Here is a 115,343-nt window from a genome sequence, read left to right as displayed (position 1 = left end):
GCCGTACGGCTGGGGCGTGCGACGCCGTATGACTCGGGCATGCGACGCCGTACGGCTTGGGCGTGCGACGCCGTACGGCTCGGGCGGCGACGCCGTGCGGCGGGCGGGTGCGGGCCGGAATCGGCGTTGTGCCACCATGGACCTCCGCTTTTTGGAGAAACGGGGGCAAAGGTGGACGGCAGCGCTCTGCTCGGCATCACGGCGGTCTCGCTCGGGATGGCGCTCACGCCGGGCCCGAACATGATCTACCTGATCTCGCGTTCGATCGCCCAGGGGCCCCGGGCCGGGCTGGTCTCCCTCGGCGGCACGGCGGTGGGCTTCGTCGTCTACCTCGCGGCGACCTGCCTGGGCCTGACCGCGATCTTCGCGCTGGTCCCCGCGGCGTACACCGCCATCAAGCTGGCCGGCGCCGCCTACCTCCTGTGGATGGCGTGGCGGACGCTCCGCCCCGGCGGCGTGTCGATCTTCGACCCGAAGCCGCTCCCGCCGGTCTCCTCGCCGCGCCTGTTCACGATGGGCCTGGTCACGAACCTTCTCAACCCCAAGGTCGCGATCCTCTACGTGTCCCTCCTCCCCCAGTTCATCGACCCGGCAGGTGACGTCCTCGGGCAGAGCCTCGCCCTCGGCGCGGCCCAGATCTCCTGCAGCATGGTCGTCAACACCGCCGCCATCCTCGCCGCGGGCTCCCTCAGCGCGTTCCTCGCCCGCCGTCCCCTCTGGCTCCGCGCCCAGCGTTACGTGATGGGCACGGTCCTGGGCGCCCTGGCCGTCCACCTGGCCACCGACCGCTCCCGGGCCGCCCTCCCCACCCCCTCCTGACCCGCCGCGCAGAGCGCCGCCGCGCCCCCGCATCCCCCGCGCCCCCGCATCCCCCCGCGCCGATCTCGCGATCGCGCGCCACCGCCGACACCGCCCGAGGTCTCGGGAAGTACCGGAGCGGGGGCGGGATCGCGAGATCGAGGCGACGCCTCCGGCACGTCAGCCCACAGGCGCCTTCGCCCGCCCGCCTGCCCCGCGAACGCGCGCCAGGCGTACCGCGGGCTCGGGCCGTACCGCGGGCTCGGGCCGTACGGCGGGCGGCGCGGGGGGCTCGGGGGCGCGCCGGCGTGGGATGGGCGGGGTGGCGAGGGCGGTCAGCTCGGCCAGGGCGTCCGCCAGGTGGGCGGCCAGGGTGGACACGTCGGAGACGTTCTCCGGGCAGGCCGTGACGCCCAGGCAGAGGCGGCCGTCGTAGGAGAAGGCGGTGATGTTGACGCCGCCGGTCGCGTCGCTGACCACGGAGACGGGGTAGAAGGCGCGCACGCGGGCGCCCGCGACGTAGAGGGGGAACGCGGGCCCCGGAACGTTGGAGATGACCAGATTGACCGGAGCGCCGACGCGGCGGCTCAGGGCGAGCGCGGCGCGGGAGGCGGGGGCGGCCAGCGGGGGCGGGACGGCGGCGACCAGGTCCTCCAGCCACGTCGCGGGGGCGTCGGCGAAGCGGCGCTTGGCCCGCGCGAGCGTGTCGCGGCACCGCTCGTACCGCGCCAGCGGGTCGGCCACCTGGGTGGGGAGCGCGGCGAAGAGGGCCGAGACCTGGTTCGCCCGGCCGTCGTCCGCGGCGTCGCGGCGGCGCACCGACACGGGCACGGCGGCGACGAGCGGCCCGTCCGGCAGCGCGTCCAGGTCCGCCAGCCAGCGGCGCAGCGCCGTCGCGCACAGCGCCATCACCACGTCGTTGACGCTGCCCCCGAGCCGGTCCTTCACCGCCTTCACCTCGGCCAGCGGGAGCGAGGTCCAGGCGAACCGCCGCCGCGCGCTCACCGGCCCGTTGAACGGCGTCCGCGGCGCGGGCGGCAGCTCCGGGGCCGGGGCCGAACCGGGCGCCGGCCGTACGGCGCGGGCCAGGAGACCGGCGCCGGGCAGCCGGGACACGATCGGGATGCCGTCGAGGTGCGGCAGCGCCGACGCGGCGGCGCGGAGCGCGCGCACCGGCTGGGCCACGGCGCCGGCCAGCCCGTTGACGGCGATCGTCAGCGGGCCCGGCGGCCGCTCGGGGGCCCGGGGCGGCTCCGGCTCGACCTCGCGCGGCTCGGGGCCGAGGTCGAGCAGGGCGGCCAGGACGCCCGCGCCGCCGACCCCGTCCACGGCGGCGTGGTGGACCTTGGCGTAGAGCGCGACCCGGCCGCCGCGCAGCCCGTGGATCAGGTGCAGCTCCCACAGCGGGCGGTCCCGGTCCAGGGGGCGTTCGTGCAGCGCGGCCACCAGGTCGGCCAGCTCCCGGTCGCCGCCGGGGGGCGTGAGGGCCAGCTCGTGGACGTGCCGTTCGGGGCGGAAGGCGGGGTCCTCGATCCAGTACGGGCGGTCCAGGTCGAACGGCACCCGCACCAGCCTGCGGCGCATGAGCGGCGCGAGGTGGGCGCGCCGCCGTACGAGGGCCACCAGGTCGGCGCCGGCCAGGCCGCGCGGAGGGGGGTCGAGGACGGCCAGCCCGGCGACGTGCGCGTGGACGCTCCCGGTCTCCACATTGAGGAACAGCGCGTCCAGTGGAGCGATCCGGCGCATCTTGACCCCTTTCGTTGACCGTTTTTGACGTGAAGGCTCCATTGTGCGGGAAAAGCGTGGCGGGGGTGTTGCCGTCATGTAAACGAATCGCTCCGGCAAATCCGTCTTCACGGCATATGTCGTGGCACCTCGCAGGAACGGCGAGCGGGGGGCCGAGCCGCCGAATCCGCGAAAGCCCTGGTGAACCCCGGAAATCGCGGGTAGGCACTCGCACGTCGGCGATCATTCGGGGGGTGTCGGGGGTTGGAGACGGCCGTGCTCGTCGGGGTCATCGCCCTCGCGCTCGCGTTCAACTTCACCAACGGGTTCCACGACGCCGCCGACGCGATCGCCACCGCCGTCGGCACGCGCGCCCTCACCCCGCGCGCGGCGCTGCTGATCGGCGCGGTGATGAACCTGGTCGGCTCGTTCCTCGGCGAGGGCGTGGCGCGGACGATCGGCTCGGGGATCATCCGCGCCCCCGACGGGCTGGATGGGCTCAAGGTCGCCCTCGCCTCGCTGCTCGGCGCGATCGTGTGGAACCTGGTGACCTGGTGGTTCGGGCTGCCGTCGTCGTCCTCGCACGCCCTCATCGGCGGCATGGTCGGCGCGGCGCTGGCGGCCGGGAGCCACGTGTTCTGGTCCGGGGTCGTGGTCAAGGTCGTGATCCCGATGGTCCTGTCGCCCCTCGCGGGCGGGCTGCTCGGGGCGGGCGTGATGATCGCCATCCTGTGGATCTTCCGGCGGTCCAATGTGCGGCGCATGAACCACGGCTTCCGCCGCGCGCAGCGCTACTCGGCCGCCGCCGTCGCGATGGGGCACGGCCTGCAGGACGCGCAGAAGACGATGGGCATCATCGTGCTGGCCCTGGTCACGACCGGGCACCAGGACGACTTCGACATCCCGGTCTGGGTCGTGTTCACGAGCGCGGCGGCGTTGTCGCTGGGGACGTACTCCGGCGGGTGGCGCATCATGCGCACGCTCGGGCGCGGGATCGTGCCGCTCAACCCGCCCATGGGGTTCGCGGCGGAGGTCACCACGGCCGGGGTGCTGTACGTCACGTCGTTCCTGTGGCACGCGCCCGTCTCCACCACGCACACGATCACCGCGGCGATCGCCGGCGTGGGCGCGATCGAGCGCCCGGCCGCGCTGCGCTGGATCGCCGCCTGGCACATCGTCATGGCGTGGGTGCTGACGCTCCCGATGTCCGCGGCCGCGGGCGCCCTGGCGTACGAGCTCATCCGGCTGCTGCCCTGATCACGCGCCGATCGCACCGTGATCCCGAGTGTCGGGATCTCCGTTTTCGGGCATCTGATGCCGGAGCACCCGGCTCAGGGAGGACGTGATGAAGGCAGTCGTGTGGCAGGGCCCACGCAAAGTCGTCGTGTCCGAGGTCCCCGACCCGCGCGTCGAATTCCCCACCGACGCCGTCATCCGGGTCACCGGCACCGGCATCTGCGGCTCCGACCTGCACCTGTACGACCACGGCGCGACCATGGCGATGAAACCCGGCGACGTGCTCGGCCACGAGGCGATGGGCGTGGTCGAGGAGGTCGGCAAGGAGGTCCGGCACATCCGCCCCGGGGACACGGTCGTCGTCCCGTTCAACATCTCGTGCGGCCACTGCTACATGTGCGACATGCAGCTCTACTCGCAGTGCGAGACCACCCAGAACCTCGGCGGGCGCAAGGGCGGCTCCCTGTTCGGCTACACCCACCTGTACGGCGGCGTCGCGGGCGGCCAGGCGGAGTACCTCCGCGTCCCCCAGGCCCACTTCGGCCCGATCAAGGTGGATCCGGCGATCCCCGCGAACGCCTCGCTGCTGCTCTCCGACGTCCTGCCGACGGCGTGGCAGGCCGTCGAGTACGCCGCCGTCCCCAAGGGCGGCAGCGTCGTGGTGTACGGCCTCGGGCCCGTCGGCCAGATGTGCTGCCGCATCGCCCTGCACCTGGGCGCGGGCCGCGTGATCGGGATCGACCGCGTGCCCGACCGGCTCGCCACCGCCGCGGTCCACGGCGCGGAGACGATCGACTACTCCAAGGCCGGCGACGTCGTCCAGGCCGTCCGTGAGATCACCGCCGGCCGCGGCGCCGACTCGGCCATCGACGCGGTGGGCATGGACGCCGACGGCTCCTTCGCCGACCGCCTCTTCCAGACCCTCAAGATCCAGCCGGACCGCATGGCCGCACTCCACCAGGCCCTCGGCTCGGTGCGGCGCGGCGGCACCGTCTCCGTCGTCGGCGTCTACGCCGCCTGGATGCCCAACTTCCCGGTGGGCGACCTCTTCGACAAGCAGATCACCCTCCGCTGGGGCCAGGCCAACGTCCGTGCCTGGACCGACCGCCTCATCGACGTCCTGCGAGACAACGACCCGCTCAGGGCCGCCGACCTGGTGACCACCGAGATGCCCCTCTCCGAGGCCCCCGAAGCCTACGAGCACTTCCGCGACAAAGCCCCCGGCTACCAGAAGATCGTCCTCCACCCCTAGGGGCTGGAGGCGGCTTCTATCTCACGCGCCAGGGCCAGGAGCTCGCCCGCGCCGAAGTCCGCTCGCCCGCGCTCCTCGGGATCCGCCCTCAGAAGCACGATGGACGCGGCCAGGGAGCCCCGCAGGTCCGGTGGGAGGTGGCCGCCGGTGGACAGGACCGCTTCGGCGCACGCCCTCAGGACGTTCACGGCTTCGGCGGGGGCGGCGATGAAGGTGGGACGGCGGCGCCGGCGCTGCCAGAGGCGGCGGTGCCAGAAGAGGACGCCGTGCGGCGCGGCCTCCTGGCGCAAGCCGTACCAGTGGGCGGAGGCGCCGGGGGCGGGGCTCGCGGGGGACCTGCGGCCGCGGCGCTTGGCCCCGGCGCGTTCCCCCGCGTACGCCCGCAGGTCGGCCAGCCACAGGTCGCGGCTCTCCTCCAGTACGGCTATGGCGCGCAACAGGGCCGCCTCGTCGGTCTCTAACGGGCCGCACCGGGACCTGAGGAAGCTCAGCGTCCCGTGGAAGCCGATCGGGCGATAGAGCCCCACACACTGGCGGAGCGCGCGGACACGCCGGCGGTGCGGGCGGGCCGGATCGCGGACCTGGCGGGCATACCCACGGAAACCCATCGGCCGATCACCATGGCCCGGGCGGGAGGGGGCGGAACACGAGGAGAGCGTATGCCGTGTCAGCGGTTTCGCCCGAGGGGTGTTGTGGGGCTGGGGGTTTGGGTGGATGGTGGGGGTCAGGGGGCTTTGGGCGATATGGCGGGGGGTGGGTGGAGAGGAGATGGTCATGGGGTGGTTCGGGCGACGGTCGGCCAGGGGTTGGGCGCGCGGGGCCGCGGTGGGGGTGGCCGCGGCTTTGGGGGTCGTGGGCGGGGTGCCCTCGGCGCAGGCGGCGGCCACGATCACGCGGTACAGCGGGAACCACTGCGCGACGGCGCGGTTCGACTACACCTACTCGCCGGACGGGAGCGGGAGCTACCACATCGCGTTCCGGGGACGGCTGACCTGGGACACGAGCCGGGCCACCTGCGGGCCGTTCCGCGATCCGTACGCCGGGATGCTGCAGTGGTCGGGGTACTACAACCTGGAGTACTTCGGCTGGGAGGCCGCGCCCAGCGGGTCCATGTACTCCAGCAACCCCCACACCATCAACTGGTCCGGGGACGGGTTCCGCGACGTGCGCTTCCGGGTCTGCAACTGGAACGTCCGGACCGGCTACGTCGGCACCTGCGGCTCGTGGTGACCCCGCCGGCCACCGCCCGCCGCGCCTGACGGCCCCGGCGCGACCTCCGGCGGACGGAGGGCGGGCCCGGGCGCGCCGCGGGATCGTCCTCGCCTGCTCTGGACGACGGAGGGGACCCGGGAGGGTGCCGCCTGACGGCGGAGGCCCCGGGACGGCTTGGAGGGCGGACGCGCGGGCGGCCCGACCTGACGGTGATGTGCGTGACGCGACGCCCTGCGGCGGGAGGCGGTGCGGATCCCCGGATCGCGGCACGGGCGGGCGACGAGCGCGGCGGGTCATGCGGACCGCGAGGGGCGTGCGGACCGCGAGGGCGTGCGGCGGGGTGGGTCAGTCGGCGCGGCGGAGGCGCTTGAGCTCGGAGCGGCGGCGCTTGGAGTCCAGGCGGCGTTCGACGGCGCGGCGGCTGGGCTTGGTGGGGCGGCGCTTCTTCGGGGGCGGGGCGATGGCGTCGCGGACGAGGGCGGCGAGGCGTGTCTCGGCGGCCTCGCGGTTGCGGAGCTGGGAGCGGAACTCCGACGCGGCGATCGTGAGCACGCCGTCCACGAGCCGCTTGGACAGGCGCTCCAGGGCGCGCTCGCGCTGCGCGGGCGAGAGCGCGGCCGAGGAGGCCAGGTCCCAGCTCAGCTCCGCGCGGCTGTCGGCGGTGTTGACCGACTGGCCGCCCGGCCCGGACGAGCGCGAGAAACGCCAGTTCAGCTCGGACGCCGGGATGGCGACCGAGGACGTGACGCGGATCTCCCTCACAGGTAGAACCCCGTCGCCTGGGAGCCGGATCCGGACCCGGACCCCGACGCGCGGGACGCCGCGCGGCCGGAGCGCAGCGCGATCAGCTCCGCCAGCGTCGCGCCCTCCGGGGGCACGTCGGCGGCGACGTCGCCCAGCCAGGCGACGGCCTCGGCGCGCGGCAGCGGGCCCACCTCGATCTGGGCGAGGCATCGGCCCGGCCGTACGACCGCCGGGTGCAGGCGGGTCAGGTCCTCGTTCGTGGTGATCGCGACGAGCACGTCGCGGCCCTGGCCGAGGAGGCCGTCGGTGAGGTTGAGCAGGCGCGACAGGGCCTGACCCGTGGACGCCTTGGCGTCCCCGCGGATCAGCTCGTCGCAGTCCTCCAGGATGAGCAGGCGCCTGCGGCGCCGGTCCTCGTCCTCGTCCTCGTCCTCGTCTCCGATGGCCACCTCCATGAGGTACCCCGGATCGCCGAACAGACGCTCGGGATCGAGCACGCAGTCGGCCTGGCACCACGCCCGCCACTCGCGGGCGAGCGTGCGCAGGGCGGTGGTCTTGCCGGTGCCGGGCGGGCCGTGCAGGAGCAGCAGCCGCCCGTCCGCCGTGGCCGGGTCCAGGCTCATGAGCTCGTCGAAGGCGGCGGCGACCGGCCGGGCGTAGTTGGCGCGGATCTCGGCCCAGGTCGAGCCGGTGATCGCGCGTTCGGACCGCCGCGCGCAGCGCCCGTCGTGGTGCCAGAACCCCATCTCGACCCGCTCCTCGGCGGGCTCGATCGGGTCCGCGGCGTCCTTCGTGGCCTGCTCGATCACGAGCCGGCCGAGTTCCTCGGTGGCGGCGGTGACCTCCAGGTGGGCGTCGCCGCCCTTCCAGCGCACGGACTGCAGGGTCCAGCCGTCGCCGCAGGCCAGCCGCATCTCCCGCTCGGGCGAGCGGACCACGCGCAGCACCCGCCCGTTGGACGGCATCAGCGGGGCGTCGCGGCGGGCCCGGTCCACCTTCGCCTTGTACGCCCAGGGCTGGCGCCCCGACGCGAACTCGGTGAGCAGGAGCAGGTCCACCACGTCGAACAGGGAGTCGGAGGAGTCGAGCTTGAATCCACGAGGAAGGGGGGCCGCGGGCTCCTCCTCCCCCGGCGCCTCGGCGGCAACGAACATGCCTTCGATCATGGGCCCTGACACCCCCCGGGGTCCACGTGTTTTCCGGCCCGACCACCTCCGCCCGGGCCGGCGCGCGCACCGGGGCGCGCGACCACCCAGGCCGTACGGCATCGGGCGCCCGCGCCCGTACGGCCCGGCACCCGCACGGCCCGGCGCCCGCGCCGTACGGCCCGCTGTCCACGCCGTACGATCCGGCGTCCGCGCCGTACGGCGGGCGGCGGGGGTCACTCGCCGAGGAGCAGCGACTTCAGGGCCGTGACCAGCTCCAGCAGCGTGTTCACCGGGGCGACGCGCTCGGCGAGGGAGTCAAGCGCGGCCCGGACGCGGCCCTTGTCGGCGTCCGGCCGCCGCGTCTCGGCGAGCAGTTCCCCGGCCTCCCGCCGGGCGGCCTCGGGGTCGGGCAGGCGGTCGGCGTACGCCTCGATCAGTTCGATGAGGCGCGCCACCTCGGCGGCGCCCCGGCCGCCGCCGACGTTGTGGACCGCGTGCGCGCCGGGGCCGATCGCGGTGGCGCCGAAGAAGTTGCCGCCGCTCACGTGGACGCCGGCGTCGTCGGGGTGCTCGCGCATCGCCGTGCCTCTCCTAGGAGGGGGTGCGGATGGTGGTGGCGGTGGCCTGGGCGGCCGCGCCGACGGCGGTGGGCCCGTGGAACGTGCCGCCGGTGATCAGGGTGCCGGCCTGGATGATGCCCGCCGCCTGCTGGCGGTAGGCCGCGGTGTCCACGTTGTGCCGTTCGAGGTAGTCGAGCACGGCCTCGGTCAGCCGCTCCTCGATGAGCCGGGTGTACTTGAACGAGTCCAGCCGCTGCATGTAGGTCCACGGCTCCCGCTCGGCCCCGAGCTCCCGCACGCTCACCCGCGCGCCGTAGTCGAACAGGACGTACTTCGCGGGGTTCTTGTACCGGACGTTCCGCAGCGCGAGGAGCACGCCGTGGCGGATCAGCCGGTACGGCGCGCCGAGGATGTCGCGGAAGATCGACAGGCGCAGGCTGCGGAGGGCCTCCACGCCCATCCAGAACGGCGTGAGCGAGGGCAGCAGGTCCACGACATGGTACTCGTCGCGCACCGGCGGGAGCACGGTCACCACGAACTGGGTGTAGAGCATGCGGCCCTCGACGGCCAGGTGGATGAACGCCGAGACCAGGATCTCCTGGTCGGCGCCGGGGGCGAGCGGCGCGCCGGTCTCGTCGTAGATCGGCGGCATCTCCGCGCCGACGGTGACGCGCTGGTAGTAGCGGACGCCGCCCTGGGGCTGGCGGATCAGCGCGCGGATCGCGGCCGGGGAGGCGTTGGTGACCGGGAGCAGTCCCTCCCGGTTGACGAGCGGGTGGATCGGGCCCTCGCCGCCCGACTCGCGCCCGCGCATCCGGGTCGTCGGCCAGTCCACCTGGTTGAACCGCCCGGCGGCCACGACGTGGTCGGACGGGTGCAGCCGCTCGATCCGCTCGGCCGGGTGCGCCACCTCGTCGCGCATCTGGCTCAGCCGCGTGCGCACGAAGTCGTGCAGGTCCAGCGGGTCCAGCCGGATCTCGGGCCGGGGCTCGCGGGCGTCCCGTGCGCCGGAGGACCCGTCGCGGGCGCGGTCCAGCTCGACCGCGATCGACCAGGCGCGCTGGACGTTCCCCGCGCCGATGAAGGGATTCTCGTTGGAGTAGAGGGTGACGTTGCCCCACTGGGCCGTCTCGACGTACTCCAGCCGGTCGGCGTCCGGCCCGGTCGCCTCGGGCACCGTCGCGTTCCCGCCCGGGGCCAGCGACCCGGCCAGCACGCGGTACACCACGACCCGGTACCCCACGACGACGCCCGCCGCGGCGAGCAGCATCAGCAGCGAGAAGATCCAGGCCGAGGCGAACCCCGGTGAGTCGAAGTCGCCCGGCGAGCCGAAGGGGTCGGACGCCGTCGCGATCAGCGTCGCCACGAGCGGCACCACGAGGTACAGCGCCAGGAGCACCATGCCGCCGATCGCCAGCGCCGTCAGCATCGGCCGCAGCGCGGGCCGCGCGCGCTGGACGGCCGTGGCCAGGATCGCCAGCGGCGCCATGAGCACCATCGTCGTGACCGCGAGGACCGGCTCGACGACGACCGCGATCACCAGCGCCAGGAAGATCAGCAGGTCGCGCACCACCAGCCGGCCGCGCGCGTTGAGGCAGTGCCGGGCGACGACGCCGACGTCCACCCCGCCGTGCGAGGGCACGACCGCGCGGTGCCGGTCGTCCACCAACTCCTGGATGGCCCGGTCCCGGAACGCGGTGTCCAGATAGGCCCCCGCGCACAGATAGCGCGTCGCGTTGCTCAGCCTCGGAGCCGAATTCGCCATTCGCCCTCCTCGCGAGGTCGAGAGCCCTCAAGCGCTCCCGCCGCCGCCCTCCCGGCCGGGCAGGCGGCCCCCGGTCGGAAACGCGCGGGCCTACCCGATGTATACGCCTCCCCCGGTCGGCGCGCACCCGCGTTTCCGCCACTCCCCCGGAATTACCCGCCCGTTTCATACGGCCCCGTACGGCTTTCGCCGGAGATTTCACCGGCGGTTTCCGCCGCATGGCCGTACGGCTTTCGCGGCGGTTTCCGGGAATGCGGCGCGGGGATTTCCGGGCGTACGGCTCGCGGGGCGGGTTTTCCCGGAGGAACCGGGTCCGGGGGGTGCGGGAGGGTCAGGAATCCTGGCGGCGCTTGCGCTCCTCGGCGTCCAGCCGCTCGGCCTCCTCGGGGGTGGGGGCGGTGCCGCCGAGGTGGGCGGGGAGCCACCAGGAGTCGGCCGGTCCCGAGGGGCTCTCGGGGTACTCCCGCTGCGCGCGGTCGAGGAGTCGCTCCATGCGGGAGCGCAGCTCGACCGTGGTGGCCTCGACCTCGGCGCGGGACGGGGGCGCGATGGGCTCGCCGACGTAGATGTCGATCGGGACGTGGCGCTGGGTGAGGTTCTTGGAGCGGCCCTTGGTCCAGAAGCGCTGGGTGCCCCACAGGGCGATGGGGATGATCGGGACGTTCGCGGAGGAGGCCATGCGGACCGCGCCGCTCTTGATCTCCTTGATGGTGAAGGACCGGCTGATGGTGGCCTCGGCGAAGACGCCGACGACCTCACCGGACTTCAGGGCGGCCAGGGCCTGCCGGTAGGAGGCGGCGCCGGCCTCGCGGTCGACCGGGATGTGGTGCATGCCACGCATCAGCGGGCCCGAGATCTTGTGGTCGAAGACCTCTTTCTTCGCCATGAAGCGGACGAAGCGCCGCGAGGGGTGCGCGGCGAGACCGGCGAAGATGAAGTCCAGGTAGCTGATGTGGTTGCTGACGAGCACCGCGCCTCCCGTGCGCGGCACCCGCTCGGCCCCCTCCACGCGCAGCCGCATGTCCAGGGCGCGGAACATGGTCTTCGCGAGGGCGATCACCGGCGGATATACGAAGTCGGCCATGACTCGAACCGTAACCTACGCAAGGGTAGGTCCAGACCACGGAACGGCGGCGGGCGGGAGCCGTACGGCGGCGCCGGACGCGCGGGTCAGGGGCCGCAGGGCAGAGCGGACGGGGCGGGCGGGGCGGGCAGGGCGCGGGCGGCGCCTCACGGGGGGAAGGCGCCGCCCACGGCTGCCGCCGGACCCGGGGGCCCGGCTGACCCTTGGATGACCCCACAGCGTCTGGTGCACCTACGACTCTGGGGGGTGGGGCTCCACCACGGCTGAGGCTGGGCTGAGAGTTCGCTGAACGGACTTCCCGACGCGGTCCCCGGCAGTAAATGCGGACAAATTATGATTCGTGGATGCTCGCCGCCACCCTGGGATTCGCCGCCGTCGCCCTCGTGCTGACGGTCACACCGGGCCTCGACACGATGCTCGTGCTGCGCAGCACGCTCGGCGGAGGCCGCCGCGCGGGCTGGGCGGCCGGTCTCGGCATCGGCCTGGGCTGCTACGTCTGGGGCGTGGCCACGGCCGTCGGCCTCACGGCCCTGCTCGCCGCCTCCGAGGTCGCCTACGACGTCGTCCGCTGGGCGGGCGCCGCCTACCTCCTCTACCTCGGCGCACGCGCCCTCTGGGCCGCGCGCGGGGCCGCCCCGGCCGCCACGGCGGACGCCCCCGCCGGGACCCGCGCCGCCCTGCGCACCGGCCTGGTCACGAACCTGCTCAACCCCAAGGTCGGCATCCCGTACATGACCCTGCTCCCGCAGTTCGTCCCCGCCGACGCCCCCATGCTCCCCGCGACCCTGCTCCTGGTCTCGGTCCACGTCGCCCTCGGCCTCGCCTGGACCGCCCTGCTCGTGTTCACCGCCGGGGCGATGCGCGCCCGCCTGACCCGCCCCGCCGTGAAGCGCCGCCTCGAACAGACCGCCGGGGCCGTCTTCATCCTCATCGGCCTCCGCGTCGCCGCCGAGGCCCGCTGACCCGCGCCACCCGCGCGCCGCCCACACGCCGGCCCGCGCCGGCCCGCCCTTCCGCCGCGCCGCCGGGCCCGCCCGCCGTACGGCCGGGGCGTGAACCGCCGTACGGCCGGGGCGCGCGAACCGCCGTACGGCGCGGGTGTGACGTTGGGCCTTGGCCCCGCCGGGCGGCGGTGGGAGTCTGGCGGCCGGGGCCGGCGCGCCGGAGCCCCGCGCGGCGCGGGACCGCGGCGGCCCGGGGAGGGCGGAGCCGTGCCGAACCGCCGCGACTTCCTGCGCGCCCTGTCCCTGGCCGGGGCCGGGAGCGCCGCCCACCTGGCGATGCCCGGCGCCCGAAGGCGCGGCGACGTCACGGTGCTGCGCGGGGCCACGCTCATCGACGGGACGGGCCGCCCGCCGGTGCGCGACGCCGCCGTGGTGATCGCGGGCGAGTGGATCGTGTGGGCGGGGACGGTCCGGGACCTGCGGGCGCCCCGGGGAGCGCGGGTGGTGGACCTGCGGGGGAAGTTCCTCCTGCCGGGCCTGTGGGACATGCACTCGCACGGGACCTACCAGGAGCGGATCGGGCTCCCGCTGCTCATCGCCAACGGCGTCACCGGAGTCCGGGACATGTGGGGCACGCCCCCGCTCTTCGAGCTGCGCGGGCGGATCGAGAAGGGCGAGGTCCTCGGCCCGCGCCAGGTCATCGCGAGCAACGTCGTGGACGGCCCGGTCTCGCTGCTCGGACCGCCCGTCACCAAGGTGGCCACCGAGGCCGAGGCGCGCGAGGCGGTGCACGCGGCCAGGGAACTGGGTGCCGACTTCATGAAGGTCTACTCCTACCTGGAGCCGCACACCTACCGCGCGATCCTCGGCGAGGCGCGGCGGCTCGGGCTGCCGGTCGGCGGCCACCTCCCCTACCTGGTGCCCGCGGCGGAGGCGAGCCGGGCCGGACACCGCGCCTTCGAGCACCTGTTCGGCCAGCTGCTGGCGGTGTCCAGCCGGGAGGAGGAGTTCCGCCGCCGGATGGCGGAGACGCCGATCGACCCCGCCCGCCCCCGCGTCTGGTTCGACATGGTGCGGGAGTTCGAGCGGCTCGCGGCCGAGAGTCAGGACGAGGCCAGGGCGCGCGAGTTCCACAGGATGCTCCGGCGGAACCGGACCTGGCAGTCGCCGACGCTGACGGTGCTCCGCGTCATCAGCAGCCCCCTGGACACGTACGCGAACGACCCCCGGCTGAAGTACGTCACCGCGGCGGACCGGGAGCTGTGGGTGCGGGCGCTGAAGCTGTTCGCGCCGGTCACGCCCGAGCAGATCGCGGCGCAGCGGAGGTACTTCCGGAACCAGCTCGCGATCGTGGGCCGGATGCACCGCGCGGGGGTGGGCGTCCTCGGCGGCACGGACTGCATGAACCCCTACGTCTTCCCGGGCTTCAGCGCCCACGACGAGCTGGAGCTGCTCGTCTCGGCCGGGCTCTCGCCGATGGCCGCGATCCAGACCATGACCCGCGACGCCGCCCGCTACCTGGGGCGCTCGGCCACGACGGGGACGGTCGCCCCCGGCAGGGCCGCCGACCTCTTCGCGGTCGAGGCGAACCCGCTGGCCGACATCCGCAACACCGCCAGGGTGCACTCGGTGGTGGTCCGGGGCCGCTACATCTCCCCCGGGCACCGGCAGCGCCTCCTCGACGACGCCGAGGCCGCCGCCGGGGACCCGGCCACCCCCGCGCTCGCCCGCCCCGTCTGCGCCTGCCACGGCCTCTGAGCGCCGGGAACGCCGCCGCCCGCCGTACGGCGGAGCGCGCGGCGGGCGGGGGAAGGGAAGGTCAGCGGCGGGCCTTGGCCGGGCTGCCCTTCTTCTCGCGGATCTTCATGGTGAGCACGATCGGGGAGCCGGCGAAGCCGAACTCCTCGCGCAGGCGGCGCTCGATGAAGCGGCGGTAGGACTCCTCCAGGAACCCGCTCGTGAACAGCACGAACTTGGGCGGCTCGGTGGACGCCTGGGTCGCGAAGAGGATCTTGGGCTGCTTGCCGCCGCGGACCGGCGGCGGGGTGGCCGCGATCAGCTCGGTGAAGAACGCGTTGAGCTTGGCGGTCGGGACGCGCGTGGACCAGGACTCCAGCGCGGTCTCGATCGCGGGCACCAGCTTCTCGACGTTGCGGCCGGTGCGCGCCGAGATGTTGACGCGCAGCGCCCACGGGGCCCGCACCAGGGCGCGCTCGATCTCGCGCTCCAGGTAGAAGCGGCGCTCCTCGTCGAGCAGGTCCCACTTGTTGAACGCGACGACCATCGCCCGGCCGGACTCGATCACCATCGAGACGATGCGCAGGTCCTGCTCGGTGATGGACTCCGCGGCGTCGATCAGCACGACCGCCACCTCGGAGCGCTCCAGCGCGGCCTGCGTGCGCATGCCAGCGTAGAAGTCCGCGCCCTGCAGCTCGCGGGCGCGGCGGCGGATGCCGGCGGTGTCCACGAAGCGCCAGGTCTTGCCGCCCAGCTCGATCAGCTCGTCCACCGGGTCGCGGGTCGTGCCCGCCATCGGGTCCACGAGCACCCGCTCGCTGCGGGCGAGCTTGTTGAGCAGGGAGGACTTGCCCACGTTGGGCTTGCCCACCAGCGCCACGCGGCGCGGCCCGCCCTCGCGGCGGGTGTCCTCGGACGGGGCCTCGGGCAGCGCCTCGAGCACCGCGTCCAGCAGGTCGCCGCTGGCCCGGCCGTGCAGCGCCGAGACCGGCAGCGGCTCGCCCAGCCCGAGCGACCACAGCGACGCGGCCTCCAGCTCGGCGCGCTGGTCGTCCACCTTGTTGGCGGCCAGCACGATCGGCTTGCCCGCGCGGCGCAGCACGGCGCCCACGGCCTCGTCGACGTCGGTCGCGCCCACGGTGGCGTCCACCACGAACAGGATCACGTCGGCCAGCTCGGCCGCGACCTGCGCCTGCTCGGCGATGCGCGCGGCCATCCCGGACGCGCCCGGGTCCCAGCCGCCGGTGTCCACGAGGGTGAACCGGCGCCCGCGCCAGTTGGCCTCGTAGGTCACGCGGTCGCGCGTCACGCCCGGCACGTCCTCGACGACGGCCTCGCGCCGCCCGATGATGCGGTTGACCAGCGTGGACTTGCCCACGTTGGGCCGTCCCACCACGGCCACGACGGGCAGTTGCACGTCGTCGCCGCCGTCGTCGTCCCCGGCCGGGATGTCCCAGCCGTCGTATTCCTCAGTCACGCCCTGTTCTCCTTAGACGGCCGTTCGCTCGTTGATCAGCCGCAGTACCTCGGCGATGACCTCGTCCAGCGTGTATTCGGTGGTGTCGATCTCGACCGCGCCGTCGGCGCGGGTCAGCGGGGAGATGGCCCGGGAGGAGTCGAGCCGGTCGCGCCGGGCCAGGTCGGCCTGGGTGGCGGCGACGTCGGTGCCGGCCTGCTCGGCCGTACGGCGCTCGGCGCGGGCCTGCTCGCTCGCGGTCAGGTAGATCTTGACGGGGGCGTCGGGCGCCACGACCGTGCCGATGTCGCGGCCCTCGACGACGATCCCGCCGTCGCCGATGATCTCGCGCTGCATCTCGACCAGCCGGGTGCGCACGGCGGGCACGGCGCTGACCGCGCTCACGGCCTTGGTCACCTCGGCGGACCTGATCGGGCCCGCCACGTCGGTGTCACCGACGGAGACGCCAGGCTTGTCCGGGTCGGTCCCCATGGTGAGCACGGGCTCGTGCGCGCGCGCCGCGACCAGCGAGGCGTCCTCGACGTCCACGCCCCGGTCGAGCATCCACCACGTGACCGCGCGGTACATGGCCCCGGTGTCGAGGTACCGCAGCCCGAGGGCGCGCGCGACCCCGCGGGACACGCTCGACTTGCCCGACCCGGACGGCCCGTCCATCGCGACGACCAGACCCATGACTCTCCTTGAACACCGGCGACGACCCAGCCTCTGAGGTTACCGGCCGATCATGCCGACTCGATCCGCTTCCCCACCCCCAGTTCGCAACGCCCGCATACCCCGGGGATGTTCCCCCGATAGGGATGTGTCCGCATTTCAGGGCACTCCCCGGAGGTCTCGTTCGTAGACTCCCGATGTGAGAGCGAAGGTGGAGACCGACATCGTCGCGGCGCGCGGCGTCCGCGTGGAGCTGGGCGGGCGCCCGGTCCTCGACGCGGTGGACCTCACGGCGGGGCCCGGCCGGATCGTGGCCGTCACCGGCGAGAACGGCGCGGGCAAGTCCACGCTGCTGCGCTGCCTGGCCGGGCTGGAGACCCCGTCGGCGGGACGGGTCGAGGTGCTGGGCGGCCCTCCGGCGGACACGCCGGCCTTCTGGCGCGACGTGGCCCAGGCGGCCGACGAGCCCGCGTGGTACCCCGGGCTCAGCGTCCGCGAGCACCTGGAGCTGGCGCTGTCGGTGCACGGCCGCGGCCGGCTCACCGCCGAGGGGGCGCTGACGGCGTTCGGGCTGGAGGAGCGCGCCGACCTGCACCCGCTGAGCCTGTCCACCGGGCAGCGGCAGCGGCTCACGCTGGCCATGGCGCTGATCCGGCCGAGCCGCCTGCTGCTGCTCGACGAGCCGGAGCGCGGCCTGGACGCGGCCTTCCGGGAGCGCCTGGCGGGCCTCCTGCGGGAGTACGCCGGAGAGGGCGGCGCGGTGGTCATGGCCACCCACGACCTCGCCCTCGCGCGGGACTGCGGCGCCCGCCTGGCCCCGCTGGGGGAGGCGCGATGAGGCGCTGGCAGGAACGCTACGCGACGCTGCTCGGCGCCGCGCTGGTCATCGGGGTCGTCGTCCAGCCCGCCGTGTCCGCGCTGACCTCCCTCGCCCGCCACGCCGACCCCGCCCGCCTCGGGGCGGGCCTGGCGCTGGCGGCCGTCGCCTACGCCGGTTACCTGGCGCTGGTCCGGGCGGCCGGGCCCATGGTGGTGTCCGCCGCCGACGCCTCCTGGCGGCTGCTGTCGCCGCTGCCCCGCCGTACCGTCCTCGGCCGGGCCGCGCTGGTGGCGCTCGCGGTGTCGGTCCTGGCCGGGCTGGCGCTGGGCGTGGCCGTGACCGCCGCGCTCGGCGCCCCCGACCGGATCGCGGTACGGCTGACCGCCGGGCTGGTCCTGGGGGTCGCGGGCGGGGTGGGCGGCATGGCGCTGGGCGTCCTGGGCCAGTCCTCGCCCGCCTGGGACGGGTGGCTCCAGGGCCTGATCGGGGCGACGCTGCTGGCGGCCGTCGTGCTCGCCGTGCTGGGCACCGGGCCGGGGCGGCACCTGCTCACGGCCGTCGCGTCCGCCCCGGCGGGTCTGGCCGCCGCGGCCGCGGGCGCCGCCGCCGCGGTGACCGCCGTCCTGGTACGGCGGGCCTGGCGGGCGCTGGACGGCATGCCGGCGCGCGCGGTCCTCGCCGCCTCCGCGCGGACCGGGAGGGCGGCGCAGGCGGCGGTGATGCTGGACCCCGGGGCGCTGACGTGGACGGCGGAGGACGGGCGCTGGCGGGGCCGGGCGCTGCGCTCGCGCCCGTGGCCGGTGCGCGGGGCGGCGGCGCTGGCCTGGCAGGAGGCCCGGCGCGCGGGGCGGTGGCCGGGGCGCTTCGCGGTGCTCGCCGGGGCCGCCGCGCTCCCCGCGCTGACCGTCGCCGCCGGGCATCCGGGGGCCGGGGCGGCGCTGGCCGCGGCCGGCGCGTTCGCCGCGGCGGCGTCGGTCACGACCGGGGCCCGCCGGGACTTCGACAACCCGGCGCTGCCGCGGCTGCTGGCCGTGGGGCCGCGCGCCGCGCTGGCGGCCCGCGCGCTGCCGCCCGCGCTGCTGGGGGCGGTGTGGTCGGCCGCCGCCCTCGCCGGGATGAGCGCGGCCGGGGCGCTGCCCGGTGGGCCGTGGTGGCCGCTGGGGCTGTGCTGCGGGCCCGCGCTGGCGGCCGGGGCGCTGCGGATGGCCCGGCGGCGGCCCGTGGACCACTCCCTGGCGGTGATCGACTCGCCCGGCGGCGGGATCCCGCTCGGGCCGGTGCTGTGGGCGGTCACAGGGGCGGACCTCGCCGTGCTCGGCTGCGCGCCCGCGCTGACCGCGCTCCTCGCGCCGCCGGCCGACCCGCTCCCCTACGTGGCGGCCCAGGCGGTGACCGGGCTCGCGGTCCTCGGGGCGTACCTGCTGAAGGCGGGCCGGCGGCCCCGCTGAGGCCGTGCCCGGCTAGGGGTGGTTCTCCCCGGCGGGCGGGTCCAGCGAACCGGTGCCGATGCCGCCGCCGGTGTCCAGCTCGGGCGAGACCACGGCGTCGCGCGGGCCGGTCTCCTCCGGCACGCCCGCCGTGCCCGGGGCGTCGGACACGCCCCTCTCGGACACGTTCGTCACCCGCCGGCCCCGCGTGCCGCCGGTCCCGGCCTCCGGGACCGCGCCCCGCGCGCGCCCGCCACCGGGGCCCCCGCCCGCCGGCTCCGCGCCCACCGGGTTCCCCGCGTCGTTCCCCGGGTTCTCCGGGTTCTCCGGGTTCTCCGCGTGCCACGCCGCGCCCGCGTCACCCCGCTCCAGCGCGTCGCTCACCCGCTCGTCGGCCGCCCGCTCGCGCCGGGCCGCCTCGTCCCCGTTCCTGTCCGCCCCGTTCATGAGGCCCCCCTGCCCAGGGGCACGGGTTCTACCCGTCCCGCGCGGCCTCGGCCGGGGAGAGCCGTGGCGCGAGCCGTACGGGAGCCCGGGGCGGCCTGGCCCGGCCTCCCCCAGGGCCGCGTGAGCGCGCTGAGCGCCTCAGGGCCGGGCGGCCACGGTCCCGGGGCGGGGCGGGGGCCGCGGCGGCCGTACGGCGCGCGTGAGGGGCGGTCAGGGGAGCTGCCAGCCGTGGGACCGGAGGGACTCGGCGAGGACGGCGGCCGCGTCGGGGCGGACCGACAGCTCGGCGACGCCCAGGGGCAGGCCCTGGGTGTGCTCCAAGCGGATGTCCTCGATGTTGACGCCGGCGTCGCGGGCCGCCTGGAAGAGGCGGGACAGCTCGCCGGGGCGGTCGCCGATGACCACCTGGACGGTGGCGTAGGTCGTGGCGGGGCCGCCGTGCTTGCCGGGGATGCGCCCCTGGCCCTGGACTCCGGTCTCCAGGAGCGCGGTCACCCGCTCGCCCGCCGTGTCGTCGCCGGAGGACAGGGCGCGCAGCGCGGCGGCGGCCTCGGCCAGGTCCGCGGCGACGGCCTCCAGCACCGACGCCACGGGCGCGGCGTTGCCGGACAGGATGCCGGTCCACAGGGCGGGGTCGCCGGCGGCGATGCGGGTCACGTCGCGCACCCCCTGCCCGGCCAGCCCGAGGGCGGTCTCCGAGGCGGTCGCCAGGCGGGCGGCGACGGCGGAGGCGGCGACGTGCGGCGCGTGGGAGATGACGGCCACGGCCTCGTCGTGGGTCCCGGCGTCCACCTCCACGGCCTTGCCCCCGCACAGCTCGACCAGCTCGCGGGCGGCGGCCACGGCCTGCGGCGCGGTCTCGGACGTGGGGCACAGCGCCCAGGGACGGCCGAGGAACAGGTCGGCGCGGGCGGCGGCCGGGCCCGAGCGCTCGCGCCCGGCCAGCGGGTGGCCGGGGATGTAGGTGTGCATGTCGCAGCCGAGCTGCTCGGCCCCGGCCACCGGCAGCGCCTTGACGCTGGCCACGTCGGTGTAGAACCGGGCGACGAAGTCCTTCTGGAGCCGCAGCAGCTCCGGCGCCACCGCCTGCGGCGGCATCGCGAGCACCGCGAGGTCCACCGGGCCGTCGTCGGCCCACTCCTCCCCCGCCCCGAGCTCGCGCGCCAGCCGTACGGCCAGCGGGTCACGGTCGGCCAGCAGCACCGTCACCCCGCGCTCACGCAGGGCGAGCGCGACGGAGGTGCCGATCAGCCCGGTTCCCACCACGAGAACCCGACGCAAGCTGGTCACGAGAGAAGGTCCAATCTCGACCGCGCCCCGCGGGGCGCTCCTGCAAGTGGTACGGCCCGCTACTGCGCGATGTCCTGCCGGAGGGCCACCGCGCCGCGCAGGTAGACGTGCTGGATCTCGGCGCGGTCGCGATCGACGTCCACGTGCGCCATCAGGCGGATGACGCGCGGCAGCGCGCCGGGGACGTCGATCTCGCTCGCGCAGATCAGGGGCACGTCGTGGAAGCCGAGCTTCCGGGCCGCCAGGGCGGGGAACTCCGCGGTGAGGTCCGGCGTCGCCGTGAAGATCACGCTGATCACGTCGTCCGTGGTCAGTGAGTTCCGGCTCATCACCTCGGTGACCAGCTCGGTCACGCCCGCGAGGATCGCGTCGCGCTCGTCGGCCTCGATCTGGATCGCGCCCCTGATCGCGTGAACCCTGCCCATCGGTGCCTCCCTGTTTCGGCGGTCCGGAAACCCTATCGGGCCCCGGACCTCACATCCCGACCGAGGCGTACAGCTCGCCGACCTCGACCGGGGTCAGGGCGCGGACGGTGCCGGGCTTGAGCCTGCCCAGCTTGACCGGCCCGAACTGGATGCGGGCCAGGTCGATCACCGGGTGCCCCACCTCGGCCAGCATGCGGCGCACGATGTGCTTGCGGCCCTCGTGCAGCACGACCTCGACCAGCGCCTGCTGCCCGTGCTCCTGGACCACCGTGAAGTCGTCGGCCTTGGCCAGGCCGTCCTCCAGCTCGACGCCCTGCTTGAGACGGCGGGCCAGGTTGCGCGGGATCGGGCCCGGCACCTTCGCCCAGTACGTCTTGAGCACACCGTAACGCGGGTGGGTCAGCCGGTGGGCGAGCTCGCCGTCGTTCGTGAGCAGCAGCAGGCCCTCGGTCTCGGTGTCGAGCCGGCCCACGTGGAACAGCCGCTCCTTGACCTCGGGCAGGAAGTCGGTGAGGGAGCGCCGCCCCTCCGGGTCCGACATCGTGCTCACGACGCCGATCGGCTTGTTCAGCGCGTAGTACACCAGCCCGGGGGCGGTGGGCACGCGCTTGCCGTCCACGTGGATGACCTGCCGCTCGGGGTCCACCTTGGCGCCGAACCGGCGCACGACCTGGCCGTCCACCTTGACCCGGCCCTGGCCGATGAGGTCCTCGGCCCCGCGCCGGCTGGAGATGCCCGCCTGGGCCAGCACCTTCTGCAGGCGTACGCCGTCGGGCACCTCGGTGGTGTCGCGCTCGTCCTCGTAGCCCTCGGGGTAGAAGTCGGGGTCGCGCCGGGGCTGTCTCGCGCCCGCCCGGCCCCCGCGCCGCCTGTCGTTCACCGTTGGTCCTCCATGCCTTCCAGGTCATCAGGGAGGAACGGCGCGAGCTCCGGCAGCTCGCTCAGGTCCCGCAGACCCAGCCGTTCCAGGAAATACGTCGTGGTGCGGTAGAGCGTGGCCTGGCCCTCCGGGTCCTGCCCGGCCTCCTCGACCAGCCCCCGCGTCAGCAGCGTGCGCATGACGCCGTCGCTGTTCACCCCGCGGATCGCCGAGATCCGCGCGCGGCTCACCGGCTGCCGGTAGGCCACCACGGCGAGCGTCTCCAGCGCGGCCTGGGTGAGCCGCGCCTGCTGCCCGTCGCGCACGAACCGCTCCACCACCGCCGCGCAGTCGTCGCGAGTGTAGTAGCGCCACCCGCCGGCGACCTCCCGTAGGTCGAACCCCCGCCCGGCCTCGGTGTATTCCGCGGCCAGCTCGCGCAGCGCCCGGACCACCTCGCCCCGGGGCCGTTCCAGCACCTGCGCGAGGGTCACCTCGGCGACGGGCTCGTCCACGACGAGCAGGATCGCCTCCAGCGCCGTCTTCAGCCCGGGCCCGTCCGCCCCGTCCAGCGGCCCGCCCTCCGGCTCGGCGCTCTCCGGCTCGGTGCTCTCCGGCGGCCTCGCGCCGTCCAGCGGGGCGGTCTCGGGCAGCGCGCCGTCGGGCAGCGCGCCGTCGGGCAGCGCGCCGTCGGAGCCGGGTCCGTCCAGGGGCGCGCCGCCCGGCCTGGGCGCGGGCACGGAGCCCTCCGCGCCGCCGTACGGCCCGGCCGCGGGCTCGCCGCGGGTCGCCGCGGACTCCGGCCCGGCGTACGTCACGGAGGGCTCGGGCGGGACGCCGTACGCGGGCGGGGACGACGGCTGGTCGGGGTTGTCACTCATCGGGTGTTTCGTTCTTCTCGTAGTCGTCGCCGACGGACACGTCGCCCGCGTCGGCGCCGGTCCAGATCACGTGCAGTTCGCCGAGGGGCTCCAACTGCTCGAAGGTGACGGCGCCCTCGCGGAACAGTTCGAGGACCGCCAGGAAGCGGGCGATGACCTCATAGGGACCCGCCGCGTCGGACACCAGGGCCCGGAACGTGGCCCGGCGTGCGCGGCGCAGCCGTTCCACGAGGATAGCGGCCTGCTCGCGCACATTGGCGAGCGGATGATGCATGTGCGCGATCGACACCGAGGGGACGGGCCTGGGCGTCATCGCCTTCGCGGCGAGCTGCGCGAACTGCTCCGGGGTGAGGCTGATCAGCACCTCGGGCAGCAGGTTGGCGAACCGCGGCTCCATCGGCACCAGCCGCGGGAACCGCCGCGACTCCTCGGCCATGCGCGCCGCGAACACCCCCGCGACCTGTTTGTACGCCTTGTACTGGAGCAGCCGCGCGAACAGCAGGTCGCGCGCCTCCAGCAGCGCCAGGTCCTCCTCGTCCTCGACCTCGCCGGAGGGCAGCAGCCGGGCCGCCTTCAGGTCCAGCAGGGTCGCCGCCACGAGCAGGAAGTGGCTCGCCTGGTCGAGGTCCCACTCGTTGCCGTGGGACCGGATGTAGGCGATGAACTCGTCGGTGACCTGGCTGAGCGCCACCTCGGTGATGTCCAGCTTGTGCTTGGCGATGAGCCCGAGCAGCAGGTCGAAGGGCCCCTGGAACACCTCCAGGTTCACCTGGAAGCCCTTGGCCTCGATCTCCTGCTCGGTCACGCTCCCATTCTCCCCGCTCGCCGCCTCTCCCCCGACCATCCGCGCCGCGCCACCCCGCGGCCATCCGCGCCGCGCCGCCCCCACCGGCCGGGGTTCCCCACGCCCCGGAGCGCGGACCCCTCCCCCGGCCGTGATCCTCACCGGGAGCCACCGCGCGGTGCACTCGGGAGTCACGGCGTGGTCCTCGCCGGGGTCCGGGCCGGGTTCTCGTCGTGCGGGGAGGGCTTGGCGGGGGGTGGCGGAGGACGGGGCGGCGGGGGTGAGGAGGAGGACGAGGAGGCCGCAGGCGGTGACGAGGAGCCAGCCGGGGCGGGACGCCTGGGACAGGTCCGCCGGGAGGGTGTCGCCGACCAGGCCGCCGGCGACGGCGACGCCGAGGGCGGAGCCGAGCTGCCGGGCGCTGGAGGCGATGCCGCCGGCGACTCCGGCCCTGGCGGGCGGGAGACCGCTGACGGCGGCGTTGGTGATGGGGGCGTTGGCGAAGCCGAAGCCGGCGCCGACGAGCAGCAAGGCTGCGGCGTGCGCCCGCACGTCCGGGTGGCCGCCGCTCAGCGTGAGGGCGAGGCCGCCCGCCGTGAGGAGGGCCCCGGCGAGCAGGAGCGGCGGGCGGGCGCCGTACCGGCCGACGAGCATCCCGGAGACCGGCGCGCACACGGTCGCGGCCAGGGCCATCGGGAGCGTGACCAGGCCGGCGGAGAGGGGGCCGAGGCCGCGCCCGGCCTGGAGGTGGAAGGTGCTGAGCAGCAGGGTCGCGCTGAGCGCGACGAACACCGCGACGGCGCTCACGACCGCGGCGGTGAACGGCGGGCGGCGGAACAGCCCCGGGTCCACCAGCGGCTCGGCCCGCCGCGACTCGACCCGCGCGAGCGCGGCCACCGCGGCGGCCACGACGACGCACCCGGCGACCACCACCGGCGAGGCCCAGCCGAGGTGCGGGCCCTCGATCAGTACGGCGACCGCGCCGCCGACCACGACGGTCATCAGCACCTGTCCCGGGACGTCGAGGCGGCGAGGCCGTTCCGCGCGGGACTCCGGGACGACGATCGCCGTCAGGGCCAGGGCCACGACGATCACCGGCACGTTGACCCAGAAGACGGCCCGCCAGCCGAACGCCGTGATGAGCGCGCCGCCCGCGAGGGGCCCCACGGCCATGCTGACGCCGAAGACGGCCGCCCACACGCCGATGGCGCGGGCCCGCTCCCTCGGCTCGGTGATCACGTTGACGACGATCGCGAGGGCCACCGGGCTGAGCATCGACCCGCCGACGCCCTGCACCACGCGGGCCGCGACCAGCACGCCGATGGACGGCGCGAGGGCGCAGGCCACGGACCCGGCCGCGAACACGGCCATCCCCAGCCGGAACACCCGGCGGCGGCCGAACCGGTCCGCCAGCGCCCCGGCGGAGACGAGCAGGCCGGCCAGGACCAGCGTGTACGCGTCCACGGCCCACTCCAGGCCGCGGGTCCCCACGTCCAGGCCGGCGCCGACGGCGGGCAGGGCGACGTTCACGATCGTCGTGTCCAGGCCGACCAGGAACAGGCTCAGGCAGCAGACCGCCAGCACCGCCCAGCGCCTGGGCGCGCCGGATCGCATCTCCATGTCTCTCCTCCGAGGGGCTCGGCGACCCGGCGCCGCCGGGGGCTGCGGGAATCGGGATCGGTCCCGGCCGGGAGGACCAATCTCGGGCCGCGCGACGCGGAGAGGTAGGTTTTTTGCGATGACCGCAAAAGACGAGCCGGGCGCCGGCGCCGAGCTGGAGCGGCTGATCGGCGAGATCGGCCCGCGGCTGCGGGCGCTCCGGCGGGCGCGCGGGCTGACGCTGGAGGCGCTGTCGGCCGAGACCGGCATCTCGATCAGCATCCTGTCCCGCCTGGAGTCCGGGAAGCGCCGCCCGGCCCTGGAGCTGCTGATCCCCCTCGCCCGGGCCCATGGGGTCGCCCTCGACCGGCTCATCGCCGCCCCCGCCACCGGCGACCCCCGCGTGCACCTGCGCCCGCTCCGGCGCCGCAACCGGAACCGGGACGGAACGGTGGTGATCCCGCTGACCCGGTACCCGGGCCGCCTTCAGGTGTTCAAACAGGTCATCGCCCCGTGCCCACGCCGCGTGGTCGCCCATCCCGGCTACGAGTGGCTGTTCGTGCTGGCCGGGGAGCTACTGCTCGTGCTGGGAGACCGCGAGCTCACCCTGCGCCCGGGCGAGGTGGCCGAGTTCGACACGGCGGAGCCCCACTGGTTCGGCCCCGCCGGCGACCACCCGGTCGAGATCCTGCACATCCACGGCACCCGGGGCGACAGGCCCCGCGTCCGCGCCCGCCCGTCCGCCCCCGCGAGCCCGGGGGACGGCTGAGGGATCCGGCGTCGTCACCGGGCCACGGGCCCGAGGCAACGCACGCCACGCCCCCGCCCCACCGGCACCGGAGAGCCGGAGAGCCCGGCGAGCCGGGGCCGCCTGAGGTGGGCGCGGACCGCGCTGCGAGGCGGCCCGGGGCGAGGCGGCCCGGGGCGAGGCGGGGCAGCGCGGGGCGGCGGTCAGGCGTGGGCCGGGGTCTCCCAGCGGGCGAGGACCTCGCGGGCGAGCTCCCGGTAGGCGTTGGCGCCGAGGGAGGAGGAGTCGAAGCTGGTGATGGGCTCGCCGGCCACCGTGGCGTCCGGGAAGCGGACGGTGCGGTTGATGACCGTGTGGAAGACCTTGTCGCCGAAGGCCTCGACGACGCGGGCCAGGACCTCGCGGCCGTGGAGGGTGCGGGCGTCGTACATCGTCGCCAGCAGGCCCTCGATCTCCAGGTCGTGGTTGAGGCGCTCCTGGACCTTGAGGATGGTGTCCATGAGCAGGGCGACGCCGCGCAGGGCGAAGAACTCGCACTCCAGCGGCACCACGACGCCGTGGGCGGCGGTGAGGGCGTTGATCGTGAGCAGGCCCAGGGAGGGCTGGCAGTCGATCAGGCAGATGTCGTAGTCGGGCAGGAGCGGCGCGATCACGCGGCCGAGCACCTGCTCGCGGGCTACCTCGGTGACGAGCTGGACCTCGGCCGCGGACAGGTCGATGTTGCTGGGGAGCAGGTCCATGTCGTCGACGCCGGTCTTCAGCAGGACCTCGTGCGGGGTGACCCCGCGCTCCATGAGCAGGTTGTAGACCGTCAGGTCGAGCTGGAGCGGGTTGATCCCCAGGCCGACCGACAGGGCGCCCTGCGGGTCGAAGTCCACGAGCAGCACGCGCCGCCCCTGCTCGGCCAGCGCCGCGCCCAGGTTGATCGTGGTCGTGGTCTTGCCGACGCCGCCCTTCTGGTTCACCATGGCGACGACCCGGGCGGGGCCGTGCTCGGTCACCGGGCGCGGATCGGGGAAGTGCGGGCGAGGCCGCCCGGTGGGACCGAGCTCCGCGCTGGGGACCGACGACGCGGTCCTGCTGTCGCCCCAGGGGTTGACGGGGCCACCGGGGGCCGTCCCCCCGGCGGACGTTTCGGTAGTCCCAGTCACCGGCTGCTTTACCTCCCTGACGGCCCTGGCCCTGCGATCGAGGCGAACGGCGGCCGTCGCATGGACACTAGGGTCTGTCAACGGCCTCGGCAAGGCGACTCACCGCCGTTACACGGATACGCCCCGATTGGGAAGACTACTCACCCTCACGCCTCCCCGCCCGAGATCGCTCGTCCCCGTTCCCCGCTCGGCCGTACGGCCCGTGCCTGGTTCCGCTCCGCCGTACGGCCCGCGCCCGGTTCCGCTCCGCCGTACGGCCCGCGCCCGATCCCCGCTCGGCCGTACGGCCCGCGCCGCGGCGGTCAGGGGTCGAGGGCGCGGGGGTGGGCGGCGGCGTAGACCTCCCGCAGCCTGTCGACCGTGACCAGGGTGTAGACCTGGGTGGTGGTCACCGAGGCGTGGCCCAGGAGCTCCTGGACCACGCGGACGTCGGCGCCGCCGTCCAGGAGGTGGGTGGCGAAGGAGTGGCGCAGCGTGTGGGGGCTGACGCTGGGGAGCCCGGCGCGCTCGGCGGCGCCGCGCAGCAGGTCCCAGGCGCCCTGCCGGGTGAGCCGGCCGCCCCTGGCGTTGAGGAAGAGGGCGGAGGTGCCACGGCCGTGGGCGGCCAGCAGGGGCCGGGCGCGCACGGTGTACGCCTCCAGGGCGGCGCGGGCGTAGCGGCCGAGGGGGACGACGCGGTCCTTGCCGCCCTTGCCGTGGAGGCGGACGACGTTCTCCTCGAAGTCCACGTCGTCCACGGCCAGGCCGACGGCCTCGGAGATGCGGGCGCCCGTGCCGTACAGCAGCTCGAACAGGGCGCGGTCGCGCAGGCCGAGGGGCGAGTCGGGCGGGCCCGCGACGGCGAGCAGGCGCTCGACCTCCTCGACGCTGATCGCCTTGGGTAACCGCCGGGGCGGCTGCGGGGGCCGCACCTGGTGGGCCGGGTCGTGCTCGGCCAGGCCCTCGCGGAGGGCGAACCGGTGCAGCCCGCGGACGGCCGAGACCGCGCGGGCCGCCGAGACGGCGCCCAGCGCCGCGTGCTCGGCGTCGCCCTCGCGCAGGCTCCCGAGGAACGCGATCACGTCCCCCTCGGTGACCTCGGAGATGGTACGGCGGCCGCGCCGCATCAGATCCTCGACGTAGCGGCGCAGGTCGCGGCGGTAGGCGGCGAGGGTGTTGGCGGCCAGGCCGCGTTCGACCGCCAGGTGCCCGAGGTAGAGCCCGACGGCGGCGTCGAGCCCGGCCGCGGCGGCGGTCGAGCCGACGGTCACGGAGCCTCCCCTAATGCTCGGGCGCGTCGGCGGCTCTCAACGAGGTGAAACCGTCCGCCGAGGCGGTGTATGCCGCGAGGATACCCATGACCGCCAGCGAATTAGCGATGTCGCCCGCGAACACCCGCGCCACGGCCTCGCGCAGCGGCACCCACGCGAGGGGCATGTCGATCTCCTCGTTGCGCCGCACGTAGGTCTGCTCGGCCGCCGGGATCTCGGTGAGGTCGCGCGCGAGGAAGACGCGCACGCGCTCGTCGCTCATGCCGGGCGAGGTGAAGACGTCCACGAGGGTGTGCCAGGTGGCGGCCCGCCAGCCGGTCTCCTCCTCCAGCTCGCGGGCGGCGGTCGCGGCCAGCGGCTCCCCCGCCACGTCGCGGATGCCCGCCGGGGCCTCCCAGAGCAGGTAGCCGGCCGGGTGGCGGTACTGCCGCAGCAGCAGCACCCGCTCCTGGTCGTCGATCGCGATCGCCGCGACCGAGCCGGGGTGCCGGACGTAGTCGCGGGTGGCGACCGTCCCGTCGGGCATGACCACCCGGTCGGAGCGGACGCTGATCACGCGCCCGGCGAAGTGCTCCTCGGGGCCGCCCTCCACGGGCCACCGCTCCGGCACGTCCTGCACCTTGAGCTCCCCGCCGACGTCCGCACCGCTCATGCCTGCACCGTCCCCCTCGTACGCGCGTTCACGCCCGACCGTTCCATGATCGCACCGCCGGACCGGCCGCGCGCCCGCCCCCCGGGTCACGGCGGGGCGGGCGGCCGTGCCGCTCCCCCGGCGCGGGGCCGGGAGAGCGGCGGGGATCACTTGGCGCGGCGGCGGGTCTCGGCGGGGGCCACGCGGTTCGCGGCGTAGTCGAGCGCTGCCTTGACCAGGCCCAGGAAGAGCGGGTGGGGCCGGGTCGGGCGGGACAGGAACTCCGGGTGCGCCTGCGTCGAGACGAAGAACGGGTGCGTCTCGCGCGGGAGCTCGACGAACTCCACGAGGCGGTCGTCGGGCGAGGTGCCGGAGAAGACGAGCCCGGCGGCCTCCAGCCTGCCCCGGTAGGCGTTGTTCACCTCGTACCGGTGGCGGTGCCGCTCGGACACGCGCGGCTCGCCGTACAGCTCGCGGACCTGGGAGCCCTCGGCGAGCACGGCCGGGTAGAGGCCGAGCCGCATCGTGCCGCCCATGTCGCGCTCACCGGCCACGACGTCGAGCTGGTCGGCCATCGTGGAGATCACCGGGTCCGGGGTGTCCGGGGTGAACTCGGTGCTGTCGGCCTTCTCGACCCCCGCCAGGTTGCGGGCGGCCTCGATGACCATGCACTGCAGGCCCAGGCAGATGCCCAGCAGCGGGATGCGGTTCTCGCGGGCGTGCCGGATCGCGCCGACCTTGCCCTCGATGCCGCGCACGCCGAACCCGCCGGGGATCAGCACGCCGTCCACGCCGTCGAGCTCGCGCGCCGCCCCCTCCGGGGTGCAGCACTCGTCGCTCTGGACCCAGCGGATGTTGACGCGGGTGTCGTTGCCGAACCCGCCGGCGCGCAGCGCCTCGGTGACCGACAGGTAGGCGTCGGGCAGGTCGATGTACTTGCCGACCAGCGCGATCGTGACCTCCTTGGCGGGCTTGTGCACCCGGCGCAGGAGGTCGTCCCAGCCGCTCCAGTCCACGTCGCGGAACGGCAGGCCGAGGCGGCGCACGACGTAGGCGTCCAGGCCCTCGGAGTGCAGCACCTTGGGGATGTCGTAGATCGAGGCGGCGTCGATCGCCGACACCACGGCGTCCTCGTCCACGTCGCACATGAGGCTGATCTTGCGCTTGAGGCTCTGCGTGATCGGCCGGTCCGAGCGGCACACGATCGCGTCGGGCTGAATGCCGATGCTGCGCAGCGCGGCCACGCTGTGCTGGGTCGGCTTGGTCTTCAGCTCGCCGCTCGGGCCGATGTACGGCAGGAGCGAGACGTGCAGGAAGAAGCAGTTGTCCCGGCCCACCTCGTGGCGCACCTGGCGCACGGCCTCCAGGAACGGCAGTGACTCGATGTCGCCGACCGTGCCGCCCACCTCGGTGATGACCACGTCCACGTCGGGGCCGGCCATGGCCCGGATGCGGTCCTTGATCTCGTTGGTGATGTGCGGGATGACCTGGACGGTGTCGCCGAGGTACTCCCCGCGCCGCTCCTTGGCGATCACGTTCGAGTAGACCTGGCCGGTCGTGACGTTGGCCGAGCCGTGCAGCTCGGTGTCCAGGAACCGCTCGTAGTGGCCGACGTCGAGGTCGGTCTCGGCCCCGTCGTCGGTGACGAAGACCTCACCGTGCTGGAACGGGTTCATGGTGCCCGGGTCCACGTTGAGGTACGGGTCGAGCTTCTGCATGGTCACGCGGAGGCCGCGCAGTTTGAGCAGGCGTCCCAGGCTGGAGGCCGTGAGCCCCTTGCCGAGGCTGGAGGCGACGCCGCCGGTGACGAACAGATGCTTGGTCTGTGTTTGAGATGACTGGGCGGCGATGCGCAAGAAGACTCCCGTGGTCGATGCGAGGCGGGCTAGTTCCGCTTCCCCACGGGCTCTCAGAATATCAGCCCGCGCCTGCGAAGTGCACGAACGGGCCCGGACAGCCCCGAATCCCCTCGCGTACCCGGAGAACCTGTACCTTTCGTCCATGTCACTCAGACAGGCCATGCGCCGGGTGATGGGCGACCTGGTGCACCGCGGCTACGGCTATCTGAAATCCGCGGCCGCCGTCACCCCCCTCTCCCCGGCCGGCTACCGCTTCCGCCGCCTCGGCGAGGGCGCGTGCCTGGCCTTCCCCCTCGGCGCCGTGTTCGGGGAGCAGTGGATCGAGATCGGCGAGGGCACCCTCGTGGGCGAGCGCGTCTCCATCTCGGCCGGGATGTCCCCCGGCGTCGACCTCGGCCCGGACTCCATCGTCCGCATCGGGCGCGGCTGCTCCATCGGCCGGGGCACCCACATCGTGGGCCACCAGTCCATCGACATCGGCGACGACGTCTTCACCGGCCCGTACGTCTACATCACCGACCAGAACCACGGCTACGAGGACCCCGCCCAGCCCATCGGCCGGCAGTGGCCCCGCAACTCCCCGGTCGAGATCGGCTCCGGCTCCTGGCTCGGGACGGGCTCGATCATCCTGCCCGGCACCCGCCTGGGCCGTAACACGGTGGTCGCCGGGGGCGCGGTGGTCCGCGGCGAGTTCCCCGACCACTGCGTCCTCGCCGGCGTCCCCGCCAAGGTCGTGCGCCGCTACGACGAGGCCGAGGGCTGGCACAACCCCGCCACCCGCCCCGCGCCCGTCCTGGACATCCGCTCCGCCAACTGACCCGCCTCCCCTCCCGGGCCGTCCGCGCCGTACGGCTCGCGCCCCCGCACGCCCTCGGCCGCGCCCGCGGCCCCGCGGCCCCGCGCTTCCGCCGCGCCGTGCCCGCGCCGTACGGCTCCCGCCGCGCCGTGCCGTACGGCTCGCGTCCCGGGGCGCGCCCGCCGTACGTCCGCCGGGACGCCGCGGGGGGCGGGGCCCGGGGCCGCGGGGCGGTGGCGGGATCTGGACCGAACATGGTTCTAGGGATTACCGTCCTCGCATGCGGACGGAGATCTGTGAGCGGCTGGGGATCGAGGTCCCGGTCTTCGCGTTCAGCCACTGCCGGGACGTCGTCGCGGCGGTGACGAACGCCGGCGGGATGGGGGTGCTCGGGGCCATCGCCTACTCGGCGGAGGAGCTGGAGACCGAGCTGCGGTGGATCGACGAGCGGGTGGGCGGCCGGCCGTACGGCGTGGACGTGCTCGTGCCCGGGAAGATCGCCGAGGGCGTGTCGGGGAACGACGTGCTGCGGCTCATCCCGGACGAGCACCTGGAGTTCGTGGGGCGGCTCCTGGAGAGGTACGGCGTCCGCGGCGGCGAGCTGGGGGCCGGGCTGTCGCGGCAGGCGGACGACGCCGCGCGGCGGGTGACCGCGGCGGGGGCGACCGCGCTGATCGACGTGGCGCTGCAGCACCCGATCGGGCTGATCGCGAGCGCGCTGGGCCCGCCGCCCCCGGAGATGGTCGAGCGGGCGCGCGCGGCGGGGGTGCCGGTCGCGGCGCTGGTCGGGACCGTCGAGCACGCGCGGCGGCAGGTGGCCGCCGGGGCCGACGTCATCGTCGCGCAGGGCACCGAGGCCGGCGGGCACACCGGGGAGATCTCCACGATGGTGCTGGTGCCGCAGGTGGTGGACGCGGTCGGGGACGTGCCCGTGCTGGCCGCGGGCGGGATCGCGGACGGGCGGCAGGTCGCGGCGGCGCTCGCGCTCGGCGCCCAGGGCGTGTGGTGCGGGTCGGTGTGGCTGACCACCGAGGAGGCCGAGACGCTCCCCTCGGTCAAGGCGAAGATGCTGGCGGCCTCCTCCTCCGACACCGTGCGCTCGCGCTCGCGCACCGGCAAGCCCGCCCGCCAGCTCCGCTCCGCCTGGACGCGCGAGTGGGACGAGTCCGCCGACAGCCCCGGCTCGCTGCCGATGCCGCTGCAACTGCTGGTCGCCGAGGGGGCGATGGCCCGGATCGGGCCCGCGGCCGAGGCCGGGGGCGAGGGCGCCCGGGACCTGGCCAACTACTTCGTCGGGCAGGTCGTCGGCATGATGAACTCCGTCAAGCCCGCCCGCCAGGTCGTCTACGAGATGATGGAGCGGTACGGCGAGGCCGTGGACCGCCTGGCCGGGCTGGGCCGGGACTGACCCCGCGCCGGGACCGCTCCCGGCCTTCCGGGATCGAGCCGGGCACAAGGGGCATGCTGGAGGCATGCTCGCCACGCTGACCGGCCTCGGGCTCTCGACGGCGGCCGGGCTCAACGCCTATATCCCGCTGCTGGTGGTGGGGCTGCTCGGCCGCTTCACCGACGCCGTGCGCCCGCCGGACGAGTTCGCCTGGATGACGAACGGCTGGGTCCTCGCGATCATCGCCGTGCTGCTCCTCGCCGAGGTCGTGCTCGACAAGGTGCCGGTGGTCGATCACGTCAACGACATCGTGCAGACCGCGATCCGCCCCGCCTCGGGCGGTGCCGTCTTCACCGCCACGGCGGCCGCCGCCGAGGCCGACGCCTCCGCCTGGATGCGCGACAACCCCTGGGCGAGCTGGCTGGCCGGCATCGTGATCGCCCTGCTCGTCCACCTGGCCAAGGCGTCCACGCGCCCGGTCGTCAACGCCACCACCGCCGGGGTCGGCGCGCCGGTCGTCAGCACCGCCGAGGACGCCGGGTCCCTGGGCCTCAGCCTCGTCGCCGTCTTCGCCCCGATCCTGGTAATCGTCGCCGTGATCGCCCTGGCCGCGCTGGGCTGGCCGGCCGTGCGCCGGGTCCGGCGGCGGCGCGCCCGGCAGGCCGGCCGAGCCGGCTGAGGTCGCCCGCCTCATCCGGCCCCCTCGAATCGGGCCGGATTCGGTCATGTCCGGAAGCGCGCCGCGATTCCGCCGCCGTGCGCGTTCTACCGTGTCGCCGAGGCCGTGACCAGCAACATTGCGAAGTGAGGGAAAGTGCCCAGAACATCGACTTTCGTCGGCGCGGTCCTGGCCGGCGGGACCGTCCTGGCGCTCGCGGGGGCGCCGGCCGCCTGGGCGGATCCACGCCGCGACTCGCCGTGGACGAGCCTGAAGGACCTGGGGCGGGGCCTGATCAACACCCCGGTGACCCACATCGACGGGGTGCCCAGGAACAGCGCCTGCCTCTCCAGCAACAGGCGGACGATCTGCGTCAACGGGAACCGCTCGGCGGTCATCACCGTGCGGATGACCCTGCGCAAGGTCGTCAACCACACCCAGTTCGCGACCCGGCTCCGCGCCGCCGACGGCTCGGGATACCGCTGTGTCGCGCCGGGGAAGACCGTCCAGTTCACCGGCAACTTCGACATCGACGGCGCGTGGGTGGGCCCGGCGGTCCGCTGCGACCCGCAGGAGGAGTCCGCCTCCGCCCCCGGCGAGACGGCGAAGGACGACGGCGCGGACCCGACGTCGCCCGCGGGGGCGCCCGCCGCCGAACCGGGCAGGGGGTCCTCGCCCGCCGCCGGGGACACTGCGCCGCAGGGCGCGGGCAAGGCGTCGCAGGAGACCGTCACGACGTCGCCGGGCGCGGGAACGGCCCCCGCCGGCGCGGTCACGACGACCGGCGGCCCGTCGCTGCTGCCCGGCCCGGCCTACATGCCGCCGCTGCCGGTCAAGTCCGGCTGGGGCCCGCCCACGCTCGTTACCGGCTAGACCCGCGCCGTGTACGGCGGCCGCCCGGCGGGGCGGCCGCCGTACGCGCGTGAGGGGACCGGGTCGCGCGACGAGGCGACCTCACGGTGAGGGGGCCGCCGCCCGTGCCAGGGCCGCGTCACCGGGACGGGGCGGCCGGCACCGGGACGAGGCGGCGGCACCGGGACGGGGCGGCCGGCACCGGGACGGGGCGCCGTCAGACGACGCCGGCCTCCTTCATGTCGCGGAGCTCGCGCTTGAGCTCCTTCATCTCGTCGCGCAGGCGCGCCGCCAGCTCGAACTGCAGGTCGGCGGCGGCCTGGTGCATCTGCTCGGTGAGGGAGTCGATCAGGGCCTCGAGCTGGCCGCGCGGCATCGCGCCGGCGATCTCGGTCGCGTGGCGGCCCGCGGTCTTGCTGGACAGGCCGGGGACCGGCGCCTTGCCGCGGCTCTGCTGCCGCCCCGCCCCGCCGATGAGCTTCTCGGTGTCGGCGTCCTCCCTGGCCAGGGTGTCGAGGATGTCGGCGATCCGCTTGCGGAGCGGCGTCGGGTCGATGCCGTGCTCCTCGTTGTAGGCGATCTGCTTGGCCCGGCGGCGCGCGGTCTCGTCGATGGCGCGCTGCATCGACGGGGTGATCTTGTCGGCGTACATGTGGACCTGGCCGGAGACGTTGCGCGCCGCGCGGCCGATCGTCTGGATCAGCGAGGTCTCGCTGCGGAGGAACCCCTCCTTGTCGGCGTCGAGGATGCTGACCAGCGACACCTCGGGCAGGTCCAGGCCCTCGCGCAGCAGGTTGATGCCGACCAGCACGTCGAACTCGCCGGCGCGCAGCTCGCGCAGCAGCTCGATGCGGCGCAGCGTGTCCACCTCGCTGTGCAGGTAGCGCACGCGGATGCCCAGCTCCAGGAGGTAGTCGGTGAGGTCCTCCGACATCTTCTTGGTCAGCGTGGTCACCAGGACGCGCTCGTCGCGCTCGGCCCGCACACGGATCTCGTGGACCAGGTCGTCGATCTGGCCCTTGGTGGGCTTGACGATGACCTCGGGGTCCACCAGGCCGGTCGGGCGGATGACCTGCTCGACCACGTCGCCGCCGCTGCGGCCCAGCTCGTAGGGCCCCGGCGTCGCGGACAGGTAGACGGTCTGCCCGATGCGCTCCAGGAACTCCTCCCACTTCAGCGGGCGGTTGTCCATCGCGCTCGGCAGCCGGAACCCGTGGTCCACGAGCATGCGCTTGCGGGACGCGTCGCCTTCGTACATCGCGCCGATCTGCGGCACGGTGACGTGCGACTCGTCCAGGACCAGCAGGAAGTCCTCGGGGAAGTAGTCGAGGAGGGTGTTGGGCGCGCTGCCGGGCTCGCGGCCGTCGATGTGACGGGAGTAGTTCTCGATGCCGGAGCAGGAGCCGACCTGGCGCATCATCTCGATGTCGTAGGTCGTGCGCATGCGCAGCCGCTGCGCCTCCAGCAGCTTGCCCTGCCGCTCCAGCTCCTCCAGCCGCGCGGACAGCTCCGCCTCGATCCCGTTGATCGCGCGCTCCATGCGCTCGGGGCCGGCGACGTAGTGGGAGGCCGGGAAGATGTACAGCTCCTCGTCCTCGGTGATGACCTCGCCGGTCAGCGGGTGCAGCGTGGCCAGCTTCTCGATCTCGTCGCCGAACATCTCGATGCGCACGGCGAGCTCTTCGTACTGCGGGATGATCTCGATCGTGTCGCCGCGCACCCGGAACGTGCCGCGCGTGAACGACAGGTCGTTGCGGGCGTACTGCATCTCGACGAGCTTGCGCAGGAGCTGGTCGCGGTCGACCTCGTCGCCTACCTTCAGCCGCACCATGCGGTCGACGTATTCCTGCGGGGTGCCCAGGCCGTAGATGCACGACACCGACGCGACCACGACGGTGTCGCGCCGCGTGAGCAGGGAGTTCGTCGCGGAGTGACGCAGCCGCTCGACCTCGTCGTTGATCGAGGAGTCCTTCTCGATGTACGTGTCCGTCTGCGGGACGTAGGCCTCGGGCTGGTAGTAGTCGTAGTAGGAGACGAAGTACTCGACCGCGTTGTTGGGGAGCATCTCGCGCAGCTCGTTGGCGAACTGCGCGGCCAGCGTCTTGTTGGGCTGCATGATCAGCGCCGGGCGCTGGAGGCGCTCGATCAGCCACGCCACGGTCGCGGTCTTGCCCGTGCCGGTCGCGCCGAGCAGCACGTTGTCCTTGTCGCCGCGCCGCACGCGCTTCTCTAGCTCGGCGATCGCCGCGGGCTGGTCGCCGGACGGCGTCATTTCGGTGACCACCTCGAAGGGGGCCACCTTGCGCTGGAGGTCGGTCACAGGTCTCACGTCTAGCTAACCTACGCCCCACCCCCGACAATTCCCCACTCCCCGCTCGGCGTCATGTTATCCCGGAGGCGGCGGACGCCCCTGACCTGGGCGTACGGCCCGCCACGCGACGTGCGGCGCCCCCGCCGCGGCGCTTCGGCGGCGGGGGCGCGGGGTGGGCGAGGGGGGCGGGGTGGGCGGGGCGGGTCAGGAGCCGGCCTGGCGCCAGCCGGTGAAGGCGGTGGCGCCGGGGGCGAGCTGGCGGTTGACGAACAGGCGGCCGTGGCGGCCTATCAGGGCGACCACCGCCCGGCCCGCGGAGTCCGCGGCCACCTGGGGCGGGAGCGCCGCCGACCGGCCGAGGCGGGCGCGCGCCCACGTGCCGTCCCCGGCGCGACGTACGGCGCAGCGCACGCCCGCGCGCCGCGTCAGGCCGCACCTGATCAGGCCGGCGACGGACGGACGCGCCGCCGGGAGGGGCCCGGCCGACCGGCGGAGGGCCCAGCCCTCGCCGTCCAGCCGGTGCACGGCCGCGCGGCCCCGGGCGTCGCGCAGGACGACGTGCAGGCGGTCGCCCTCACGCGTGACCACCGGCGCCTCGGCTCCGCGCGCCCACCGGCGCCCGGGGGTCCCGAGGCGCCACCACCGCGTGTCCCCGGTCCCGGCCATCGGCACCGGGCCGCGCCCGCGCTCCCGCTCGCTCCCACGCCCGCGGTCCGTCTCCCGCCCTCGCCCTCGCTCGCGCTCACGCTCTCGCTCTCGCCGGGCCGCGTCCGCGCCGATGCCGTCCGGCACCGGGCCCTCGACGAGGCCGCCGCCGGGCCCGCCGCCGATGCCGGGGCCGCCGATCCCCGGGTTCCCCGCGATCCCCTCGCCGTCCCAGGCCGAGCCGGGGTCGGCCCAGCCCGGTACCGGGACGCCGCCGCTCCCCGGGACGCCGCCGTTCCCTGGGGCGCCGCTCTCGCCCGAGGTGCCGCCCTTTCCGGAAGCGCCGCCGTTGCCCGAGGCGCCGCCCTTGCCCGAGGCGCCGCCCTTGCCCGAGGCGCCGCCCTTGCCCGAGGCGCCGCCGATCCCGGGGAAGCCGCTGCCGGGAGCGCCGCCGCCCGCCCCGCCGCCGTGGCCGTCCGCCCCGCCGGGCCGGGAGCCGCCGCTCGCGCCGCCGCCCGCCGTACCCGGGCTCTGGGGGTGGGCAGGGGGGCCGCCGGGCCGCAGGAGGTGGTCCACCAGGCCGTCCCCCGGTTCGGGGACACCCGGGACCAGGATGGGGGCGGGCTCGCCGTCAGGCGCGCTCTCGTGCCCGCCCGGCGTGCCCGAGCCCGGCTCCGCAGGCGCGGCCGCCGGAGGCCGGAGCGGGTCGGCCGGCCACGGGGGCAGCGACGGGAGGGTGACGTCCTCGCCCAGCTTCCTGACCGCGTCGGGGTCGCGCAGCCTCGCGATCGTCTCGGGCACGGAGGTCCCCGCCGCCTTGGCCTCACCGGTGCGCGCCACCACGACGTCGCCCGAGTCCCGCAGCCGCCCGGTCACCGCCCAGCGGCCGCCGGGCAGCGGCTCGGCCGAGATCTCCGGCGCCAGGCGCTCCAGCACGGGTCCCACGGCCTTCGGCCCCGCCCACGTGCCGTCCGGGCGCTCCAGCCAGGTCAGCAGCCGCCCGTTCTGGACGGAGAACGCCCGCAGCCGCCCGTCGCTCCCCAGCCCGATCCGCAGCGGCCCCGCGGGCCACGCGCGCTCGCGCGCGGGGGCCTGGCGGCGGTAGGGGATCTCGACGAGCCGCGCGTCGCCGTACCGCGCGACGGCCCGGCCGACGGCGGGCGGCAGCCCCGCCCCGCCGGTGCGGATGACCGTGGGCCGGAACCGCCGCATCAGCACGCCCACGACCGGCGCGGCCTCCGCGGGCCGCCGCGCCGCGAGCGTCACCACTCGCACGTTCGGGTGCCCGCTCAGGGTGTGCGACACGAAGCTCCCGGCGGCCGTGCGGTGCACGCTCCGCCGCCACCCGCCCGCGCGCGGCCCCGCGAGCCGCAGATGGGCCCGCCGCGCCGCCGCGCCCGCCCGCGGCCCGATCACCACGGTCAGCGAGTCGCGCCCGTCCATGATCGTGTTCTTCAGGTCCCGCGCCATCGGCCGCAGTTCCCCCGCGTCCGCCACGATCTGCATGAACCGGTCCCCGCGCGGCGGCACCCGGACCGGCCCGGTGGTGGGGTACGGCAACGCGGGCGGCATCGGGCGCGCGGCCGCCGGCGGTCTCACGGCGGCCTCGCGCGGGCCCCACAACTCGGCCACCCGCGGCGCCTCCAACGCCATGATCCACACTGCCGACACCGCCATGAGAAACACGGCGACCGAAATCACACGCCGCCGACTGCCCATGAGCCGCGACCCCCGCCTTCCGCACCACGCTCACCGAGCGCGTCCGAGCAATGTCGGAGAGAAGCGTAGGCCAGATCTCGCGGTCCCACCCGCCTGTCCGTCCAACTCTTTGCGAATCCGCCCAGCTCCCGGCGCTTTCCGGCGCGTCCGCCGTACGGCCCGGCGCGGGGCGGGGCCGCCGCGCTCGCGAGGCCGTACGGCACGGGGCATCCGCCCGGGGGAGGCGCTGGGCGCCTGGGGAGGCGCGGGGCGGCTGGAGGAGGCGCGGGGATCAGGTCGTGGGGCGACCGGCCGGGGGCCGGGTCAGGCCCCGGTGCGGCCGCGCAGGTCCCGCCAGAGGGCGGCGACCTGACGGTCCAGGTCCTCCAGGGGGCCGTCGTTGTCGATGACGACGTCGGCGGCCGCCAGGCGGGTCTCGCGGTCGGCCTGGGCGGCGATGCGGGCCTTGGCGTCGGCCTCGGTCATGCCGCGCAGGCGGACCAGCCGGTCGAGGCGGGTCGGCTCGCTCGCGTCCACGACCACCACCACGTCGTACATCGCGGCCAGGCCGTTCTCGACCAGCAGCGGGACGTCGTAGACGAGGACGGAGTCCGGCGGCGCGGCCTCCTGGAGCTCTGCGACGCGCTCCCCGACCAGGGGGTGGACGATCGCGTTGAGGGCGGCCAGCCGGTCGCGGTCGGCGAAGACGATCGAGCCCAGCCTCTCGCGGTCGAGGCCGCCGTCGGGGCGCAGCACCTCCTCGCCGAACTCCTCGACGACCCGGGCCAGGCCGGGCGTGCCCGGCTCCACCACCTCGCGGGCGATCTTGTCCGCGTCGATGACGATCGCGCCGGCCTCCGAGAGCCGCCGCGACACCTCGCTCTTGCCCGAACCGATACCGCCGGTCAGCCCGACCTTCAGCACGCGCCCGCCTTCCTCACAGGGTCTTCCGCAGATGGACCAGGGTCAGATGCTCGTGGACCCGCTCGCGCCGGGTCTCGCGATAGCCGAGCCGCCGGTAGAGCCGCAGGTTCCCCTCGCTCAGGTGCCCGGTGAACAGATCGTAGGCGTCGGCCCCCACGGCCTCCTCCAGCGCCCTCATCAGCGCGGTCCCGATCCCGCGCCCCTGCGCGTCGGGCGCGACGACGAGCCGCCCGACCAGGCAGGTGCGGTCGTTGAGCTGCCCCCGCACCGCCCCCACGATCCGGCCGCCGTCCACCGCCGTGAGCACCACGGCCTTCTCGATCGCGGCCCGCGCCTGTTCCAGCGACTCGCACAGCGGCGCGATGAACGGGTCCCCGTAGAGCTGTGCCTCGGTCACGTAGGCGGCGCGCTGCACCGTGAGCACCTCCCCGGCGTCCGCCGCCACCGCCCGGGCGATCCGTATCCCGGCGGGTGCTCCGCTCCCCCGCTCCCCGGCGGGCGCCTGTCGCGGTACGGCCGGCGCGCCCGCTCCGGTCGTGGCCCCGGCGGGCTCCGGCCGTACGGCGGGCGCGGACGTCCCGGGCGCGCCGGGCTGCTGGGGCGGGGCGGGGTGCGGGTTCGGCATGGGGCTCACCCTCCCACGCGAAAGGGGCCCCGCGTCAATCGACGCGGGGCCCCTTTACGTCAGGCTCGGTCTACGACCTCAGAGCGTCAGCTCTGGCCGCCGGCGAGCTTCTCGCGCAGCGCGGCGAGGGCCTCGTCGGAGGCGAGGGCGCCGCCGGTGGTGCCGCCGCCGCTCTGGCCGCCACCGGTCTCACCGGTGTAGGAGGACGGAGCCGCGGCCTCGGCCTCGGCCTTGCGGGCCTCCTCGACCTGCTTGCGGTGCGCCTCGTAGCGGGCCTGGGCCTCGGCGTACTGCCGCTCCCACTCCTCGCGCTGGGCCTCGAAGCCCTCGAGCCACTCGCCCGTCTCCGGGTCGAAGCCCTCGGGGTACTTGTAGTTGCCCTGCTCGTCGTACTCGGCCGCCATGCCGTACAGCGTGGGGTCGAACTCCACGGCCTCGCCCGCCGGCTCGTTGGCCTGCTTGAGCGAGAGGGAGATGCGACGGCGGTCGAGGTCGATGTCGATGATCTTCACGAAGATCTCGTCGCCGACCTGGACGACCTGCTCGGGGATCTCCACGTGGCGCTCGGCCAGCTCGGAGATGTGCACCAGGCCCTCGATGCCCTCCTCGACCCGGACGAACGCGCCGAACGGCACCAGCTTGGTGACGCGGCCCGGCACGACCTGGCCGATCTGGTGGGTGCGGGCGAACTGCTGCCACGGGTCTTCCTGGGTCGCCTTGAGCGACAGGGAGACGCGCTCGCGCTCCATGTCGACGTCCAGGACCTCGACCGTGACCTCCTGGCCGACCTCGACGACCTCGGAGGGGTGGTCGATGTGCTTCCAGGACAGCTCGGAGACGTGGACCAGACCGTCGACGCCGCCGAGGTCCACGAAGGCGCCGAAGTTGACGATCGAGGACACGACGCCCTTGCGGACCTGGCCCTTCTGGAGGGTGTTGAGGAACGTCTGGCGAACCTCGGACTGCGTCTGCTCGAGCCAGGCGCGGCGGGACAGGACCACGTTGTTGCGGTTCTTGTCCAGCTCGATGATCTTGGCCTCGAGCTCACGGCCGACGTACGGCTGCAGGTCGCGGACCCGGCGCATCTCGACGAGGGACGCCGGCAGGAAGCCGCGCAGGCCGATGTCGAGGATGAGGCCGCCCTTGACGACCTCGATGACGGTGCCGGTGACGATGCCGTCCTCGTCCTTGATCTTCTCGATCGTGCCCCAGGCGCGCTCGTACTGGGCGCGCTTCTTGGACAGGATCAGGCGGCCCTCCTTGTCCTCCTTCTGGAGGACGAGCGCCTCGACGTGGTCGCCCACGGCGACGACCTCGTTGGGGTCGACGTCGTGCTTGATCGAGAGCTCGCGGGAGGGGATCACACCTTCGGTCTTGTAACCGATGTCGAGCAAGACCTCGTCTCGATCGACCTTGACGACGGTGCCTTCGACGATGTCGCCGTCGTTGAAGTACTTGATGGTCTCGTCGATCGCGGCGAGGAAGGCCTCCTCGGAACCGATGTCGTTGACCGCTACCTGCGGGGTTGTCGAGGTGGCCTCGGTGCTGCTCGTCATGTGTGGAATTGCTCCGAACGCGGACAGGTGTGATGAAGGACGATGCGCGGCAGGCCCTCTATCGTTCAGCCGAGGATTGGGATCGATCGACCGGCGAGCGCGAGCCCGCTCCGTCCGAGGCGCGCGCGAGCCCACAGCGCAGCGATCAGGATATGAGACCAGACAGGGTGGGTCAATCGGAAGGAGAGCCGGAAACGCCGGGCGACGTGCTCGGAGCACCCGGACTTTGCCCCATTGTGGGCGACCTACCTGGCATGTCGTAGGGGTTCGCCAGGTTCTTCCGCTCTCGGTCAAGATATCGCAACAACCCTCTGGGGAAGGAGATCTTCTCCGGATTCCCGTCTGAGGTGTAACGCTTCTCGGGGTGCGCCCGCAGCCAGTCGAGCCACGCCTGAGAGCAGTAGAGGCGGCAGTCCCCCTTCTTCCCGTTCGACTGTATCCGCTGGATCCCCAGCGGCGAGTAGTCCCTGTGGAACGGCGACACCGAGGGCGAGGCCCCCGCCAGGAACACCCCGGCGAAGTCCCGCCGCGCCCACTCACGCCTTTTGGGCATGATGCCGTACGGCAGGGCGAGGGTCGTCGGCTTGCCGCCGCCCAAGTCCTCGATCATACGCTGCGTCCGGTCGATCTGCTCCACGACCTTCTTGCGCGGGAGCGTGTTCAGCGCCGGGTGCGACCACGTGTGGTTGGCCACCTCGAACCCGTGCCGCGTCAGCCACTGCACGGCCCGCGCCTGCTCGGCCGGGTCGGTCAGCCCGAACGGCTCGCGGTTCACCCAGAACGTCGCCACCGGGCGGAACCCCGGGTACTCCCGCGCCACGTCCAGGATCACCCGCGCCGCCGTCCCCGGGGCCGGCTGCCCGTCGGGGCCGAAGCGGAAGTGGCTGGGGTGGCCGTCGTCGAACGTCAGCGCCACCGGGTGCCTGCCCGCCGGGATGTCCATCCGCCCCGCGGCGAACTCGGCCGCCGTCACCGGCACGTAGCCCTCGCGCGCCAGCCGTACCAGCTCCCGGCGGAGCTGCTCCGGCGTGCGGTCCAGCTCGGCCTGCCGCTTGGCGAGGATGCGGTGGTACATCAGGATCGGCATCATCCCCAGCTCGTTCGCCTTGACCGACGCGGGGTCGGGCGGCGCGGGCCTCGGCGCGGGGACCGGCGTCCCACCCGGTACGGCCTTGCCCGGCGCCGGCCGCGGCGGGGCGCTGACGGCCTCCCCCCTCCGCGCGGGGAGCTGGGCGACGAGCACCGCGAAGGCGACGACCATGACGATCACGTTCGCGAGGCCGAGTATCCGGATCCTGTCGTGCACACCGCTCCCGGGGGGTTGCCGATATGGGGCCGCCGGCAGGGGGTCGCCGGCGCGCGGACTTGCCGATATATCAGCGGACCAGGGTATTGCAGCCCACATCGCTGGCGAGAACCGCCACCATCGATCACGATGACGACATGCCCGACATCGATGCGAGCGACCTCATCATCGCTCTCATCGCGCTCGCCGGCGGCGCCCTCGTCACCGCCGCCGGGGCCGTCTGGCGCACCCGCACCGCCGCCCGCACCTCGGCCCGCCTGGTCTTCGCGGAGCTGACCCGCAACGCCGCCGCCGTCGCCTACTTCCGCGCCACCGCCTCCTGGCCGGTCGTGACGCTGTCCCGCTCCTCCTGGGACGCCCACGCGGAGGCCCTGGCCCGCAAGTCCCGGCCCAGGGCGTTCGACGCCGCCCACCGCGGATACGCCGCCCTGGACGCGATCCAGTTCCTGGCCTCCGGGGACCCCCTCGACGCCGCCGTGCGCGACACGCTCCTGGAACGGTCGGTGGCCGAGGTCGTGGAGGCCCTGCGCGTCGTGGCCCGGGTGGCCGACATCCCCGACGCGCGGCTGGACGCCGAGATCCGCCGCCTCGCGGCCCCTCCCCCGGCCGGGCCCGTCCCGCCCCCCGTCGCGCTGACCGGGGCCGTCCCGCCCGACCTGCTCGTCAGCATCATCGACCACGGATCCCTCGCCGTGTCGATGTCCGCCCGCGCGGCCCTCCGCCACACCCGCTCCCTGCCGGGCCCGCCGTCCCGCGGCGAAGCGCCCGCCTCGCCGTCCTCGCCCGCCTCGCCGTCCTCGCCCGCGCCGCCGGGGCCCGCGCCGCCGGGGCCCGCGCCGCCGGGGCCCGCGCCGCCGGGGCCCGCGCCGCCGGGGCCCGCGCCGGGTCACGGCGCCCGCGCGCCCGGGCTCCGGGGCGGCCACCCCGACGACGTCACCATCGAGCTGCCGGTCCCCCGGCCCGGCGCCGCTCCCGGGCACCCGGCGGGGCAGGGGGAGGCACGCCCGTCCCGGGAGGCCCCGGACCGGGCCGGCCGCCCGGCGTCCTCCACCGGGGCCTTCCCGGTGACGCCCGCCCCGGCCGGGCCCGCCGTCCCCTTCCCCCCGGTCCCCGCCGGGCGGGTGCGGGTCTTCGACGCCGGGGGCCGCGACGACCTGGACGCGGCCCGGCCGGCCCGCGCGACGGGCGAGCCGCCGACGGGGGACGTGACGGTGGACGAGACCTACGACGCGCTGGCCGCGACCGACCGGTTCCTGCGGGAGGTGCTGGGCCGCGACTCGCTGGACGGGGCGGGACGGCCTCTCGAGGCGGTCGTGCACTACTCGACGGAGTTCCTCAACGCCTACTGGGACGGGCGGCGGGTCGTCGTGGGCGACGGCGACGGCCGGGTGTTCGGCCGGTTCAGCGCGCGCGTCGAGGTGATCGCGCACGAGCTGTGCCACGGATTCCCCGAGCTGGAGCTGGAGTTCGAGGGGCAGAGCGGGTCGGTGCTGGAGTCGCTGTGCGACGTGTTCGGCGTCCTCACCCTCCAGTACCACCGCGGCGACACCGCCGAGGAGGCGTCCTGGCTGCTCGGCGAGGGCCTGCTGATCGGCCAGCCCGCCCTGCGCTCGATGCGCGCCCCCGGCACGGCGTACGGCGGCGGCCTCGTCGGCCGGGACGCCCAGCCCGCGCACATGCGGGACTACGTCCGCACCTCCGAGGACAACGGCGGCGTCCACGTCAACTGCGGCATCCCCAACCACGCCTTCTACCGCGCGGCGATCGCCTTCGGCGGGCACGCCTGGGAGAAGGCCGGCCTGATCTGGTACGACGCGATCACGCGCCCCGCGCTGCCCCCGCGCCCCGACTTCGCCGTCCTCGCCCGGCGCACCGTCACCGCCGCCCGCCACCGCTTCGGCAGCCCCGAGGCCGCCGTGGTCGCGGACGCCTGGAAGGCCGTCGGGATCCAGCCCTCCTGACCCGCCCCGGCCCCCACGTGATCCCGATCCGTGATCCCGCGACCCCGTGAATCCGCGATGCGCGATCCCGTGGTCCGGGCGCGCCCGGACCACGGGCGGGATCGGCGCGGCGTCACGAGATCCCGGCCCGGCCGGCGAGGCCGGGCGCGGGCCGTACGCCGATGGGGGCGCGGGCTAGTGGCCCGCGTCCTCCCAGGTGCGGCCCACGCCGACGGAGACCTCCAGGGGGACGCGCAGGGTGTAGGCCTGGCTCATGCGGTCGACGACGAGGTCGCGCAGGGCGTCCAGCTCACCGGGGGCGACCTCGAAGACGAGCTCGTCGTGGACCTGGAGGAGCATGCGCGAGCGCAGCCCCGCCCCGGCCATGGCCGTGGCCACGTCGAGCATGGCGACCTTGATGATGTCGGCGGCCGAGCCCTGGATGGGGGCGTTGAGAGCCATGCGCTCGGCCATCTGGCGGCGCTGCCGGTTGTCGCTGGTCAGGTCGGGCAGGTAGCGGCGGCGGCCGAGCATGGTCTCGGTGTAGCCGTCGCGGGTGGCCTGGGCGACCACGCCCTCCAGGTAGTTCTTGACCTCGCCGAACTCCTGGAAGTACTCCTCCATGAGGCCGCGCGCCTCACCGGGGGAGATGCCGAGCTGCTGCGACAGGCCGAACTCCGACAGGCCGTACGCCAGGCCGTAGTTCATCGCCTTGATGCGGCTGCGCAGCTCCCCGTCGATCTGCTCGGGCGGCAGGTCGAACACGCGCGCGGCGATCGTCTGATGGAAGTCGTGGCCGGAGGCGAACGACTCGATCAGCGACTCGTCTCCGGACAGGTGGGCCATGATGCGCAGCTCGATCTGGCTGTAGTCGGCCGTGAGCAGCGTCTCGTAGCCCTCGCCGACGACGAAGCCCTGCCGGATGCGGCGGCCCTCGGCCGTGCGGATCGGGATGTTCTGGAGGTTGGGCTTCTCCGAGGACAGGCGCCCGGTCGCGGCCACGATCTGGTTGAACGTGGTGTGGATGCGGCCGTCGTCGGAGATCTCCTTGATCAGCCCCTCGACGGTGGTGCGCAGCTTGGCCTGGTCGCGGTGGCGCAGCAGGATCGTCGGCAGCTCGTGCTCGGTCTGCCCGGCCAGCCAGGCCAGCGCGTCGGCGTCGGTGGTGTAGCCACTCTTGATCTTGCGGGTCTTGGGCAGCCCGAGCCGGTTGAACAGAATCTCCTGGAGCTGCTTGGGCGAGCCCAGGTTGAACTGCTCGCCGACCGTGCGGTGCGCCTCCTCGGTGGCCTGCTTCACCGCCGCCGCGAACTGCGCCTCCAGCCCGGCGAAGTAGTCGTGGTCGGCCGCGATCCCGGTGCGCTCCATCTCGGCCAGCACCCGCACCAGCGGCAGCTCCACCTCGCGCAGCAGCCCGGTCTCTCCGCGCTCGTCCAGCCGCTCCTCCAGCACCCCGGCCAGCTCGACGACCGCCCGCGCCTGCAGCGCCAGTTCCCTGGCCGCCTCCTCCTCGCCGGACCCGTCCAGCGTGAGCTGGCCGTTCTCGGCCGCGTCGGTGCGCAGCCCGCGCCGGAGGTAGGTCAGCGACAGCGTGTCCAGGGGGTACTTCGGCCGGTCGGGCTCCATGAGGTAGGCCGCCAGCGCCGTGTCGCAGGTCACGCCGTGCAGGTCCAGCCCGCGCGCCCACAGCGCGAGCAGCGGCCCCTTGGAGTCGTGGACGGCCTTGGCCCGCGCCGGGTCGGCCAGCCAGCCGCCCAGCGCCGCCTCGTCCTCGGGGGTCAGCGCGGTCGGGTCGAGGAACGCGGCCCGGCCCTCGGCCGTGGACAGGGCGATCCCGTCGAGGTTGCCCGTGCCGCTCCCCCACGCGCCGCGGAAGGCCACGCCCAGCCGGCCGGCGCCCGCCGCGTGCTCGGCCAGCCAGGACCCGGCCTCGCCCGGCCCGAGCACGGTCAGCTCGACCTCGAAGCCGTCCTCGGCCTCCGGCTCCTCGGCGGAGACCGCCTCGTAGAGCCGCTCGCGCAGGCCGCGGAACTCCAGCGTGTCGAACAGCGTCTCGATCTTGGGCCGGTCCCACGGCTTCATGCGCAGCTCGTGCGGGTCGGCGCCGCAGGGCACGTCGCGCAGGAGCTGGGTCAGCTCGCGGTTGCGCACCACGTTGCCGAGGTGCTCCCGCAGGCGCTCGCCCGCCTTGCCCTTGACCTCGTCCACCCGGTCCACCAGGGCCGACAGCGAGCCGAACTCCTGGATCCACTTGGTCGCGGTCTTCTCGCCCACGCCCGGGATGTTCGGCAGGTTGTCACTGGGGTCGCCGCGCAGCGCCGCGAAGTCGGGGTACTGCGCGGGCGTCAGGCCGTACTTCTCCTGGACCGCCTCGGGGGTGAAACGGGTCATGTTGCTGATGCCGACGCGGTTCATCAGCACGGTGACGTTCTCGGTGACGAGCTGGAGCGCGTCGCGGTCGCCCGTGACGATCAGGACCTCCATGCCCTCGGCCTCGGCCCGCGTGGCCAGCGTGGCGATGATGTCGTCGGCCTCGAACCCGGGCAGCGACAGCTTCGTGATCCCGAGCGTGTCGAGCACCTCGAAGATCAGCGGCATCTGGCTGCGGAAGTCGTCGGGCGTCTCGCTGCGGTTCGCCTTGTACTCGGTGTAGGTCTCGTGCCGGAACGTCGGCTCCGACCGGTCGAACGCCACCGCCACGTGGGTCGGCTGCTCGTCGCGCAGCACGTTGATGAGCATCGACGTGAACCCGTAGACCGCGGTGGTCAACTGGCCCGTGGTCGTGCGGAGGTTCGACTCCTTCAGCGCGTAGTAGGCGCGGTAGGCGAGCGAGTGCCCGTCGAGGAGGAGCAGCCGCTCACGGGAGGCTTGGGCAGGGGTCACGTCCATCTTCACCACGGGTCGATCCTAGGCTCTGCCTACGACAGAAACGCGCTGTTGAGGAAGGGCGGAGATTTGAGCACCTTGGACGGCAAGAGCCTTTCGGACCTGATGGCCCTCCACGGGTTCGCGGACGGCGAGCACCTGGCCGCGCGGATGGGCATCGAGTTCGTGGAGGCGAGCCCCGACCGCGTCGTCGGGCGCATGCCCGTCGCCGGGAACACCCAGCCCTACGGCCTGCTCCACGGCGGCGCGTCCTGCGTGCTCGCCGAGACCCTCGGCTCCACCGCCGCGGCCCTGCACGCGGGCCCCGATCGCGTCGCCGTGGGCATCGAGATCAACGCCACCCACCACCGGTCCGCGACCTCCGGGCACGTGACCGGCGTCGCCACCAAGGCCCACGCCGGCAACACCCTGGCCACCTACGAGATCGTCATCACCGACGAGCAGGACCGTCGCGTCTGCACCGCCCGCCTCACCTGCATGCTCCGGGACCGTCCCCCCGCGAGCGCCGCATAAATAACGGAGTCAACACATTCCCCGGTTTGTGCCACCCGTCTCTTTGCGCCCACCCCCCTCGGGTCGCTACCGTTGACTCCACGCACGTGCCCGGGGCAGCCGAGTAGACAACGCACAAGACCGGGGAAGTCTTGTACGGCACCAAAGGCCGGCCCCGGGTCCGTTCGTTTCGGACCCTCCCGCCCCCGCGAACGCCCGGCCCCCTCCGGCGCACGGCTCCCGCCCGCGCCCCCGCCGTACACCTCGGCGGCCACGCCGTACACCTCGGCAGGCGGCCTGGCCGGGCCCCGGGAACGACTCGGCCACGCTCAGTCTGGATCATTCCGCCCGGGCCGGGCAAAGGGATATCTTCGTCGCGTGCCCCCCACCGCGCGCGCACTCCCGGCCCTCGCCCTCGCCGCGACCGCCCTCACGGCCTGCACGGGGACGCCCCCCGCCGCCGCCCCCTCCCCCGCCGCGCGCCCGACCTACGAACTGCCCGCCCGCCCCGTGCGCTCGGACGAGACGCCACTCAAGCTCCCCCCGGTCAGGGACGGCGAGACCGAGTTCACCCTGATCGGCATCGCCTCCGGCATCACCTCGATCTCCGGCAGCCACGCCGAGTTCACCCCCAAGGGCGTCTACACCCGCGTCCGCGTCTCCGTCGCCAACAACGGCCGCTCCTCGGTGCTGTTCCGCACCGGCCGCCAGGAACTCCTCGCCGGCGGCCGCGTCGTCACCCCCGACTACGACGCGATGAACATCAGGCGCCAGCCCGAGTCCTTCACCCTCGGCTCCGACATGCGCGCCGAGTTCGACCTGTGGTACCTGCTGCCCCCCGGCACCCGCCCCACCGCCATGCGCCTGTACGGCGGCGCCTCCCTCTACGACATGAAGGACGAGGAGGGCGCCCGCGTCGCCATCCCCTGACCGGTACGGCTAGCGCGGCCGCCGCGCCTGCTGGACCGGGATCGGACGGAAGAGCTGCACGATGTCGTCCATCACGGTGACCAGGCCGCCCACGACCAGGCCCGCGCACACGGCGACCACGGCTCCCCCGGCCTCCACGGGTCCGGTCGCGCCCGCCGCCGCCACGCCCACCGCGGCGAACGCCGTCAGCAGCAGGTTGCGCACGATGTGCTGGGGGCCGAGCGGCGTCTCCGAACGGCCGAAGCAGCGGCACGAGGTGTCCACCTTCCGGTGCAGCGCCAGGGCGATGCCGCCGGTGAACGCCAGCAGCAGGCCCGCCGCCAGCACCAGGCCCGCCGTGACCGCCGGCCGCCCGCCCACCGCGAGCAGCGCGCAGATCGCCGCCTCCGCCGCCACCACGAGCACCGCCACCTGCCGGGACAGCGCCGCCCCCCAGGGCTGCAACCGCCGCGTGGACGCCACGAACGCCTCGAACGACGCCCGGTTCCTGACCTTGCTCACCGACGAGACGAGGAACACGACCCCCAGCAGGCACCGGATCGCCGGTTCGAGGTACTGCACGGCGAGTTCCCCCACTCCGCAGCTCGTGGCCGGCAAGGCGGCCGCGTGACACCTCCAAGATCTTGCCGCTCCGAAACGTAACATCTCCCCCCGTTCCCCACCAGAGTCCCCGAACCCACCCCATCGGGCACCCGGCCCGCCCCGGCGACCCGGCGGAAAGGCGGCCTCGCGAAGGCCGGAACGCCATTTCCACCCGCCCCGGAAGGAACCGCGGCGACCCTCGCGAAGGGAACGCCGAATGATTTCTCCTCGTGCCCCCGCGAAACTCGGCCGGCGCTTTCCCGTGTGCACGGAATATGCCGCCGATGTATTACCCCGGCCTACCCTGGGCCCTCGCCGCCCGCCACCGGGAAAGCCCCGGTCGCGGACCACCGGAGGAGGACAGATGAGGAAATCCCTGGGACACCTCGCCGACCGCCTGTTGTCCATCGTCGTGCCCAAGAGCACCGCCGGCGCCCAGCAGATGGACCCCTGCTACTACAAGACCAGGTGCGAGCCGTGCGGCGAGGTCCGGGGAAGGACCGTCACCATCATGTGCTGCACCTACGGCTGCTCCGTCTTCCGCCGGGGCACCTGCGGGAGCTGCTGACCACAGGCGGGCGGCCGCGCATGTCCGCCCCCGGGCGGCCCCGCGCTGTCGCGGGGCCGCCCCCGCCGTCCACGCTCCGTCCCGCGCCCGGCCGCCGCTCCCCGCGGGCCGGGATCTGGTGATCCCCCAATCGACCTGATACCGTCCGAAGAGATGATCAGCACGCATTCCGGCAGCGAAATCGGCGGCGCGTAAACGCTCTCGGCGAAACGGCGGCCCGACGTGGGGTCACCGCTCGCGGGATGGTCGTAGGGGGAATCCTTGAGGCTTTCCTTCGCGATACTCGGACCGGTGAGGGCAGGCGTAGAAGGACAGCAGACGAGAATCGGATCCGCGAAGGTCCGCACCCTTCTCGCGCTGCTCCTGGTCCACGCCGGCACCAGGCTCCCGACCTGTACCGCGATCGCGGAACTGTGGGGCGGCCACCCCCCGAAATCCGCCCACGCCAACCTGCGCACCTACGCCTCCCGCCTGCGCGCGCTGCTGGTGGCGGCCGGGGAGAACGGCGACGCCCCCGCCCGGCTGACGGGCGTGCCGGACGGCCTCATCCTGGAATACGACTCGGCGCGCTGCTCCCTGGACATGCGCGACTTCGAGCGAGACGCGGAGCAGGGCCGGAGAGCCCTCGCCGAGGGCGACTGCCGCGCCGCCGCGCCGCTCCTGAAGCGCGCCCTCGTCCACTGGCGGGGCGAGCCCTTCCAGGACGCCACGCTGGGGCCCCTGCTCTCCACCCGCGCCCACGCGCTGCGGGACCGGCGGGCCGCCGCCTTCGAGGACGCCGCCCGCGCCGGGCTGCACCTGGGCGAACACGCCGAGTGGGTCCCGCGGCTGCGGACCTTCCTGTACGAGAACCCCACCCGGGAGCACGCCTGGGCGCTGCTGATGCGCGGGCTCTACCTCGCGGGAGACGTCGGCGGGGCCGTACGGAGCTATCAGCGGGCGCGGGAGACGCTGGCGGCGGAGCTCGGCGTCGAGCCCGGGGCCGAGCTGCGGGGCGTGCACGACGCGATCCTGCGCCGCGACCTGCCGGCCGGGGAACGCAGCGGGCGCCCGGACCGTTCGTCCGGGCGCCCGCGGGCCGGTTGAGGGTCAGGCGCCCTCGCGGGTGGAGGCGTCGCCGTTGGGGGTGGCCACCTGGCCTTCCTTGGCGGCGGGCTCGCCGTCCTGCGGGGCGTCGCCGTCGACGCCCAGGTCGCCGCCGAGGTAGGCGGCGCGGACCTCGGGGTCGTCGAGGAGGTCGCTGGCGGGGGCCGACTTGACCACGCGGCCCGTCTCGATGACGTACGCCCGGTGGGCGAGCTGGAGCGCCTGCTGGGCGTTCTGCTCGACCAGCAGCACGGTGGTGCCGCGCTCGTTGATCTTCTGGATGATCTCGAAGATCTGGGCGACCAGCATCGGGGCCAGGCCCATCGACGGCTCGTCGAGCAGGAGCACCTTGGGCTTGGTCATCATGGCGCGGCCGATGGCGAGCATCTGCTGCTCACCGCCGGACATCGTGCCGCCGGCCTGGGTACGGCGTTCCGCCAGGCGCGGGAACAGGTCGTACACCTCGTCCAGCTCGGCCTTGACCTCGCCCTTGCGGGCGTACGCGCCCATCAGCAGGTTCTCGTGCACGGTCATGCCCGGGAAGATGCCGCGGCCCTCGGGGGCCTGGCCGATGCCGGCCAGGACCCGCTTGTGACCGGGCATCTTGCTGATGTCCTGGCCGGCGAAGGTGATCCGGCCCGAGGTCAGCGGGCGCAGGCCCGAGATCGTCTTCAGCGTCGTGGTCTTGCCCGCGCCGTTGCCGCCGATGAGGGTGACGATCTCACCCTCGTCGACCGCGATCGAGATGCCCTTGAGCGCCGCGATCTTTCCGTAGTGGACGTGGATGTCCTCGATCTCAAGAAGCATCGGCGGGAGCCCCCAGGTACGCCTCGATGACCTTCGGGTTGTTCTGCACTTCACGAGGCAGACCTTCGGCGATCTTCTGGCCGAAGTCGAGCACGGCGATCCGGTCGCTGATGTCCATCACCAGCCCCATGTCGTGCTCGATGAGCAGCACGGTGATGCCCCGGTCGCGAATGCGGCGGATCAGGCCCTGCAGCGCCAGCTTCTCCGCCGGGTTCATGCCCGCCGCCGGCTCGTCGAGCAGGAGCAGCTTCGGATTCGTCGCCAGCGCCCGCGCGATCTCCAGCCGGCGCTGGTCGCCGTACGGCAGGTTCTTGGCCGTCTCCTCCGAGCTGCCGCCGATCCCGACGAAGCTCAGCAGCTCCCGCGCGGTCTCGCGGCCCTGCCGCTCCTCCTTGCGGTGCCAGGGCAGGCCCAGCGTCGCGCCGACCGCGCCCGTGCGGTGGTGGGCGTCCGCCCCCACCATCACGTTCTCCAGCGCCGACATGTTGTGGAACAGCCGGATGTTCTGGAACGTGCGGGCGATGCCGAGCTTGGTGACCCGGAAGCGCTTCATGCCGTTGAGCTTCTGCCCGTCGAAGCGGACCTCGCCCTCGGCCGGCTTGAACACCCCGGTGATGGCGTTGAACACCGTCGTCTTGCCCGCGCCGTTCGGCCCGATGATCGAGAAGATCTCGCCCCGCCGTACGGACAGATCGACACCGCGCACCGCGACCACGCCGCCGAAGCGCATGACGAGCTTGCGCAGTTCGAGGATCGGAGTCTCGTCGCTCACTTGCTCACCGCCTCCTGGGTGGTGTCCGCGCCGGGACCGGCGACCTCCGCACCCATCGAACCCATGCCTCCGGTGCCCTCGGCCAGCTCCGCCCGGCGACGCCGCGACGGCAGCAGCCCCTCAGGCCGGAAGATCATCATGATCACCAGGATGAGCCCGAAGAACAGCATCCGGAACTCCTCCAGGCGGTAGTCGAAGATCGTCACCTCGAACGCCCGCAGGAACTCCGGCAGCCAGGCGATCACGAAGGCGCCCAGGATGACGCCGGGCAGGTTGCCCGACCCGCCGAACACCACGCACACCAGGATCGTCGCCGACAGGATGAAGGGGAACATGCCCGGGTTCGCGTAGTTGAGCTGCCCGGCGTACACCGAACCCGCCAGACCGCCGATCATCGCGCCGATGAAGAACGCCAGCAGCTTGAACTTGAACGTCGGCACGCCCATCAGCTCGGCCGCGTCCTCGTCCTCGCGGATCGCCGCCCACGCGCGGCCCACCCGGCTGTGCTCCAGCCGCCACGAGAAGATGATCACCAGGACGATCAGGCCCAGGATCAGGTAGTAGAACGCCGGCGCGTTGTTGGTGAAGTCCAGGCCCGGCAGCACCGGCGCCGGGACGCCGGACAGGCCCACCGCCGCGCCCAGCGGCTTGGCGTTCACCGCCACGATCCGCACGATCTCCCCGAAACCCAGCGTCACGATCGCCAGGTAGTCGCCGCGCAACCGCAGCGTCGGCGCGCCCAGGATCACCCCGGCGAGCGCCGTCAGCACGATCGCGATGGGCACCGTCGGCCAGAACGTCCAGCCGAGCTGCGTCCCCATGTACGCCCAGGTGTACGCGCCGATCGCGAAGAAGGCCACGTAACCCAGGTCCAGCAGGCCCGCCTGGCCCACCACGACGTTGAGCCCCACCGCCAGCAGGACGTAGATCCCGATGGGCTGGCCGAGGACGCCCACCCAGTCGCCCGAGGGCGACATGATGCTCCCGATCGCCGGGTGCGGCAGCACGGCCGCGACCGCGATCAGCGCCACGTAGACCGCCCAGCGCTGCCACGTGGTGGCACGCCGCCACCAGCCGTGGAGCCCGTCGGTCAGGCCGCCCAGGCCGGCGCCGGACTTCGACTTCGTCTCGCTCCGCATGCTTCCCCCGCTCATGCTCGCGCCCGCTGGAGAGACTCACCGAGGATCCCGGTGGGACGGAACATCAGGATGATCACCAGAACCGTGAAGGCGATCACGTCGCGCCAGGTGGAGCCGAAGAAGGCCGCTCCCCAGTTCTCGAGCAGGCCCAGCGCGAACCCGCCCAGCAGGGCGCCCCGCAGGTTTCCGATGCCGCCGAGCACCGCCGCCGTGAAGGCCTTGACGCCGAGGAGGAAACCGATGTCGAACTTGGTGTTCTCGTACGCTCCGAGGTACAGCACCGCGGCCACACCGGCCATGGCCCCGCCGAGCAGGAACGTCATCCGCACGATCACGTCGATGTTCACGCCCATCAGGACCGCCGTCTCCGGGTCCTGCGCCGTCGCGCGGATGCCGCGGCCGATCTTGGTCCGGGTCACCGTCTGGTCCAGCACGATCATCATGATGATCGCGGAGACCACGATGATGACGTGGTAGAGCTGCACCTTGGTGTCGCCGATCGAGAACAGCGTCTCTCGACCGAGGAAGCGCGGGCTGCCGATCTGGTTGCCACCGGGCTTGTCGAACACCGGCTGGATGATGACGAGCTTGAAGAGCTCCTGGAGGAAGAACGATGCGCCGATCGCGGAGATCAGGGCCGCCAGCCGGGACGCCCCCCGCTTCCGCAGCGGGCGATACGCGGCCAGTTCGAGGAGCACGGCGGCTCCACCGGACGCCGCCATCGCGACCAGGATCAGCATCACGAGCACGCCGACCATCGCGAGCCCCGTCGGCGCGGTGATCCCGAACTGGAGCACCACGAACAGCGCCGCGAAGGTGCCGATCATGAAGATCTCGGAGTGCGCGAAGTTGATCAGCCGGAGCACGCCGTAGACCATTGTGTAGCCCAGCGCGACGAGGGCGTAGATGGCCCCGGCCGTGAGGCCGCCGACTGTGTTGGTTCCGAACTGGTTCAGAAATTCTTGGAACATGGGTCGCCTTCACAAGGGACGGCAAAGCCCTGGGCGGGCCGGGGGGCGAGCGCGCTGTAGCACACTCGCCCCCGCGCCGTCAGATGAGTCCCTGCTGTCTGTCGAACTACTGGAGCGCGGCCTTGTCCGCCTCACCCAGCAGGGAGATCTCTCCCTTGGTGACCTTGTAGACGTAGATCAGGCTCGTCGCGATCTCGCCGTTCTCCTGGAACTTGATCTGCTTGGAGACACCGGCGAAGTCCGTCGCCTTGAGCTTCTCGTTGATCTGCTCGGAGGTCGTCGCGCCGGCCTCGATCGCCTTCAGGATCGCGTTCGCCGCGTCGTAGCCCTCGGTGCCGTAGATCAGCGGGTCGGTGTTCCACTTCGCCTTGTACGCGTCCGCGAACGTCTTCAGCTCGGTGGCCGTCGACTTGAACGGGATCTTGCAGGCGCAGCTCAGCACGACGTTGTCGGCCTGCTCCTTGCCCGCCGCGTCCACCAGCGCCGGGTCCACCGAGCCGTCGCCCGAGGCGTACAGGGCGGTGATGCCCGCGTCACGGATCTGCTTCAGCATCTTGCCGGTGAACGAGTAGTAACCGCCGGCGAAGATGAAGTCGGGCTGGAACGACTTGATCTTGGCGACCGTGGAGGACACGTCGGACGCCTGCGCGTCGACCTTGTCCTCGGCGATCTGCACACCCTTGGCCTTCATCGTGTCGCCGACCGACTTGGCCAGGCCCACGCCGTACTCACCCTGGTCGCTCAGCATGAACGCCTTCTTGGGCTGCGCGGTGCGGAGCACGAACTCGGCCAGCTGCGGGCCCTGGGCGTCGTCGTTGGCGACGACCCGGTGCCAGTACTTCCAGCCGCTCTTGCCCAGGTCCGTCGCGGTCGCCGACGGCGTCACGCTCGGGATCTTGTTGGTCTGCAGGATCGGGTTGACCGCACGCGACTCGCTGGAGAAGGCCGGGCCGATCAGGGCGGCGATCTTGTCCTTCTTGATCGCCTGGTTGACCTGGTTGACGGCCTGCTCCGCCTTGCCCTGGGTGTCGTACCGCTTGAGCTTGACCTTCACCTTCGGGTTCTTCTTGTTGTACTCCTCGACCGCCAGCTCAGCACCGTTGGCCGGGGGAATCACCAGAGCCCGGTCGGGACCGGTCAGGTCGCCCATGACGCCGATCGTGAGTTCGGTGGCGCCTTCTCCACCCTTTCCACCCCCGGAGCCGCCGCCGCACGCCGCGAGGCCGAGGGAGATCGCCATACCGGCGGCGGCGATGCCGCCGAGGCGCACCAGTTTGGGCCGCAAGGTTGCCTTCCTTTCCGGACCCACGGGGGGTCGGGTACGCATCTGGGGCCCGGGCACGGGGTCAGCCGCCCGGGGACGTGTCCGTAGTACAGCCAGCGGAAGTAACGGGTCGATACACGGGCCCCCCAGTGTTACCGCTTCGTTACTACTCCGTGCCTGGCTGGCGACGACCGTGCACAAATGGACAGCAATCAGACACTCCAGATGCACACAGAGTCACTAAGACCCCTACAGAAGCCCCAATCGATCACGACCGGTCATCCACGGGCAGACAGGTGAGAAAAACGCTCTCACCTGCGAAAACAGGGCACTTCCGGGAAATATGGAACGTGAGATGTCACACCGCACCCACTCCCACGAGTCCCACCCGTCACACTCCCGTGACCGAACCGTCTCCTCCGCCGTCCGGCGCCCCTCCCGGCGGCCCTGACCAGGCATCACGACCCGCCCCTGAACGCGAAAACGCCGTACGGCGCCGCCCGGGGCGGGCGGAAGCCGTACGGCGTCGAAGCGGCCGCGACGCGAGGAGGTCAGGACTCGGCCGGCTCCCCGGCGGCCGGTGTCTCCGCGGGGGCGGCGGACCCGGCGGGGTTCGCGCCCTCGACCACGATCTCGGCGACGCGGCGCATGCTCAGGCGGCGGTCCATGGACGCCTTCTGGATCCAGCGGAACGCCTGCGGCTCGGTCCAGCCGTGCTCGACCATCAGCAGGCCCTTGGCCCGCTCGACCAGCTTGCGCGTCTCCAGGCGCTCCTGGAGGGTGCCGACCTCGGCCTCCAGCGCGGCCATCTGCTCGTGCCGGCTCACCGCCATCTCGATCGCGGGCACCAGGTCGGCCTTGGTGAACGGCTTCACCAGGTAGGCCATCGCGCCCGCGTCGCGCGCGCGCTCCACGAGGTCCCGCTGCGAGAACGCGGTCAGGATCAGGCACGGCGCCACCCGCTCGGCCACGATCCGCTCCGCCGCGGAGATCCCGTCGAGCACGGGCATCTTCACGTCGAGGATCACCAGGTCCGGCCGCAGCTCCATCGCGAGCCGCACGGCCTCCTCCCCGTTCCCCGCCTCGCCGACGACGGCGTAACCGTCCTCCTCCAGCATCTCCTTCAGATCGAGCCGGATCAGTGCCTCATCTTCCGCGATCACCACGCGCCGCTGCGTACTCACGCCAAGAGAGTACCGAGGTCCGCTACATTAGGAACACGCCAGCCTCCGGGCACACCCCCACAGGACGTGATCGGTAGGATGGCATGCACCAGATCCGGACAAGTCGGGATTAGTCGCGACAAGTTCGGACAAGGGCCCCGGTACTCCAATTGGCATGAGAGGGCGGCCTCAAAATCCGTACAGTGTGGGTTCGAATCCCACCCGGGGCACACTTCACACTTTCCGGTTCGCCCGCGTCTGTCGCGGCGACTCCTGGCCGGCCTGATCGAACGCGCCTGTCAGGCGTTCCGCGCGGTCATGCCCTCGTCCAAGCCCGGCCGCGTGCGACGCCCCCGGCCGTACGGGAGTGAAGAGCCACTCCGAGCACCGGCCCCGCCTGGCGAGGATCACCGGTGCGAGTACCCTCGCCACCTCTCCGTCAACGTCCCCCAGGACATCCCCGGCCTTTTCACCGAGGCCCTGGATCGTCCCGGCGTCGAATGGAAGCACGCCGAACCGGCGACGGACTCAGTGGCCGAGCGGGAGGCCGTCGCGCCGCTCGACGAGTTCGCCGGGCCGAAGCACTGATCGAGCGCGCCGCCGTACGCCGAAGGCCCGGCTCCGCCGGGTGGGGAAGCCGGGCCCTGAACGGGGTCAGCGGGGGTGGGAGACGGCGTTGCCGAGGGTGTGGACCCGGAGGGCGTTGGTGCTGCCCGGGGTGCCGGGCGGGCTGCCGGCGACGATCACGACCTTGTCGCCCTTCTCGCCGCGGCCGTGGGAGAGGAGGGACGCCTCGACCTGGTGGACCATCTCGTCGGTGTGGTGGGCGAAGGGGACCTCGAAGGTCTCCACGCCCCAGGTCAGCGAGAGCTGGCCCCGCACGGCCGCCACCGAGGTGAAGGCGAGCAGGGGGATCGAGGAGCGGTAGCGGGCCAGGCGGCGGGCGGTCTCGCCGGACATGGTGAAGGCGACCAGGGCCTTGGCGCCGACGATGGCGCCGACCTCGGCGGCGGCGCGGGCGATGGCCCCGCCGGTGGTCTCCGGGCGGCGCTCCAGGCTGTGGGTGGCCTCCAGGGAGGACTCCTCGGCGGCCACCACGATGCGGGCCATGGTGGAGACGGCCTCGATGGGATAGGAGCCCACCGAGGTCTCACCGGAGAGCATGACCGCGTCGGCGCCGTCGATCACGGCGTTGGCCACGTCGCTCGCCTCGGCCCGGGTGGGGCGCGGGCTGCTGATCATGGATTCGAGCATCTGGGTGGCGACGATGACCGGCCGGGCCTTCTCGCGGCAGAGCTCGATGGCGCGCTTCTGGACGATGGGGACCTGCTCCAGGGGCAGCTCGACGCCGAGGTCGCCGCGGGCGACCATGATGCCGTCGAAGGCCTCGACGACCTGGGGCAGGGCCTCGACGGCCTGGGGCTTCTCGATCTTGGCGAGCAGCGGGACGCGGATGCCCTCGTCGTCCATGACCTCGCGGACGATGGCGGCGTCGGCCGGGGAGCGCACGAAGGACAGGGCGACCATGTCGGCGCCGATGCGCAGGCCCCAGCGGAGGTCCTCCTCGTCCTTCTCCGTCATCGCGGGGACGGAGACGGCGACGCCGGGGAGGTTGAGGCCCTTGTTGTCGGAGACCATGCCGCCGACGAGGACACGGGTCTCGACGCGGGGGCCGTCCACCCGGGTGACCTCCAGGACGACCCGGCCGTCGTCCACGAGGATCTTGTCGCCCTCGGAGACGTCGCCGGGCAGGCCCTGGTAGCCCGTGGAGACGATCTCGCGGTTGCCGGGGACGTCCTCGGTGGTGACCGTGAAGGAGTCGCCGAAGGTGAGGCGTACGGGCCCTTCGGCGAACCGGCCCAGGCGGATCTTGGGACCCTGGAGGTCCACGAGGATCCCGACGGCGCGGCCGCTCTCGGCGGCGGCCTGCCGTACCCGCTCGTACACCTCGCGGTGCTGCTCGTGGGTACCGTGGCTCATGTTCAGGCGGGCGACGTCCATTCCGGCGGCGATGAGCTCGCGGATACGCTCGGGAGAGGATGTCGCGGGACCGAGGGTACAGACGATCTTGGCTCGACGACTCACCCCCCTACCCTAATTGGTCCAGACCACTGCCATGTGACTGGAGGCACAAGAAGGTGCGCACGAGAGATGTCTTATCAGGAGCTTCCTCCCGGTCCTGACCTCGCCGGCCGGGTGGCCGCGCTGTGGACGCAGGAGATCGCGGAGGAGCGGACGGCCCGGGTGCTGCCGGACGGGTCCATGGACATCATCTGGGACGGCGACGGATTGCACGTGGCGGGCCCGGACACCGGGCCGGTGCTGGCGCGGGTGCGGGCGGGTGAGCGGTTCGCGGCGGTGCGGTTCCGGCCGGGCGCGGCGGGGGACCTGTTCGGGGTCCCGGCCGACGCGCTGCGGGATTCGCGGGTGCCGCTGCGGGAGCTGTGGGGCGGCGCGGCGGTGGAGCGCCTGGAGGAGGCCGCGCGGGGTCCTGGCGGGGACGCCCGGCTGGGCGTCCTGGAGGACGAGGTACGGCGGCGCCTGGCGGCCTCGCGGGCGGATCCGGCGGCGGCCGCGGTGGCGGAGGCCCTGCGGTCCGGCGGCCGGGTGGCGGAGGTGGCGCGGGATCTGGGGCTGAGCGAGCGGCAGTTGCACCGGCGGAGCCTTTCGGCCTTCGGGTACGGCCCGAAGGTGCTCCAGCGGGTGATCCGGTTCCAGCGGGCGCTGCGGCTGGCCCGGCGGGGGGTGGACCTGGCGGAGGTGGCGTACCTGAGCGGGTACGCCGACCAGGCGCATCTGGCCCGGGACGTGCGCCGCCTGGCGGGGGTGCCCCTCACGGCGCTGCTCTGAGGCCCGCCGGCGATCTCGCGATCCCCGGCGCGCGGGGATCGCGAGATCGCGGTGTGGACGGCGTGTGCTAGCGGGGCAGGGGGGCGAAGATGTCGACGCCGTTGCCGTCCGGGTCGTGGACCACGGCGTAGCGCTGGCCCCAGAAGGCGTCGAAGGGCTCCATCTCGCCCTCGTATCCGGCGGCGGTGAGCTCGGCGTAGACCTTGTCCACCTCCTCCGGGGAGTCCGCCTCGAAGGCCAGGGCCATGTTGCCCGCGCCGGGGTGGAAGGTGAAGCCCGGGTGGAAGGACTCGATGGTCTCCACGGTGTCCCAGGCGATCTTGAGGCCGCCGGGGAGCTCGTGCTCCACGTGGGGCTCGCCGTCGGCGGCGGCGGGGACGTCGAGGCCGAGGAGGCGGTAGAAGGCGAGCGAGCGGCCCATGTCCTGGACCACCAGCTCGACCACTTTGAGTCGCACGTTCATGGGTTCACCCTAGGAGCGGACTTCCCGGCCCGTCTTGTACGAATCAGACGCGCGGCGAGGACGCCCCAGGAGACGGCGACGGCGAGGGCGGCGAGGGCCTGGAGCGCCCCGGCGTACGCCTGGGGGTAGATCACGCCCTCGATGTAGTGGTCGATGAACCCGCTGGGCGGCAGCCCTCGCTCCCCGGCCCGGACGCGGGCCCAGTGCTCGGCGTGGGTGAGGGGGCATTCGAGCCGGAGCGTGACGCTCGCGAGGCCCCAGGCGGCGCAGGCGAGGTGGAGCCAGATCGTGCGGGGCCACCTCCAGGCGAGGTATCCGCCGAGCACGACGTAGGCGAGGAAGGCGAAGTGGACGACCATGGCGCCGTCGGCGAGCAGCCGGTAGCCCATGACCCCACGATAATCCGGCCGTCCCCGATACGGCGCTACGGCTCCCGCCGGGCGGCCCGGAGACGGCGGTACGGCTCGCGCCGGGCCGGGCCCGGCGCGAGCCGTACTGGGTGGTCTCGCCTCTCAGGCGGGTGGGTTCACCCGGCCGTCAGCGCTTGGCGGTGGCGGCGGCGAGGGCGTTGACGATGCCGCGGCCGTAGAAGCCGTTCTTGACCTTGGTGCCGACGCAGGTGTGGCTGTCGGTGACCTTGGTCGGCTTGCCCGTCTCCGGGTCGACCGGGTAGCGGGTGTAGGTGTAGGTGCGCGGCGACGGGCACGCGGTGTCGGTCGCGGTGGAGTACAGGCGCGCCTCGGTGATGGAGGGGCTGAGCTTCCCGTTGCCGAAGCGGCTGATGATCAGCGCGGCGACGCCGGTGGCGTGCGGGGCGGCCATGGAGGTGCCCTGGAGGTACTGGTAGTACGCGCAGCCCTTGCCCGGCTTGCAGTCGCGGATCACGCCGGAGTCCTTCTTGGGCGTGCCGTTCTTGTTGAGCAGGCCGTCGCGCCAGAGCACGTTGGCCGGGGCGGCGGCGAGGATGGCGCCGCGCACGTCGCGCTGCTTGGTCTTGTTGTCGTAGGTGTCACCGCCGGGCGCGGCCAGGTCGGTCTGCTCGATGCCGTAGTTCGAGTAGTACGCCTTGCGCTTGGACTGGCCGACGGACGAGACCGAGATGACGCCCTGGAGCTCGGTGGGGACGTCGACGCAGGTGTTGTCGACCTTGCGGGTCTTCTCGGCGCCCTTGGGGAAGCCGGGGCTGGACTCGTCGACCTTGGGGTTGCCCAGGTCGGTGGCGTCGTTGCCGAGGGCGGAGATCAGGGTGACGCCGCGGGCGCGCGCGTAGTTGACGGCGCGCTGGGTGGCCTCGATGATCGCGCGCTGCTCGGAGGACTCCGCCGGGGAGTCGGCCGCGTTGCCGGCGCAGTTGTAGAGCCAGGGGTCGACGTAGAAGCTCATGTTGACGACGTCGATGCCCTTGTCGCCCGCGTAGGTGAGGGCGTCGAGGGTGGGCTTGAGGAAGAAGTAGCCCGAGTCCTGGCCGGCGCGCAGGTTGACGAGGCTGACGTTCGGCGCGATGCCGGCCATGCCGAGGCCGTTGATCGGGGAGCCGATGGTGCTCGCGACGTGGGTGCCGTGGCCGTCGTGGTCGACGTCGGCGGGGTCGACGCAGTTGGCGTACTCACACTTGCCGTCGATCTCGGCGCCGTTGGCGTCGTGGGGGATGTCGACGGTGAAGTTGCGGGAGAGCTCGCGGTTGAAGTTCGGCGCGATGTCGGGGTGCTTGCCGTCGATGCCGGTGTCGATGACGCCGACGAGCACCTTCTTGCTGCCGCGCTCCTTGGCGTGGGAGCCGGTCGCGGTGGCGCCGATCATCTTCATGTCCCACTGGAGGCCGGCGAGCGGCTCCTCGCCCTTCTTCGCCTTGGGGGCGGTGGCGGCGGTGGGGGTGGCGCCGGTCACGCGGGTGCCGCGCTTGGCGTTGACCTTGTCGTCCTCGCCCTTGACGTCACGGGGCTGCGGGATGCCCTGGCCCTTGGGGACGTGGCCGATGGGCTGGTTGCGGGCCACGCCGACGATGGCGGAGCGGCTCTCGGAGACGCCCTCGGCGAAGTTGGCGCCGAAGGCGCGGACGAGGGCGTAGCCCAGCTTGGCGTCCTCCTTGACGACGACGCCGCCGTTCCCCTTGATCGCGCCGAGGGCGGCCTCGCGCTGCCCCTGCTTGAACACCACAAGGAACTCACCCGGGGCGCTACCCGCCGCGGCCTTGGCCGAAGCGGCGGTCACCGCCGCGCTCGCCCCACTCGTCGCAAGCCCGGCGAGAGTACCCGCCAGCGCGACGGTGGCTGCGGCGCCGGCCAGAAGCTTGCGTCTGCGAACCATCAATCCTCCTCAGCGGGTCTCCTGACGGACCCGTGCTGGGAGATCCTTTTGGCCAGGCAAAGCGGGCGTCAAGCGGATCTATACCATCTGGTCGGAATTGATACCGATTTGTGCGGACTGTGGCTTATGCCACTTGCACCCCTCCTGTCACACCCCCTGTCCCGCCCGCCGTACGGCTCGCGCCCGCGCCCCGCGCCCGCCCCGCCGTACGGCATGCGCCCGCGACGATCTGGGCAGGCCGTCTGAGCTGCGAGAACGCTCAGATAGCCTGCTTGGGGTGGGGAGTTGGCCACGGCCGGGAACGGCCCGAGGGGTGCGTCGCGCACGGTGCGCGGCGCTCCGGCTGTGCGTCCGGCACAGTCTCCCGGCGGTGCGGCCGCCCTATCGTCCGGCGAACCTTCGAACTGGGCCGCCGCGAACCTTGGAGGGCCGGCCATGACCACCGCTTCCCCCACCGCCTCATCCCCCGGAGTCCCCCGCTCCCCCGGCTACGCGCGGAGCATGCCCGTCGGCGCCGCGTTCGAGCGCATGCCGTTCACCCGGCGCCACGCGCTCATCGCGCTCGCGCTGTTCATCGCCTTCGTCATCGAGTCCTGGGAGCAGCTCGCCCTCGTCTACGTCGCGGGCGACCTCGGGACGGCGCTCGGCGCCGACGAGGGCGCCGTCGGCTGGCTGCTGTCGGCCGTCGCCATCGGCATGATCCCCGGAGCCCTCGTCTGGGGCCCGGTCGCCGACCGGATCGGCCGCCGTCCCACCTGCCTGTGGAGCCTGGTGGCGTACGGCGTCATCGCCCTGGCCACCGCGTTCGCGCCCAACTACGAGACGCTGTTCGCGCTGCGCGTGCTGTCGGGGCTGGCCCTCGCGGGCGTCTACACGATCACGTTCCCGTACTTCCTGGAGACGCTGCCGGTGCGCTGGCGCGGCCGGGCCGCCGTCTACCTGTCGATCGGGTGGCCGATCGGCATGCTCGCCGCGATCGGCGCGACCCTGGCGTTCGGCTCGATGGGCTGGCGCGTCGTGGTGATCGCGAGCGCGGCGGCGGGCCTGTGGGCGCTGGCCGTGCGCGCCTGGGTGCCGGAGTCGCCGTACTGGCTGGCGCAGCGCGGGCGGCAGGCCGAGGCGCGCGAGGTGCTGCGGTACCTGGGCGCGCGGGACGTCGCCGACGACGTGGAGCTGACCGTCGCGAGCGAGCGGGCCGGGAGCCCGCTGGGGCTGCTGCGCGGCCGCCTCAAGAAGATCACCGTGGTGATGCTGCTGGTGAACTTCGCCTTCAACTGGGGCTACTGGGGGCTGCAGACGTGGCTGCCGACGCTCCTGCAGGAGAAGGGGCTGAGCACGCCGGGCAGCCTGGGCTTCGTCGCGCTGAGCGCGCTCTTCATGATCCCCGGGTACGTGAGCGCGTCGATCCTGACCGGGCGCTTCGGCCGCAAGAAGGTCTTCCTGGCGTACGTGGTCGCGGCGGCGCTCGGCGGGTTCTACTTCGCCGCGGCCGACAGCCTGGCCGACCTGTACATCGGCAACTTCGTGCTGGCGTTCTTCAGCCTGGGCGCCTGGGGCGTGTGGAACACCTGGAACGGCGAGTTCTACCCGACCGCGCTGCGCGGCACCGGGTACTCCTGGGCGACGACCGCGCAGCTCCTGGCCACCAGCCTCGCCCCCTACGCCGTGGGCCGGCTGCTGGAGGGCGCGTCCGGGTTCGCCACCACGATGGTCTTCATCAACGCGTTCCTCGTGGTGACCGTGCTGCTGGCGCTGCCGCTGCCGGAGACCGAAGGCGCGGACCTGGAGTGAGGCTGGGCGTCGACGCGGGGCGGGTCGCGACCAAGGTCGCGGCCCTCCGCGACGGCGCCCTGGTCGTGGGGGTCTCGGTCCCGGCGCGCGGCGGCGTCGCCGTCTCGCTCCGCCGCGCCCTGACCGCCCTGCGCGAATCCCCCGCCCTGCGCGACTCCCTCCATCTCGGCGACGCCCCCGGTCTCGGCGGCGGTCCCGGGCCGCGCGGCTCCGCCGATCGCCGCGACTCCCGCGGCTCCCCCGGTTCGCCTGGTGTCCGAGCATCCGCGCCGGGGCCGGGCGCGGGCGGGCCGTACGGCGGCGCGGAGGCGGTCGTGGTGACCGCGGACCTGCCCGCCGGCGAGCTGGAGCCGGTGGGGGTGCTGCGGATCGGGGCGCCCGCGCACGCCGCGCTGGGCCCGCTGGCCGGGTGGCCGGAGCGGGTGCGGGGCGCGAGCCGTACCGCCGTGGTGCGCGGCGGGCACACGCTGACCGGGTTCCCGCTGGCGCCGCTGGACCGGGACGCGGTGCGGGCGTTCGCGGCCGAGGCCGGGCGGGCGGGGCTGACCTCGTTCGCGGTGACGGCGGCGGGGTCGCCGACGAGCGCCGCGCACGAGCTGGCGGCCGCCGCGCTGATCGCCGCCGAGGTCCCGGGGGCGCGGATCACCCTGTCGTACGAGTTCGGCCGCCCCGGGCTGCGGGAGCGCGAGAACAGCGCGGTGCTCAACGCGGCGCTGCGCCCGGCCGCGGAGCGCCTGGCCGACGAGGCCGGGGACGTGCTGGCGCGGGCCGGGATCGGCGCGCCGCTCTGCTTCGCCCGCAACGCCGGCGGCCTGGTCGGGGCCGAGTACTACCGCCGCTACCCGGTGGTCGCCCACGCCTCGGCGGCGGGGTCCGCGCTGGCGGGCGCCGTACGGCTGGCCGGGGTGGACTCGGCGATCGTGGCGGACGCCTCGCCGCGCGAGGTGCGGCTCGGCGTGGTGGAGGCGGGGCGGCCCCGCCCGGGCCCCGGCGGCGGCGCGGACCTGCCCGGCCTCTCCCCCGGCGGTGTCCCCCTGAACATGTCCCTGCCGATGCTGCGCCGCGCCGTCCTGCCGGCGGGCCGGGAGGAACTGCTCGAGGGGGTGGCCGCGCTGCGCCGCGCCGCGCCGGGCCTGCCCTCGCTCCTGGTCGGCGGCGCCTGCCGCAAGGCGGGGGACGCGGGCGGGGCGGACCGGGCGGGCGAGCGGCCGGACGTGGCGGCGGCGCTCGGGCCGGACTGGACGGTGCCGGCGGGTGCGGAGCTCGCGGGCGCGGTCGGGGCGGCCGCGGCGCAGGTGAGCGCGGAGGTGGAGCGGATCGTGTACGCCACGGGGCGGGCCGAGCTGGAGCACGAGCTGGCGGACGCGCGGGACGAGGCGCTGGCGCGCGTGGTGAGCGCGGGGGCGGCGCCGGGTTCGGCGCGGGTGGCGTCGGTGAGCCGCAACCCCCTGTCGTACCTGCCCGACGGGCTCTACCGGGTGCGCGTCGTGGCGGCCGGGACGACCGGATGACCGGGGGCGGTGTGGAAGACGACCCGAGGGACCGCGCGGGGGACGCCGCGCGCGCGAACGCGGTCGGGGCCGGGGAGCTGGGCTTCCTGGCGGCGGGGTCGCGCGTGTTCGCGCCCGGGGCGGCCGACTCCTCGTTCCGGGCGGCGCGCGAGTGGGCGCGCGGGCTGCTGACGGCGAACGGGCCGGTGCCGCTGGTGGACGCCGGGGAGCTGCCGCCGGACGCGATGGTGGCGGCGGTGAGCCTGGTGGGCTCGACGACGGCGTTCGGGGAGTACCTGCCCGGCGGGGACGAGCCGGTCCGGGCGGTGCGGGCGCTTGAGGGGCGGCTCGGGGAGCGGATCGCCGCGGTGGTCCCGCTGAACACCGCCGCCGAGAACGCGCTGCTGCCGCTGGTCGCCGCCGCCTCGCTGGGGGTGCCGCTGGTGGACGGGGACGGCACGGGGCGGGTGTTCCCGCTGCTGGAGCAGACGACCTTCGCGCTGGGCGGGGTGACGCCCGCGCCGCTGGCGCTCGCCGGGCCGCTGGGCGACGTCGTGGTGGTCGACAGCGCGGCGCAGCGGGTCGAGGAGCTGGTGCGGCCGCTGGTGCTGGCGGCGGGGGGCTGGGTGGTGGCCGCGTGCTACCCGGCGCGGGCCGGGAAACTGGCCGAGTCGCTGGTGCCGGGGTCGGTGTCGCGGCTGGTGGCGGCGGGCCGGCCGGGGGCGCCGCGCGCCGTGGCCGCGCCGTACGGCGTGCGCGTGCTGTGCTCGGGCCGGGTCACGGCGGTGGAGCAGGGGCCCGAGCCGGGGCCGGGGCGGCGGCTGCCGTCGCGCCCGGCGAGCATCCTGGTGCGGGAGCACGGGGGCCTGGCGCGGCTGATCCGGCTGGAGGCCTACAACGAGATCCTGATGGCGCTGGCGGACGGCGCGGTCGCGGCGACGGCGCCGGACCAGATCTGCCTCATCTCGACGGCCGACGGCACCGTGGTGGACGTGGACCGGGCCGCGGCCGGGATGGACGTGGAGGTCGTGGTGCTCCGGGCGGCGCCCGCCTGGCACACCGGGGCGGGCCGCGCGCTGGGGGGCCCGCAGGTCTTCGGGCTGGGGGTGCCGGGATGAGCGCGGCGGGGTGGGAGTCGGCGATCACGGTCGCCGAGCTGGTGCACGGCGGCCCGCTGGGCGAGGCGGTGCTGCTGGGCCCCCGGGACGGCGGCGGCGAGGTGCGGGACGTGCGGATCGCCGACCGGCTGGAGGTGCTGGCGTCGATCACGCCGCACACGGCGGTGGTGCTGACCGGGGCGGCGGCCGAGGGCGGCTGGGCCGTGGAGATGGCGCTGCGGCGGGCCTGGGAGCAGGCGGCGGCGTGCGTGGTGGCCCCGGCCGCGGCGGTGAGCGCGGACTCGACCGGGTCGCTGGCCGTACGGCTGGGCGTGCCGCTGCTCGTGGTGTCGGAGGACCCGCTGATCACGGCGGTGCGGATCGCGACCGCCGCGGCCCGCCCGGCGGCCGCCAGGACCCAGCTCGTGGCGCGGTGCGCCCAGGAGCTGGCGCGGGCGGGCACGTCGGCGCGGCGCGTGGTCGGGGTCCTGAACGCGGAGCTGGCGGGGGCGTCGGTGGCGCTCGTGGACGCGGCCGGGACGGTGCTGGCCGGCAGCCGGGCCGGGCTGGCGGGGCCGCCGCTGGCCGAGGTCGCGGTGCCCGGGCCGGGCGGGGAGGAGCTGGCGCGGCTGCGCGCGGCCGGCCCCCCGCGCTCGCCGGGCTGGCCGGCCGTGGTGGCGGCGGTGCTGGAGCTGGCCGTCGCGCCGCTGACGGCGTGGGCCGCGCGGGCCCGGCTGGCGGCGGCGCGCGAGGCCGCGTTCGGGTCGGCGCTGCTGGACCGGCTGCTGCGCGACCCGGGCGACGAGGGGGCGCTGCGCGACGCGGCGGCGCTGGGCTGGGCGGTGCACGGCCCGCTGGTGGCGTACGTGCTGCGGCCCGTGCCGCCGCTGGCGCCGGAGGACCTGGCGCGGCACACGCCGGGGGTGGCCGCCTCGTTCGACCGGCCGCTGGTGCGGCACGAGGACGGCTGGGCCGGGTGGTGCCCGCCGGACCCCGGGCTGGACGCGGCGCTGCGGGCGCTGCCCGGGCGGCTGCCCGCGCCCTGCTCGGCGGGGCTGAGCGGGGTGGCCGACGGGGTGGCCGGGCTGGGCGGCGCGCTGGCGGACGCGCGGGCGGCGTCGGTGGTGGCCGGGTCCGCGGGGACGCTGGTGCGCGCCGACGAGGTGGGCCCCGCCCAGCTCCTGGCGGCGCTGCCGGTGGACACCCTGGCCGCCCCGGCCCGCGCGGTGCTGGCCCCGCTGCTGGCGGCCGACCGCGACGGGGTGCTCATCGCCACCCTGGCGGCCGTGCTGGACACGGGGTCGCCGACGGCGGCGGCCGAGCGGCTGGGGGTGCACCGCAACACGGTGGCCGCCCGCCTGGACCGGGTGCGCGCGCTCGGCTTCGACCTGGAGGAACCCGCCCAGCGGCTGGCGCTGCACCTGGCCTGCCGCGTGCTGAGAGAGGAACGAGGACAGTGACGGTCCTGGACGAGACCGGGGACACGGCGGCCGTCTGGTCGGTGATCACCGGGATGTACGACGCCTACGTGGCGGGAGACCGGGCGGAGATCGACCGCCGCCTGCACCCGGAGGCCACCATCTGGGACTCCGTGGTCCCCGCCCTGATCGAGGGCCGGGCGGACCTGGACCGGGTGCGCGCCGCCCGCCCGCCGTCCTCGGGCGAGGCCGGCCTGACGGCGTACGACGAGGTCGTGCGCGTGTGGGGCGACACGGCGGTGGCGTCCTACCTGCTGCGGGTGGACATGCTGCCGCGCGAGGACGGCACGGTGCCCCCGCCCGAGATCGACCGCACCACGGCGGTCCTGCGCCGCTTCGGGCGCGAGTGGCTGATCGTCCACCTGCACGAGGACGTCTGGAGCTCCTAGCCCGGGCACGAGAGGTCCTGGCCCGGGCACGAAAGGGTCCTGGCCCGGGCACGAAAGGGCGCCGATCACGCGGGCACGGGTCGTGCCCGCGTGATCGGCGCGGGGACGGTTCCGGGCGAGCCGGGTCAGGAGGTGACCAGGCCCTCGCGGAGATCGTGCTCGATCGCGGCGGGGTCGCGGCCCGCCGGGTCGCCGTAGCCGCCGCCACCGCCGCTCTCGCAGCGCAGGACGTCGCCGGGCCGCACCGGGATGGCGTTGGCCTTGAGGACCTCGCGCTCGTCCGGGCGGCCGGGGTTGAGGACGACGCGGGGCGGGGCGCCGTCCGCGCCGCCGAACAGGCCCCAGGCGGGGGTCACGGAGCGCTCGAACCACAGGGACAGGGAGCTGTCGGCCTGGAACTCGTACTCGCGGACCACCCCGGCGCCGCCCCGCCAGCGGCCCGCGCCGCCCGAGCCCGGCCGTACGGCGTACTCGGTGACGCGGACGGGGAACAGCGTCTCCAGCACCTCGACGGGCATGTCGCGCAGGGACCCGTTGACGTTGTTGATCAGGCAGGACTCGCCGTCACCGCCCTCGAACGCGCCCCAGCCGCCGACCGTGGCCTCCTGGGAGACGAACAGCCTGCCGGTGCGCGGGTCGAGCCCGGTGAGCTGCACGATCATGGAGTCGCCGTAGCTGGCCGCGGCCACCCGGCCGGGCATGGCCGGGGCCAGGGCCCGCACCACGAGGTCGATGACCAGGCCGAGGTGGGAGTAGTAGTACTGGCAGGCGGCGGGCTCGACCGCGGCGAGCATGGAGCCCTCGCGGGTGACCACCTCCAGCGGGGCGAACGAGCCGCCGTTCAGCGGGACGTCCCCGCTGACCAGGAGCTTGTAGCCGACGCGGCACGCGGCGACGGCCTGGGCCGCGCCGCAGTTGACCGGGCCGGTGGCCTGGTCGGCGCAGTCGGTCAGGTCGATGGTCATCCGGTCGCCGCGCACCTCGACCCGGACCGTCACCGGCAGCGGCGTCGCCAGGTCGATCCCGTCGTTGTCGAGCATGCCCGAGGCGGTGTAGACCCCGTCGGGGATGGCGGCGATCTGCTCGCGCTCCAGCCGCTCGGTCTGCGCGAAGATCTCGTCGCGCGCGGCGTGGACCGTGTCCAGGCCCCACCGCTCGATGATCTCGGCGAACCGCCGCTCGCCCATCCGCGCGCACGCCACCTGGGCGCGCATGTCGCCGAGGGTGGGGTGCGGGAAGCGGACGTTGCGCGAGATGACCTCGATCATCGCCGGGTCCGGCTCGCCCGCCCGGTAGATCCGGACCGGGCCGAGCCGCAGGCCCTCCTGGTAGATCGTGGTGGAGTCCATGGACCCGCCCGGGTCCTTGGCGCCCACGTCCAGCCAGTGCGCCCGCGACGCGGCGAAGCCCACCAGCTCGCCGCCGACGAAGATCGGGGCGTAGACCGTGACGTCGTTGAGGTGCGTGCCGCCGATGTAGGAGTCGTTGAGCACCCACACGTCGCCGGGCTCCCACACCCCGCGGCCGTGCATGCGCTCGGTGGCGCGGGTGCACTCCTCCAGGTTCCCCAGGAAGATCGGCAGCCCGGAGGACTGGCCGAGCACGTTGTGGTCCCGGTCCAGCAGCGCGACCGCGCAGTCCTTCGCCTCGTAGATCACGGGCGTGTAGGACGAGCGGATCAGCGTCGTGTTCATGTCCTCGGCGGCCTGGAGCAGGGCGCAGCGGATGATCTCCGTCGTCACCGGGTCGATCACTTCTGGCCTCCCACCTTGATCACCAGCAGTCCGTGCTCGTCGATGCGCGCCGTGCACCCCGGCGGCACCACCGTCGTCGCCGTGTCCTCCACGATCACCGCGGGGCCCGCGGTCATCGTGCCGGGCGCCATCGACTCGCGGCGCAGCACCGGCGTCTCGTGCTCGCGCCCGTCGAAGACGACCGTCTTGCGCACGGCCGGGGCCGGCTCGTGCCGTACGGCGTCCGCCCCGCCCGCCGCCGCGCGCGGGAACTCGCCGAGCCCCGTGGTGCGCAGGGTGACGAACTCCACCGGGGCCTCCGGGGTCGCGTGGCCGTACCTCCGCTCGTGCGCGGCGGCGAACCGCGCGGCCACCGCCGTGAGGAAGCCCGGATCGTCCGGCTCCGCGGCGCCGTCCAGCGGCACGGTGAGGGTGTAGTCCTGGCCCTCGTAGCGCATGTCCACCGCGTGGACCGCGCGGCGGCGGCCCTCCGGAACGCCCTGCCCGGCCAGCGCCTCCAGCGCCTCGGCCTCCATCGCCCGCAGCGTCGCGGCCATCTCGCCGCCGTCCAGCTCCTCCTGCGGCCGGAAGAAGGGGCGGGTGACGTCGCGGCGCACCTCGGCCTCCAGCATCCCCCAGGCGGAGAACGCGCCGGGGAACCGCGGCACGATGACCTCCTCCACGCCCAGCTCGCGGGCGATGAACACCGCGTGCATCGGCCCGGCCCCGCCGAAGGCGACCAGGGCGAACTCGCGCGGCTCGATCCCGTGCTCGACGGTCAGCGTGCGGATGGCCTGGGCCATCTTGGCGTTGGCCACGTCGCACACGCCCTCGGCCAGCTCGGCGGCGCCCAGCCCCAGCTCGTCCGCCAGGCGCCCGACGGCGGCGCGGGCCGCCTCCACGTCCAGCGTCATCGTGCCGCCGGCGAACCAGTCCGGGTCCACCCGGCCGAGCACGGCGTTCGCGTCGGTCACCGTCGCCCGCGTCCCGCCCCGGCCGTAGCAGGCCGGTCCCGGCACCGCGCCGGCCGATTCCGGGCCGACCCGCAGCCCGCCCGCCTCGGCGTACGCCAGGGAGCCCCCGCCGGCGCCGATGGTGTGCAGGTTGACGATCGGCATCAGCACCGGGAAGCCCTCCACCCGGGCCTCGGCGGACACGTCCGGCTCGCCGCCGATCACCAGGGACACGTCGAACGAGGTCCCGCCCATGTCCACGCAGATCGCGTTGCCACGGCCGAGGAGCCGGGTCAGCGCGACCCCGCCCATCGTGCCGCCGACCGGCCCGGACAGCAGCGTCTGGAGCGGCCTCTCCCGGGCGTACGAGGCGTTGACCATGCCGCCGGAGGACTGCATCACGTGCACGGGCACCGTCAGGCCGCGCTCGGCGAAGCGGCCCTCGATGCGGTTGAGGTACCGCCGCACCACCGGGCCGGTGTACGCCTCCAGGACGGCCGAGCTGGTGCGTTCGTACTCCCGCCACTCGCGGGCGACCTGGTGGGAGAGCACGACCAGGGTGTCCCCCAGCTCCTCCGCCAGGATCTCCCCCGCGCGCAGCTCGTGGGCGGGGTTCGCGTAGCTGAACAGGAGGCTGACGGCGACCGCGTCGTACCCGCCCTCGCGGGCCCTGCGGGCGGCCCCGCGCACCGCGTCCTCGTCGAGCGGGCGCAGCTCGGCCCCCCGGTAGTCCAGCCGCCCGCCCACCTCGACGGTGTCGCTGCGCGGCACCAGCGGGGCGGGCTTGCGGTAGCGCAGGTCGAACATGCGGTCCCGGTTCCCGCGCGCGATGTGGTAGACGTCGCGCATCCCCTGGGAGGTCACCAGCAGCACCCGCGCGCCCTTGCGCTCCAGCAGCGCGTTCAGCCCCTGCGTGGTCCCGTGCACGAAGAACGCGATCTCCCCCGCGTCCTCCACCACCCGCGACAGCCCCTCGAAGACGCCCCCGGCGAGGTCCCCGGGGGTCGTCGGCGCCTTGGCCGCCCGGAACCCCCCGGTCTCCTCGTCGTAGCAGACGACATCCGTGAAGGTCCCCCCGATGTCCATGGCGACCCGGTACGACATAGCCACCCCTTCCAGGCGAGCAACGCCCCGAAGCTACGCACCTGCCCCCGCGCTCCCCGTGTGCGCGCCGCCCAGCCGGCCGGCCCCCGCTGGGCGCTCCGCACACACCCGCGCCGCCGTACGGCCCGGCCCGCCCTTTCCGGCCGTGGCCGACCCGGGACAGGGCCGTGGACCCGGCCTGGTCCCGCCCATACGATGCGCCCGCGCCCGGCGCGCCGCCGGGCGTCCCCGATGAAGGGAGATCGCATGGTTCCGAGGACAGCGCGCGGGCTCTCGGCGGGCGCGGCCGCCACGGCGCTGGCGGCCCTGACCGTCATGGCCGCCCCGGCGTCGGCGGCCGTCTCGGCGCCGGCCGTCACGTTCGCGTACTGCAGCGCGGGCAGCACCTACATGGTCTTCTGCGAGGCGTACTGGGAGGGCGGCGCGGACCCGGCCACGGCGCGCTGGAGCGACGGCCGGAACACCTGGATGGGGCCCGGCCAGTACAACTCCGCCACCCGGCGCACCTGGGCGGGCGGCACCTGCAACCCCGGCTCCCTCTTCTACGCCAAGGTCACCATCACCGACGCCGCGGGCCAGGTCACCGAGCGCCTCGTCCCCGGCGGCCGCGCCTGCCGCTGACCCCGCTCTTCCCGCTCTTCCCGCTCTTGCCGCTCTTGCCGCTCTTGCCGCTCTTGCCGTACGGCTCCGCCCGCGCGCCGGGCGGAGCCGTACGCGCGCGTGCGCCCGGGGCGCGGCCGTACGCCGGGAGGAACGACCTCCCGGAGCCCGCGCGGCCTTCCGGGCGCGGACCCGGGCGGGAACGGGGGTCAGGCGGGGGGCGGGGGTCAGGCGGGGGACGGGGCGGGCTTGCGGGCCACGCCGGCGGCGAAGAGGGGACGGTTGCGCGGGGGGAGGTCGGGCTCGGTGCCGTCGGGACGCCAGTCGTTGAGGGGGACCAGGCCCGGGTCCAGGAGCTCGAAGTCGCCGAAGTAGGCGCGGATCTCCCCGGTGGTGCGGAAGCGGCCGGTCTGGAACCGCTCGGCGAAGAACGCCTCGGCCGTGCGCGCCGCCTCGGCCCCGGCCGGGTCGGCCTCGCCCGGGTTGTGGAAGTGGGAGATCGCCAGGTGGCTGCCGGGCGCGAGGACGTCGCGCAGCCGGGCGGCGATCTCGCCCGGCCCCTCGTCGTCGTTCAGGTGGTGCAGGATCCCGAACAGCAGCAGCCCGACCGGCTCGCCGAAGTCGAGGCCGCGGCGGACCTTGGGGTGGTCGAGCAGGGCGTCGAGGTCGCGGATGTCCCCGTGGACGAACGCGACCGTCTCCGCGTTCTCCAGCAGCGCGTGCCCGTGCGCGGCCGCCGTCGGGTCGTTGTCCACGTAGACGACGCGGGCGTCCGGGATCACGGCCTGCGCGATCTGGTGGACGTTGTTCTGCGTGGGCAGGCCGGACCCGATGTCGAAGAACTGCCGGATGCCGAGCCCGGCCATGTGCCGTACGGCGCGGCCCAGGAACGCCCGGTTGGCCAGCGCGTTCTTGGCCGTGTCGGGGTCGATCCGCAGGCTCGCCTCGACCACCGCCCGGTCGACGGCGAAATTGTCCTTCCCGCCCAGGAAACAGTCGTAGACCCGCGCGACGTTCGGCACGGTCGCGTCGACCCCGGCCGGGGGGAACTCCTCTGCCGCCATCCGAGAACTCCAGCTCTTCTCATCGGAAAACCTTCAAGATCATAAACCGCCCTCCCGCGGAACCGCCCCGAAACCCCCGAATCCACCAATCCCTCCCGAACGGCGCGTCCCGTACGGCCCGCCGCCCGCTCCCCGCGCGCGCGCGAAAGGGCCCCCCTCGGGGCACGCGCGGACGCGGCCGGGCGGCGAGGATGGCGGTGTGGAAAGCCCGAGCGACCCGGTGGCCCGCGGCCGGGAACTCCTGCGGCGAGGCCGCTGGAAGCAGGCCAAGGCCCTCTTCACCCAGGCCCTGCCCCCGCCCGCCCCGGCCGGCCCGGCGGACACCCCGGTGAACGGCCCGGTGAACGGCCCGGTGAACGGCCCGGCGGACAGCGCGGCGAACGGCCCGGCGGACACCCTGGTGAACGGCCCGGCGGACGGCCCCGCGACCGGCGCGGTGGACGGGACCGGGGCGGCGGGCGCCGGCCCCCGCGGCGATGACGCCGCCTCGGACGCGGCGGCCGTCCGCATACCTACGGCGGCCGGAGCGGCGAAGGCGGCCGGGACGGCGGCCGCGGAGCCGTACGGCGGGGACGGCGGAGCCGGCGCGGACGGGGCGCGGACGCGGACCGGGGAGCCGGGGGACGCGGTGGGGAGGGCGGACCCGGCCGGGACGGCGGGCGGCGAGCCGTACGGCAGGGGTGACGGGGGCGGGGGTGACGGGGGCGGGTACGGCGGGGGCGGCGCGGACGCGGAGAGGTTCCGGCTCTGGGGGGCGGCGGCGGAGGGGGCCGGGGCGGCGGCCTGGTGGATGGACGATGACGGGGAGACCATCGCCCGATACGAAGAGGCCTACCGGTGGTATCGCGCGGCGGGCGACCCGGCGGGGGCGGGCCGGGCGGCGGCGTGGCTCGGGGCCGCGGCGTCGCAGCTCCGGGGGGAGACGGCGGTCGCGGAGGGGTGGTTCGGGCGGGCCCGGCGGTTGCTCGCGGACACGCCGGACGGGGCGGACGCGGCGCTGTTGGAACTGTTCCGCGGGATGGCGGCGCTGCGGGCGGGGCGGCCGGACGAGGCGCTGGAACTGGCCGGGAGGGTGGCGGCGGCCGGGCGGCGGCTGCGGTCGCCGGATCTGGAGCTCCAGGCGATGGCGCTGACCGGGATCGCCGGGGTGGGGCTGGGACGGGTGGCCGAGGGGATGCGGCTGCTGGACGAGGCCGCGGCGGCGGCGCTCGCCGGGGAGGCCGGGGAGGCGGCCTCGGTCTGGGTGCCGAGCTGCTACGTGGTGCAGGGGTGCGAGCGCGCGCGGGACTGGGATCGGGCCGGGCAGTGGGCGGAGCGGGTGATGGAGTTCTGCCGGCGGCTGGACCTGGGGACGCCGTTCGCGCTCTGCCGCACCCACTACGGCGGCGCGCTGCTGGGGCGCGGCGACTGGGACGCCGCCGAGGACGAGCTGACGAGCGCGGCGGCCGTGCTCGGCTCCCGGCGGCCGGCGCTGGCGGCCGAGGCGTGGGCGCGGCTGGGCGAGCTGCGCCGCCGCCAGGGCCGCCGGGCCGAGGCGGCCGAGCTGTTCGCACGGAGCAGGTCGCTCCCGGCGTCCCGCGCGGGCCTCGCCGAGCTGCGCCTGGACGAGGGCGACCCCCTCGCCGCCCTGGAGATCGCCGAGCGACTGCGCGACACCCTCGGCCCCGATGAGCGCCTGGACCGCGTGCCCGCCCTGGAACTGCTGGTGCGCGCCGCCGTCGCCGCCGGCCTCCCCGGCCGCGCCGTCGCCGCGGCGGCGGAGCTGTCCGCCCTGGCCGAGGCCGTCGGCACCGCCGCCGCCCGCGCGTCGGCCCTGTGGGCCGCCGGCCTCCTCCGCGCCGCCCTCCCCCAGGACGAAGCGCGCCTCCCGGACGAAGCCCGCCTCCCGGATGAAGCACGCCTCCCGGATGAAGCACGCCTCCCGGGCGAAGCCCGCCCCCAGGACGAGGATCCGCCGGAGGCGTGCCTCGAACGCGCGGCGCGGCTGGCCGACGACGGCGGCGACCTGTACGGCGGGGCGCGCGTCAGGCTGGACCTGGCCGCCCTGCTCCGGGACCGGGGCCGCCCCCGGGCCGCCGAGGAGGAGGCGGACGCCGCGAGGCTGGTCTTCGAACGCCTCGGCGCGATCCCCGACGCCGAGCGCGCCGCCCGGCTCGCGGGGCGGGCCGCACCGGTCCCGGCGCTGACGGGACGCCAGGCGGAGATCCTGCGGCTGCTGGCCGGCGGGCTGACCAACCGCCAGGTCGCCCGCCGGCTCCGGCTGAGCGAGCATACGGTCAAACGGCACGTGGCGGACATCCTCACCCGCCTCGGCGCACCCTCCCGCGCCGCCGCCGTGGCCCACGCCGCCCGTCTCGGCCTCCTCTGACCCGCGTCGCACGCGTTGGCGAGGTATGGCCCGTTCGGGCCATACACGGAGGTGGCGGCATGGGCCGGACGGGCGAAGCGGAGGGCGGCCCGCCGTACGTAGCGTCGGGAACATGATCGAGAACGTGAGCGCCATCACCAGGGGACAGCGGGACGTCTGGGCTCAGGGGGATCTGGGGCGGCTGGCCGCGCGGTTCCCCCCGTTGTACGCCGAGCTGCTGTGCGAGGAGCTGCGGCTGCGGCCCGGGGAGCGGGTCCTGGACGCCGGGGCGGGCACCGGCACCGCCTCCGTCGCCGCGGCCCGGAGGTTCTGCGAGGTCGTCGCCGTGGACTTCGTGCCCGAGTCGCTGGAGCGGGCCGCGCTGCTGGCCGCCGGCGAGGGGCTGCCGCTGGCCACGCGGGAGGCGGACGTGCAGGAGCTCCCCTTCCCCGACGGCCACTTCGACGCCGCGCTGTCCACGTTCGGCGTCATGTTCGCCCCCGACCAGGAGCGCGCGGCGGCCGAGCTGCTGCGGGCCGTACGGCCGGGCGGGCGCGTCGGCGTGACCGCGTGGACCCCGGACGGCCTGATCGGGCGATACGCCCGGACCGTCGCCGCCTACGTCCAGCCGCCGCCGGGGCTGCGCTCCCCCTTCGAGTGGGGCACCGAGGCGCGGGCCCGCGAGCTGTTCGCCGGGGCCCGGGTCGAGGTGCGGCGGCGCGCGCAGCCGTTCCGCTACCCCTCCCCCGCCTTCGCCGTGGACTACTTCCGCGACTGGTACGGCCCGGCCCGCGCCGCCTTCGCCCGCCTTGACCGGGACCGCGCCGAGGCGCTGCGCGCCGACATGATCGCCGTCTGGCGGGCCGCCAACGAGTCCGGCGACGACACCCTGGTCGCCCACGCCGACTATCTGGAGATCGTCGTCACCGCCCCCTGACCGGCGCGGCGGCGGGAGCCCGCCCCGGGAGACGCGCTCGCGCGCCGCCCGCCCCGCCGTACCCGGCGCGCGGGTGGGTAGGGGCCCGGGGGACGGAGGAGGGCTCATGGGGATCGGCGTTGACGAGTATCGGGCGCGGCAGGAGGCGGCGCGGCGGGCGGCGGCGGAGGCCGGGCTGGACTGCCTGGTCGCCTGGTCGCGCGGCGGGTCGGCGCAGGACGGGTACGCGGACGTGTACCACCTGACCGGGTTCTACCAGCACCAGCCGCTCGTGCCGGACCTGCCGGGGCGGTGGCGGGCCGAGGGGCACGCGGCGGCGGTGGTGCCGGTCGAGGGGCCGGTGGTGCTGGTGTCCAACGTCGGGGAGCTCCAGGAGGAGCCGGTGGCCGACGAGGTGCGCCCCGCCTCCGACCTGGTGGACACGCTCGCGGACGTCGTGCGGCGGGCCGTGCCGGACGGGGGCCGCGCCGGGCTGACCGGGTGCGCCGGGCTGGCGTGGCCGTGGCGGGACCGGCTCGCCGCGGGGCTCCCGGGGCGAGCGCTCGTGGACGCGGACGAGGTGGGGTGGCGGCTGCGGCGGGTCAAGAGCCCGGCGGAGCTGGACCTGCTGCGGGCGGCCGGGGCGCTGGGGGTGCGCGCGATGGACGCGGCCATGGCGGCGGCGGTGCCCGGGGCGAGCGAGGCCGAGGTGGCCGCGGCCGCGATCGGCGAGATCGTCGCGGGTGGCGGCGCGTACTACGGGATGGGCCTGTCGTCGGGCGGCCAGAGCGTGACGTTCGCGCCGTCCGGGCCCGCGGCGTACACCGGACGGCGGCTGGAGGCGGGCGACCTGCTGCGGATCGACCTGTACGGCTCGGTGGAGGGGTACCTGTTCGACTTCGCCCGCACCCGGGTGGTCGCCGGGGAGGCCGGCGAGGACCGGCGCCTCCTCCTCGACGCGGTGCGCGACAGCGTCCGCGCCGGCGTCGCCGCCCTCCGCCCCGGCACGCCCCTGTCCGAGGTGGCGCGGCGCTGCGACGAGAACCTGGCGCGGTCGCCGTACACCCGCCGCCACGGGGCTCCCCGGCCGCTGATGTCCGGGGTGTGGGGGCACGGCCTCGGCCTCTCCTTCGAGCCCCCGTGGCTGTCCCCCGACGTCCCGGGCGTCGCCGAGCCGGGCATGTGCCTGGCCGTGGAACGCCGGATCGCCCTTCCCGGGGTCGGCGGCGCCAACTACGAGGACAACGTGATCGTCACCGAGTCGGGCCCCGAGGTCATCACCCCCGCCGCCCCGGAATACCTGGGCTGACCCGCCCCGCGAGGCGGAGGCCGGGCCCGGCGGGAGCGGGGCCGCTGGTCCACCGGGCGGCGATGTGGACGGCCGGGCCGGACAGGAGGCCGGCCCGGGGCTCACCAGGCGGGAGACGGTGTGGGCGATGCGGCCCCGCGCGGTGGATCGCGCGGGGCCGCCGCCGGGGACGTCAGGCCAGGGCGCGGGCCGTGGGCGGGATGGCGACCGGGAGGGCGGTCGAGCCCGTCAGGGCCTCGTCCACCGCCGCGGCGGCCGAGCGGCCCTCGGCGATGGCCCAGACGATGAGGGACTGGCCGCGGCCCATGTCGCCGGCGACGTAGACGCCGTCGAGCGGGGTGCCGTCCTCGGCCAGCGCCCGGTAGGACGCGTCGCGGCGGACGTTGCCGCGCGGGTCGTAGCCCACGCCCAGGTCCGTCAGCAGCGCGCCCCTCTCCGGGCCGACGAAGCCCATGGCCAGGGTGACCAGGTCGGCCGGGATCTCGCGCTCGGTGCCCTCGATCGGCCGGAAGCCGGTCTGCGGGCCCTCGACGTCGACCACGCGCAGCGCGCGGACGTTGCCCCGGCCGTCGCCGACGAACTCGGTCGTGGAGACCGCGTACACCCGGGCGCCGCCGGCGTCGGAGAGCTCCTCGTGCGCGCTCTCGACCTTGAACAGCGTCGGGTAGGTCGGCCACGGCTGGCCGGCCGCCCGCGACGCCGGGGGACGCGGCATGATCTCGAGCTGGGTGACCGAGGCCGCGCCCTGGCGCAGCGCGGTGCCGATGCAGTCGGCGCCGGTGTCGCCGCCGCCGATCACGACGACGTGCTTGCCCTCGGCCGAGATCGGGGAGACCGGGAAGTCGCCCTCCTGCACCTTGTTGGCCGGCGGGAGGTACTCCATGGCCTGGTGGATCCCGGCCAGCTCGCGCCCGGCGATGGGCAGGTCGCGCCAGGCGGTCGCGCCGCCGGTGAGCACGACCGCGTCGTACTCGGCCCGGAGCCGCTCGGCCGTGACGTCCACGCCGACGTTGACGCCGGCGCGGAACTCGGTGCCCTCGGCCCGCATCTGGGCCAGGCGCCGGTCGATGTGCCGCTTCTCCATCTTGAACTCGGGGATGCCGTACCGCAGCAGCCCGCCGATCCGGTCGGCCCGCTCGTACACGACCACGTCGTGCCCGGCGCGGGTGAGCTGCTGGGCGGCGGCGAGCCCGGCCGGGCCGGAGCCCACGACCGCGACGCGCTTGCCGGTCCTGACCGGCGCGGGCTGGGCCGTCACCCAGCCCTCGGCGAACGCGCGGTCGATGATCTCCACCTCGACCCGCTTGATCGCCACCGGGTCGCTGTTGATGCCGAGCACGCACGCCGCCTCGCACGGCGCCGGGCACAGCCGCCCGGTGAACTCGGGGAAGTTGTTCGTGGCGTGCAGCCGCTCGATCGCCTCGCGCCAGTCGGCGCGGTAGACCAGGTCGTTCCACTCGGGGATGAGGTTCCCGAGCGGGCAGCCGTTGTGGCAGAACGGGATGCCGCAGTCCATGCAGCGCGACGCCTGCTTCTCCAGCGCGGGGCGCGGGAACTCCTCGTAGACCTCGCGCCAGTCGCGGATGCGCACGTCGACGGGGCGTCGCGGCGGCAGCTCACGCCCGTGCGTCAGGAAACCCTTCGGGTCGGCCATCGTGATACCCCCTCTTTACTGACCGGAGGCCGCCATGACGGCCTCGTCGATGTCACGGCCTTCGGCCTCGGCGGCGGCGCGGGCGGCGAGCACGCGCTTGAAGTCGCGGGGCATGACCTTGGTGAAGCGCTCCAGGGCCAGGTCCCAGTCGGCCAGCAGCCGCTGCGCGGCGGCCGAGCCGGTCTCGGCGAAGTGCTTCTCGACCGTCGCGCGGAGGAACTCGCCGTCCTCGGCCGTGAGCGGGTCGAGGTCCACCATCTCGGTGTTGACGCGCTCGGGGGCCAGGTCCAGGACGTAGGCGACGCCGCCGGACATGCCCGCCGCGAAGTTGCGCCCGGTCGGGCCGAGCACCACCGCGCGGCCGCCGGTCATGTACTCGCAGCCGTGGTCGCCGACGCCCTCGACGACGGCGGTCGCGCCGGAGTTGCGGACGCAGAACCGCTCGCCCACGACGCCGCGCACGAACACCTCGCCGGACGTGGCGCCGTAGAGCATGACGTTCCCGGCGATGATGTGACCGTCGAGCGGGGCCTCGGGGTGCGGCCTGACGACCAGCCGGCCGCCGGAGAGCCCCTTGCCGAGGTAGTCGTTGGCGTCACCGGTCAGCCGCAGGGTGATCCCGCGCGGCACGAACGCGCCGAACGAGTTGCCCGCCGAGCCGGTGAACGACACGTCGATGGTGTCGTCGGGCAGGCCCTGGCCGCCCCACCGCCGGGTGACCTCGTGCCCGAGCATCGTGCCGACGGTGCGGTTGACGTTGCGGATGGGCAGCTCCAGCGTGACGCGGTCGCCGTACTGCAGCGCGCCCTCGGCGAGCTGGATCAGCGTGTTGTCCAGCGCCTTGTCCAGCGCGTGGTCCTGCTCGGTGGTACGGCGCAGCGCCGCGCCCTCGGGCAGGTCCGGGACGTGCAGGATCGGCGACAGGTCGAGCCCGGACGCCTTCCAGTGGTCCTCGGCGGCGGACACGTCGAGCATCTCGGCGTGGCCGATCGCCTCGTCCAGCGAGCGGAAGCCGAGCGCCGCGAGGTACTCCCGCACCTCCTGGGCGATGAACTCGAAGAAGTTCACCACGAACTCGGGCTTGCCGGTGAACCGCTTGCGCAGCTCGGGGTTCTGCGTCGCCACGCCCACCGGGCAGGTGTCCAGGTGGCAGACCCGCATCATCACGCAGCCGGAGACCACCAGCGGCGCGGTCGCGAAGCCGTACTCCTCGGCGCCGAGGAGGGCGGCGATGACGACGTCGCGGCCGGTCTTGAGCTGGCCGTCCACCTGGACCACGATGCGGTCGCGCAGGCCGTTGAGCAGCAGCGTCTGCTGGGTCTCGGCCAGGCCCAGCTCCCAGGGGGCGCCGGCGTGCTTGATCGAGGTCAGTGGGGAGGCGCCGGTGCCGCCGTCGTGGCCGGAGATCAGCACGACGTCCGCGTGGGCCTTGGACACGCCCGCCGCGACCGTGCCGACCCCGACCTCGGCGACGAGCTTGACGTGCACGCGCGCCGAGGGGTTGGAGTTCTTCAGGTCGTGGATGAGCTGCGCCAGGTCCTCGATCGAGTAGATGTCGTGGTGTGGCGGCGGCGAGATCAGGCCCACGCCGGGCGTGGAGTGCCGGGTCTTGGCCACCCACGGGTACACCTTGTGCCCGGGGAGCTGCCCGCCCTCGCCGGGCTTGGCGCCCTGCGCCATCTTGATCTGGATGTCGTCGGCGTTGGTGAGGTACTCGCTGGTGACGCCGAACCGGCCCGAGGCCACCTGCTTGATCGCCGAGCGGCGCAGGTCGCCGTTGGGGTCGGGGGTGAAGCGCTCGGCGTCCTCGCCGCCCTCGCCGGTGTTGGACTTGCCGCCCAGGCGGTTCATCGCGATCGCCAGGGTCTCGTGCGCCTCGGCGGAGATCGACCCGTAGGACATCGCGCCGGTGGAGAACCGCTTGACGATCTCCGAGACCGGCTCGACCTCGTCGATGGGCACGGCGGGGCGGTCGCCCTCGCGCAGCCTGAACAGGCCGCGCAGCGTCATCAGCTTCGACGCCTGCGAGTCCACCAGGCTCGTGTAGTCCTTGAAGATCTCGTACTGCCGCGTCCGGGTGGAGTGCTGCAGCTTGAAGACCGTCTCGGGGTTGAACAGGTGCGGCTCGCCCTCGCGGCGCCACTGGTACTCGCCGCCGACCTCCAGCCGCCGGTGCGCCGCGGCCACGCGCGGGTAGGCCCGCTTATGCCGCTGCGCGACCTCCTCGGCGAGCACGTCGAACCCGACGCCGCCCAGCCGGGAGACCGTGCCGGTGAAGCAGCGGTCGATCACCTCGGCGCCCAGGCCGAGCGCCTCGAAGATCTGCGCCCCGGTGTACGACGCCACCGTGGACACGCCCATCTTGGACATGATCTTGAGGACGCCCTTGCCGTACGCCTTGATCAGGTTCCGGACGGCCTTGTGCGGCTCGACGTCCAGCGTCCCGGCGGCGATGAGGTCCTCGACGGTCGCGATCGCCAGGTAGGGGTTGATGGCGCTGGCGCCGTACCCGATGAGCAGGGCCATGTGGTGCGCCTCGCGCGCCTCACCGGTCTCGATGACGAGGCCGACCCGGGTGCGGGTCTTCTCGCGGATGAGGTGGTGGTGCACCGCGCCGGTGAGCATGAGCGACGGGATCGGCGCGTGGGTGTCGCTGGAGTGCCGGTCGGAGAGCACGATGATGCGCGCGCCGTCCCGGATCGCGGCCGAGACCTCGGCGCAGATCTCCTCAAGGCGCGCGGTCAGCGCCGCGCCGCCGCCCGCGACCTCGAACAGGCCGGAGACGACGTACGGCTGGAAGCCCGGCAGCGCGCCCTCGTCGTTGATGTGGATGATCTTGGCGAGCTCGTCGTTGTCGATCACCGGGTACGGCAGCACCAGGCGGCGGCAGGACGCCGGGCCCGGGTCGAGCAGGTTGCCCTCGGGGCCGATCGTGGACTGCAGGCTGGTGATCAGCTCTTCCCTGATCGCGTCCAGCGGCGGGTTGGTGACCTGCGCGAAGAGCTGGCTGAAGTAGTCGAACAGCAGCCTGGGCCGCTCCGACAGCACCGCGACCGGGGTGTCGGTGCCCATCGAGCCGATCGGCTCCGCGCCCGTCCTGGCCATCGGCGACAGGATGACGCGCAGCTCCTCCTCGGTGTACCCGAAGGTCTGCTGCCGCCGGACCAGCACCTCGTGCGTCGGGACCTCGCGTACCCGCTCCGGCAGCTCCTCGAAGCGCACCAGGCCCGCGTGCAGCCAGTCGGCGTACGGCTGCGCCGCCGCCAGCTCGGCCTTGATCTCGTGGTCCTCGATGATCTTCTGCTGGGCGGTGTCGATGAGGAACATGCGGCCCGGCTGGAGACGGCCCTTGCGGACCACGTCGGCGGGGTCGATATCGAGCACGCCGGCCTCGCTGGCCAGCACGACCAGCCCGCCGGAGGTCACCCAGAACCGGCCGGGGCGCAGGCCGTTGCGGTCCAGGACCGCGCCGGCGACCGTGCCGTCGGTGAAGGTGATGGACGCGGGGCCGTCCCACGCCTCCATGAGGGTCGAGTGGAACTCGTAGAAGGCGCGGCGCGCCGGGTCCATCTCGGTGTGGTTCTCCCACGCCTCGGGGATCATCATCAGCACCGCGTGCGGCAGCGACCGCCCGCCCAGGTGCAGCAGCTCCAGCACCTCGTCGAAGGAGGCGGTGTCGGAGGCGTCCGGGTCGCAGATCGGGAACAGCCGCTCCAGGTCGCCCGGGATCAGCCCGGTCGCCAGCATCGCCTCGCGGGCGCGCATCCAGTTGCGGTTGCCCTTGACGGTGTTGATCTCGCCGTTGTGCGCGATGTAGCGGTATGGGTGCGCCAGCGGCCACGACGGGAACGTGTTCGTGGAGAAGCGCGAGTGGACCAGCGCGATCGCGGTGTGGAAGTCCGGGTCGGACAGGTCGGGGAAGAAGGGTTCGAGCTGCGGCGTGGTCAGCATGCCCTTGTAGACGATCGTGCGCGAGGACAGCGAGGGGAAGTAGCAGTCCGCCTCGTGCTCGGCGCGCTTGCGCAGCACGAACGCCAGCCGGTCCAGGTCGAGGCCGCTCTCGCCGCCCGGCGAGGAGACGAAGAGCTGCCGGAACGACGGCATGACCGCCCGCGCCGACGGGCCGCAGTGCGCCGCGTCGTGCGGGACGTCGCGCCAGCCGAGGACCGTCAGGCCCTCCTCGGCCGCGATCTCCTCGATCATGCGCTCGGCGATCAGGCGGGCCTCGCCGTCCTTGGGCAGGAAGCCGATGCCCGCCGCGTACGACCCGGCCTCCGGCAGCGGGAAGTCCACCGCCTTGCGGAAGAAGGCGTCCGGGATCTGCGTCAGGATCCCCGCACCGTCGCCGGTGTCGGGCTCACTGCCGGTCGCGCCCCGGTGGTCGAGGTTGCGGAGCGCCGTGAGGGCCTTCTCGACGACGTCGTGACCTCGGCGTCCGGCGACATCGGCCACCATCGCGACGCCGCACGCGTCGTGTTCGTTGGCGGGGTGGTACAGGCCCTGGGGCGCGGGAAGCCCAGGCTGGGCAGCAGGCATCTAATCCCTCCCGTCGTCATCGTCTGCGTCGTGCGTGCAGTCCGGGACGACGTTGGCCCTGCTGCGGGTTAGGTGAGTAGAGACTACATCACCTTGGGAAACATGCCCGGCAGGGCACGTTGACGAACCTCACGCGCCGCTGTCACATCGCCGCTGACCAGTGGTTTCCACCGGTTCCGCGGTTTCCGCCGGAAGACCGCCATGTGGGAGGCTGTCTCAGTGAGCGGGACCGGACATGAAGAACTCTCGTTGTTGCTGGAGGAGGCCGCGGCCGACTCCCGGAGGCTTCGGCACGCGCTCGCGGCGCTGACCGACGGGCGCTGGCGGTCGCTCGGCGAGCTGGTGCGGGAGGCCGCCACGTCACGCCGCTCCGTCGAGGCGCTCCTCCGCGCCGTGGAACTCGAGCGCCAGGGCGAGCTGTTCCGCGTCCCGCCCGCCCGCGCGGCGGCGTACCGGCGGCTCACAGCCGTCAGCGGGCTCGCCGACCCGGTGTCGCACCTCGTGGACCCCGCCCTGGTCGCCCGCGTGGAGAAGGCCATCGCCGCCGGGCCGGCCGCGCTGGCGTCCCTCGACCACGTGTCCGCCACCGCCGAGACCGTCGTACGGCGGGCCCTGCTGCTGCGGGAGCGCTTCTGGATGCCCGGGGCGCGGCTGCTGTGCGTGGGCGACCATGACCTGACCTCGGTCGCGGTCGCGCTCGTCTGCCCGGAGGCCGAGGTCACGGTGGTGGACGTGGACGACCGGGTGCTCGCCCACATCGACGCGCAGGGCCTGCCCATCCGGACCCGCTGGGCCGACCTGCGCCTCGGCCTGCCCGCCTCCGCCGCCGCCTGGGCCGACCTGGCGATCAGCGACCCGCCGTACACACCCGAGGGCATGGGGCTCTTCGCGCTCCGGGCGCTGGAGGGGCTGCGGGACCGGGAGCGCGGGCGGCTGCTGATGGCGTACGGCGCGAGCGAGCGCACCCCGGCCCTGGCGCTGAAGGTGCAGAACGCGTTCGCCGAGCTCAACCTGGCGATCGAGGCGATGTGGCCGGACTTCAACCGGTACCACGGGGCCGAGGCGATCGGCAGCGCCGCCGACCTGTACGTCCTGCGTCCCACGGCGAAGACCTGGCCGGCCGTCGCCGCCCGCGGCGACCGCGTCGAGACCCGCATCTACACCCACGGCCCCCAGTCCATCGAGGCCGGGGAGCGCCCCGAGGCGTGGGAGTCGGCGGGCGAGCCGGACCTCCTCGTCGGCGACTGGCCCGCCTCCGTCCTGCCCCGTCTGCCCCGCGTCCGCCTGTCCACGTGGCTGGCCAAGCCGTACAAGAGCGATCCGCGCCAGGTCGCGGTCACGCTGCCCGCCGGTCTCGGCGCGGCGCTCCCCCGCGTCCTGCTCGCCACCCGCGCCGACCGCGTCCGCGTCCGGGTGGAGCCCCGCGAGACGCCGCCGGGCCTGGCCGCGCTGGTCTCCCCGGTCTACTCCGTCCGGCCCGTCCCCGGCGGCGTCGAGGCCGTACGGCTGCCGCGGCCCGCCCCCGGCACCGCGGAGGAGGCCGTGCGCCGCGTCCTGGACGCCGCCCACGGCAAGCTGCTCAACACCTGGCGGGAGGCCCTGATCGCCCTCGCCCGCGCCCGGGGAGAGACGCTGACCAAGAACGAGGCGAAGGCGGCCGTCCTGGCCGCCGCCCCCTGGGCCGCGGACACGACCGTCCTCGACCTCCCCGCCCACCGTCTCCGCGCCCTCCCCGCCGCGATCGCCGGGACCGCCGCCCCCTGACGCGGCTCCCGCCCCGGGCGCGGCTCCCGCCCCGGAGGGGGCGGGCGGGCGCCGGGGCGGCCCGGCGCCCGCCGTGCGGGCCTCAGCCGTTGCGCTGCCTGTACTTGGCCTGGGCCTCGGTGAGCTTGGCGGAGAACTGGTCGAGGAAGGTCTTGGCCGGCATCTGGCCGAGCAGGACCTTCTGGAACAGCGGCTCCATCTCGGTCTTGGTGATCGCGTTGAACTCCGGCAGGTAGTACGGCATCTGCACGACCTTGGTGGCCGGGTCGTTGAGCACCCGCGACGCCTCGGCGACGTGCTGCGCGTCCTTGATCCACCGCTCGCCGTCCACCTCGGTGTTGGCGGGCAGGACGCCCGTCTTCTCGGCCCAGTGGCTGTTCATCGCCTTGGACGCGGCGAACTCGGCGAACTTGAACGCGGCGTCCTTCCTCTCGCCGGCGGCGAACACCCCGATGCCGGAGACGGGGTTCGACAGGATCGACTGCGTGCCCGAGTCGGACCTGGGCACCGCCATCGCGGCCACCTTGTCCTCGCCCAGGGTCTTGGCGTGGTCGTTGTACGACCCCAGGTTGTGCTGCATGATCGCGATGTTGCCGCCGTCGAACTGGGCGACCATCTTCACGTAGTCGTTGGTCACGTCGGCCTCGGGCGTGACCTTCTTGTACAGGCCCGCCAGCTTCTCCAGCGCCGCCACGTTCCTCGGGTCGTTGATCGTGGCCTTGCCGGCGGGGTCGAAGATCTCGGTGATGCCGCTCTGGCCGTACAGGACCTCCATCATCTGCGCGATGGAGCCGGCGCCGCCTCGGATGGTGAAGCCGTAGCGGTTCTTGGACTTGTCGGTCAGCTTCTCGATGGCGGTGAAGAACTCGCTCCAGGTCTTCGGCGCCGCGATGCCCGCCTCCTTGAACCAGTCCGTCCGGTACCAGAAGACGCCCATGTTGGTGGACATCGGCATCATGTACGTCTTGCCGTCCGGGACCGTGGCCTTCACGGTGGTGAGGACCTGCCGGTTGATCTTGCCGTTGAGCGCGCTCTTGGCGATGCGGTCGTCCAGCGGCTCCAGGGCCTTCTGGGCGACGAGGTTGGCCAGCATCGCGGTGGAGACGCCGCCGACGTCCGGCAGGCCGCCGCCCGCGATGGCGGTGTCGTACTTCTGCTGGGCCTGCGCGATCGGGATGCCGACGTACTTGACCTTGATCTTGGGGTTGGCCTTCTGGAACTCGCCGATGATGTGCTGCCAGACGGGGGTGCGGGCGGGCCCGCCGTTGTCGTCCCAGAACGTGATCGTGGTCTCCCCTCCGGCGGCGGAGGGGGACGAGCCGGAACCGCAGGCGGTCAGGCCCAGACCGAGCAGGGCCGCGGTGGCCAGGGCGAGCAGGGGTCTCATGGAGCCGTACCTTTCGTGGAAAAGCCGTGGAACCTGGCGTGGCCCTCCTCCCCCGAGGCGAAGAGCGCGAGAACCGCGCCGACCCACTGGGACGGGGCGGCGCGGAAGCGGCCGCCGACCTCGCGCCCTGCGGCGGAGACGGCGGAGAAGCGGCACAGGGCGCCGTCCTCGACGGTCACCGTGACCGTCACCGGGCCCTCCCCGGCCGGGACCGGGGCGGCCAGGTCGCGTTCGGGCCCGCCCGCGCCGGCGGCGCGGCAGACCAGCAGGTCTCCGTCCAGCCCGGCCCAGGCGTACTCGTCGCCGAGCACGGCGAGCCCGGCCCGGCCCCGGGCCCCGTCACCGAGGCTGATCGCGGTGGTCGCGCTGAACGCCCTGGCGGGCAGGCGCTGGGTCAGCACGTCGGGCCGGAGCCGGAGGTCTTCCGGGCCCGGGCGGCAGGTGAGGCGCAGGTGGCCCGCGCCGGTGGACCACCAGGACGGGTCCGGGTTCGCCGGCCAGCTCCACTGGGGTCCGGGGGCCGCCCCGGTGAAGTCGTCGTCCGACCGGGGCGCGGCCGGGGGGTGGCCCTGGACCGGCTTGCGCCCGCCGGGGACCGGCCGCCCCCCGTCGCCGATGACCGGCCAGCCGTCCGGTCCCCAGCGCATCGGCTGGAGGTGGACGACCCGCCCGTACGCCCCGCGGTCCTGGAAGTGCAGGAACCAGTCGGCGTCCCCGGCCCGCACCCAGGCGCCCTGGTGGGGGCCGTTCACCGCGGTGCCGCCGCGCTCCAGCACGATCCTCGGCTCGTACGGCCCGGCCACGTCGCGCGACCGGAAGGCGTACTGCCACCCGGTCGCCACTCCCCCGGCGGGCGCGAGGATCCAGTACCACCCGTCGCGCCGGTAGAGCTTGGGCCCCTCCAGCGTGAAGCAGCCGGGCACCCGGTCGCCGTCGATCACCACCCGGCCGGGGCCGAGCAGCGCCGTCGCGTCCGGCGTCATCTCGTGCAGGGTGAGCCGGTTGTTGAACCCGGCCCGGCTCTTGGCCCAGGCGTGCACGAGGTAGGCCCGCCCGTCCTCGTCCCACAGCGGGCACGGGTCGATCAGCCCGGCCCCCTTCTTGATGAGGTACGGCTCGCGCCACGGTCCCTCGGGCCGGTCCGCCGTGACCACGAAGATCCCCTCGTCCGGGTCGCCGTAGAAGATCCAGAAGCGGCCGTCGTGGAAGCGGAGCGAGGGGGCCCACACGCCGTGGCCCGGCCGGGGCTCGTCCCGGCCGCGGGTGACGGCGTGGCCGGCGATCGTCCAGTTGACCAGGTCCTTCGAGTGCAGGATCGGCAGCCCGGGGACCTTGGTGAAGCTGGAGGCCGTCAGGTAGAAGTCGTCGCCCACCGCGATGACGTCCGGGTCGGGCCAGTCGGCGTCGAGCACCGGGTTGGTGTAGGTGCCGTCCCCGTTGTCGGCGATCCAGGGGGCCGTCATCCCTTCACCGCCCCGGCGCTCATGCCCTGGACCAGGTATTTCTGAATAAAGGCGAACACCAGCACCACCGGGACCGCCGCCACCACGCCGCCCGCGGCCAGCGCCCCGAAGTCCACGCTGAACTCCCCGAGCGTGTACGACAGGCCGACCGGGACCGTGAACTTCTCCTGCTCGTTCACGAACATCAGCGCGAAGAGGAAGTTGTTCCAACTGTGGATGAAGGCGAACGAGCCCACGGCCACCAGCGCGGGGCGCAGCAGCGGCAGCACCACCGCCAGGAAGCCGCGCAGCCGCCCGCAGCCGTCCACCCAGGCCGCCTGCTCCAGCTCCACCGGGATGTTCTTGATGAAGCCGCTGATCAGGATCAGCGAGAGCGGGAGCTGGAACACCGTCTCGGCGATCACCAGGCTCCACAGCGAGTTGACCAGGCCGAGCGTGCGGAAGATCTCGAACAGCGGGATGAGCATCATCGCGCCGGGGATGAACTGCGTGCAGAGCATCCCGACCATGAACGCCCTCTTGCCGCGGAACTCGTACCGCGCCAGCGCGTACCCGCCGGCCAGCGCGATCAGCGTGGTCGCGACCAGCGAGGCCAGCCCCACCATCAGGCTGTTCCGGAAGAACATCGCGAAGCCCAGGTCGTTCCAGACGGTCGCGAAGTTGTCGAACGTGATCGGCCAGGGCAGCAGCGAGGACGAGCCGCGGGGCCGGAACGCGAAGACCAGCATCCAGTAGAAGGGCACGAGCGTGAACAGCAGGTAGAGCGCGAGGGGCGCCCAGATCTGCCAGCGGCTCACGCGCTGCGCGGACCTTCCCGGCGCGGGGCGGGCGGGGGACACGGCCGCCTCGGGCCGCTCCAGGACCGTCGTCATGCCTTGGCTCCGAACTTGCTCAGCCTGAGGTAGGCGATCGAGAAGAAGGTCAGGATGAGGAAGGCGGCGGTGGTCAGCGCGGAGCCGTACCCGAAGTCGTGGGCCTGGGCCGCCTTCGAGGCCACGTACAGCGGCAGGGTGGTGGTCGCGTGCGCGGGCCCGCCGCCGGTCAGCGTGTAGAGCAGGTCCACGTTGTTGAACTCCCACACGCACCGCAGCAGCGTGGACAGGATGATCGCGTCCTTCAGGTGCGGCAGCGTGATGTGGAAGAAGCGCCGGACGCGGCTGGCGCCGTCCACCGACGCGGCCTCGTAGAGCTCCTTGGCGGCGCTCTGCAGGTCGGCCAGCAGCAGGATCGCGAAGAACGGCACGCCCCGCCACAGCTCGGCCACCACCGCGGCGGAGAACACCGTGTCCGGGTCGGCCAGCGGCGCCGCGCCGTACTCCATCAGGCCCAGGTCGGCCAGGTAGCGCGAGACGCCGGTGGTGGGGTTGTAGAGCAGCACCCAGATGCCGGTGGTCAGCACCCCGGACACGGCCCAGGGCGAGAAGACCAGGGCCCGCGACAGCGCCCGGCCGACGAAGGTCTCGTTGACGATCAGGGCGAGCGCCAGGCCGAAGAGCAGTTGGAGCGTCACCTCGACGGCGACCCACTTCACGCTGAAGCCGAGGCTCTGCCAGAACAGCGGGTCCTCGAACAGCAGGGTCCTGAAGTTGTCGAGGCCGGCGAAGCCGTTGTCCCACGGCTTGGTCACGTTGTAGTGCTGCAGGCTGTAGTAGACGACGCTCGCCATCGGGTACACGAGGAAGCCGAGCATCGCGATCAGAGCCGGCGCGATCAGCAGGTAGGGGGTCCGGGTGGCGCGGGCCATGACGCCGACGTCTCCTTGGGTTCGGGGGAGCGTGCGGGAGCTGCGGGGAACAGGGTCCGGGGCGTTGCAACCGGTTGCGGGAAACACTGCGGCAATCCGGAGGAAACGTCAAGAGCCCCCGGGAAACTCTCCAGCGGTAGGGCGTTCACCTGGTTTTCTCACGCGAACATGCGCGGTCGGCCTCTGACAACCGCTTGCAAAAGCCCTGGTGACAAGCGGTACGGCACGGTCGCCGGGCAGCGGGAGCGGGCCGAGGACGCGGGGCGGCCCCACGGCGCGGAACGGCAGGCGCCCGTGGCGGCCGCGGGGGCGGCCGGGCCGGGCGGCGCTCACCGCGCGGACGCGGGCGCGGTCCTCCCGGGCGCCGCGGCGGCGGCCAGCCGGGCGGCCTCGGCGCGGTCCAGGCGCCCGTCCGCCACGACCACGGTCACGGCCCGCGTCAGCACCCGGCCGAGGACGAGCGGCGTGTCCCAGGCCAGGGCGGCCCCGATCCCGGGGTAGTCCGCGATCCGCACGAACCAGGGGTCGGCGTCCTGGACGAACACCAGCGTCCAGGGCTCGTCCCCGGCCGAGACGGCCGACAGGGCCAGCCACGGCGCCTGGGAGCCGTGCACCGCCTCCTCCCCCTCGGCCCCGGCGGTGAACACCCGCCGGTCGCGGGAGTCGCCGGGGGCCCGCCAGAAGAAGCCGCCGTAGGCCGCGCCGGGCCGTCCCTTGGTGGCCGAACTGCGGATCGGCAGCGGCGTCCCCGTGGCGTTCGCCAGCGTGAACGTCAGCTCCAGGGCCCAGCCGGGCGGCGCGTCGCGGACCCTGACCACGCGTTTCTCCCGGATCACCGGGAGCCCGTCCGGGCCCTCCCAGACCAGCGTCTCGGTGAACCCCGCCGGGGTCCGGCCGGTGAAGCCGGCGTGGCGCTGCCGCCCGTGGTCGTCCAGCCAGGCGGGCCCCCGGTCGCGGACGTACGTGCGCCCGCCCCAGAAGTTGCGCCCGCCCACGTCCGGGATCGCCACCCCCGCGCCCAGGTGGTGCGGGTGGTCCTCCGGCAGGGTCTCGGTCACGGTGACGCCGCCGAGCGTGCGCACCGGGTGCAGGTGGGGGCGCGGCGCGTGCGTCGCCGGCAGCCGGGGCGCGGTGACGTACGTCGCGACCGGGCGCCCGGCGGCGGCGAGCGCGACGCGGGGGACGGCCCACGGCGCGTCCAGCTCGGTGAACAGCGCCAGCCGCTCCGCCGCCTCCTCCACCAGGGCCGAGACGCCGCGCAGGACCCGTCCCCCGGGCGTGACCTCCTGATGCTCGTCGCCGATCGGGGCGGGGTCGGGCGCGAGCCGTACGGCCTCCATGACCTCCATGAAGGCGGCGGTCCTGGCGGGCGGGACGAGCAGCGCCTCCCCGCCGCGCACGTGGGCGACCAGGTTCTCCAGCAGGTCGGCCCGGCCGTGGCGGGTGACCTCGGGCGGGGACCCCGGGCGTTCCACGGTGACCTCGTCGGTGGTGTAGACGAGGCGGACCCGCCCGCGCTCGCCGTGCACGACGACGTACGGCTCGTCGCGGGCGGGGGCGCACAGCGTCACCGCCACCACGACGGGGGTGCCGTCGGCGAGCCTGATCCGGACCGCGGAGGTGTCGTCGGCCTCGATGGGGTTGGCGTGGTAGAGGTCGGTCTCGACCCCGGCCACCGACCCGCGCCCCTCGGCCCCGGCGACCGCGAGCGCGGTGACCACGGCGTGGGCGAACGGGTTCGTCAGCGCCCCGTCCATGACGTCGTCGCCGCCCATGCGCCGCCGCCCGGCCCAGGGGCTGCGCGTGAAGTACGCCGCCGGGCGGGGCCAGGAGCCCGCCGCGCCGACGCCGGTGACCCGGCCGATCGCGCCCCCGGCGACCAGCCGGCGCACGGCCGCGATCGCCTCCGAGCCCAGGCTCTGAAAACCGATCTGGCAGCCCCGCCCGGTCCGCTCCGCGGCCCGGGCCATCCGCTCGAAGGCCGCCATCGAGGGCGCCGGCGGCTTCTCCACCAGCACGTGCGCCCCGGCCTCCAGGGCGGCCACGGCCATCGGCGCGTGCGCGGGCGTGGGGGTCGCCAGGACGGCGATCTCCGCCCGCGTCCGCGCGACGAGCGCGCCCACGTCATCGCCCTGATCCGGCTCGCCGAGGCCCGCCAGGGCCTCCGGCGGGACCGGCCGCACGTCGCACACCCCCACGAGCTCCGCCCGGCCGCGCAGCCGCCGCAGCCGGTCGAGGTAGGTCGCCCCGTGGCCGTGCGCCCCGGCCAGCACCACGCGCACGGGTTCCGTCGTCTCCTTCACGCGCTCCTCCGCCCGTCAGGTCCAGGTCAGGCCGAGGCCCGCGCCCCCGCCGTCGTACAGGCGGGCGTCGCGGATCTCGACGGGGTACGGCTCCGCCAGCAGGCCGAGCGCGGCGAGCGAGGCGTCCTCGACGTCCTCCACCAGGCAGGGCAGGGGCAGGGCCAGCGCGAGCCGCCCGGACACGTCGGGCAGCAGGTGCGGGTGGACGGGAACGCCGAACACCCGGGCCAGCTCGGCGACGCGCAGGAACGGGGTGATCCCGCCGACCCGCACCACGTTGGGCTGCACCACGTCGCACGCGCCCGCGGTGAGCAGGTCGCGGAAGCCGTACACCGTGCGGACGTTCTCACCGGCGGCGATGGGGACGCCGACGCTCCGCCGCAGGTCCGCGAGGCCGGCCAGGTCGTCGGCGCGCAGCGGCTCCTCGACCCAGTGCAGACCGTACGGCGCCAGCGCCTCGATCGCGCGGCGCGCCCGGTGCAGGTCCCAGCGCTGGTTGGCGTCCACCATGAGCAGGGTGTCCGGACCGATCACCTCACGCACGGCGGCGACCCGCTCGGCGTCCTCGGCCACGGCGGGCCGGCCGACCTTGATCTTGACCCCGGCGTACCCGGCGGCCTTCCACCGCCCGGCCTGGGCGACCAGCTCCTCCAGGGAGTAGTGGAGGTTCACGCCGCTGCCGTACACCGGCGCGCTGTCGCGCCGCCGCCCGAGGACGTCGGGCAGCGGGCGGTCGCCGCAGCGCAGGTCCCACAGGGCCAGGTCCACCCCGGCCAGCGCCATCGCGGTGATCCCGCCGCCGCCGGCCTCGTGCAGGTGCTCCCAGAGGCGGTCCCAGACCACCTCCGGGTGCGGTTCGAGGCCGATCAGCGCCTCGCGGACGTCGTGCTCCAGCAGGGCCAGCACCGCGCGGGCGCCGATCCCGGGCGTCCAGGAGAACCCGGTGCCCGTGCGCCCGTCGTCGAGCGCGACCTCGCAGACGATCACGTGGTTGGCGGGCACGTCCGGACCCCAGGGGCGGGGCAGCGGGGCGGTGCGGAGCGTCGCCCGCAGGCCGGCGATCCTCATCCGGCCACCAGGGCGAGCCCCCGCTCGATCAGCGCGGACAGCTCGGCCACATGCTCGGGGGCCGCGTCCACCAGCGGCGGGCGCACCGGCCCGGCGTCCAGGCCGCGGAGCCGTACCCCGGCCTTGACCAGGGAGACCGCGTAACCGGGGACCGTGGCGCGCAGCCGCGAGAACGGCTCGTAGAACTCGGTCAGCAGCTCCTGGGCGTTCTCGCCGCGCAGGAACGCGGTGGCGATCTCGGGCGCGAACGCGAAGACCGCCGAGGAGTACAGCCCGACGCCCGCCCCCCGGTAGGCCGCCATGGTCAGCTCGGCGGTGGGCAGCCCGTTGAAGAACGTGAAGCCGGGGCCCGCCGCGCGGCGCACGGCGAGCACGGTGCGCCGGATCAGGTCGATGTCTCCGACCCCGTCCTTGAGCCCGATGACGCCGGATGTCGCGGCCAGCTCCACGGCCTGCTCGGGCGTGGGCACGACCGGGCCGCGCGCGTAGACGATCACCGGGAGCACCTCGGCGACGGCTCGGACGTAGGCGGCGAATCCCCGCCACGGGCCCATGGCCAGGTACGGCGGCAGGAGCAGGAGGCCGTCCGCCCCGGCGTCCCGGGCCGCCCGCGCCTGGTTGAGCGCCGCGCCGAGCGGGCCGCCCGCCCCGGCGAACACCGGGGCGCGCCCGGCGACGGCCTTGACCGTCACCCGCACGGCGGCGGCGTGCTCGGCCTCCGACAGCGCCGGGAACTCCCCCGTGCCGCACGCGGCGAAGACGCCCCCGGGGCCGTGCTCCATGCCGCGCGCGACGTGCTCGGCGAGCACGTCCCCGGCGAGCGAGCCGTCCGGGGCGAAGGGGGTCACGGGGAAGAAGAGCACTCCATCCAGGTTCATCGGGTCTCCAGTTCGGTGCGCCAGCTACGCTTGGCCGTCCAGCCGAGCAGGCGCTCGGCCTTGGCGGTGGAGAACGCGGGGACGGTGCCGGCCAGGCCGGCGGCCAGGCCCGCGGTCGCGGGGTTGACCCGGGGCAGCAGGTCCGCGAGGGGCTCACGGGCCAGCGCGTCGGCCGCGCCGGCGAAGAACACCTCGGTCCCCGGCAGTTCGGGCAGCTTCTCGACGAGCGCGCGGACCATCTCGCCGGCGTCGCGCGCGTCGATGTAGTTGAACAGGGACGCCCCGGCGATCTCGGGCCGGTCGAGCCGCTCGGCGATCGTGTGGCCCGACTGGGTGGGCGCGCCGTGCCACTCCTCGGGCGCCACCACGAAGCAGGGCCGCACCGCCGCGAAGCGCGCGCCGGTGGAGCGCGCGAAGACGTCCATCACGTGCTCGGCCGCGAGCTTGGAGGCGCTGTAGGCGTTCCAGGGCGCGACCGGGTGGTCCTCGTCGATGGGCAGGTAGCTCGGCGTCCAGCCGCGCGGCGCGCCGTACCCGATGACCGTCGGGCTGCTGGCCACGACCACGCGCTCGGCCCCGCAGGCGGTGGCGGCCTCGCAGACGTTGTACGCCAGGGAGGTGTTCGTCCGGTAGGTCAGGGCGTCGGTGCGGCTGAACGGCGTGGCGATGGCCGCCAGGTGGACCACGGCCTCGGGCCGGAAGCGGTTCATCACCCCGTACGCCTCGCCCAGGTCGGTCAGGTCGGCGGGCAGCCGTACGGCCTCCTCGCCCCCGTCCCCCGGCGCGACGTCCACGCCGATCACCTCGTGGCCCGACTGAGCCAGGGCCGCGGTGACGCTCCGGCCGAGGCGGCCGGCGCTCCCGGTCACCAGGATCCTCATCATCGGTCGTCCACCACTCCCGCCCTCCTCACGGCAACCGGTTGCAGGAAGTATTGGAGTACACCGGGAGGAACGTCAAGAGAGGATCTCCCCATCGCGGCCCTGATCTGCGCCATCGCTTCAGGCGGCGACGGGGTTCACGGCAAACGCTCGTAGGGGTGGTGAGTCGATTGACATCGATACAACCGATTGCACTAGAGTGAGCGCATGGTCGGAGGATGCCCACAGTGCCGGTGACGATCCGGGATGTGGCCCGGGCCTCTGGAGTGCACGTCTCCACGGTCTCGCGGGCGTTCTCGGCGCCCCACCTGGTCAATCCCGACACGCGCAGCCGCGTGCTCGCCGTCGCCGAGGGCCTGGGCTACCGGCCCAACCGGGCGGCGCGCGCCCTCACGACGGGCCGCACCCACAACTTCGGCATCATAGTCGCCGACATCGCCAACCCCTTCTTCCCGCCGCTGATCAAGGCGGCGCAGGCGCACGCCCGCTCCCGCGACTACAACGTCTTCGTCGCCGACACCGACGAGGACCCGCAGGTCGAGGAGGAGGTGATCCAGACCCTGAGCAAGCAGGTGGACGGCGTGCTGCTGTGCAGCCCCCGGCTGACCAACAAGGCCATAGAACGGCTGCGCGAGGAGGTGCCGTTCGTGGTCGTCAACCGGCGCATCCGCGGGATGCCCACCGTGCTCATGGACGTCGGCCAGGGCGCGAGCCTGGCCGTACGGCACCTCACCGAGCTGGGGCACCGCAGGATCGCCCTCGTCTCCGGGCCCGCCGGGTCGTGGACGAGCAAGGCCATGCACGAGGCGGTCGCCACCGCCGGGGCCGACGCCGTGTTCCTCGGCCCCAACGCCCCCACCGAGCAGGGCGGGATCACCGCCGCCGCCGACGTCATCGCCTCGCGGGTCACCGGCGTGCTCGCCTACAACGACCTGGTCGCCATCGGCCTGATCGAGGGACTGTCCGAGCGGGGGGTGCGCGTCCCCGAGGACGTCAGTGTGATAGGCGTGGACGACATCGTCGCCGGGCGTCTCAACCGGCCCAAGCTCACCACGGTCTCGATGCCGGCCGCCGCGGCCGGCCGGGTGGCCGTGGACATGCTGCTCCAGGCCGTCGACGACGTCGCGGCGGCAACGGTCACCACCTTGGAGACAAGCCTGGTGGTGCGAGAGTCCACGGGAAGGGCACGTACTTGATCTTCGGTGTCACCCGGCGCGGCGAGCGCGCCGAGCGCCACGTCCTGTCCGCCGGCCGGCTGTCGGCGGCCGTCCTCACCTACGGCGCGATCGTCCAGTCGCTGGAGGTGGACGGCACGAACGTCGTGCTCGGCTGCGAGACGCTGGCCGACTACGAGACCCGCAGCCGCTACTTCGGCGCCGTCGTCGGCCGGTACGGCAACCGCGTGGCCGGCGGGCGGTTCACGCTCGACGGGCGCGAGCACACGCTCCCGCTCAACAACGGCCCCAACAGCCTCCACGGCGGGACCGACGGCTTCGACCGGCGCGTCTGGGAGGTCGCCGACCTGTCCCCCGCCTCGATCACGCTGCGCCTGGTCAGCCCCGACGGCGACCAGGGGTACCCCGGCACGCTCACCGCCGCCGTCACCTACACCCTCGCCGGGGACGCCCTGCGCGTCGACTACCACGCGGTGACCGACGCCCCCACGGTCGTCAACCTCACCAACCACTCCTACTTCAACCTCGCCGGCAAGGGGGACGTCCTCGGCCATGTGCTGACGATGCCCGCGCACCGCTATCTCCCCGTGGACGCGGACCTGATCCCCACCGGCGAGCTCGCCCCCGTGGCCGGCACGGACTTCGACTTCACGGGGCCCGAGGTCATCGGCGCCCGCCGCGGCGGCGCCTACGACCACTGCTACGTCCTCGACGGCGAGGGCCCCATCCGGGTGGCCGAACCGGAGAGCGGCCGCGTCATGGAGGTCACCACCACCGAGCCGGGCGTCCAGCTCTACACGGGCGCGATGCTCGACCCCGAGGCCACGCCGTACGGCCCGTACGCCGGGTTCTGCCTGGAGACCCAGCACTACCCGGACTCCCCGAACCGGCCGGAGTTCCCCTCCACGGTCCTGCGCCCGGGCGAGGAGTTCACCTCCACGACGACCTACGCCTTCCCCGCCTGACCTTCTCCGCCTGATCTTCTCCGCCCGGGGGACCTCGCGCCGGCCGGGTGGCCGGCGCGAGGTGGGGGTCAGCGGTCGTGCGGGGGAATCAGCGGTTGTTGCGGGAGAAGATGAAGCCGCGGCAGCGCTCGGCGGTGGTGGACAGGGCGATCATGTCCTCGCTGGAGTGGATGTTGTTGTTGTCGGCGCGGCCGACCCAGGACAGCAGGACGTAGTGCGAGAACGCCTCCGCGTGGGCCCAGGTCTCGCCCTCCAGCATCCGGTCGTAGGGAGCGGGACCGCGCATCGGGATCACGAAGCCGAGCTTGCCGGGGGCCTTGGCGGTGGGGCCGGGGTCGGGGTCCATGCCCGCGACGAGCCTGTCGCCCCAGGTCTTGTCCTTCATGTTGAACAGCCAGACCTGCGCGACGTACCCGCCCGAGCGGTCCACGTAGTAGCCGTTCAGCACCTGGCTGCAGCCCCCGTCGGCCAGGAGCTCGCGCAGCGCGTCGCCCCAGACCGCCTTGCCGCAGTCGGTCTCGTTCCGGGTCCCCTTGAGCTCCAGGTGGAAGTTCTGGAAGGACGGCTTGCGCGCCTCGTCGTCGAAGACCTCGTCCTCGGTGAGCGGCTCGGGGTCGGCCGAGCGGTCCTCCAGGCGGGAGAAGTAGTCCGAGGACGAGCCCAGGTAGTCGCTGGCGACCGGCCGGCGCTCCTCCTGCTGCGGGCCGGGCGACTGCGGCGGGAGCGCCTGGGAGGCCGAGGGCGACGGGGAGCCCTGCGCCACCCCTCCCCCGCCGTCGCGGCCGAAGACGAAGAAGGCGAGCACGGCGCCCACGATCACCAGCACGAACGCGCCGATGCCCAGGCCGACCCACAGCCCGCTGCCGGAGTTGCGCGGCGGTGGCGGGGGCGGATACCCCCCGGGCGGGCCCGGCGGGCCGTACGGCCCCGCGGGCCCGGACGGTCCCATGGGCCCGGTCGGGCCGGGGTGCGCGGTCGGGCCGGGATGCGCGGGCGGGCCGGGATGCGCGGGCGGGCCGGGCGGTCCGGGGTGGGCGGGCGGGCCCGGCGGGTACGCGGGAGGGTACCCGGGCAGGGGGCCGTACCCGGGGCCCTGGACCGGCGCGTCGCGGTAGGGGCCAGGGCCGTACGGCTGCTGACCGGGGTTCGGGGGCACGCTCACGCCGCCGAAGCCTACCGAGAGGGGATAACACCGAAGTCTCGGGCGTCCCACGGCTCTCAGGAGGACGCCGCCACGATCCGGGCGAACACCGCCTTCTCCGCGCCTCGCACCGCCAGCGACAGCGCCGTCAGGTCGTCGCCCCGGCCCGGCTTGGCCCCGTCCGCGCGGCCGATCCACACCAGCCCGGCGTAGTGCCCCATCACGTGCCCGTCGCCCTCGCTGTACCCGCCGGAGGCGAACGTGGACTCCAGCGGCGCGACCCAGGCCGAGACGTACCGCGTCTTGAGCGTGGTCACCAGCCGCTCGGCCGAGGCGGCGTCCCTGAGGTTGAACAGGCTGTACTGGGCGACGTAGACCCCGTCCTCGGAGACGTACCGGGCCCGGGCCACCTGGGAGCAGTCGGCCTCGGCCAGCGTCTCGGCCATCGCCTCGCCCCGCGCCGCGGCCCGGCAGTCGGCGTCCACGCGCCGGTCCTCCAGCCGGAGGGTGAGCGGCTCGGCCTTCTCCCCCTCCTTGGCGGCCACGCGCGGGTGACTGAGCGTCTTCTTGCCGAAGACCTCCTCGGCCGTGAGCGGCCGCGAGTCCTTGGCCCGGTCCGCGATCGGGCCGAACACGCTCGGCTGCGGCCACGCCCGGTAGACCTTCGGCCCGCCCTGGCCCGGCGCCATCGCCTCGTCCACCGGGCTCGACTTGAGGAAGACCTCGGTGATCGCGGTCAGCGCCAGCGCGACCAGCAGCACGCCGAACGCGCCCACGAACGCCAGGAAGATGTTGAAGCTCCACGTGCGGTCCCGCGCCCGGTCCCGCCTGGGCACCTTGCGCGGCACGGCCGCCGCCGGCGACTCCGGGGAGGACCCCGCGCGCCTGCTCCGTCCGCGACTCCGCGTTCTGTCGGTATTTCTCATGACCTGTCCAGTTTCACAGGCCGTTCCCGATGAGATTGCCCAATCCGTACGTCAGGACGGCCGCGCCCGCGCCCACCGCGAGCTGCCGGAGCCCGCTGAACCACCAGCTCCGGGCCGTCACCCGCGACACCAGCGCGCCCGCCCCGAACAGCCCCAGGCAGGCCACGACCGCCGCCGGCCACAGGCTCGACGCGCCCAGCAGGTACGGCAGCAGCGGCAGGAACGCCCCCACCGCGAACGACAGGAACGACGACCCCGCGGCCAGCAGCGGCGACGGCAGGTCCTTCGGCGACATGCCGAGTTCCTCCCGGGCGTGCACCTCCAGCGCCTTCTCCTCGTTCTGGCCGATCTGCCTGGCCACCTCGGCGGCCAGCGCCGGATCCACCCCGCGCGACTCGTACAGCCGCGCCAGCTCGGCCTGCTCGGCCCTCGGGTGCCGCCGCAGCTCCAGCCGCTCCACCTCGATCTCGGCCTGCGCCAGCTCCCGCTGGGAGGCCACGGAGACGTACTCGCCGCCCGCCATCGAGAACGCCCCGGCCGCGAGCCCGGCCACACCCGCCAGCACGATCAGCCTGCCGTGGGAGGTGCCGCCGGCCATGCCCGCGATCAGCGCGAAGTTCGACACCAGCCCGTCCATCACCCCGAACACGGCCGGCCGCAGCCAGCCCCCGGTGACGTCCTGGTGCTGATGGTGGATCTCGGCCCGCTCAGAGCCCTCGCCCATGCTCGCGCTCCCTCCGCACACGTCCGGTAGACGGCATACCTACCCGCCGCCCGGACCCGCGCGCGTCACGCTCGCCGCGCGGGCCGCCTTCGGCCGGGCCCTCGCCCGGTCCCGGCCCCGCCGCCCCGCCCGCGGGCCCGCCTACTTGTCCGGCGCCGGTACGGCTCGCGCCGCGCCCCCGCCACCGTCCCCGGCCCCGGTCTCCTCGCCGGCCTGCCCCTCGCCGGGCTTCCCGGCGTCCTCGCCCGCCTCGCCGGCCGGGGCCCGCTCCGTGCCCGGAGCGCCGGTCCCGGCGGTGTCCGCCTCGCCGGCGCCGGGCTTGGCGGCGTCCGTCTCGGCGGTGTCCGTCTCGGCGGTGTCCGTCGTCTCGTCGCCGGGCGGCGTGTCGCGGGGCGCCTCGGGGTCGTCCCCCGCGCCGCCCCCGGCGTCCGCGCCCAGCGACTCGGGCGTGGTGCGGCCGGCGGCGACGATGAAGTAGATGATCGCGCCGATGAAGACCAGGAGCGCGGTCCACACGTTCAGGCGCAGGCCCAGGATCTCGTTGGCCGGGTCCACCCGCAGCGCCTCGATCCAGGCGCGGCCCAGGGTGTAGGCGGCGACGTAGAGCGCGAACGCCCGGCCGTGGCGCAGGTGGAACCGCTTGCCCGCCCAGATCACCAGCAGGGCCACCCCGACGTTCCAGATCGACTCGTACAGGAACGTCGGGTGGTAGGTCTCCTGCCCGGGGACCGTGCCGGGCCTGCCCGGGTCGATGCGCAGCGCCCACCAGGTGTTCAGCGGCCCGCCGAAGAGCTCCTGGTTGAACCAGTTGCCCCAGCGGCCGATGGCCTGCCCGAGCGCGATGCCGGGCGCGACCGTGTCGGCGACCGCCGAGAGCGAGATGCCCCGGCGGCGGCAGCCGATCCAGACGCCGACGCCGCCGAGCGCGATGGCCCCCCAGATGCCGAGTCCGCCCTGCCAGATGTACAGCGCCTCGATCGGCCGGTGCACGGCGTCGGCGCCGAAGTAGAGCTGCCAGTCGCTGATGACGTGGTACAGCCGGCCGCCGACCAGGCCGAACGGCACGGCCCAGACGGCCAGGTCGGTGATCGTGCCCGGCTGGCCGCCGCGGGCGCGCCAGCGGCGCTCCCCGAGCCAGACGGCGACGATGACGCCGAGGACGATGCACAGCGCGTAGGCCCGGATGGGGATCACACCGAAGAGGTGCCAGACCCCCTGGGACGGGCTCGGAATCGTGGCGAGGGGCATGTCAGCGAACGTTACCGGCTGCGGGGCTACTTCGTGGCATCGGCGACGGCCTTCTTCAGGCCGTCGGCGGTGAACGCCTGGTTGCCGACGTCCTGACCGTTGATCTTCACGGTCGGGGTGCCCTGGAGCCCGCCGGACTTCTTGAGCTCGTCACTGGCCTTGATGTGCGCCTGCGCGTGGGTCTGGTTGCGCACGCAGCCCTCGAACTCCGCGCCGGTCACGCCCACCTGCTTGCCGTACTCGATGAGCTCGTCGGGCGTGAAGCCCTGCTTGCCCTCGACGGGCTGGTTCTCGTAGAGCTTGTCGTGGTACTGCACCCACTTGTCGCCGGGCACGCACCGCGCCGCGGCGGCGCCGCGCACCGACACCTCGTAGATGGGCTTCTGCGAGGGGTCGAAGATGGTCAGCGGGCGGTAGACGACCTTGGCCTTGCCCTCGGCGGCGAGCTGCTTGAAGGTGGCGCCGTTGACGCGCTCCAGCTCCTTGCAGCCGGGACACTGGAAGTCCTCGTAGATCTCCACGACGGGCTTCTCCACGCCCGGCTTGGCCATGACGACCGAGCCGTCGGGCTGGACGGTCACGGGGGCGAGCCCGCCCGCGTAGGTGCCGGTCTCGTTGCCCTTGCGGGCCATGTAGAAGCCGATGCCGACGACGGCGGCCACGACGACGAGGACGACGAGCGGGACGACGATCTGCCGCTGGCGCTTCGCCCGCCTCTGCTCGCGTTCGCGTTCGGCGCGGACCTTCTCCCGTGCGGACGTGCGCGCGGTCTTGCTCATGGGTCGATTACTCCTTCGGATCGGCGTCCGGTGCGGCGTGGTCGTCGTCGGACGTGTCATCCCGGTCGTCGTCGCTCCGCCCGCCCAGGCCGAGCACGGTGTCCAGCGCCAGCTTCCCCGGCGGCTTGACGGCCACCCACGCGGCCATGGCCAGGAAGGCGACGTCGCGCAGGATGGTCTGGGGGTACTGGGTCTGGCTGGGGTCGATCTGGCCGCCGCCGCCGAAGCAGCCGCAGTCGATCGACAGGCCCCGGGCCCAGGCCGAGGCCACGCCGATGATGAACGCCACCATCAGCAGGCCGGTCACGATGCCGGCGAGGCGTGTGAGCAGTCCGACGATCAGCAGCACCCCGATGACGATCTCGAAAATCGGCAGGCCGTACCCGACGATCTCCGCCGCTCCCTTGGGCAGGAGCTGGTAGGCCTCGACCGCCATGACCGATCTCGCCGGGGCACCGATCTTGTCCCAGCCCGCGATGAGGAGCACGGCGGCGAGGCCGAGCCGGGCGGCGGTCGTCACCCACGGTACAACTCCGTGCGCGTTCGGCAACGGCAACGCGCGCGTCGAGGAACTCACCTGAATCTCGTCTCCTAGCTAGGGCCGCGCCTGGACGGCGCGGCACGGGGCCGCAGCCCAGTTCAGCACACTCAGGCTAAGCGGGGCGTAAGCTCGGCGACCTTTACGCGCCCGCTCAGCCCGTGACCAGCCGATGCGGCCGGACGTACCCGGACGAAGTCCGTACCGGAACAACGCGGACCCCCGCCGCGAGCATCCCGATCACGGGAGGACGGCGGGGGCCGGGGACGTCAGGCGCGGGAGCGGACCCCGGCGGCGAGCTCCTCCGCGAGCGCGGTCACGCCCTTGAGCCCGGTGGCCTCGTCGGGGGCGTCCAGGAGCCTGCGGATGAAGGCCGACCCCACGATCACGCCGTCGGCGTACGCGGCGACCTCGGCGGCCTGGGCCCCGGTCCCGACGCCGAGGCCGACGCAGACCGGCAGGTCCGTGTGCGCCCGGGTCCGGGCGACCAGGCCCTCGGCCGCGGCGCCGACCGAGGCGCGCGCGCCGGTCACGCCCATGAGCGAGGCGGCGTAGACGAAGCCCGAGCAGCACTCGGTGACGGCCGCGATGCGCTCCTCGGTGGAGCTGGGGGCGACCAGGAAGACGGTGTCCAGCCCGGCGCCCGCCGCGGCCTCGCGCCACGGCCCGGCGACCTCGGGCGTGAGGTCGGGGGTGATGACGCCGACGCCGCCCGCCGAGGCGAGCGAGGAGGCGAACCTCTCGGCGCCGTAGCGGTAGACGGGGTTCCAGTACGTCATGACGAGCGTGGCGGCGCCGGTGGCGGCGATGCCCTCGACCGCGCGGAACACGTCGGCGATGCGGGTGCCGTTCACCATGGCCCGGTGCACGGCGTCCTGGATGGTCGGGCCGTCCATCAGCGGGTCGGAGTACGGCAGGCCGACCTCGATGACGTCGCAGCCCGCCTCGACCATGGCGGTCGCGGCGGCGACGCAGCCCTCGGCCGAGGGGAACCCGGCCGGGAGGTAGCCGACCAGCGCGGCCCGTCCCTCGGCGCGCGTCTTCTCGAATACGGTGCTCAGGGAAGTCATCGGCGGGCCCGTCTACAGGTTGAAGTAGGTCATCGCGGTGCCCATGTCCTTGTCACCGCGGCCGGACAGGTTGACCAGGATGGTCGCGTCGGGGCCCAGCTCGCGGCCGAGCTCCAGCACGCCCGCCAGGGCGTGGGAGGACTCGATGGCCGGGATGATGCCCTCGGTGCGGGCCAGCAGCGCGAACGCGTTCATCGCGGCCTCGTCGGTCACCGCGTGATAGGACGCGCGGCCGGAGTCCTTGAGCCAGGCGTGCTCGGGGCCCACGCCGGGGTAGTCGAGGCCGGCGGAGATGGAGTGCGACTCCAGCGTCTGCCCCTCCTCGTCCTGGAGGAGGTAGGTGCGGGCCCCGTGCAGGACGCCGACCGAGCCCTCGGTGAGGGTGGCGGCGTGCTCGCCGGTCTCCACGCCCCGCCCGGCCGCCTCGTAGCCGTGCAGCGCGACCCCGGTGTCGGGGATGAAGGCGGAGAAGATCCCGATCGCGTTGGACCCGCCGCCCACGCAGGCCGCGACGGCGTCCGGCAGCCGGCCGGTGAGGTCGAGGACCTGCTGCCGCGCCTCGACGCCGATGATCCGGGCGAAGTCGCGCACGATGTCGGGGAAGGGGTGCGGCCCGGCGACGGTGCCGAACAGGTAGTGGGTGTGGTCCACGTTGGCGACCCAGTCGCGGAACGCCTCGTTGATGGCGTCCTTCAGGGTGCGGCTGCCGGTCTTGACCGGGATCACCGTCGCGCCGAGCAGCTTCATGCGGGCCACGTTGAGGGCCTGCCGCTCGGTGTCCACCTCGCCCATGTAGATGACGCAGTCGAGCCCGAGCAGGGCGCAGGCGGTGGCGGTGGCCACCCCGTGCTGGCCGGCGCCGGTCTCGGCGATGACCCGGGTCTTGCCCATGCGCTTGGTGAGCAGCGCCTGGCCGAGCACGTTGTTGACCTTGTGGGCCCCGGTGTGGGTGAGGTCCTCGCGCTTGAGCAGGATCCGCGCGCCGCCCGCGTGCTCGGCGAACCGTCGCACCTCGGTGATCGGGGTCGGGCGCCCGGCGTACGAGTGCAGCAGGTGCTGGAACTCGCCCTGGAACTCGGGGTCGTCCTTGATCTCGGCGTAGAGCGCGGCGATCTCGTCGAGCGCCGGGATCAGCGCCTCGGGGACGTACCGCCCGCCGAACCGGCCGAACCGGCCGGCCTCGGCGGGGTTCTCCGATTGAATGGTCACCGGGTCCTCAGTTCTTCTCGTCGCGGCGTGTCAGTCGTTCCGGGACGCCGGGTGGGCGCCCGCCGTAACCAGGTCGACGACGGCCGACCTCGGGTCCTTGCCGGTCACCAGGCTCTCGCCGACGAGCACGGCGTCGGCGCCCGCGCGGGCGTAGGCCAGCAGGTCGTGGGGGCCGCGCACGCCCGACTCGGCGATCTTGATGACGCCTTCGGGGATCTTGGGCGCGAGCCGCCCGAAGGTCTCGCGGTCCACCTTGAGCGTCCTGAGGTCGCGCGCGTTGACGCCGATCACGGTCGCGCCGGCGTCGAGGGCGCGGTCGAGCTCCTCCTCGGTGTGCACCTCGACCAGCGGCACCAGGCCGATCGTCTGCGCCCGCTCGATGAGGGAGACGAGCGCGTTCTGGTCGAGGGCGGCCACGATGAGCAGCGCCAGGTCGGCGCCGTGGGCCCGGGCCTCCCAGAGCTGGTAGGAGGAGACGATGAAGTCCTTGCGCAGGACCGGGATGTCCACGGCCGCGCGCACCTGGGCCAGGTCCTCCAGGCTGCCGCCGAACCGGCGCCGCTCGGTGAGCACGCTGATCACGTGGGCGCCGCCGGCCTCGTAGTCGCTCGCCAGCGCGGCCGGGTCGGCGATCGCCGCCAGCGCGCCCTTGGACGGGCTGGACCGTTTCACCTCGGCGATCACGGAGACGTTGCCCCCGCCGAGGGCGGCCATCACGTCGCGGGGCGCCTCGGCCGCGGCGGCCCGCTCCTTGAGCTGCTCCAGCGGGATCCGGGCCTGCCTCTCGGCGAGGTCCTCCCGCACGCCCTCAAGGATCTGGTCGAGCACGCTGCCCTCCTGCATGTCCCCCCGCTCGATGCCCTCGGTCACGCGCGTCCTCCTCGCCGTCTCGTGTGCCTCCCGATGGTATCGGCCCCCCGCGAGGCAGTACGCCACGGGGGCTGAGCCCGTGCTCCGGGGCCGATCCGGCGTTCCGGAGACGCGCTTCCCCCACGCGCGCCCCCGCCCCCCAGCCGCGCGCCGGGCCACGCCGTACGCCGGAGGGGCCGGGCCGTACACCGGAGGGGCCGGGCCCGCGACGCGAGGGCCGGTCCGCGCGGGGCTCAGGCCGTACGGCGCGGCGGGGCGCGGCGGCGTCAGGGGGCCAGGAACGCGCCGAACGGGAGGTTGCGCACGACCCAGAAGACGATCATGAGCGCGATGAAGGTGAACAGCACCGGCGGGCGCGCGATGGCGGGCCGCCAGCGGGTGCCGCGCAGGGACGCGACGGTCCAGCGGATCCAGGCGTAGGCCACGAACGGGCCCAGCAGGAGGAGGAAGACGTTGAAGCCCGCGGCGGCCGCGACATCGCCATTGGCCAGCGCGTGGGTCATGCGCAGGCCGCCGCAGCCGGGGCAGTAGAGCCCGGTGAGGGCCAGGAAGGGGCAGATCGGGTAGTGCCCGGGGACGCCCGGGTCCACCCGCCCGACGTAGACCACGCCCGCGACGGCCGCGGCGAGCGCCCCGAGGGGCGGCAGCCCGGCCCGGAGCCGGAGTCCGCCGCGCCGCCCGGGAGCTCGTGTGATCACGGCCTCAGTGTATTCCGGCTACGTGGTCGGGAGGCCGGCCACGATGCCGGTCGCGTAGAGGATGATGCCGAGCACGAGGGACACCGCGATGACGGCCCAAGTGATGATCATCCACAGCTTGGCCTTGGCCGAGGCGTCCTGGGCGCCCGCGGCGTCGCCGGACTGCCACTTGCCGTTCACCTGGCTGGCGAAGACCACCGCCACGATGCCCGGGATGATGGCGAGCCAGCCGCAGCACAGGATCGAGATGACCAGCGCCACGATCGAGACGGCCAGGTAGTTGTTCGGCGCGGAGCCGTAGCCGCCGCCGTAACCCGGAGGCGGCGTCCCGTAGCCACCCTGGTCGTAGCCGCCGCCATAACCGCCGCCGTAGCCGCCACCGCCCGGCGGAGGCGGTGGCGGCGGAGCGCCGTACCCGCCCTGGTCCCCATGGCCGCCGGACTGGTAGTCATTACTCATCGCCCACTCCTGTCAGCACTTGTCAGCACTGTCGGTGCCACTCGCGGGGAGCACTCTAGTGGCAGACCAGGGCCGGGAGCGGGAGGCGACGGCCGTTAGTGATCGGATCGGGACAATCCCGGGACCGGCGCCCGGGATTGTCAGGCGCTCTGCTTGCCCCGGGCTGTGACCTGCATGACCTTGCCCACGACGAGGCCGAGGACGATCACGGCCGCGCCGGCTCCGATCCACGCGTAGCTGCCCATGGCCACGCCGACGCCGCTGACGGCGGCGCCGATGAGCACGAGGGCGACGAGGGTCCAGGCGGCGGGGGTGCCGCCGTGGTTGTCATTGCCAGCCATTCACTTTCCCTGTTCGGTCGAGGGTTTGCTCGGTCCGCCCGGCTCCCCGGGCGCGTCCGCGGGATCCGCCGTCGGGTCGGCGCCGCGGTCGATGGCGTCCCACAGGGAGCCCTCCGCGGTACGGCGTGAGCGTTCGCCCCCACCGGATCCCGGGCGATCGTACCGAGCCGACATGCCGGGCCAGGAACCGGCCCTGACGATCGCGAACAACCCTCCCGCCAGCAGCAGCGCCGCCCCCGCGAGGGAGAGGTACGGCCAGGCGGTGTGGCTGACGGCCTCGACCTGGGCCAGGCGCGCCAGCGGGCTGCCGTCGCGCACGACCCGCTCGGCGGCGTCCTCGGACATGCCCCGGAACGTGGAGACCGCCGCGCCCACCCCCGCCAGCGCGATCAGCGCGCCGACGCCGCGCCGCGCGACGCCCCGGGTCGCGAGCAGGGCGACCAGGCCGGCGAGCGCGACCACGGCGGCGGGGGTGACCAGGCCGGCCAGGTCGTCGCCGGTGAGCGCGCGAGCCGCCCCGGGGACGGCCGCCGACAGCCGCACCTCGCTCCAGACCTGGCCGGACGCGCCGAACAGCGCCCCGGCCCCGGCCGCGATCAGGACCAGCCCGGTCCACATCGACCGCCGCCCCGCCGCGGCGGGCGCGCCACTCGGGGACTCGCCGTTCGTGGCCGTCCCGCTTGTGGCCGTCCCGTTCGTGGACGCGCCGTTCGTGGACGCGCCGTTCGTGGACGCGCCGTTCGTGGACGCGCCGCTCTCGGGCGCGCCGCTCTCGGGCGCGCCGCTCTCGGGCGCGCCGCCGGGAGACGCTCCGCCGGTGGGTGCGCCGCTCATGGGTGCGCGATCTCCAGCACGTCGGCGTCGAAGCAGGTGCGGTCGCCGGTGTGGCAGGCCGCCCCCACCTGGTCCACCTTGAGCAGGATCGTGTCGCCGTCGCAGTCCAGGGCCACGTGCCTGACGTGCTGGACGTGCCCGGAGGTGTCGCCCTTGACCCAGTACTCCCCCCGGGAGCGCGACCAGTAGGTCGCGCGGCCGGTGGTCAGGGTGCGGTGCAGCGCCTCGTCGTCCATCCACGCGAGCATGAGCACCTCGCCGGTGTCGTGCTGCTGCACCACCGCGGGCACCAGTCCCTCCGGGTTGCGCTTCAGCCGCCCGGCGATCTTCGGGTCGAGGTTCATGGGTCGATTCTCCCAGCGGGTGGGGTCGGTCAGCCGTGCTGGGAGCGGGTCCACGAGGCGTACAGGTCGGCGTAGACGCCCGGGCGGGCCGCCAGCTCGGCGTGCGGGCCGCGCTGCACGATCCGCCCCTGGTCGAAGACCAGCACCTCGTCGGCGTTCTCGGCGGTGGACAGCCGGTGCGCGATCGAGATCGCCGTACGGCCGCGCGTCACGCCGTCCAGCGCCCGCGCGAGCCGTACCTCCGTGGCGGGGTCCACGGCGGAGGTGGCCTCGTCGAGCAGCAGCAGGTCGGGGTCGGCCAGGTAGGCGCGGGCCAGCGCGACGAGCTGCCGCTCCCCCGCCGACAGGGACTCCCCGCGCTGCCCGACCGGGGTGGCCAGGCCCTGCGGCAGGCCCTCCAGCCAGTCGAGCAGGCCCAGCTCGGTCAGCGCGAGCGTGATGTCCTCGTCGGTGGCCGACGGCCTGCCGTACCGGATGTTCTCGGCCAGGGTGTCGTCGAACAGGAAGCCGTCCTGCGGCACCATCACGATGCGCTCGCGCAGCGAGGCGAACGAGACCTTCCGCAGGTCCACGCCGTCCACGAGGACCGCGCCCGAGACGGGGTCCATGAGACGGGTGAGCAGCTTGGCGAAGGTGGTCTTGCCCGAGCCGGTCTCGCCGACGACGGCCACGCGGGTGCGCGGGGCGATGTCCACGGACACGTCGTGCAGGACGGGCACGCCGCCGGGGTAGGCGAAGCCCACGCGGTCGAAGCGCACCTCGATCGGACCGCGCGGCAGCGTCACGCCGTCCTCGCCCGGGTCGGCGACGTCGGGCGGGGTGTCGAGGACGCCGAGCACGCGCCGCCAGCCGGCGATGGCGTTCTGGGCCTCGTTGAGGACCTCGGTGGCCATCTGGAGCGGGCCGACGAACAGCGTGATCAGGAACAGGAACGCGACCAGCCGCCCGGCGCTGATCTCGCCGCCGATGCCCAGCCACACGCCCAGCAGCACGACGCCCGCGATCGCGACGGCGGCGACGATCTCGGAGATGGAGAACGTGACCGCCACGATGCGCTGGGCGCGGGACTGCGCCTTCTTGTGCGCGTCCACGGTGGCCTCGATGCGGGCCGCCGTGCGCTCCTCCGAGCCGTACGCCCGGATGACGGCGGTGCCGACCACGGACTCGCTGATCGCGGCGAGCATGTCGCCGGCGCGCTCGCGGACGCCGGTGTAGGCCGAGGAGAGCCAGCGCTGCCAGCGGGGCAGCGCGAACGCCAGCGGCACGAAGCAGCCCCAGACGACCAGCGCGAGCTGCCAGGAGTAGACCGCCATCAGCGCGCTGGCGACCAGGAGCTGGCCCAGCGAGACGATGATCATCAGCCCGCCCCACTGCATGAACGTGCTGATCTGGTCCACGTCGCCGGTGACCCGGGAGACGAGGGCGCCGCGCCGTTCGGAGTTCTGGGTGAGGACGGACAGGTCGTGCACGTGGCGGAAGCCCTTGACCCGCAGCGTGGCCAGCCCCGACTCGGTGGAGCGGTACAACCGGACGTTCATCAGGTAGCCGGCGATCGCGGTCAGCACCACCCCGGCCGCGCACAGCAGCACGGCCGTGCGGATGAACGGGATGTCCGGCGTGCCGTCCTTGAGGCCGCGGTCGATGACCTGCTGCACCGCGATGGGCACGATCACCTTGCCCACCGTGGCGACCACGGCGAGCGCGAGCGTGCCGGCGATCCCGGCGCGGAACTCCGGCGACAGCGCCAGGCCGCGCCGCAGGGTCCCCACGGCGGAGCGCTCGGCGACCCCCGCGTCGTTGAGCACGGTCACGCCATGTCCTCCTGTGCCGTCTGTACGGTTGCCACGCCCGCTACCTCGGTGAGAGGGCCGCTCACGCGACCACCTCCTCGCCGAGGCCGGTCAGCGGGGACTCCTCGGCGACGGCGTCGCGCTCGGACTCCTCGCGTTCGTACGCCGTCACCAGGTCGCGGTAACCGGGGCAGCGCCCGAGCAGCTCGGCGTGCGTCCCCCGGTCCACCACCCGGCCCTGCTCGACGTACACGACCTCGTCGGCCAGCGCGATCGTCGCCTTGCGGTAGGCGACGACGACGATCGTGGCCGGGGACTCGGTCAGCCCGGCGAGCATCCGCGCCTCGACCTGCGGGTCCACGCTGGACGTGGAGTCGTCCATGATCAGCAGCCGGGGCTTGCGCACCAGCGCGCGGGCCAGCGCCAGCCGCTGCCGCTGCCCGCCGGACAGGGTCGCGCCGCGCTCCCCCACCCGGGTGTCGAGGCCGTCGGGCAGCGCCTTCACGAACCGCTCGGCCTGGGCCAGCCGCAGCGCCTCCCACACGGTGTCGTCGTCCGCGTCGAGCCCGAGGGCGATGTTGCCGCGCACGGTGTCGTCGAACAGGAACGTCTGCTGCGGCACCAGCGCCGCCGCCCGGCTCACCCCGGTGCGGGCGATCTCGCGCAGGTCCACACCGTCGAGGGCGACCGAGCCGGCGTCCGGGTCGATGAGCCGCACCAGGAGCTGGGTGATCGTGGACTTGCCGGAGCCCGTCGGCCCCACGAGGGCCACCGTGCGGCCCGGGGCCACATCGAAGGAGACGTCCCGCACGACCGGGTTGTCCTTGTCGTACCCGAAGGTCAGGCCGCGCACGTCCAGCCGCGCGGGGCCTTCGGCGGCCAGCTCGCGGTCGCCGTACTCCTGGGAGCCGGTCGCGTCGAGCACGTCGCGCACGCGGCTCCAGCCGACGACGCTGCGGGGCAGTTCCGCCAGCACCCAGCCCAGGGCGCGGATCGGGAACGCCAGCAGCGTGAACAGGTAGGCCACCTCGATCAGCGCGCCGGCGGTGATGGAGCCGTTCTCCAGCCGGATCGAGCCGACCAGCAGCACGGCGAGCACGCCGAGCGTGGGCAGCGCCTCCAGGACCGGGTCGAACATGCCCCGGACGCGGCCGACGCGGATGTTGGCGTCGCGCAGGTTGTGGGCGCGCTCGCGGAAGCGCGCGGTCTCGGCCTCCTCGCGGCCGAGCGTCTTGACGACGAGGGCGCCGTCGAAGCTCTCGTGCGCCGTCTCGCTCACCTCGGCGCGGAGCTGCTGGGCTCGGGTGACCAGCGGCGACAGGCGGCGCTGGTAGGCGAAGTTGAGCAGCGCGATCAGCGGGAACACGCAGAACCCGACCAGCGCCAGCACCGGGTCCGTGAGCAGCATCGCCACGGCGGCCGTGACCAGCATGACGATGACGCCGACGGCCATCGGCAGCGGCGCGAGCGGCGCCCAGGCCGCCTCGGCGTCCGAGCTCGCGTTGGACAGGAGCTGCCCGGTCGGGTGGCGGTGGTGCCAGGCCAGCGGCAGCCGGAGGTACTGGCGGGTCACGCCGCGGCGGGACCTGGCCTGCATCCGGTACTGCATCTCGCCGGCCAGGATGCGGCGGCCCACCACGCCGAGGGCGCGCAGGAGGGCCGTGCCCACGATCAGCACGACGCCCGCGGTGAGCAGGCCGGCGGTGGTCCGGCCCTGGGCGAAGGCGGGGAGCACGACGTTCTCGGTCGCCCAGCCGAGGGCCCGGGCCGAGCCCACGGTCATCACGCCGTAGAGCGCGCTGGCCAGGACCGCGCCGGTGAAGACGAGCGGCTCGCCGCGGATGGCGACGCCGAGGACCCGCATCCCCTGACGCATGACGGCGGTGGTCACCTTGGTCGACACGCGGGGGATGTCCTTTCGTCGGGGGCGCTGCGGCGGCGACCCCGGTTTCCGGAAAGGCCGCCCATAGGGTCTTATCATCAGAACGGCCCCGTCTTATTCCCGTGATCACCCAGTCACCCGGTGGGTAGGATCATGAGCGTGAACCACGCACGCGCCGAACGCGCCGCACTCTGCGACCTGTTCGAGGAGGTCGGGCCCGACGCTCCCACGCTGTGCGAGGGCTGGACCACCTACGATCTGGCCGCCCACCTCGTCCTCCGCGAGGGCCGGCTCGACGCCGCCCCCGGCATCGCCGTCAAGCCCCTCGCCGGCTACACCGCCTCCGTCCAGCGCGGCCTGCGCACGCGTTTCTCCTACGCCGAGCTGGTCGACCAGGTGCGCCAGGGCCCGCCGCGGCTCTCGCCGTACCGGCTGGTGCCGGGGCTGGACGCCGCGGTGAACACGATGGAGTTCTTCGTCCACCACGAGGACGTCCGCCGCGCGCGCCCGGACTGGCAGCCCCGCGTGCTCGACCCCGGCCTGAGCGACCTCCTCTGGAACCGCCTGCGCCTGGGCGGCCGCGCCCTCCTGCGCCGCGTCCCCGCCGGAGCCGTCCTCCGCCGCCCCGACGGGGTCGCGGCCGGCGTCAAGAAGGCCGAGCCCCACGTCGTCATCGAGGGCGAGCCCCAGGAGCTCCTGCTGTACGCCTTCGGCCGCAAGGACCACGCCCGCGTCGACCTGAAGGGCGACGAGGAGGCCATCCGCCGCCTGACCGCGACCCCCCTGAGCCTGTAGAACGACCCCCAGCGCCGGTGTACGGCCGGGGGCGGTCGGTGCCGGGGTATGCGCAGGCGAAGGCCCCCGCTGCCGGGTGGTTCCGGTGGCGGGGGCCTTGGCTGCTGTTCGTGCGGGGTGACCC

General features: G+C 74.2%; 98 protein-coding genes, 1 tRNA gene and 1 pseudogene. 33 read left to right on the top strand and 67 right to left on the bottom strand.

The features are described 5' to 3' along the window. Positions 1-171: 171 nt before the first annotated feature. Positions 172-819, top strand: coding sequence for a LysE family translocator (locus D5H75_RS28700; RefSeq protein WP_277949978.1), 648 nt, complete (start codon positions 172-174; stop codon positions 817-819). Between the two features lie 159 nt (positions 820-978). On the opposite strand, the gene D5H75_RS28695 is transcribed toward D5H75_RS28700, so the two are convergent. Beyond that, positions 979-2,544, bottom strand: a complete 1,566-nt coding sequence (locus tag D5H75_RS28695) for a wax ester/triacylglycerol synthase family O-acyltransferase (RefSeq protein WP_119929681.1) — start codon at positions 2,542-2,544, stop codon at positions 979-981. A 255-nt stretch (positions 2,545-2,799) separates the two neighbouring features. Here D5H75_RS28695 and D5H75_RS28690 point away from each other — a divergent pair, with 255 nt between their 5' ends. Both D5H75_RS28690 and D5H75_RS28685 read left to right on the top strand, forming a co-directional pair. Then, positions 2,800-3,780, top strand: a complete 981-nt coding sequence (locus D5H75_RS28690; RefSeq protein WP_422674062.1) for an inorganic phosphate transporter — start codon at positions 2,800-2,802, stop codon at positions 3,778-3,780. A gap of 88 nt (positions 3,781-3,868) precedes the next feature. Then, positions 3,869-5,011 carry a zinc-dependent alcohol dehydrogenase gene (locus tag D5H75_RS28685; RefSeq protein WP_119929679.1) on the top strand — a complete coding sequence of 381 codons (1,143 nt, stop codon included), beginning with the start codon at positions 3,869-3,871 and terminating at the stop codon, positions 5,009-5,011. Here the strand turns inward: D5H75_RS28685 and D5H75_RS28680 are convergent. After that, positions 5,008-5,538 (bottom strand): hypothetical protein, encoded by a 531-nt coding sequence (locus D5H75_RS28680; RefSeq protein WP_147425299.1) that lies wholly within the window; start codon positions 5,536-5,538, stop codon positions 5,008-5,010. The two genes, D5H75_RS28685 and D5H75_RS28680, sit on opposite strands and share 4 nt — an antisense overlap. A 247-nt stretch (positions 5,539-5,785) precedes the next feature. On the opposite strand from D5H75_RS28680, the gene D5H75_RS41985 reads away from it, so the two are divergent. Next, complete coding sequence (locus D5H75_RS41985) at positions 5,786-6,241, top strand: hypothetical protein (protein ID WP_202638590.1); 456 nt, start codon at positions 5,786-5,788, stop codon at positions 6,239-6,241. A 327-nt stretch (positions 6,242-6,568) separates the two neighbouring features. Here D5H75_RS41985 and arfB read toward each other — a convergent pair whose 3' ends face one another. The 5 genes from arfB to D5H75_RS28650 all read right to left on the bottom strand — a co-directional run bounded on the left by arfB (position 6,569) and on the right by D5H75_RS28650 (position 11,524). Beyond that, complete coding sequence (gene arfB / locus D5H75_RS28670) at positions 6,569-6,985, bottom strand: alternative ribosome rescue aminoacyl-tRNA hydrolase ArfB (RefSeq protein WP_119929677.1); 417 nt, start codon at positions 6,983-6,985, stop codon at positions 6,569-6,571. Next, on the bottom strand, positions 6,982-8,121 hold the full coding sequence (locus D5H75_RS28665) for a DUF5925 domain-containing protein (protein ID WP_119929774.1): 1,140 nt from the start codon (positions 8,119-8,121) through the stop codon (positions 6,982-6,984). Before D5H75_RS28665 ends, arfB begins: the two co-directional genes overlap by 4 nt. A 227-nt stretch (positions 8,122-8,348) precedes the next feature. After that, positions 8,349-8,693 carry a hypothetical protein gene (locus D5H75_RS28660; protein WP_119929676.1) on the bottom strand — a complete coding sequence of 115 codons (345 nt, stop codon included), beginning with the start codon at positions 8,691-8,693 and terminating at the stop codon, positions 8,349-8,351. Between the two features lie 13 nt (positions 8,694-8,706). Further along, complete coding sequence (locus tag D5H75_RS28655) at positions 8,707-10,440, bottom strand: hypothetical protein (RefSeq protein WP_119929675.1); 1,734 nt, start codon at positions 10,438-10,440, stop codon at positions 8,707-8,709. A gap of 331 nt (positions 10,441-10,771) precedes the next feature. Then, on the bottom strand, positions 10,772-11,524 hold the full coding sequence (locus D5H75_RS28650; RefSeq protein ID WP_119929674.1) for a lysophospholipid acyltransferase family protein: 753 nt from the start codon (positions 11,522-11,524) through the stop codon (positions 10,772-10,774). Between the two features lie 344 nt (positions 11,525-11,868). Between D5H75_RS28650 and D5H75_RS28645 the strand changes: the two genes are divergently transcribed. Together D5H75_RS28645 and D5H75_RS28640 are read left to right on the top strand one after the other, a co-directional pair. Next, positions 11,869-12,486, top strand: coding sequence for a LysE family translocator (locus D5H75_RS28645; protein WP_119929673.1), 618 nt, complete (start codon positions 11,869-11,871; stop codon positions 12,484-12,486). A gap of 249 nt (positions 12,487-12,735) precedes the next feature. Next, positions 12,736-14,226, top strand: a complete 1,491-nt coding sequence (locus D5H75_RS28640) for an amidohydrolase family protein (RefSeq protein WP_202638588.1) — start codon at positions 12,736-12,738, stop codon at positions 14,224-14,226. Positions 14,227-14,287: 61 nt separating this feature from the next. On the opposite strand, the gene der is transcribed toward D5H75_RS28640, so the two are convergent. Both der and cmk read right to left on the bottom strand, forming a co-directional pair. After that, positions 14,288-15,655: a ribosome biogenesis GTPase Der gene (der, locus tag D5H75_RS28635; protein ID WP_242454589.1), complete on the bottom strand. Its 1,368-nt coding sequence runs from the start codon at positions 15,653-15,655 to the stop codon at positions 14,288-14,290. Positions 15,656-15,694: 39 nt separating this feature from the next. Beyond that, positions 15,695-16,354, bottom strand: coding sequence for a (d)CMP kinase (gene cmk / locus D5H75_RS28630; RefSeq protein WP_119929671.1), 660 nt, complete (start codon positions 16,352-16,354; stop codon positions 15,695-15,697). 178 nt (positions 16,355-16,532) lie between these two features. Between cmk and D5H75_RS28625 the strand changes: the two genes are divergently transcribed. Together D5H75_RS28625 and D5H75_RS28620 are read left to right on the top strand one after the other, a co-directional pair. Further along, positions 16,533-17,171 carry an ABC transporter ATP-binding protein gene (locus D5H75_RS28625; protein ID WP_242454576.1) on the top strand — a complete coding sequence of 213 codons (639 nt, stop codon included), beginning with the start codon at positions 16,533-16,535 and terminating at the stop codon, positions 17,169-17,171. After that, a complete protein-coding gene (locus D5H75_RS28620; protein WP_119929669.1) occupies positions 17,168-18,601 on the top strand; it encodes a DUF6297 family protein in 1,434 nt (477 codons plus the stop codon). Before D5H75_RS28625 ends, D5H75_RS28620 begins: the two co-directional genes overlap by 4 nt. A 12-nt stretch (positions 18,602-18,613) precedes the next feature. Here D5H75_RS28620 and D5H75_RS28615 read toward each other — a convergent pair whose 3' ends face one another. From D5H75_RS28615 to D5H75_RS41975, 7 genes and pseudogenes are all read right to left on the bottom strand, one after another. Beyond that, a complete protein-coding gene (locus D5H75_RS28615) occupies positions 18,614-19,027 on the bottom strand; it encodes a hypothetical protein (RefSeq protein ID WP_119929668.1) in 414 nt (137 codons plus the stop codon). 210 nt (positions 19,028-19,237) lie between these two features. Beyond that, complete coding sequence (locus D5H75_RS28610) at positions 19,238-20,317, bottom strand: prephenate dehydrogenase (RefSeq protein ID WP_119929667.1); 1,080 nt, start codon at positions 20,315-20,317, stop codon at positions 19,238-19,240. Positions 20,318-20,376: 59 nt separating this feature from the next. Next, complete coding sequence (gene aroH / locus D5H75_RS28605; protein ID WP_119929666.1) at positions 20,377-20,742, bottom strand: chorismate mutase; 366 nt, start codon at positions 20,740-20,742, stop codon at positions 20,377-20,379. Between the two features lie 49 nt (positions 20,743-20,791). Then, positions 20,792-21,622, bottom strand: a complete 831-nt coding sequence (locus D5H75_RS28600) for a pseudouridine synthase (protein ID WP_119929665.1) — start codon at positions 21,620-21,622, stop codon at positions 20,792-20,794. Continuing rightward, positions 21,619-22,173, bottom strand: coding sequence for an SMC-Scp complex subunit ScpB (gene scpB, locus D5H75_RS28595; protein WP_202638609.1), 555 nt, complete (start codon positions 22,171-22,173; stop codon positions 21,619-21,621). The genes D5H75_RS28600 and scpB overlap by 4 nt, the downstream gene beginning before the upstream one ends. Before the next feature lie 301 nt (positions 22,174-22,474). Beyond that, positions 22,475-23,326, bottom strand: a complete 852-nt coding sequence (locus D5H75_RS41980; RefSeq protein ID WP_202638608.1) for a segregation and condensation protein A — start codon at positions 23,324-23,326, stop codon at positions 22,475-22,477. A gap of 330 nt (positions 23,327-23,656) precedes the next feature. Then, positions 23,657-24,880, bottom strand: a pseudogene (locus D5H75_RS41975) (MFS transporter); the annotation flags it as partial. A gap of 124 nt (positions 24,881-25,004) precedes the next feature. Here D5H75_RS41975 and D5H75_RS28585 point away from each other — a divergent pair. Beyond that, positions 25,005-25,634 carry a helix-turn-helix domain-containing protein gene (locus tag D5H75_RS28585; protein ID WP_119929663.1) on the top strand — a complete coding sequence of 210 codons (630 nt, stop codon included), beginning with the start codon at positions 25,005-25,007 and terminating at the stop codon, positions 25,632-25,634. Positions 25,635-25,816: 182 nt separating this feature from the next. On the opposite strand, the gene D5H75_RS28580 is transcribed toward D5H75_RS28585, so the two are convergent. The 4 genes from D5H75_RS28580 to D5H75_RS28565 form a co-directional block, all read right to left on the bottom strand. After that, on the bottom strand, positions 25,817-26,764 hold the full coding sequence (locus tag D5H75_RS28580; protein ID WP_119929662.1) for a ParA family protein: 948 nt from the start codon (positions 26,762-26,764) through the stop codon (positions 25,817-25,819). Between the two features lie 302 nt (positions 26,765-27,066). Next, positions 27,067-28,014: a site-specific tyrosine recombinase XerD gene (xerD, locus tag D5H75_RS28575; RefSeq protein ID WP_119929661.1), complete on the bottom strand. Its 948-nt coding sequence runs from the start codon at positions 28,012-28,014 to the stop codon at positions 27,067-27,069. Between the two features lie 10 nt (positions 28,015-28,024). Then, positions 28,025-28,666, bottom strand: a complete 642-nt coding sequence (locus D5H75_RS28570; protein ID WP_119929660.1) for an NUDIX domain-containing protein — start codon at positions 28,664-28,666, stop codon at positions 28,025-28,027. Between the two features lie 146 nt (positions 28,667-28,812). Then, on the bottom strand, positions 28,813-30,501 hold the full coding sequence (locus tag D5H75_RS28565) for a CTP synthase (protein WP_277949977.1): 1,689 nt from the start codon (positions 30,499-30,501) through the stop codon (positions 28,813-28,815). A gap of 145 nt (positions 30,502-30,646) precedes the next feature. Here D5H75_RS28565 and D5H75_RS28560 point away from each other — a divergent pair, with 145 nt between their 5' ends. From D5H75_RS28560 to D5H75_RS40960, 4 genes are all read left to right on the top strand, one after another. Next, positions 30,647-31,321 (top strand): acyltransferase, encoded by a 675-nt coding sequence (locus tag D5H75_RS28560; RefSeq protein ID WP_119929658.1) that lies wholly within the window; start codon positions 30,647-30,649, stop codon positions 31,319-31,321. A 259-nt stretch (positions 31,322-31,580) separates the two neighbouring features. Beyond that, positions 31,581-32,708: a nitronate monooxygenase gene (locus tag D5H75_RS28555; protein ID WP_119929657.1), complete on the top strand. Its 1,128-nt coding sequence runs from the start codon at positions 31,581-31,583 to the stop codon at positions 32,706-32,708. Between the two features lie 64 nt (positions 32,709-32,772). Next, entirely contained in the window at positions 32,773-33,366 is a 594-nt protein-coding gene (locus D5H75_RS28550) for a DUF4126 domain-containing protein (protein WP_119929656.1), read from the top strand. 135 nt (positions 33,367-33,501) lie between these two features. Further along, the gene (locus D5H75_RS40960) at positions 33,502-34,218 is read left to right on the top strand and encodes a hypothetical protein (protein WP_147425298.1); all 717 of its coding nucleotides are present in this window, start codon (positions 33,502-33,504) and stop codon (positions 34,216-34,218) included. Positions 34,219-34,414: 196 nt separating this feature from the next. On the opposite strand, the gene uvrB is transcribed toward D5H75_RS40960, so the two are convergent. The 6 genes from uvrB to D5H75_RS28510 all read right to left on the bottom strand — a co-directional run bounded on the left by uvrB (position 34,415) and on the right by D5H75_RS28510 (position 43,262). Then, positions 34,415-36,526: an excinuclease ABC subunit UvrB gene (gene uvrB / locus D5H75_RS28535; RefSeq protein WP_119929653.1), complete on the bottom strand. Its 2,112-nt coding sequence runs from the start codon at positions 36,524-36,526 to the stop codon at positions 34,415-34,417. Between the two features lie 186 nt (positions 36,527-36,712). Further along, on the bottom strand, positions 36,713-38,785 hold the full coding sequence (locus D5H75_RS44305; RefSeq protein WP_202638587.1) for a hypothetical protein: 2,073 nt from the start codon (positions 38,783-38,785) through the stop codon (positions 36,713-36,715). 390 nt (positions 38,786-39,175) lie between these two features. Beyond that, positions 39,176-39,775 (bottom strand): dephospho-CoA kinase, encoded by a 600-nt coding sequence (gene coaE, locus D5H75_RS28525; RefSeq protein WP_119929652.1) that lies wholly within the window; start codon positions 39,773-39,775, stop codon positions 39,176-39,178. Between the two features lie 13 nt (positions 39,776-39,788). Continuing rightward, positions 39,789-40,238: a GNAT family N-acetyltransferase gene (locus tag D5H75_RS28520; RefSeq protein ID WP_119929771.1), complete on the bottom strand. Its 450-nt coding sequence runs from the start codon at positions 40,236-40,238 to the stop codon at positions 39,789-39,791. A 248-nt stretch (positions 40,239-40,486) separates the two neighbouring features. Next, positions 40,487-41,956: a 30S ribosomal protein S1 gene (rpsA, locus tag D5H75_RS28515; protein WP_119929651.1), complete on the bottom strand. Its 1,470-nt coding sequence runs from the start codon at positions 41,954-41,956 to the stop codon at positions 40,487-40,489. 172 nt (positions 41,957-42,128) lie between these two features. Beyond that, positions 42,129-43,262 (bottom strand): polysaccharide deacetylase family protein, encoded by a 1,134-nt coding sequence (locus D5H75_RS28510; RefSeq protein WP_242454574.1) that lies wholly within the window; start codon positions 43,260-43,262, stop codon positions 42,129-42,131. A 137-nt stretch (positions 43,263-43,399) separates the two neighbouring features. On the opposite strand from D5H75_RS28510, the gene D5H75_RS28505 reads away from it, so the two are divergent. Further along, positions 43,400-45,223: a M4 family metallopeptidase gene (locus D5H75_RS28505; RefSeq protein ID WP_119929650.1), complete on the top strand. Its 1,824-nt coding sequence runs from the start codon at positions 43,400-43,402 to the stop codon at positions 45,221-45,223. A 174-nt stretch (positions 45,224-45,397) separates the two neighbouring features. Here the strand turns inward: D5H75_RS28505 and polA are convergent, their stop codons facing one another. Next, positions 45,398-48,091, bottom strand: coding sequence for a DNA polymerase I (gene polA, locus D5H75_RS28500; protein WP_119929768.1), 2,694 nt, complete (start codon positions 48,089-48,091; stop codon positions 45,398-45,400). A gap of 102 nt (positions 48,092-48,193) precedes the next feature. On the opposite strand from polA, the gene D5H75_RS28495 reads away from it, so the two are divergent. Then, positions 48,194-48,601 (top strand): PaaI family thioesterase, encoded by a 408-nt coding sequence (locus D5H75_RS28495; RefSeq protein WP_119929769.1) that lies wholly within the window; start codon positions 48,194-48,196, stop codon positions 48,599-48,601. A gap of 357 nt (positions 48,602-48,958) precedes the next feature. Continuing rightward, on the top strand, positions 48,959-49,510 hold the full coding sequence (locus D5H75_RS28490; RefSeq protein WP_119929649.1) for a hypothetical protein: 552 nt from the start codon (positions 48,959-48,961) through the stop codon (positions 49,508-49,510). 9 nt (positions 49,511-49,519) lie between these two features. Here the strand turns inward: D5H75_RS28490 and D5H75_RS28485 are convergent, their stop codons facing one another. Beyond that, positions 49,520-50,086, bottom strand: a complete 567-nt coding sequence (locus D5H75_RS28485; protein WP_202638584.1) for a MauE/DoxX family redox-associated membrane protein — start codon at positions 50,084-50,086, stop codon at positions 49,520-49,522. 370 nt (positions 50,087-50,456) lie between these two features. Here D5H75_RS28485 and D5H75_RS28480 point away from each other — a divergent pair, with 370 nt between their 5' ends. Continuing rightward, complete coding sequence (locus D5H75_RS28480) at positions 50,457-50,660, top strand: hypothetical protein (RefSeq protein ID WP_119929648.1); 204 nt, start codon at positions 50,457-50,459, stop codon at positions 50,658-50,660. A 291-nt stretch (positions 50,661-50,951) separates the two neighbouring features. Continuing rightward, positions 50,952-51,746 (top strand): AfsR/SARP family transcriptional regulator, encoded by a 795-nt coding sequence (locus tag D5H75_RS28475; protein ID WP_119929647.1) that lies wholly within the window; start codon positions 50,952-50,954, stop codon positions 51,744-51,746. A gap of 3 nt (positions 51,747-51,749) precedes the next feature. On the opposite strand, the gene D5H75_RS28470 is transcribed toward D5H75_RS28475, so the two are convergent. From D5H75_RS28470 to D5H75_RS28445, 6 genes are all read right to left on the bottom strand, one after another. Further along, positions 51,750-52,553 carry an ABC transporter ATP-binding protein gene (locus tag D5H75_RS28470; protein ID WP_119929646.1) on the bottom strand — a complete coding sequence of 268 codons (804 nt, stop codon included), beginning with the start codon at positions 52,551-52,553 and terminating at the stop codon, positions 51,750-51,752. Continuing rightward, the gene (locus tag D5H75_RS28465) at positions 52,543-53,283 is read right to left on the bottom strand and encodes an ABC transporter ATP-binding protein (protein ID WP_119929766.1); all 741 of its coding nucleotides are present in this window, start codon (positions 53,281-53,283) and stop codon (positions 52,543-52,545) included. The genes D5H75_RS28470 and D5H75_RS28465 overlap by 11 nt, the downstream gene beginning before the upstream one ends. Before the next feature lie 38 nt (positions 53,284-53,321). After that, entirely contained in the window at positions 53,322-54,464 is a 1,143-nt protein-coding gene (locus D5H75_RS28460) for a branched-chain amino acid ABC transporter permease (protein ID WP_119929645.1), read from the bottom strand. A gap of 11 nt (positions 54,465-54,475) precedes the next feature. Beyond that, a complete protein-coding gene (locus D5H75_RS28455) occupies positions 54,476-55,435 on the bottom strand; it encodes a branched-chain amino acid ABC transporter permease (RefSeq protein WP_119929644.1) in 960 nt (319 codons plus the stop codon). Between the two features lie 106 nt (positions 55,436-55,541). Next, positions 55,542-56,720, bottom strand: a complete 1,179-nt coding sequence (locus D5H75_RS28450; RefSeq protein ID WP_206781971.1) for a branched-chain amino acid ABC transporter substrate-binding protein — start codon at positions 56,718-56,720, stop codon at positions 55,542-55,544. Positions 56,721-57,250: 530 nt separating this feature from the next. Beyond that, positions 57,251-57,883, bottom strand: a complete 633-nt coding sequence (locus tag D5H75_RS28445; RefSeq protein WP_422674061.1) for an ANTAR domain-containing response regulator — start codon at positions 57,881-57,883, stop codon at positions 57,251-57,253. 134 nt (positions 57,884-58,017) lie between these two features. Here D5H75_RS28445 and D5H75_RS28440 point away from each other — a divergent pair. After that, positions 58,018-58,092: transfer RNA gene (locus D5H75_RS28440), tRNA-Leu, on the top strand. 424 nt (positions 58,093-58,516) lie between these two features. Here the strand turns inward: D5H75_RS28440 and pyk are convergent. After that, complete coding sequence (gene pyk, locus D5H75_RS28435) at positions 58,517-59,947, bottom strand: pyruvate kinase (RefSeq protein WP_119929642.1); 1,431 nt, start codon at positions 59,945-59,947, stop codon at positions 58,517-58,519. Between the two features lie 66 nt (positions 59,948-60,013). Between pyk and D5H75_RS44300 the strand changes: the two genes are divergently transcribed. Beyond that, positions 60,014-60,712, top strand: coding sequence for a helix-turn-helix transcriptional regulator (locus D5H75_RS44300; protein ID WP_119929641.1), 699 nt, complete (start codon positions 60,014-60,016; stop codon positions 60,710-60,712). Positions 60,713-60,779: 67 nt separating this feature from the next. Here D5H75_RS44300 and D5H75_RS28425 read toward each other — a convergent pair whose 3' ends face one another. The 3 genes from D5H75_RS28425 to D5H75_RS28415 all read right to left on the bottom strand — a co-directional run bounded on the left by D5H75_RS28425 (position 60,780) and on the right by D5H75_RS28415 (position 63,482). Then, on the bottom strand, positions 60,780-61,175 hold the full coding sequence (locus tag D5H75_RS28425; protein ID WP_119929640.1) for a VOC family protein: 396 nt from the start codon (positions 61,173-61,175) through the stop codon (positions 60,780-60,782). Further along, the gene (locus tag D5H75_RS28420) at positions 61,172-61,564 is read right to left on the bottom strand and encodes a DUF2784 domain-containing protein (RefSeq protein ID WP_119929639.1); all 393 of its coding nucleotides are present in this window, start codon (positions 61,562-61,564) and stop codon (positions 61,172-61,174) included. The genes D5H75_RS28425 and D5H75_RS28420 overlap by 4 nt, the downstream gene beginning before the upstream one ends. A gap of 148 nt (positions 61,565-61,712) precedes the next feature. Next, positions 61,713-63,482, bottom strand: a complete 1,770-nt coding sequence (locus D5H75_RS28415; protein ID WP_119929638.1) for a S8 family peptidase — start codon at positions 63,480-63,482, stop codon at positions 61,713-61,715. A 435-nt stretch (positions 63,483-63,917) separates the two neighbouring features. Here D5H75_RS28415 and D5H75_RS28410 point away from each other — a divergent pair, with 435 nt between their 5' ends. The 5 genes from D5H75_RS28410 to D5H75_RS28390 are packed head-to-tail and all read left to right on the top strand — an operon-like array spanning position 63,918 to position 69,727. Next, positions 63,918-65,273, top strand: coding sequence for an MFS transporter (locus D5H75_RS28410; protein WP_119929637.1), 1,356 nt, complete (start codon positions 63,918-63,920; stop codon positions 65,271-65,273). Continuing rightward, positions 65,270-66,784 carry a hydantoinase/oxoprolinase N-terminal domain-containing protein gene (locus D5H75_RS28405; protein WP_119929636.1) on the top strand — a complete coding sequence of 505 codons (1,515 nt, stop codon included), beginning with the start codon at positions 65,270-65,272 and terminating at the stop codon, positions 66,782-66,784. The genes D5H75_RS28410 and D5H75_RS28405 overlap by 4 nt, the downstream gene beginning before the upstream one ends. Then, entirely contained in the window at positions 66,781-67,881 is a 1,101-nt protein-coding gene (locus D5H75_RS28400) for a DUF917 domain-containing protein (protein ID WP_119929764.1), read from the top strand. Before D5H75_RS28405 ends, D5H75_RS28400 begins: the two co-directional genes overlap by 4 nt. After that, on the top strand, positions 67,878-69,320 hold the full coding sequence (locus tag D5H75_RS28395) for a PucR family transcriptional regulator (RefSeq protein ID WP_119929635.1): 1,443 nt from the start codon (positions 67,878-67,880) through the stop codon (positions 69,318-69,320). The genes D5H75_RS28400 and D5H75_RS28395 overlap by 4 nt, the downstream gene beginning before the upstream one ends. Beyond that, a complete protein-coding gene (locus tag D5H75_RS28390) occupies positions 69,317-69,727 on the top strand; it encodes a DUF4440 domain-containing protein (protein WP_119929634.1) in 411 nt (136 codons plus the stop codon). Before D5H75_RS28395 ends, D5H75_RS28390 begins: the two co-directional genes overlap by 4 nt. Positions 69,728-69,852: 125 nt before the next feature. Here D5H75_RS28390 and D5H75_RS28385 read toward each other — a convergent pair whose 3' ends face one another. Continuing rightward, on the bottom strand, positions 69,853-71,481 hold the full coding sequence (locus D5H75_RS28385) for a hydantoinase B/oxoprolinase family protein (RefSeq protein WP_119929633.1): 1,629 nt from the start codon (positions 71,479-71,481) through the stop codon (positions 69,853-69,855). Then, entirely contained in the window at positions 71,478-73,517 is a 2,040-nt protein-coding gene (locus D5H75_RS28380; RefSeq protein WP_119929632.1) for a hydantoinase/oxoprolinase family protein, read from the bottom strand. The genes D5H75_RS28385 and D5H75_RS28380 overlap by 4 nt, the downstream gene beginning before the upstream one ends. A 246-nt stretch (positions 73,518-73,763) precedes the next feature. Between D5H75_RS28380 and D5H75_RS28375 the strand changes: the two genes are divergently transcribed. Next, positions 73,764-74,138: a hypothetical protein gene (locus D5H75_RS28375; RefSeq protein WP_119929631.1), complete on the top strand. Its 375-nt coding sequence runs from the start codon at positions 73,764-73,766 to the stop codon at positions 74,136-74,138. A 206-nt stretch (positions 74,139-74,344) separates the two neighbouring features. Here D5H75_RS28375 and D5H75_RS28370 read toward each other — a convergent pair whose 3' ends face one another. Further along, entirely contained in the window at positions 74,345-75,181 is an 837-nt protein-coding gene (locus tag D5H75_RS28370) for an SAM-dependent methyltransferase (RefSeq protein ID WP_119929630.1), read from the bottom strand. A 199-nt stretch (positions 75,182-75,380) separates the two neighbouring features. Here D5H75_RS28370 and D5H75_RS44295 point away from each other — a divergent pair, with 199 nt between their 5' ends. The 3 genes from D5H75_RS44295 to D5H75_RS28355 all read left to right on the top strand — a co-directional run bounded on the left by D5H75_RS44295 (position 75,381) and on the right by D5H75_RS28355 (position 79,753). Continuing rightward, on the top strand, positions 75,381-77,549 hold the full coding sequence (locus D5H75_RS44295; RefSeq protein ID WP_119929629.1) for a LuxR C-terminal-related transcriptional regulator: 2,169 nt from the start codon (positions 75,381-75,383) through the stop codon (positions 77,547-77,549). A gap of 112 nt (positions 77,550-77,661) precedes the next feature. Beyond that, positions 77,662-78,465 (top strand): class I SAM-dependent methyltransferase, encoded by an 804-nt coding sequence (locus D5H75_RS28360; RefSeq protein ID WP_119929628.1) that lies wholly within the window; start codon positions 77,662-77,664, stop codon positions 78,463-78,465. Between the two features lie 106 nt (positions 78,466-78,571). Beyond that, complete coding sequence (locus D5H75_RS28355; protein ID WP_119929627.1) at positions 78,572-79,753, top strand: M24 family metallopeptidase; 1,182 nt, start codon at positions 78,572-78,574, stop codon at positions 79,751-79,753. Positions 79,754-79,925: 172 nt separating this feature from the next. On the opposite strand, the gene D5H75_RS28350 is transcribed toward D5H75_RS28355, so the two are convergent. Beyond that, positions 79,926-81,407: a glutamate synthase subunit beta gene (locus D5H75_RS28350; RefSeq protein ID WP_119929626.1), complete on the bottom strand. Its 1,482-nt coding sequence runs from the start codon at positions 81,405-81,407 to the stop codon at positions 79,926-79,928. A 15-nt stretch (positions 81,408-81,422) separates the two neighbouring features. Continuing rightward, entirely contained in the window at positions 81,423-85,943 is a 4,521-nt protein-coding gene (gene gltB, locus D5H75_RS28345; RefSeq protein ID WP_119929625.1) for a glutamate synthase large subunit, read from the bottom strand. Positions 85,944-86,162: 219 nt separating this feature from the next. Between gltB and D5H75_RS28340 the strand changes: the two genes are divergently transcribed. Continuing rightward, on the top strand, positions 86,163-87,707 hold the full coding sequence (locus D5H75_RS28340) for a bis-aminopropyl spermidine synthase family protein (protein WP_242454573.1): 1,545 nt from the start codon (positions 86,163-86,165) through the stop codon (positions 87,705-87,707). A gap of 82 nt (positions 87,708-87,789) precedes the next feature. On the opposite strand, the gene D5H75_RS28330 is transcribed toward D5H75_RS28340, so the two are convergent. The 8 genes from D5H75_RS28330 to D5H75_RS28295 all read right to left on the bottom strand — a co-directional run bounded on the left by D5H75_RS28330 (position 87,790) and on the right by D5H75_RS28295 (position 97,434). After that, positions 87,790-89,094 (bottom strand): ABC transporter substrate-binding protein, encoded by a 1,305-nt coding sequence (locus tag D5H75_RS28330; RefSeq protein ID WP_119929623.1) that lies wholly within the window; start codon positions 89,092-89,094, stop codon positions 87,790-87,792. After that, positions 89,091-90,557 (bottom strand): glycoside hydrolase family 43 protein, encoded by a 1,467-nt coding sequence (locus D5H75_RS28325; RefSeq protein ID WP_119929622.1) that lies wholly within the window; start codon positions 90,555-90,557, stop codon positions 89,091-89,093. Before D5H75_RS28325 ends, D5H75_RS28330 begins: the two co-directional genes overlap by 4 nt. Further along, positions 90,554-91,429 (bottom strand): carbohydrate ABC transporter permease, encoded by an 876-nt coding sequence (locus D5H75_RS28320; protein ID WP_119929621.1) that lies wholly within the window; start codon positions 91,427-91,429, stop codon positions 90,554-90,556. The genes D5H75_RS28325 and D5H75_RS28320 overlap by 4 nt, the downstream gene beginning before the upstream one ends. Further along, entirely contained in the window at positions 91,426-92,301 is an 876-nt protein-coding gene (locus D5H75_RS28315; protein ID WP_119929620.1) for a carbohydrate ABC transporter permease, read from the bottom strand. Before D5H75_RS28315 ends, D5H75_RS28320 begins: the two co-directional genes overlap by 4 nt. A 329-nt stretch (positions 92,302-92,630) precedes the next feature. Continuing rightward, positions 92,631-94,604, bottom strand: coding sequence for a DUF6807 family protein (locus D5H75_RS28310; protein ID WP_119929619.1), 1,974 nt, complete (start codon positions 94,602-94,604; stop codon positions 92,631-92,633). A 15-nt stretch (positions 94,605-94,619) separates the two neighbouring features. Beyond that, the gene (locus D5H75_RS28305; protein WP_119929618.1) at positions 94,620-95,672 is read right to left on the bottom strand and encodes a mandelate racemase/muconate lactonizing enzyme family protein; all 1,053 of its coding nucleotides are present in this window, start codon (positions 95,670-95,672) and stop codon (positions 94,620-94,622) included. Then, positions 95,669-96,550, bottom strand: a complete 882-nt coding sequence (locus D5H75_RS28300) for a 5-dehydro-4-deoxyglucarate dehydratase (RefSeq protein ID WP_119929617.1) — start codon at positions 96,548-96,550, stop codon at positions 95,669-95,671. Before D5H75_RS28300 ends, D5H75_RS28305 begins: the two co-directional genes overlap by 4 nt. After that, on the bottom strand, positions 96,547-97,434 hold the full coding sequence (locus D5H75_RS28295) for an NAD-dependent epimerase/dehydratase family protein (RefSeq protein WP_119929616.1): 888 nt from the start codon (positions 97,432-97,434) through the stop codon (positions 96,547-96,549). The genes D5H75_RS28300 and D5H75_RS28295 overlap by 4 nt, the downstream gene beginning before the upstream one ends. A gap of 224 nt (positions 97,435-97,658) precedes the next feature. Here D5H75_RS28295 and D5H75_RS28290 point away from each other — a divergent pair, with 224 nt between their 5' ends. Both D5H75_RS28290 and D5H75_RS28285 read left to right on the top strand, forming a co-directional pair. After that, positions 97,659-98,627, top strand: coding sequence for a LacI family DNA-binding transcriptional regulator (locus D5H75_RS28290; RefSeq protein WP_119929615.1), 969 nt, complete (start codon positions 97,659-97,661; stop codon positions 98,625-98,627). Beyond that, positions 98,624-99,571, top strand: a complete 948-nt coding sequence (locus tag D5H75_RS28285; RefSeq protein ID WP_119929614.1) for an aldose epimerase family protein — start codon at positions 98,624-98,626, stop codon at positions 99,569-99,571. Before D5H75_RS28290 ends, D5H75_RS28285 begins: the two co-directional genes overlap by 4 nt. Positions 99,572-99,659: 88 nt before the next feature. On the opposite strand, the gene D5H75_RS28280 is transcribed toward D5H75_RS28285, so the two are convergent. The 16 genes from D5H75_RS28280 to D5H75_RS28200 all read right to left on the bottom strand — a co-directional run bounded on the left by D5H75_RS28280 (position 99,660) and on the right by D5H75_RS28200 (position 114,418). Continuing rightward, entirely contained in the window at positions 99,660-100,733 is a 1,074-nt protein-coding gene (locus D5H75_RS28280) for a hypothetical protein (RefSeq protein WP_202638583.1), read from the bottom strand. A gap of 56 nt (positions 100,734-100,789) precedes the next feature. Then, the gene (locus D5H75_RS28270) at positions 100,790-101,560 is read right to left on the bottom strand and encodes a hypothetical protein (protein WP_119929612.1); all 771 of its coding nucleotides are present in this window, start codon (positions 101,558-101,560) and stop codon (positions 100,790-100,792) included. A gap of 91 nt (positions 101,561-101,651) precedes the next feature. Then, a complete protein-coding gene (locus D5H75_RS28265; RefSeq protein WP_119929611.1) occupies positions 101,652-102,362 on the bottom strand; it encodes a VIT1/CCC1 transporter family protein in 711 nt (236 codons plus the stop codon). A 141-nt stretch (positions 102,363-102,503) separates the two neighbouring features. Beyond that, positions 102,504-103,610 carry a prolipoprotein diacylglyceryl transferase gene (gene lgt / locus D5H75_RS28260; protein ID WP_119929610.1) on the bottom strand — a complete coding sequence of 369 codons (1,107 nt, stop codon included), beginning with the start codon at positions 103,608-103,610 and terminating at the stop codon, positions 102,504-102,506. A 26-nt stretch (positions 103,611-103,636) separates the two neighbouring features. After that, positions 103,637-104,389: a DsbA family protein gene (locus tag D5H75_RS28255; RefSeq protein WP_119929609.1), complete on the bottom strand. Its 753-nt coding sequence runs from the start codon at positions 104,387-104,389 to the stop codon at positions 103,637-103,639. A 7-nt stretch (positions 104,390-104,396) separates the two neighbouring features. Next, positions 104,397-104,909: a DoxX family protein gene (locus D5H75_RS28250; RefSeq protein ID WP_119929608.1), complete on the bottom strand. Its 513-nt coding sequence runs from the start codon at positions 104,907-104,909 to the stop codon at positions 104,397-104,399. Between the two features lie 287 nt (positions 104,910-105,196). Beyond that, positions 105,197-105,997: a tryptophan synthase subunit alpha gene (gene trpA, locus D5H75_RS28245; protein ID WP_119929607.1), complete on the bottom strand. Its 801-nt coding sequence runs from the start codon at positions 105,995-105,997 to the stop codon at positions 105,197-105,199. 12 nt (positions 105,998-106,009) lie between these two features. Beyond that, on the bottom strand, positions 106,010-107,206 hold the full coding sequence (trpB, locus tag D5H75_RS28240) for a tryptophan synthase subunit beta (protein WP_119929606.1): 1,197 nt from the start codon (positions 107,204-107,206) through the stop codon (positions 106,010-106,012). A gap of 30 nt (positions 107,207-107,236) precedes the next feature. Further along, positions 107,237-108,049, bottom strand: a complete 813-nt coding sequence (gene trpC / locus D5H75_RS28235; protein ID WP_119929763.1) for an indole-3-glycerol phosphate synthase TrpC — start codon at positions 108,047-108,049, stop codon at positions 107,237-107,239. Positions 108,050-108,342: 293 nt separating this feature from the next. Beyond that, on the bottom strand, positions 108,343-108,774 hold the full coding sequence (locus D5H75_RS28230) for a DUF2752 domain-containing protein (RefSeq protein ID WP_242454572.1): 432 nt from the start codon (positions 108,772-108,774) through the stop codon (positions 108,343-108,345). Positions 108,775-108,792: 18 nt separating this feature from the next. Next, positions 108,793-109,233, bottom strand: coding sequence for a CD225/dispanin family protein (locus tag D5H75_RS28225; RefSeq protein WP_119929605.1), 441 nt, complete (start codon positions 109,231-109,233; stop codon positions 108,793-108,795). A 140-nt stretch (positions 109,234-109,373) separates the two neighbouring features. Beyond that, positions 109,374-109,574 carry an HGxxPAAW family protein gene (locus tag D5H75_RS28220; protein WP_119929604.1) on the bottom strand — a complete coding sequence of 67 codons (201 nt, stop codon included), beginning with the start codon at positions 109,572-109,574 and terminating at the stop codon, positions 109,374-109,376. Then, positions 109,575-110,408 (bottom strand): TIGR02234 family membrane protein, encoded by an 834-nt coding sequence (locus D5H75_RS28215; protein ID WP_119929603.1) that lies wholly within the window; start codon positions 110,406-110,408, stop codon positions 109,575-109,577. Continuing rightward, positions 110,405-110,752 (bottom strand): phosphoribosyl-AMP cyclohydrolase, encoded by a 348-nt coding sequence (gene hisI / locus D5H75_RS28210; protein WP_119929602.1) that lies wholly within the window; start codon positions 110,750-110,752, stop codon positions 110,405-110,407. Before hisI ends, D5H75_RS28215 begins: the two co-directional genes overlap by 4 nt. A 29-nt stretch (positions 110,753-110,781) precedes the next feature. Continuing rightward, complete coding sequence (locus D5H75_RS28205) at positions 110,782-112,563, bottom strand: ABC transporter ATP-binding protein (RefSeq protein WP_119929601.1); 1,782 nt, start codon at positions 112,561-112,563, stop codon at positions 110,782-110,784. 61 nt (positions 112,564-112,624) lie between these two features. Next, positions 112,625-114,418, bottom strand: coding sequence for an ABC transporter ATP-binding protein (locus tag D5H75_RS28200; RefSeq protein WP_242454584.1), 1,794 nt, complete (start codon positions 114,416-114,418; stop codon positions 112,625-112,627). Between the two features lie 165 nt (positions 114,419-114,583). Between D5H75_RS28200 and D5H75_RS28195 the strand changes: the two genes are divergently transcribed. After that, positions 114,584-115,219, top strand: a complete 636-nt coding sequence (locus D5H75_RS28195) for a TIGR03085 family metal-binding protein (protein WP_202638582.1) — start codon at positions 114,584-114,586, stop codon at positions 115,217-115,219. Positions 115,220-115,343 lie beyond the last annotated feature (124 nt).

Source organism: Bailinhaonella thermotolerans (assembly GCF_003594875.1).
Classification (GTDB): Bacteria; Actinomycetota; Actinomycetes; order Streptosporangiales; family Streptosporangiaceae; genus Bailinhaonella; species Bailinhaonella thermotolerans.
This window is presented reverse-complemented; position numbering and strand designations above follow the sequence as displayed.

Coding starts and splice junctions, on each gene's coding strand:
- D5H75_RS28420 (WP_119929639.1), bottom strand. CDS start 61,564: ATGGGCTACCGGCTGCTCGCCGACGGCGCCATGGTCGTCCACTTCGCC.
- D5H75_RS28370 (WP_119929630.1), bottom strand. CDS start 75,181: ATGGCGGCAGAGGAGTTCCCCCCGGCCGGGGTCGACGCGACCGTGCCG.
- D5H75_RS28200 (WP_242454584.1), bottom strand. CDS start 114,418: ATGCGTCAGGGGATGCGGGTCCTCGGCGTCGCCATCCGCGGCGAGCCG.
- D5H75_RS28560 (WP_119929658.1), top strand. CDS start 30,647: ATGTCACTCAGACAGGCCATGCGCCGGGTGATGGGCGACCTGGTGCAC.
- D5H75_RS28470 (WP_119929646.1), bottom strand. CDS start 52,553: ATGCTTCTTGAGATCGAGGACATCCACGTCCACTACGGAAAGATCGCG.
- D5H75_RS28380 (WP_119929632.1), bottom strand. CDS start 73,517: ATGTCGTACCGGGTCGCCATGGACATCGGGGGGACCTTCACGGATGTC.
- D5H75_RS28320 (WP_119929621.1), bottom strand. CDS start 91,429: ATGACGACGGTCCTGGAGCGGCCCGAGGCGGCCGTGTCCCCCGCCCGC.
- D5H75_RS41985 (WP_202638590.1), top strand. CDS start 5,786: ATGGGGTGGTTCGGGCGACGGTCGGCCAGGGGTTGGGCGCGCGGGGCC.
- D5H75_RS28315 (WP_119929620.1), bottom strand. CDS start 92,301: ATGGCCCGCGCCACCCGGACCCCCTACCTGCTGATCGCGCCGGCTCTG.
- D5H75_RS28225 (WP_119929605.1), bottom strand. CDS start 109,233: ATGAGTAATGACTACCAGTCCGGCGGCCATGGGGACCAGGGCGGGTAC.
- D5H75_RS28695 (WP_119929681.1), bottom strand. CDS start 2,544: ATGCGCCGGATCGCTCCACTGGACGCGCTGTTCCTCAATGTGGAGACC.
- D5H75_RS28460 (WP_119929645.1), bottom strand. CDS start 54,464: ATGCGGAGCGAGACGAAGTCGAAGTCCGGCGCCGGCCTGGGCGGCCTG.
- D5H75_RS28585 (WP_119929663.1), top strand. CDS start 25,005: ATGACCGCAAAAGACGAGCCGGGCGCCGGCGCCGAGCTGGAGCGGCTG.
- D5H75_RS28550 (WP_119929656.1), top strand. CDS start 32,773: ATGCTCGCCACGCTGACCGGCCTCGGGCTCTCGACGGCGGCCGGGCTC.
- D5H75_RS28455 (WP_119929644.1), bottom strand. CDS start 55,435: ATGTTCCAAGAATTTCTGAACCAGTTCGGAACCAACACAGTCGGCGGC.
- D5H75_RS28215 (WP_119929603.1), bottom strand. CDS start 110,408: ATGAGCGGCGCACCCACCGGCGGAGCGTCTCCCGGCGGCGCGCCCGAG.
- D5H75_RS28300 (WP_119929617.1), bottom strand. CDS start 96,550: ATGAACCTGGATGGAGTGCTCTTCTTCCCCGTGACCCCCTTCGCCCCG.
- D5H75_RS28395 (WP_119929635.1), top strand. CDS start 67,878: ATGAGCGCGGCGGGGTGGGAGTCGGCGATCACGGTCGCCGAGCTGGTG.
- trpC (WP_119929763.1), bottom strand. CDS start 108,049: ATGCAGGAGGGCAGCGTGCTCGACCAGATCCTTGAGGGCGTGCGGGAG.
- lgt (WP_119929610.1), bottom strand. CDS start 103,610: ATGCCCCTCGCCACGATTCCGAGCCCGTCCCAGGGGGTCTGGCACCTC.
- aroH (WP_119929666.1), bottom strand. CDS start 20,742: ATGGGCAGGGTTCACGCGATCAGGGGCGCGATCCAGATCGAGGCCGAC.
- D5H75_RS44300 (WP_119929641.1), top strand. CDS start 60,014: ATGTCTTATCAGGAGCTTCCTCCCGGTCCTGACCTCGCCGGCCGGGTG.
- D5H75_RS28325 (WP_119929622.1), bottom strand. CDS start 90,557: ATGACGGCCCCCTGGATCGCCGACAACGGGGACGGCACCTACACCAAC.
- D5H75_RS28570 (WP_119929660.1), bottom strand. CDS start 28,666: ATGAGCGGTGCGGACGTCGGCGGGGAGCTCAAGGTGCAGGACGTGCCG.
- D5H75_RS28465 (WP_119929766.1), bottom strand. CDS start 53,283: ATGCGCTTCGGCGGCGTGGTCGCGGTGCGCGGTGTCGATCTGTCCGTA.
- D5H75_RS28305 (WP_119929618.1), bottom strand. CDS start 95,672: ATGAGGATCGCCGGCCTGCGGGCGACGCTCCGCACCGCCCCGCTGCCC.
- gltB (WP_119929625.1), bottom strand. CDS start 85,943: ATGCCTGCTGCCCAGCCTGGGCTTCCCGCGCCCCAGGGCCTGTACCAC.
- hisI (WP_119929602.1), bottom strand. CDS start 110,752: ATGAACCTCGACCCGAAGATCGCCGGGCGGCTGAAGCGCAACCCGGAG.
- D5H75_RS28410 (WP_119929637.1), top strand. CDS start 63,918: ATGACCACCGCTTCCCCCACCGCCTCATCCCCCGGAGTCCCCCGCTCC.
- rpsA (WP_119929651.1), bottom strand. CDS start 41,956: ATGACGAGCAGCACCGAGGCCACCTCGACAACCCCGCAGGTAGCGGTC.
- D5H75_RS28375 (WP_119929631.1), top strand. CDS start 73,764: ATGGTTCCGAGGACAGCGCGCGGGCTCTCGGCGGGCGCGGCCGCCACG.
- D5H75_RS28655 (WP_119929675.1), bottom strand. CDS start 10,440: ATGGCGAATTCGGCTCCGAGGCTGAGCAACGCGACGCGCTATCTGTGC.
- D5H75_RS28400 (WP_119929764.1), top strand. CDS start 66,781: ATGACCGGGGGCGGTGTGGAAGACGACCCGAGGGACCGCGCGGGGGAC.
- D5H75_RS28645 (WP_119929673.1), top strand. CDS start 11,869: ATGCTCGCCGCCACCCTGGGATTCGCCGCCGTCGCCCTCGTGCTGACG.
- D5H75_RS28495 (WP_119929769.1), top strand. CDS start 48,194: ATGGCCCTCCACGGGTTCGCGGACGGCGAGCACCTGGCCGCGCGGATG.
- D5H75_RS28360 (WP_119929628.1), top strand. CDS start 77,662: ATGATCGAGAACGTGAGCGCCATCACCAGGGGACAGCGGGACGTCTGG.
- D5H75_RS28615 (WP_119929668.1), bottom strand. CDS start 19,027: ATGAACGGGGCGGACAGGAACGGGGACGAGGCGGCCCGGCGCGAGCGG.
- D5H75_RS28650 (WP_119929674.1), bottom strand. CDS start 11,524: ATGGCCGACTTCGTATATCCGCCGGTGATCGCCCTCGCGAAGACCATG.
- D5H75_RS28660 (WP_119929676.1), bottom strand. CDS start 8,693: ATGCGCGAGCACCCCGACGACGCCGGCGTCCACGTGAGCGGCGGCAAC.
- D5H75_RS28555 (WP_119929657.1), top strand. CDS start 31,581: ATGCGGACGGAGATCTGTGAGCGGCTGGGGATCGAGGTCCCGGTCTTC.
- cmk (WP_119929671.1), bottom strand. CDS start 16,354: ATGGGTCTGGTCGTCGCGATGGACGGGCCGTCCGGGTCGGGCAAGTCG.
- D5H75_RS28505 (WP_119929650.1), top strand. CDS start 43,400: ATGCCCGACATCGATGCGAGCGACCTCATCATCGCTCTCATCGCGCTC.
- D5H75_RS28350 (WP_119929626.1), bottom strand. CDS start 81,407: ATGGCCGACCCGAAGGGTTTCCTGACGCACGGGCGTGAGCTGCCGCCG.
- D5H75_RS28295 (WP_119929616.1), bottom strand. CDS start 97,434: ATGATGAGGATCCTGGTGACCGGGAGCGCCGGCCGCCTCGGCCGGAGC.
- D5H75_RS28685 (WP_119929679.1), top strand. CDS start 3,869: ATGAAGGCAGTCGTGTGGCAGGGCCCACGCAAAGTCGTCGTGTCCGAG.
- D5H75_RS28255 (WP_119929609.1), bottom strand. CDS start 104,389: ATGAGCAAGACCGCGCGCACGTCCGCACGGGAGAAGGTCCGCGCCGAA.
- D5H75_RS28425 (WP_119929640.1), bottom strand. CDS start 61,175: ATGAACGTGCGACTCAAAGTGGTCGAGCTGGTGGTCCAGGACATGGGC.
- D5H75_RS28665 (WP_119929774.1), bottom strand. CDS start 8,121: ATGTTCGTTGCCGCCGAGGCGCCGGGGGAGGAGGAGCCCGCGGCCCCC.
- D5H75_RS28265 (WP_119929611.1), bottom strand. CDS start 102,362: ATGGGCGAGGGCTCTGAGCGGGCCGAGATCCACCATCAGCACCAGGAC.
- D5H75_RS28480 (WP_119929648.1), top strand. CDS start 50,457: ATGAGGAAATCCCTGGGACACCTCGCCGACCGCCTGTTGTCCATCGTC.
- D5H75_RS28415 (WP_119929638.1), bottom strand. CDS start 63,482: ATGGTTCGCAGACGCAAGCTTCTGGCCGGCGCCGCAGCCACCGTCGCG.
- polA (WP_119929768.1), bottom strand. CDS start 48,091: ATGGACGTGACCCCTGCCCAAGCCTCCCGTGAGCGGCTGCTCCTCCTC.
- D5H75_RS28620 (WP_119929669.1), top strand. CDS start 17,168: ATGAGGCGCTGGCAGGAACGCTACGCGACGCTGCTCGGCGCCGCGCTG.
- D5H75_RS41980 (WP_202638608.1), bottom strand. CDS start 23,326: ATGGTCGGGGGAGAGGCGGCGAGCGGGGAGAATGGGAGCGTGACCGAG.
- D5H75_RS28220 (WP_119929604.1), bottom strand. CDS start 109,574: ATGGCTGGCAATGACAACCACGGCGGCACCCCCGCCGCCTGGACCCTC.
- D5H75_RS28330 (WP_119929623.1), bottom strand. CDS start 89,094: ATGAGACCCCTGCTCGCCCTGGCCACCGCGGCCCTGCTCGGTCTGGGC.
- trpA (WP_119929607.1), bottom strand. CDS start 105,997: ATGACTTCCCTGAGCACCGTATTCGAGAAGACGCGCGCCGAGGGACGG.
- D5H75_RS28355 (WP_119929627.1), top strand. CDS start 78,572: ATGGGGATCGGCGTTGACGAGTATCGGGCGCGGCAGGAGGCGGCGCGG.